This window comes from Chryseobacterium aahli, assembly GCF_022699665.1.
Taxonomy (GTDB): Bacteria; Bacteroidota; Bacteroidia; order Flavobacteriales; family Weeksellaceae; genus Chryseobacterium; species Chryseobacterium aahli.
On record NZ_JALDNB010000011.1, the window covers coordinates 1 to 115343 of the forward strand.

113 protein-coding genes, 2 tRNA genes and 1 pseudogene (1 of these 116 running past the window's edge) are annotated in these 115343 nt (G+C 34.9%); 62 read left to right on the plus strand and 54 right to left on the minus strand.

Annotated features, from left to right (window positions below):
• Positions 1–22 precede the first annotated feature (22 nt).
• Positions 23–526 carry a superoxide dismutase family protein gene (locus tag MQX03_RS16065; protein ID WP_129535459.1) on the minus strand — a complete coding sequence of 168 codons (504 nt, stop codon included), beginning with the start codon at positions 524–526 and terminating at the stop codon, positions 23–25.
• Positions 527–665: 139 nt separating this feature from the next.
• Here MQX03_RS16065 and MQX03_RS16070 point away from each other — a divergent pair, with 139 nt between their 5' ends.
• From MQX03_RS16070 to MQX03_RS16110, 9 genes are all read left to right on the plus strand, one after another.
• Positions 666–1568, plus strand: coding sequence for an AraC family transcriptional regulator (locus MQX03_RS16070; protein ID WP_242804266.1), 903 nt, complete (start codon positions 666–668; stop codon positions 1566–1568).
• 251 nt (positions 1569–1819) lie between these two features.
• Positions 1820–4042, plus strand: a complete 2223-nt coding sequence (locus MQX03_RS16075) for a TonB-dependent receptor (RefSeq protein WP_242804267.1) — start codon at positions 1820–1822, stop codon at positions 4040–4042.
• A 45-nt stretch (positions 4043–4087) separates the two neighbouring features.
• Positions 4088–4744: a hypothetical protein gene (locus MQX03_RS16080; protein ID WP_242804269.1), complete on the plus strand. Its 657-nt coding sequence runs from the start codon at positions 4088–4090 to the stop codon at positions 4742–4744.
• A gap of 134 nt (positions 4745–4878) precedes the next feature.
• Positions 4879–6192, plus strand: coding sequence for a 2TM domain-containing protein (locus MQX03_RS16085; RefSeq protein ID WP_242804270.1), 1314 nt, complete (start codon positions 4879–4881; stop codon positions 6190–6192).
• 6 nt (positions 6193–6198) lie between these two features.
• Positions 6199–6498, plus strand: a complete 300-nt coding sequence (locus MQX03_RS16090) for a 2TM domain-containing protein (protein WP_242804271.1) — start codon at positions 6199–6201, stop codon at positions 6496–6498.
• Complete coding sequence (locus MQX03_RS16095; RefSeq protein WP_242804272.1) at positions 6499–7065, plus strand: methyltransferase family protein; 567 nt, start codon at positions 6499–6501, stop codon at positions 7063–7065.
• A gap of 172 nt (positions 7066–7237) precedes the next feature.
• The gene (locus tag MQX03_RS16100; protein WP_129535453.1) at positions 7238–7534 is read left to right on the plus strand and encodes a 2TM domain-containing protein; all 297 of its coding nucleotides are present in this window, start codon (positions 7238–7240) and stop codon (positions 7532–7534) included.
• Between the two features lie 26 nt (positions 7535–7560).
• Positions 7561–7836, plus strand: a complete 276-nt coding sequence (locus MQX03_RS16105) for a 2TM domain-containing protein (protein ID WP_242804273.1) — start codon at positions 7561–7563, stop codon at positions 7834–7836.
• 206 nt (positions 7837–8042) lie between these two features.
• A complete protein-coding gene (locus MQX03_RS16110) occupies positions 8043–8786 on the plus strand; it encodes a LytR/AlgR family response regulator transcription factor (RefSeq protein WP_242804274.1) in 744 nt (247 codons plus the stop codon).
• A 41-nt stretch (positions 8787–8827) separates the two neighbouring features.
• Here the strand turns inward: MQX03_RS16110 and MQX03_RS16115 are convergent, their stop codons facing one another.
• Positions 8828–9724, minus strand: coding sequence for a hypothetical protein (locus MQX03_RS16115; RefSeq protein ID WP_242804275.1), 897 nt, complete (start codon positions 9722–9724; stop codon positions 8828–8830).
• A gap of 117 nt (positions 9725–9841) precedes the next feature.
• Between MQX03_RS16115 and MQX03_RS16120 the strand changes: the two genes are divergently transcribed.
• On the plus strand, positions 9842–10582 hold the full coding sequence (locus MQX03_RS16120) for a glycine-rich domain-containing protein (RefSeq protein ID WP_242804277.1): 741 nt from the start codon (positions 9842–9844) through the stop codon (positions 10580–10582).
• A gap of 436 nt (positions 10583–11018) precedes the next feature.
• Here MQX03_RS16120 and MQX03_RS16125 read toward each other — a convergent pair whose 3' ends face one another.
• The 3 genes from MQX03_RS16125 to MQX03_RS16135 all read right to left on the minus strand — a co-directional run bounded on the left by MQX03_RS16125 (position 11019) and on the right by MQX03_RS16135 (position 12904).
• A complete protein-coding gene (locus tag MQX03_RS16125) occupies positions 11019–11225 on the minus strand; it encodes a hypothetical protein (protein ID WP_242804279.1) in 207 nt (68 codons plus the stop codon).
• A gap of 134 nt (positions 11226–11359) precedes the next feature.
• Positions 11360–12130, minus strand: a complete 771-nt coding sequence (locus MQX03_RS16130; RefSeq protein WP_242804280.1) for an SDR family oxidoreductase — start codon at positions 12128–12130, stop codon at positions 11360–11362.
• Positions 12131–12148: 18 nt separating this feature from the next.
• A complete protein-coding gene (locus MQX03_RS16135) occupies positions 12149–12904 on the minus strand; it encodes an SDR family NAD(P)-dependent oxidoreductase (protein ID WP_242804282.1) in 756 nt (251 codons plus the stop codon).
• A 117-nt stretch (positions 12905–13021) separates the two neighbouring features.
• On the opposite strand from MQX03_RS16135, the gene MQX03_RS16140 reads away from it, so the two are divergent.
• Positions 13022–13432, plus strand: a complete 411-nt coding sequence (locus MQX03_RS16140) for a winged helix-turn-helix transcriptional regulator (RefSeq protein ID WP_242804284.1) — start codon at positions 13022–13024, stop codon at positions 13430–13432.
• A gap of 48 nt (positions 13433–13480) precedes the next feature.
• Here MQX03_RS16140 and mnmA read toward each other — a convergent pair whose 3' ends face one another.
• A complete protein-coding gene (mnmA, locus tag MQX03_RS16145) occupies positions 13481–14668 on the minus strand; it encodes a tRNA 2-thiouridine(34) synthase MnmA (protein ID WP_242804285.1) in 1188 nt (395 codons plus the stop codon).
• A gap of 153 nt (positions 14669–14821) precedes the next feature.
• Here mnmA and MQX03_RS16150 point away from each other — a divergent pair, with 153 nt between their 5' ends.
• The gene (locus MQX03_RS16150) at positions 14822–15349 is read left to right on the plus strand and encodes a hypothetical protein (RefSeq protein WP_242804286.1); all 528 of its coding nucleotides are present in this window, start codon (positions 14822–14824) and stop codon (positions 15347–15349) included.
• A 191-nt stretch (positions 15350–15540) separates the two neighbouring features.
• Here MQX03_RS16150 and MQX03_RS16155 read toward each other — a convergent pair whose 3' ends face one another.
• Positions 15541–18072, minus strand: coding sequence for an ATP-dependent Clp protease ATP-binding subunit (locus tag MQX03_RS16155; protein ID WP_242804287.1), 2532 nt, complete (start codon positions 18070–18072; stop codon positions 15541–15543).
• Between the two features lie 157 nt (positions 18073–18229).
• Between MQX03_RS16155 and MQX03_RS16160 the strand changes: the two genes are divergently transcribed.
• The 5 genes from MQX03_RS16160 (at position 18230) to MQX03_RS16180 (ending at position 22107) form a co-directional block, all read left to right on the plus strand.
• Entirely contained in the window at positions 18230–18454 is a 225-nt protein-coding gene (locus tag MQX03_RS16160; RefSeq protein ID WP_242804288.1) for a uroporphyrinogen decarboxylase, read from the plus strand.
• Positions 18454–19551 carry a glycosyltransferase family 4 protein gene (locus tag MQX03_RS16165; protein WP_242804289.1) on the plus strand — a complete coding sequence of 366 codons (1098 nt, stop codon included), beginning with the start codon at positions 18454–18456 and terminating at the stop codon, positions 19549–19551. The genes MQX03_RS16160 and MQX03_RS16165 overlap by 1 nt, the downstream gene beginning before the upstream one ends.
• 263 nt (positions 19552–19814) lie before the next feature.
• Positions 19815–20234 (plus strand): SufE family protein, encoded by a 420-nt coding sequence (locus MQX03_RS16170; RefSeq protein WP_129535443.1) that lies wholly within the window; start codon positions 19815–19817, stop codon positions 20232–20234.
• A 2-nt stretch (positions 20235–20236) separates the two neighbouring features.
• Entirely contained in the window at positions 20237–21202 is a 966-nt protein-coding gene (locus MQX03_RS16175; RefSeq protein ID WP_242804290.1) for a glycosyltransferase family 9 protein, read from the plus strand.
• A gap of 5 nt (positions 21203–21207) precedes the next feature.
• Positions 21208–22107, plus strand: a complete 900-nt coding sequence (locus tag MQX03_RS16180; protein WP_242804291.1) for a glycosyltransferase family 2 protein — start codon at positions 21208–21210, stop codon at positions 22105–22107.
• Between the two features lie 136 nt (positions 22108–22243).
• Here the strand turns inward: MQX03_RS16180 and MQX03_RS16185 are convergent.
• The 3 genes from MQX03_RS16185 to MQX03_RS16195 form a co-directional block, all read right to left on the minus strand.
• Positions 22244–22318: transfer RNA gene (locus tag MQX03_RS16185), tRNA-Val, on the minus strand.
• A 33-nt stretch (positions 22319–22351) separates the two neighbouring features.
• A tRNA-Val gene (locus MQX03_RS16190) sits at positions 22352–22426 on the minus strand.
• A 39-nt stretch (positions 22427–22465) separates the two neighbouring features.
• Complete coding sequence (locus tag MQX03_RS16195; protein WP_242804292.1) at positions 22466–23710, minus strand: bifunctional folylpolyglutamate synthase/dihydrofolate synthase; 1245 nt, start codon at positions 23708–23710, stop codon at positions 22466–22468.
• Positions 23711–23818: 108 nt separating this feature from the next.
• On the opposite strand from MQX03_RS16195, the gene MQX03_RS16200 reads away from it, so the two are divergent.
• The 5 genes from MQX03_RS16200 to MQX03_RS16220 are packed head-to-tail and all read left to right on the plus strand — an operon-like array spanning position 23819 to position 28043.
• Complete coding sequence (locus MQX03_RS16200; RefSeq protein WP_129535441.1) at positions 23819–25165, plus strand: TolC family protein; 1347 nt, start codon at positions 23819–23821, stop codon at positions 25163–25165.
• Position 25166: 1 nt separating this feature from the next.
• Positions 25167–25757, plus strand: a complete 591-nt coding sequence (locus tag MQX03_RS16205; protein WP_242804294.1) for a SprT-like domain-containing protein — start codon at positions 25167–25169, stop codon at positions 25755–25757.
• Between the two features lie 2 nt (positions 25758–25759).
• Positions 25760–26839, plus strand: coding sequence for a mannose-1-phosphate guanylyltransferase (locus MQX03_RS16210; protein ID WP_228446504.1), 1080 nt, complete (start codon positions 25760–25762; stop codon positions 26837–26839).
• 33 nt (positions 26840–26872) lie between these two features.
• Complete coding sequence (locus MQX03_RS16215; protein ID WP_242804296.1) at positions 26873–27541, plus strand: hypothetical protein; 669 nt, start codon at positions 26873–26875, stop codon at positions 27539–27541.
• A complete protein-coding gene (locus MQX03_RS16220; protein ID WP_242804297.1) occupies positions 27504–28043 on the plus strand; it encodes a GNAT family N-acetyltransferase in 540 nt (179 codons plus the stop codon). The genes MQX03_RS16215 and MQX03_RS16220 overlap by 38 nt, the downstream gene beginning before the upstream one ends.
• Positions 28044–28130: 87 nt before the next feature.
• On the opposite strand, the gene bcp is transcribed toward MQX03_RS16220, so the two are convergent.
• The gene (gene bcp, locus MQX03_RS16225) at positions 28131–28580 is read right to left on the minus strand and encodes a thioredoxin-dependent thiol peroxidase (RefSeq protein ID WP_242804298.1); all 450 of its coding nucleotides are present in this window, start codon (positions 28578–28580) and stop codon (positions 28131–28133) included.
• 33 nt (positions 28581–28613) lie between these two features.
• On the opposite strand from bcp, the gene MQX03_RS16230 reads away from it, so the two are divergent.
• Complete coding sequence (locus MQX03_RS16230) at positions 28614–29234, plus strand: endonuclease III domain-containing protein (protein WP_242804299.1); 621 nt, start codon at positions 28614–28616, stop codon at positions 29232–29234.
• A gap of 105 nt (positions 29235–29339) precedes the next feature.
• Here the strand turns inward: MQX03_RS16230 and MQX03_RS16235 are convergent, their stop codons facing one another.
• Together MQX03_RS16235 and MQX03_RS16240 are read right to left on the minus strand one after the other, a co-directional pair.
• Positions 29340–29789 (minus strand): DinB family protein, encoded by a 450-nt coding sequence (locus tag MQX03_RS16235; RefSeq protein WP_242804300.1) that lies wholly within the window; start codon positions 29787–29789, stop codon positions 29340–29342.
• A 47-nt stretch (positions 29790–29836) separates the two neighbouring features.
• Positions 29837–31633, minus strand: coding sequence for a DUF885 domain-containing protein (locus MQX03_RS16240; protein WP_242804301.1), 1797 nt, complete (start codon positions 31631–31633; stop codon positions 29837–29839).
• Between the two features lie 168 nt (positions 31634–31801).
• Here MQX03_RS16240 and MQX03_RS16245 point away from each other — a divergent pair, with 168 nt between their 5' ends.
• From MQX03_RS16245 to MQX03_RS16260, 4 genes are all read left to right on the plus strand, one after another.
• A complete protein-coding gene (locus MQX03_RS16245; RefSeq protein WP_242804302.1) occupies positions 31802–32263 on the plus strand; it encodes a hypothetical protein in 462 nt (153 codons plus the stop codon).
• 170 nt (positions 32264–32433) lie between these two features.
• Positions 32434–33138, plus strand: coding sequence for a MotA/TolQ/ExbB proton channel family protein (locus tag MQX03_RS16250; RefSeq protein ID WP_229983124.1), 705 nt, complete (start codon positions 32434–32436; stop codon positions 33136–33138).
• A 9-nt stretch (positions 33139–33147) separates the two neighbouring features.
• Positions 33148–33543: an ExbD/TolR family protein gene (locus MQX03_RS16255; protein ID WP_242804303.1), complete on the plus strand. Its 396-nt coding sequence runs from the start codon at positions 33148–33150 to the stop codon at positions 33541–33543.
• 6 nt (positions 33544–33549) lie between these two features.
• The gene (locus MQX03_RS16260; RefSeq protein WP_242804304.1) at positions 33550–34431 is read left to right on the plus strand and encodes a ferric siderophore ABC transporter substrate-binding protein; all 882 of its coding nucleotides are present in this window, start codon (positions 33550–33552) and stop codon (positions 34429–34431) included.
• Positions 34432–34446: 15 nt separating this feature from the next.
• On the opposite strand, the gene MQX03_RS16265 is transcribed toward MQX03_RS16260, so the two are convergent.
• From MQX03_RS16265 to MQX03_RS16310, 10 genes are all read right to left on the minus strand, one after another.
• Complete coding sequence (locus MQX03_RS16265; RefSeq protein WP_242804305.1) at positions 34447–34839, minus strand: hypothetical protein; 393 nt, start codon at positions 34837–34839, stop codon at positions 34447–34449.
• Positions 34840–34856: 17 nt separating this feature from the next.
• A complete protein-coding gene (locus MQX03_RS16270) occupies positions 34857–36260 on the minus strand; it encodes a nucleoside recognition domain-containing protein (protein WP_242804306.1) in 1404 nt (467 codons plus the stop codon).
• Positions 36261–36296: 36 nt separating this feature from the next.
• Positions 36297–37202, minus strand: a complete 906-nt coding sequence (locus MQX03_RS16275; protein WP_242804307.1) for a KilA-N domain-containing protein — start codon at positions 37200–37202, stop codon at positions 36297–36299.
• 95 nt (positions 37203–37297) lie between these two features.
• Positions 37298–37810 carry a DUF6973 domain-containing protein gene (locus tag MQX03_RS16280; RefSeq protein ID WP_242804308.1) on the minus strand — a complete coding sequence of 171 codons (513 nt, stop codon included), beginning with the start codon at positions 37808–37810 and terminating at the stop codon, positions 37298–37300.
• 55 nt (positions 37811–37865) lie between these two features.
• Complete coding sequence (gene accD, locus MQX03_RS16285) at positions 37866–38720, minus strand: acetyl-CoA carboxylase, carboxyltransferase subunit beta (RefSeq protein ID WP_129535425.1); 855 nt, start codon at positions 38718–38720, stop codon at positions 37866–37868.
• Positions 38721–38806: 86 nt separating this feature from the next.
• Positions 38807–39877: a class II fructose-bisphosphate aldolase gene (gene fbaA / locus MQX03_RS16290; protein ID WP_242804309.1), complete on the minus strand. Its 1071-nt coding sequence runs from the start codon at positions 39875–39877 to the stop codon at positions 38807–38809.
• Positions 39878–39947: 70 nt separating this feature from the next.
• Complete coding sequence (locus MQX03_RS16295) at positions 39948–40814, minus strand: NAD kinase (protein ID WP_242804311.1); 867 nt, start codon at positions 40812–40814, stop codon at positions 39948–39950.
• A gap of 1 nt (position 40815) precedes the next feature.
• Complete coding sequence (locus MQX03_RS16300) at positions 40816–41466, minus strand: CBS domain-containing protein (RefSeq protein WP_056083255.1); 651 nt, start codon at positions 41464–41466, stop codon at positions 40816–40818.
• 359 nt (positions 41467–41825) lie between these two features.
• Positions 41826–42362 (minus strand): RNA methyltransferase, encoded by a 537-nt coding sequence (locus MQX03_RS16305; RefSeq protein WP_242804312.1) that lies wholly within the window; start codon positions 42360–42362, stop codon positions 41826–41828.
• 134 nt (positions 42363–42496) lie between these two features.
• On the minus strand, positions 42497–43378 hold the full coding sequence (locus MQX03_RS16310) for a bestrophin family protein (protein ID WP_262916947.1): 882 nt from the start codon (positions 43376–43378) through the stop codon (positions 42497–42499).
• 81 nt (positions 43379–43459) lie between these two features.
• Between MQX03_RS16310 and MQX03_RS16315 the strand changes: the two genes are divergently transcribed.
• The 4 genes from MQX03_RS16315 (at position 43460) to MQX03_RS16330 (ending at position 48139) form a co-directional block, all read left to right on the plus strand.
• Positions 43460–44317 carry a cupin-like domain-containing protein gene (locus tag MQX03_RS16315; protein ID WP_242804314.1) on the plus strand — a complete coding sequence of 286 codons (858 nt, stop codon included), beginning with the start codon at positions 43460–43462 and terminating at the stop codon, positions 44315–44317.
• 44 nt (positions 44318–44361) lie between these two features.
• The gene (locus tag MQX03_RS16320; protein WP_242804315.1) at positions 44362–44826 is read left to right on the plus strand and encodes a hypothetical protein; all 465 of its coding nucleotides are present in this window, start codon (positions 44362–44364) and stop codon (positions 44824–44826) included.
• A gap of 133 nt (positions 44827–44959) precedes the next feature.
• Positions 44960–47548, plus strand: a complete 2589-nt coding sequence (mutS, locus tag MQX03_RS16325) for a DNA mismatch repair protein MutS (RefSeq protein ID WP_242804316.1) — start codon at positions 44960–44962, stop codon at positions 47546–47548.
• Positions 47549–47551: 3 nt separating this feature from the next.
• On the plus strand, positions 47552–48139 hold the full coding sequence (locus MQX03_RS16330; protein ID WP_242804317.1) for a hypothetical protein: 588 nt from the start codon (positions 47552–47554) through the stop codon (positions 48137–48139).
• A gap of 52 nt (positions 48140–48191) precedes the next feature.
• On the opposite strand, the gene MQX03_RS16335 is transcribed toward MQX03_RS16330, so the two are convergent.
• Both MQX03_RS16335 and MQX03_RS16340 read right to left on the minus strand, forming a co-directional pair.
• Positions 48192–48644 carry an energy transducer TonB gene (locus MQX03_RS16335; protein WP_242804318.1) on the minus strand — a complete coding sequence of 151 codons (453 nt, stop codon included), beginning with the start codon at positions 48642–48644 and terminating at the stop codon, positions 48192–48194.
• 80 nt (positions 48645–48724) lie between these two features.
• Positions 48725–49144: an energy transducer TonB gene (locus tag MQX03_RS16340; RefSeq protein WP_242804319.1), complete on the minus strand. Its 420-nt coding sequence runs from the start codon at positions 49142–49144 to the stop codon at positions 48725–48727.
• A gap of 187 nt (positions 49145–49331) precedes the next feature.
• Between MQX03_RS16340 and MQX03_RS16345 the strand changes: the two genes are divergently transcribed.
• The 3 genes from MQX03_RS16345 (at position 49332) to MQX03_RS16355 (ending at position 50911) form a co-directional block, all read left to right on the plus strand.
• Positions 49332–49745, plus strand: a complete 414-nt coding sequence (locus tag MQX03_RS16345; protein ID WP_242804321.1) for a TlpA family protein disulfide reductase — start codon at positions 49332–49334, stop codon at positions 49743–49745.
• 16 nt (positions 49746–49761) lie between these two features.
• Positions 49762–50418, plus strand: a complete 657-nt coding sequence (locus MQX03_RS16350; protein ID WP_242804323.1) for a thioredoxin family protein — start codon at positions 49762–49764, stop codon at positions 50416–50418.
• A gap of 94 nt (positions 50419–50512) precedes the next feature.
• Positions 50513–50911, plus strand: a complete 399-nt coding sequence (locus MQX03_RS16355) for a ribosomal maturation YjgA family protein (protein ID WP_242804324.1) — start codon at positions 50513–50515, stop codon at positions 50909–50911.
• A gap of 12 nt (positions 50912–50923) precedes the next feature.
• Here MQX03_RS16355 and MQX03_RS16360 read toward each other — a convergent pair whose 3' ends face one another.
• Genes MQX03_RS16360 through MQX03_RS16375 form a run of 4 tightly spaced genes read right to left on the minus strand, consistent with a single transcriptional unit; the run spans position 50924 to position 54126 of the window.
• A complete protein-coding gene (locus tag MQX03_RS16360; protein WP_242804326.1) occupies positions 50924–51844 on the minus strand; it encodes a YARHG domain-containing protein in 921 nt (306 codons plus the stop codon).
• Between the two features lie 5 nt (positions 51845–51849).
• Positions 51850–52488, minus strand: a complete 639-nt coding sequence (locus MQX03_RS16365) for a DUF2306 domain-containing protein (RefSeq protein WP_242804328.1) — start codon at positions 52486–52488, stop codon at positions 51850–51852.
• 6 nt (positions 52489–52494) lie between these two features.
• Positions 52495–52914, minus strand: a complete 420-nt coding sequence (locus tag MQX03_RS16370; RefSeq protein ID WP_242804330.1) for an energy transducer TonB — start codon at positions 52912–52914, stop codon at positions 52495–52497.
• 6 nt (positions 52915–52920) lie between these two features.
• On the minus strand, positions 52921–54126 hold the full coding sequence (locus MQX03_RS16375; protein ID WP_242804332.1) for a BaiN/RdsA family NAD(P)/FAD-dependent oxidoreductase: 1206 nt from the start codon (positions 54124–54126) through the stop codon (positions 52921–52923).
• Between the two features lie 270 nt (positions 54127–54396).
• Between MQX03_RS16375 and MQX03_RS16380 the strand changes: the two genes are divergently transcribed.
• From MQX03_RS16380 to MQX03_RS16395, 4 genes are all read left to right on the plus strand, one after another.
• The gene (locus tag MQX03_RS16380) at positions 54397–54891 is read left to right on the plus strand and encodes an acyl-CoA thioesterase (protein WP_242804334.1); all 495 of its coding nucleotides are present in this window, start codon (positions 54397–54399) and stop codon (positions 54889–54891) included.
• Positions 54892–54975: 84 nt separating this feature from the next.
• On the plus strand, positions 54976–56040 hold the full coding sequence (gene thiL / locus MQX03_RS16385; RefSeq protein WP_242804335.1) for a thiamine-phosphate kinase: 1065 nt from the start codon (positions 54976–54978) through the stop codon (positions 56038–56040).
• 66 nt (positions 56041–56106) lie between these two features.
• Positions 56107–56370 (plus strand): CPCC family cysteine-rich protein, encoded by a 264-nt coding sequence (locus MQX03_RS16390; protein WP_242804336.1) that lies wholly within the window; start codon positions 56107–56109, stop codon positions 56368–56370.
• 121 nt (positions 56371–56491) lie between these two features.
• Entirely contained in the window at positions 56492–57400 is a 909-nt protein-coding gene (locus MQX03_RS16395) for a DUF6268 family outer membrane beta-barrel protein (RefSeq protein ID WP_242804337.1), read from the plus strand.
• A 1-nt stretch (position 57401) separates the two neighbouring features.
• Here the strand turns inward: MQX03_RS16395 and MQX03_RS16400 are convergent, their stop codons facing one another.
• From MQX03_RS16400 to pepT, 4 genes are all read right to left on the minus strand, one after another.
• Positions 57402–58139 carry a LytR/AlgR family response regulator transcription factor gene (locus MQX03_RS16400; RefSeq protein WP_242804338.1) on the minus strand — a complete coding sequence of 246 codons (738 nt, stop codon included), beginning with the start codon at positions 58137–58139 and terminating at the stop codon, positions 57402–57404.
• Positions 58126–59190, minus strand: a complete 1065-nt coding sequence (locus tag MQX03_RS16405) for a sensor histidine kinase (RefSeq protein ID WP_242804339.1) — start codon at positions 59188–59190, stop codon at positions 58126–58128. Before MQX03_RS16405 ends, MQX03_RS16400 begins: the two co-directional genes overlap by 14 nt.
• 78 nt (positions 59191–59268) lie before the next feature.
• Positions 59269–59865: a porin family protein gene (locus tag MQX03_RS16410; RefSeq protein WP_242804340.1), complete on the minus strand. Its 597-nt coding sequence runs from the start codon at positions 59863–59865 to the stop codon at positions 59269–59271.
• A 164-nt stretch (positions 59866–60029) separates the two neighbouring features.
• Positions 60030–61277, minus strand: a complete 1248-nt coding sequence (gene pepT / locus MQX03_RS16415) for a peptidase T (RefSeq protein WP_242804341.1) — start codon at positions 61275–61277, stop codon at positions 60030–60032.
• 187 nt (positions 61278–61464) lie between these two features.
• Between pepT and MQX03_RS16420 the strand changes: the two genes are divergently transcribed.
• The 4 genes from MQX03_RS16420 (at position 61465) to MQX03_RS16435 (ending at position 64647) form a co-directional block, all read left to right on the plus strand.
• Positions 61465–62313 (plus strand): beta/alpha barrel domain-containing protein, encoded by an 849-nt coding sequence (locus tag MQX03_RS16420; RefSeq protein ID WP_242804343.1) that lies wholly within the window; start codon positions 61465–61467, stop codon positions 62311–62313.
• A 3-nt stretch (positions 62314–62316) separates the two neighbouring features.
• Positions 62317–63321: a tetratricopeptide repeat protein gene (locus MQX03_RS16425; RefSeq protein ID WP_242804345.1), complete on the plus strand. Its 1005-nt coding sequence runs from the start codon at positions 62317–62319 to the stop codon at positions 63319–63321.
• A 1-nt stretch (position 63322) separates the two neighbouring features.
• On the plus strand, positions 63323–63724 hold the full coding sequence (locus MQX03_RS16430; protein ID WP_242804347.1) for an OsmC family protein: 402 nt from the start codon (positions 63323–63325) through the stop codon (positions 63722–63724).
• Positions 63725–63810: 86 nt separating this feature from the next.
• The gene (locus MQX03_RS16435) at positions 63811–64647 is read left to right on the plus strand and encodes a sulfurtransferase (protein WP_242804348.1); all 837 of its coding nucleotides are present in this window, start codon (positions 63811–63813) and stop codon (positions 64645–64647) included.
• A 148-nt stretch (positions 64648–64795) separates the two neighbouring features.
• Here MQX03_RS16435 and MQX03_RS16440 read toward each other — a convergent pair whose 3' ends face one another.
• The 3 genes from MQX03_RS16440 to MQX03_RS16450 are packed head-to-tail and all read right to left on the minus strand — an operon-like array spanning position 64796 to position 66202.
• Positions 64796–65122, minus strand: coding sequence for an iron-sulfur cluster assembly protein (locus tag MQX03_RS16440; RefSeq protein ID WP_129535402.1), 327 nt, complete (start codon positions 65120–65122; stop codon positions 64796–64798).
• 3 nt (positions 65123–65125) lie between these two features.
• Entirely contained in the window at positions 65126–65827 is a 702-nt protein-coding gene (locus MQX03_RS16445; protein WP_242804350.1) for a 3'-5' exonuclease, read from the minus strand.
• Positions 65828–65854: 27 nt separating this feature from the next.
• Entirely contained in the window at positions 65855–66202 is a 348-nt protein-coding gene (locus MQX03_RS16450; protein WP_242804352.1) for a tRNA-binding protein, read from the minus strand.
• A gap of 254 nt (positions 66203–66456) precedes the next feature.
• Here MQX03_RS16450 and MQX03_RS16455 point away from each other — a divergent pair, with 254 nt between their 5' ends.
• From MQX03_RS16455 to MQX03_RS16490, 8 genes and pseudogenes are all read left to right on the plus strand, one after another.
• Positions 66457–67029 carry a DUF4840 domain-containing protein gene (locus tag MQX03_RS16455; RefSeq protein WP_242804354.1) on the plus strand — a complete coding sequence of 191 codons (573 nt, stop codon included), beginning with the start codon at positions 66457–66459 and terminating at the stop codon, positions 67027–67029.
• Between the two features lie 98 nt (positions 67030–67127).
• On the plus strand, positions 67128–67694 hold the full coding sequence (locus MQX03_RS16460; RefSeq protein ID WP_242804356.1) for an RNA polymerase sigma factor: 567 nt from the start codon (positions 67128–67130) through the stop codon (positions 67692–67694).
• Positions 67687–69024, plus strand: a complete 1338-nt coding sequence (locus tag MQX03_RS16465; protein ID WP_242804357.1) for an outer membrane beta-barrel protein — start codon at positions 67687–67689, stop codon at positions 69022–69024. The genes MQX03_RS16460 and MQX03_RS16465 overlap by 8 nt, the downstream gene beginning before the upstream one ends.
• 29 nt (positions 69025–69053) lie before the next feature.
• Positions 69054–70019 carry a T9SS type A sorting domain-containing protein gene (locus MQX03_RS16470; RefSeq protein WP_242804358.1) on the plus strand — a complete coding sequence of 322 codons (966 nt, stop codon included), beginning with the start codon at positions 69054–69056 and terminating at the stop codon, positions 70017–70019.
• A 123-nt stretch (positions 70020–70142) separates the two neighbouring features.
• Entirely contained in the window at positions 70143–71678 is a 1536-nt protein-coding gene (locus tag MQX03_RS16475) for a YifB family Mg chelatase-like AAA ATPase (protein ID WP_242804359.1), read from the plus strand.
• Positions 71679–71731: 53 nt separating this feature from the next.
• Positions 71732–73450 carry a helix-turn-helix domain-containing protein gene (locus MQX03_RS16480; RefSeq protein ID WP_242804360.1) on the plus strand — a complete coding sequence of 573 codons (1719 nt, stop codon included), beginning with the start codon at positions 71732–71734 and terminating at the stop codon, positions 73448–73450.
• A gap of 210 nt (positions 73451–73660) precedes the next feature.
• A complete protein-coding gene (locus MQX03_RS16485; RefSeq protein WP_242804361.1) occupies positions 73661–78673 on the plus strand; it encodes a PKD domain-containing protein in 5013 nt (1670 codons plus the stop codon).
• 212 nt (positions 78674–78885) lie between these two features.
• A pseudogene (locus MQX03_RS16490) lies at positions 78886–79074 on the plus strand (T9SS type A sorting domain-containing protein); the annotation flags it as partial.
• A 533-nt stretch (positions 79075–79607) separates the two neighbouring features.
• On the opposite strand, the gene MQX03_RS16495 reads toward MQX03_RS16490, so the two are convergent.
• The 13 genes from MQX03_RS16495 to MQX03_RS16555 all read right to left on the minus strand — a co-directional run bounded on the left by MQX03_RS16495 (position 79608) and on the right by MQX03_RS16555 (position 96505).
• Positions 79608–81053: an RCC1 domain-containing protein gene (locus MQX03_RS16495; RefSeq protein ID WP_242804362.1), complete on the minus strand. Its 1446-nt coding sequence runs from the start codon at positions 81051–81053 to the stop codon at positions 79608–79610.
• Between the two features lie 547 nt (positions 81054–81600).
• Complete coding sequence (locus MQX03_RS16500) at positions 81601–82041, minus strand: hypothetical protein (protein ID WP_242804363.1); 441 nt, start codon at positions 82039–82041, stop codon at positions 81601–81603.
• 3 nt (positions 82042–82044) lie between these two features.
• Complete coding sequence (locus MQX03_RS16505) at positions 82045–82392, minus strand: DoxX family protein (protein WP_242804365.1); 348 nt, start codon at positions 82390–82392, stop codon at positions 82045–82047.
• A gap of 96 nt (positions 82393–82488) precedes the next feature.
• Positions 82489–83244 (minus strand): SDR family oxidoreductase, encoded by a 756-nt coding sequence (locus tag MQX03_RS16510; RefSeq protein WP_242804366.1) that lies wholly within the window; start codon positions 83242–83244, stop codon positions 82489–82491.
• Between the two features lie 36 nt (positions 83245–83280).
• Entirely contained in the window at positions 83281–83676 is a 396-nt protein-coding gene (locus MQX03_RS16515) for a helix-turn-helix domain-containing protein (protein WP_242804367.1), read from the minus strand.
• A 159-nt stretch (positions 83677–83835) separates the two neighbouring features.
• Positions 83836–84171: a helix-turn-helix domain containing protein gene (locus tag MQX03_RS16520; RefSeq protein WP_242804368.1), complete on the minus strand. Its 336-nt coding sequence runs from the start codon at positions 84169–84171 to the stop codon at positions 83836–83838.
• Positions 84172–84195: 24 nt separating this feature from the next.
• Positions 84196–84405 carry a hypothetical protein gene (locus tag MQX03_RS16525; RefSeq protein ID WP_242804369.1) on the minus strand — a complete coding sequence of 70 codons (210 nt, stop codon included), beginning with the start codon at positions 84403–84405 and terminating at the stop codon, positions 84196–84198.
• On the minus strand, positions 84389–84814 hold the full coding sequence (locus MQX03_RS16530; protein WP_242804370.1) for a transposase: 426 nt from the start codon (positions 84812–84814) through the stop codon (positions 84389–84391). The genes MQX03_RS16525 and MQX03_RS16530 overlap by 17 nt, the downstream gene beginning before the upstream one ends.
• A 99-nt stretch (positions 84815–84913) precedes the next feature.
• Complete coding sequence (locus MQX03_RS16535) at positions 84914–85453, minus strand: hypothetical protein (RefSeq protein ID WP_242804371.1); 540 nt, start codon at positions 85451–85453, stop codon at positions 84914–84916.
• 121 nt (positions 85454–85574) lie between these two features.
• Positions 85575–93101: a LamG domain-containing protein gene (locus tag MQX03_RS16540; RefSeq protein WP_242804372.1), complete on the minus strand. Its 7527-nt coding sequence runs from the start codon at positions 93099–93101 to the stop codon at positions 85575–85577.
• Positions 93102–93308: 207 nt separating this feature from the next.
• Positions 93309–93512 (minus strand): DNA-binding domain-containing protein, encoded by a 204-nt coding sequence (locus MQX03_RS16545; RefSeq protein ID WP_242804373.1) that lies wholly within the window; start codon positions 93510–93512, stop codon positions 93309–93311.
• A 268-nt stretch (positions 93513–93780) separates the two neighbouring features.
• Complete coding sequence (locus tag MQX03_RS16550; protein WP_242804374.1) at positions 93781–94383, minus strand: hypothetical protein; 603 nt, start codon at positions 94381–94383, stop codon at positions 93781–93783.
• Positions 94384–94828: 445 nt separating this feature from the next.
• Positions 94829–96505 carry a helix-turn-helix domain-containing protein gene (locus MQX03_RS16555; protein ID WP_242804375.1) on the minus strand — a complete coding sequence of 559 codons (1677 nt, stop codon included), beginning with the start codon at positions 96503–96505 and terminating at the stop codon, positions 94829–94831.
• Positions 96506–96879: 374 nt separating this feature from the next.
• Between MQX03_RS16555 and MQX03_RS16560 the strand changes: the two genes are divergently transcribed.
• Entirely contained in the window at positions 96880–97785 is a 906-nt protein-coding gene (locus MQX03_RS16560; RefSeq protein ID WP_242804376.1) for a helix-turn-helix domain-containing protein, read from the plus strand.
• Between the two features lie 223 nt (positions 97786–98008).
• Here the strand turns inward: MQX03_RS16560 and MQX03_RS16565 are convergent, their stop codons facing one another.
• The gene (locus MQX03_RS16565) at positions 98009–100207 is read right to left on the minus strand and encodes a S46 family peptidase (protein WP_242804377.1); all 2199 of its coding nucleotides are present in this window, start codon (positions 100205–100207) and stop codon (positions 98009–98011) included.
• Between the two features lie 86 nt (positions 100208–100293).
• On the opposite strand from MQX03_RS16565, the gene MQX03_RS16570 reads away from it, so the two are divergent.
• A complete protein-coding gene (locus MQX03_RS16570) occupies positions 100294–100728 on the plus strand; it encodes an META domain-containing protein (RefSeq protein ID WP_242804378.1) in 435 nt (144 codons plus the stop codon).
• Positions 100729–100793: 65 nt separating this feature from the next.
• Here the strand turns inward: MQX03_RS16570 and MQX03_RS16575 are convergent, their stop codons facing one another.
• From MQX03_RS16575 to MQX03_RS16585, 3 genes are read right to left on the minus strand one after another with little or no spacing between them, the layout of a single operon-like run.
• Positions 100794–101204, minus strand: coding sequence for a hypothetical protein (locus tag MQX03_RS16575; protein ID WP_242804380.1), 411 nt, complete (start codon positions 101202–101204; stop codon positions 100794–100796).
• A gap of 8 nt (positions 101205–101212) precedes the next feature.
• Complete coding sequence (locus MQX03_RS16580) at positions 101213–103759, minus strand: beta strand repeat-containing protein (RefSeq protein ID WP_242804381.1); 2547 nt, start codon at positions 103757–103759, stop codon at positions 101213–101215.
• Between the two features lie 5 nt (positions 103760–103764).
• Positions 103765–104244 (minus strand): T9SS type A sorting domain-containing protein, encoded by a 480-nt coding sequence (locus MQX03_RS16585; RefSeq protein ID WP_242804382.1) that lies wholly within the window; start codon positions 104242–104244, stop codon positions 103765–103767.
• Between the two features lie 208 nt (positions 104245–104452).
• Here MQX03_RS16585 and hflX point away from each other — a divergent pair, with 208 nt between their 5' ends.
• The 9 genes from hflX to MQX03_RS16630 all read left to right on the plus strand — a co-directional run bounded on the left by hflX (position 104453) and on the right by MQX03_RS16630 (position 113952).
• Complete coding sequence (hflX, locus tag MQX03_RS16590) at positions 104453–105685, plus strand: GTPase HflX (protein WP_242804383.1); 1233 nt, start codon at positions 104453–104455, stop codon at positions 105683–105685.
• Positions 105685–106320, plus strand: a complete 636-nt coding sequence (locus MQX03_RS16595; RefSeq protein ID WP_242804384.1) for a DUF4919 domain-containing protein — start codon at positions 105685–105687, stop codon at positions 106318–106320. The genes hflX and MQX03_RS16595 overlap by 1 nt, the downstream gene beginning before the upstream one ends.
• A gap of 10 nt (positions 106321–106330) precedes the next feature.
• A complete protein-coding gene (locus tag MQX03_RS16600) occupies positions 106331–107617 on the plus strand; it encodes a cation:proton antiporter (RefSeq protein ID WP_242804385.1) in 1287 nt (428 codons plus the stop codon).
• Between the two features lie 14 nt (positions 107618–107631).
• Positions 107632–108351 (plus strand): DNA alkylation repair protein, encoded by a 720-nt coding sequence (locus MQX03_RS16605; protein WP_242804386.1) that lies wholly within the window; start codon positions 107632–107634, stop codon positions 108349–108351.
• A gap of 13 nt (positions 108352–108364) precedes the next feature.
• Entirely contained in the window at positions 108365–109033 is a 669-nt protein-coding gene (locus MQX03_RS16610; protein ID WP_242804387.1) for a hypothetical protein, read from the plus strand.
• A gap of 15 nt (positions 109034–109048) precedes the next feature.
• Positions 109049–111103, plus strand: a complete 2055-nt coding sequence (locus MQX03_RS16615; protein WP_242804388.1) for a hypothetical protein — start codon at positions 109049–109051, stop codon at positions 111101–111103.
• A gap of 141 nt (positions 111104–111244) precedes the next feature.
• Entirely contained in the window at positions 111245–112471 is a 1227-nt protein-coding gene (locus tag MQX03_RS16620) for a hypothetical protein (protein ID WP_242804390.1), read from the plus strand.
• 6 nt (positions 112472–112477) lie between these two features.
• A complete protein-coding gene (locus MQX03_RS16625) occupies positions 112478–112816 on the plus strand; it encodes a DUF6122 family protein (protein ID WP_129535375.1) in 339 nt (112 codons plus the stop codon).
• A 65-nt stretch (positions 112817–112881) separates the two neighbouring features.
• Positions 112882–113952: a calcium:proton antiporter gene (locus MQX03_RS16630; RefSeq protein WP_242804392.1), complete on the plus strand. Its 1071-nt coding sequence runs from the start codon at positions 112882–112884 to the stop codon at positions 113950–113952.
• Between the two features lie 25 nt (positions 113953–113977).
• Here MQX03_RS16630 and MQX03_RS16635 read toward each other — a convergent pair whose 3' ends face one another.
• Complete coding sequence (locus tag MQX03_RS16635) at positions 113978–114358, minus strand: group III truncated hemoglobin (RefSeq protein ID WP_242804393.1); 381 nt, start codon at positions 114356–114358, stop codon at positions 113978–113980.
• Positions 114359–114527: 169 nt separating this feature from the next.
• On the opposite strand from MQX03_RS16635, the gene MQX03_RS16640 reads away from it, so the two are divergent.
• On the plus strand, positions 114528–115343 hold the 5' portion of the coding sequence (locus MQX03_RS16640) for an ion channel (protein ID WP_242804394.1). The gene runs 156 nt beyond the window's last position; the window shows 816 of its 972 coding nt (coding positions 1–816); it begins with the start codon at positions 114528–114530; the stop codon falls past the right edge of the window.

A 115343-nucleotide genomic window follows, 5' to 3' on the forward strand; every position in this document is an offset into this window, starting at 1 on the left:
CTTCTTTTATTTAATAGATAAATTATTTAATTTCGATACATCCCACTCTTCCGCCAGCATTTCCGGTTGGCTGAGTTTGATAATCATCTTTCCCGGCATGGATGATTAAACCTTTACCCATAATATTTTTAGCTTCTTCAGGACAATCCAGACACCATTTGTCAGTCTTAAACGTCAGTTTTGCCTTTCCTTCATGGTCAGCAACCAAATTCCCGATATCGCCCATGTGAAAGTGTGCATTTCCCCATTTTCCGTGGTCAGATTTTGAAGGATTCCAATGTCCTCCGGCAGATTCTGCGGTAGGTGATGAGCAGTCGCCTTTCTCATGAATGTGCACGGCATGAATTCCGGGAGTTAAATTATTGACTTCTAAATTCAGCACAACATCATTTCCGTTTTGTGTAAATTTTGCTGTTCCGTCAGTTTTTGTTCCGCTTTTTGCTAAAATGTTGTAGGTTTTACTCGTACTGCAAGATGCTGCAAATAAAGCGCAACCCGTTAATAGTGTTAAAGTCTGTAGTTTCATAAATTAATATTTAAATGTTGTAATCTTAAATTTAATAAACAATTTCAGAACAGTTTATGATTTGAAATCGTTTTCTGCAATTAGCAATAAAAGACAAATCGTCCTCAAATTATCTTGATACCTTTGCAAAAATTTTGTCTTGAAAGAGTATAAGAAAAGAATGGTAAAAATCATTCAGTATATAGATAACAATCTTGATACCGAACTAAGTTTAGAAAAAGTTGCGAAAATAGCAGCCTATTCACCGTTTCATTTTCACAGAATTTTCAAGATGATCATTGGAGAAACTTTGCAGAATTATATTTTTAGAAAAAGAATAGAAAAAAGTGCATTCTATCTTTCATTGAGAAAGAACTTATCGCTAAAAGATATTTATCTGAATTTAGGATTCTCCAGCCATTCAGATTTTAATAAAGCTTTTAAAAAATATTACGGAACATCTCCTTCAGAATTTAGAAAACTCAGTCCGGAAAAATTTCATACAATTTCGCCAATACAAAGCAAGAACGGACAAGTAGATACCGTTTTTGACCAATACATTTGCAACATAGAAAACCTATTAAACTGGACAACAATGAATTTAAAAATTAAAGTAGCACATCTTCCGGAAATGAATCTGGCAGCTGTAATGAGCCTTGGTATTGCAAATGTAGAATCTTCTTTTAATCTTCTGATCGATTGGGCAAAAGAAAAGCAGTTATTTCCCCGAGAAAATCTTAAAATGATTTCTGTTTATCATGATAGTTTTAAAGTGACAGCCGCAGATAAAGTAAGAATTCATGCTTGCATGCTTCTGGATGAAAAATTGGAGAAACAAGAAGGAGAAGTGTTTCCTGAAACCTTGGAAGCTGGAAAATTTATCGTCGGAAGCGGAGAAGTTACCCTTGCTGATTTCGAACAATCTTGGGTATCTTTATTTTTATGGATGAAAGAAAACGGTTATTCAACTCGCAAAGCATTTCCTTTCGAAATCTATCACTCAAACTTTAAAGAACATCCTGAAGGAAAAATGGTTGTAGGTTTCTGCATTCCAATTAATTGATACAATAGCAAATCCTTCGTGCATTTAAAACTTGTATTGCTTGAATAAGTGAAACGCCTTTGTTTACCTTAAAATAATGGGTAATTTTTGACAAAAAATCTTAGTTTTTCTTTGCGTTAAAATGTATGCGAGGTTAAAAAAGAGACAGAAAACTCTTTAAATACGGTTCAGATTTCAAATTCTACAGCTCAGCAACAAAAAATTCAAAACAATAAAAATTCATCATATTTTTGATTCGAATTAATACAGCTATGAAAACAAAACTATTATTTCTTGTCTCTTTTTTCTCATTTCTTCTGAGTTTTTCTCAAACAAAAATTACCGGAAAAGTGACTTTTAAAAACAAAGGTGTCAGCGAAGTCAACGTTACCCTGAAAGACACATATGACGGAGCAACCACAGATCTGGAAGGAAATTTTTCTTTTGAAACGACTGAAAAAGGCGACCGTATTCTCACTTTCGTACATCCAAAATATAATGAAATTGAAAAGACTATTCTCATCGCAGATCAGGATGTCTACATGAATGCAGAACTGAAAGAGCAAATCAACGAGATAGATGCTGTCGTAGTTTCTGCGGGTTCTATTGAAGCGAGCGATAAAAAAAGAGCAACCGCTTTGCTTACCCCAATTGATATTTATACAACGGCTGGTGCAGACGGACAAATTTCTTCAGCTCTAAATTATCTTCCCGGTGTACAAAAAGTGGGAGAAACAGAAGGTTTATTCGTTCGTGGAGGAACAGGAACTGAAACCAAAATTTTTATGGACGGAAGCTTAATCAATAATTATTTTTCAAGTTCGGTTCCCGGAATTGCTGGAAGAGATCGTTTCAATACGTCTCTTTTCAAAGGAAATGTTTTTTCGAGCGGCGGGTATTCTGCTTTATATGGGCAGGCACTTTCGGGAGCTTTGATGCTTGAAAGTGTAGATCTTCCCGATCAGAGTTCTTATGATTTCGGGGTTTCACCGATATTTTTAAATGGAGGTTTTCAGAAATTAAGTGAAAATAAAGATCATTCTTATGGAGCGACTTTAGGATATTCAAACTTGGGTTTGATGCAGGACGTCTTTAATTTTAATACCGACTTTATTGATGCTCCACGAGGTTTTAACGGTGATGCAAATTTTAGAATCAAAACAAAGTCCGGCGGTTTTTTTAAATATTACGGAATGTTTGATAATAATAAAATGGGCGTGAAAACCGAAAGTTTAGAACCGGGATACGATTTTGCATTGGTAAGATTAAAAGGAGAAAACACGTATCACAATTTGTCTTTCAAGCAAAAATTTGGAAAATATCTTTTAAATACAAGCGCCTCATATTCTTATAACCAATCAGATTTAAATTTCTCGACAGAAACCAATGACATTGAATCAGAAAAAACACAATTGTTGAATGACGGAAATTATATCAATTTTAAAGCGGTTGTTGACAGGAAAATCAATAAAATAAGTGCTTTACGAGGCGGGTTTGAATTAAATTATGCCAATGAAAAACTAAATTTCGGCGAAGTCAATAAAAATTATCGGGATTTGATTTCTTCTGCTTTTGTGGAAACAGATTTAGGTTTCAGCAATCACTTTTCTGCAAAAATTGGCGTGAGAGGAGAAAACTCTTCTTATCTTAATAAAACTAATATTGCACCACGTTTTGCTTTGGCTTATCGTTTAGCAAAAGACTGGACAACCTCTTTCGCTTACGGACTGTTCTTTCAAAATCCTGAAAGTAAATACATTAACTCATCTGCTCAATTAGATTTTCAACAATCGCAACACTTTATTTTTCAGGTTCAGCGATCAACGGAAGGAAGAAGTTTGAGATTTGAAGCATTTTATAAAAAATATGATGAACTGATAAAAACACAGAATATTGTTCCGAATGCAGATCAAAATCAACAGGTACAAACGGCTTTTAACAACAACGGAAACGGCTTTGCAAAAGGGTTGGAACTATTTTGGAGAGACAAAAAAACATTCGAAAATATAGATTATTGGGTCAGTTATTCATTTCTTGATTCCAAAAGAGATTTTCTGAATTATCCTGTGAGCTTAAAACCGAATTTCGCTGCAGAACATACGATTTCCCTTGTTGCCAAAAGATTTATCCCCGAATGGAAAACAGGCATTAATTTGTCATACACTTATGCAAAAGGCAGACCTTATTATGATATTGTTACTCAGAATGATAAAAATATGATTCGAAATGAAGGCAGACTGCAAGATTATAATTCTCTCAATTTAAGCTTTAATTATCTGCCTAATCTTGGTAAAAAAGATGCAAAAGCGTTTACTATTTTTGTTGTGAGTGTTTCAAATATTTTAGGAACTAAAAACATTTACGGATATAACTTTTCACAAAACGGATCAAGAAGTTCAGCGGTCGTTCCGCCGGTTAACACGTTTGTATTTGTGGGGATGTTTATCAGTTTTGGGGTAGATAAAACACAGGATGCGATTAATAATAATCTTTAATATTATCTTTAAATCATAAAAACAACTTTAAAAAATTTAGGAATCATGAAAAAATACATTTTAAGTTTTGCTTTAGCTTGTATGAGCTTATTATCTTTTGCTCAGGCTAATTACGAAAAAGTAATGAAAGAGAAAATCGCTAAAATTGAAACCTGCAAAACACCAGAAGACTTTCAGGCTTTAGCTAACGATTTTCAGAGAATTGCTGAAAAAGAAACTACAAAATGGCAGCCGAATTATTATACCGCTTTTTCCTACATTCAAAAAGGAAGAGTTTTGATGAGAGAAGGAAAAATGCAGGAATTGGATGCTGTCGCAGATCAGGCTCAAAAATATATTGATGCTGCGGGAAGTGTAGATAAAGATAATTCTGAGATTCATTTGCTTCAGAAAATGGTTTATTCACTGAAAATGATGGTCAATCCTCAGGAAAGATATATGACTTTCGGTATGAAGGCGCAGGAAGAATTAACGATTGCTGAAAAATTAAATTCAGATAACCCAAGAGTTAGCTTAATCAAGGCAGAAGACACCTACTTCACACCGGAACAGTACGGAGGAAACAAAACTAAAGGCATTGAACAGTTCAAAACAGCCTTGGAAAAGTTTAATGCCTTCAAGCCAAAAACAGCATTAGATCCTGATTGGGGGAAATCAGAAGCTGAATATTTTATCGGATTGGGAGCTTCATCTACAAAATAATTTAAATAAGAACAACCTGAGAACCTTCTATTGCGGAAGGTTTTTTCAGTTCAGAAAACAAAATCAACCGTTCGGTAACAAATAATTTTTGTAGCAGATAATTTGATTTATTTTTGAATCAGAAAATCTTAATTATGAAGCGTAAAGAATTAATCATACTGTTTTGGATCTCGATGGGAACGTCGCTTTTCTTCTTTTTCGCATTTACCGATGAAAAAACGATTGAGAACTTTTTTCTAACTGTTCTTATTTCGTGTATGTATTCATTCGTTCTTGGCGTCGGAAACGGCTTGATTAATGAGTTTCTGAACAAAAGATTCCCTTGGTCTGAAGCGACAACAAAAAGAGCAATTATCAGCATTATTTCTATTCTTATTGCCAATATTATTTTGGTGCATTTCTGCAATTATATGAATTTTGTAGTATTTCAGAAAGCAGCAACTACGCATGAGTATTTTTCGGGCAGATACAATTTTACGAACTGGTTTACCATCAATATTGCGCTCCTGATCTCTACTTTCTTGCACGCCAAAGGTTTCATGGAAGAATTGAAAAAAACTTCCAGAAAAGAAGTTGTAGAGCAAAAGCTCATTGCAAAATCTGCCAACGCACAGTTTGAAAGTTTAAAAAACCAGCTCGATCCGCATTTTCTTTTTAATTCATTGAATGTTTTGAGTTCATTAATTGATGAAAACCCAACTCAGGCGCAGAAATTTACCGCTTCAATGTCGAAAATTTACCGATATGTTCTCGAGCAGAAAGACAAAGAACTGGTAACGATTGAAGACGAAATAGAATTTGCAAAAACCTATTGTGACTTGCTGAAAACAAGATTTGAAGACAGTGTCAATTTTATTTTTGATGTAAAAGATGAAGATTTACGAAGATTTGTCGTTCCGCTTTCTTTGCAATTGCTTTTAGAAAACTGTATCAAACATAATTTAGCAACATCTTCAAAACCGTTATTGATCAAAATTTTTACGGAAGGAGATACTTTGTGCATCGAAAATAATCTGCAGATTCGTGAGCAGATGAAGGAAAGTGCAGGAATTGGTTTGGCGAATATTGTACAGCGGTATTCGTTGCTTACCAATAAGAATGTTTTCATAGAAAAATCTGAGGATTATTTTAAAGTAAGGCTTCCGGTATTATCTGAAAAACCAAACACTGAAAAGATAGATATACAAAGCCAGGATAAAGCTTATGACAGAGCTAAGAAAAGAGTGAAAGAAATTAAAGGTTTTTATGGAAATCTTATTTCTTACTGTGCAGTTATTCCTTTCCTGATTTTTGTGAATTTCTACACTCAAAATAATTACTATTGGTTTTGGTGGCCACTTTTAGGATGGGGTGTCGGTGTAGCTTCTCACGCTTTTCAGGTATTTGGAATCGGGACTTCTTGGCAGGAAAAAAAGATTCGGGAAATTATGGATAAACAGAAAAAATAGGAAAAAATGGAAAAATTTGACGAAAATGATATTAATTATCAACAGGCTAAAAAACAAGTAGAAAGATTAAGAGGTTTCTATGGGCATCTATTTTCATACATTGCGGTCAATCTTTTGTTTGCTTATTTTAACTACATCAATTTAAAACCAAATGAGAGTTATTTTCAGGTTAAAAATTTCCTTACAGCAATATTTTGGGGAATAGGTCTTTTTGCGCATGCATTATTTGTTTTTCTACCCAGATTTAATTTTGCAAAACAGTGGGAAGAAAAGAAAATCAAAGAATTGATGGATAAAAACAAGTAAATGAACGCGCTGTATTTACTTTTTTACGTCTCGATTGCGGTCTGGTTTTTAAGCGAAATTTATTACAAGCAAAAATTTAAATCAGAAAAAAAAGACCAAAAGAAAGATCAATCTACGCTCAATATTTTGTGGGTAGTGATCCTTCCGTCGGTCTTTTTAGCGGTGACAATTTCTAAACTGACTTCTCTACCTATCAGAAATCAATATTGGATTTTATATCTGGGTGAAATTTTGATGGTGACCGGAATTTTTTTCCGCTGGATGATCATTAGATCTCTCGGCAAATTTTTCACGGTCGATGTTTCAATTAAAGACGACCATCAAATCAAAAAAGAAGGATTTTACAGATGGGTAAGACATCCTTCTTATTCGTTTGCACTGCTCACATTTTTTGGATTTGGATTATTTCTAAATAATTGGTTTTCTCTGTTTATTGCATTTGTTCCAACGTTTTTAGCATTTCTCTATAGAATTAAAGTTGAAGAACAAGCATTGATAGAACAGTTCGGAACCGAATATTCAGAATATAAAAAGCGGACAAAAAAGTTGATTCCGTTTATATTTTGAAAATAAGCCTTTATACGCATCAAATAAAATCCCGATTTGAATTGAGTTGGGATTTCTGCTGTTCAGTCTCAAAAATCTACCGTTCGGTTATATAAAGTTGAAGTGAAGCTGTTTCTTGACCTAAATTTGACTCAAGAAAACAAACAAATATTAATTTTTAAAACAAAACATCATGGAAAATTTATCATTCAACAAAGAAAATTTAGCTTACGAAAAAGCAGCTAAAAGAGTAAAAGATCTAAAAGGATTTTATGGCAATCTAACTTCTTATTGTTTAGTCATTCCGTTTTTATTGATTCTAAATCTTTTGACTTCACCTGAGCATTTGTGGTTTTACTGGCCGATGTTAGGCTGGGGATTAGGTCTTACGATTCACGCAGTAGGCACTTTCGGAATCGGCAAAGACTGGGAAGAAAAGAAAATAAAACAACTGATGGAGGAGGAGAGAAGAAGTTCAAAATCACTTTAATTAACAAACTTTAAAAACTTAATAAAATGAACTTTAATAACGCACAACAAAGAGTAAAAGATTTGAAATCATTCTATAAAAACTGTATGTGGTTTGGGATCGTAGCTTTGATCATATTTTTCAGAAGGTTTATGAAATCTGGCGATTTATCTCAATCAATATTTAGCGGATCAATCATCCTGACGGTTTGGGGTATTATTTTGGCAGTAAAAGCAGTGAAATTATTTATCTTAAATGCAGAATGGGAAAACAAAGTATTAGAAGAAGAACTCGACAAGACGAAAAAACCAATTAATTTTTAAAAACCAAAAAGATTTAATTATTTTTATTTAAAATTTATTATTGTCTGTAATCTATTTTAACTTAAAAACTTCGTGAACTTTTATAAGTGAAACGGCTTTGTGTAACTTAAAAAACAGTTAGTAGTTAAAAAATCTTTGTGAACTTTGCGTTAAAATTAAACATTATAACTACTAAGAAATATTCAAATTAAACTAAAACCCACTCAATGATTAAAACGGTCATCATAGAAGACGAAAAACCCGCTGCAAGAAAGTTAGAAAGAATGTTGAGTCTTTTCCCTGAATTACAGTTGGTTGCCAATCTGGAATCTGTGGAAGATGCCGTACAATGGTTCTCGGAAAATGAACATCCGCAGCTTATTTTTTCTGATATTGTTTTGGGTGACGGACTTTCGTTTGATATTTTTGAGAAAATTTCCACCAAAGCTTTTATTATTTATACGACGGCGTTTGATCAGTATACTTTAAAAGCATTTAAACTCAACAGCATCGATTATCTTCTGAAACCCATCCTGGATGAGGATTTATCAGGCGCAATTGAAAAGTTTAAAACTTTCCTTCCTTCAGATCAGTCTGTAAATTCGGATGATATCAAGCAGCTCATCAAGAAAGAAAAATCAACGCTTTCCAGGATTTTAGTGAAAATAGGATACAACTTAAAAATTGTTCAGACGCATGAGGTCAGTTGCTTTTTTAGTGAAAATAAAATTGTTTATCTGCAGACTTCTGATCGTGTTTATCCTTCAGATTTTACTTTAGATGAATTGGCTGATGTGCTTGATGATAAGAAGTTTTTTCGTGTGAATAGACAATTTATTGTCAATTCAGATTACATCAAAAATATCCATACTTCACCCAATTATAAGGTTGAATTAAACTTTCAGCCACAGGAAGAAATTACAGTAAGCCGAGAGCGTGTAAAAGATTTTAAAGATTGGCTGGTAGGTTAATTTTGAATTAAAACTAACAACTATCAACCAAAAACCATCAACTATTTATAATCTATTCGGTTAGCCTCTGTATCTTCTAATTGTTTAATAATTGATGGTGGAATTTCGTCGCTATCAATAGGAAAACTGATAGAATCAGGAATGAAGTTTTTTCTGTCAGCTTTTTGAAAGATCTCGAAAAGAGCAATCGGCTCTTGATTAAAACTAATACAAGTACTTATAAAATGCAGTTCATAGAGCTTATATTCTGGGTTTTTAATCTTCTCATTGATATCTTTTATTCTTGAGATAAAATGCCTTTGGCGGATAAACGTGTTGCTGTTCATGATGATAAAAACATAATCTGAATACGCCGTTATTTTCCCGAAATACTTGTGACGGTCGCCGCCGCTTCTTTCGACGAAATATTCACCCGAAGTTTCGGATTTGTAGATTTCCATTGCAGAGCGCCAGATTCGATCGTCTTTTGCCTGAGAAGGGTTTTCCGGAAGATTTCTATTATAAGAATACCAACATCCGACAAGCCTGTCAAGCAATTCTGTGTTCTGTTTCACATTATTCATATCAATTCTCAAATCATTAAAATTGAATGATTCTGTATTTGAATTAATGAAATCAATATAATTTGAATAACCTAAAACTTTAACTATTAAACTTAATTTTGCCAGATTTGGTTTGCTTATAGCTGAATTTTCGTTTTGATAATATTTCTTTAGTTTGTTGATTATCAAGTGTTCGTATAGGTAATTTAATCCTAAGACATCTGCTTCTTTCTTGATACTTTTATCTGAATTTTCATTGATAATTAAATCATTAAGTTCTGCAACGATGTATGACCATTCGGTTTTTGAGACATCTTCCCAATGGTTTTTCTTTAAAAAATGCAGGCTCAGGAAGTTCATCAGCTTCTCCAAATGCAGAATATCTTCTTTTTTCATTTTAAGTTTTGTTTCATAAGACTAATTTAAGATTATTTTAAAACTAAAAAAGATTATTGCAAGACTTTTATATTTTTTATCAGTGCCATATTTGAATAGAAAATAAAAGTTAAAACAATGGAAACAAAAATCTTATTACAAAATGATTCTCTTTGGAACAGACTTCAAAGTTTTTCATTAGACACCCCAAATGTCGATTTTCCTTTTTCAAAAAAATTGGCAAAAGAAGAAAACTGGACTTTAGATTTTACTGCAAAGGCAATAGAAGAGTACAAAAAATTCGTTTATCTCTGTTGTACTTTACCAAACGGAGCTTCACCAAGCGAAATTGTCGATAAAGTCTGGCACATGCATTTGATTTACACTCAAAATTACTGGGAAGAGTTTTGTCCGAATATTTTGAAACGAAAGCTTCATCATCATCCGTCAAAAGGAGGTTTTGAAGAAAAAAATAAGCACACAAACTGGTTTTCGGATACATTAAACGGCTACAGACAAGTTTTTCAGGAAGAAGCTCCAGAAGATATTTGGAAAAATAAAAATATTAAACAAAAATCTAAAAGGTTTTGGTTAAAAAATATCAGGATTTTTTCTTTAATCTTCATTGTATTGATATTAAATTCTTGCTCAGATAATGTTGGTTCTGCTTTGCTTACAGTGATATTCATTGGAGGCGTATTATTCTTCATTTTTGGGATACTGGGTTCAATATTCGATGATAATAATGTGCCTGATTTAAAAAATAAAAAACAGAATGATGACTCGGGTGGAAGTTGCGGCGGAGGCGGAAGTGGTTGTAGTGGTGGAAGCGGTTGCGGAGGAGGATGTGGAGGCGGTTGTGGTGGATGCGGCGGATAAAAAATAAAAAGCTATGAAAAAGATAATGATTCACATAATTCCGGTTATAATGAGTTTAGTTTGGCTTGTTATTAATACAGATACCATCAATCCTATTTCTTTGAAAGGACCTGATTTTTTAAAATTCTATTTAATTCTTTTGTTTGGATTTTACAGCTCAGTTTTGGGTTTAAAATTATTCAAAGAAAGTATTTCCAAAACTACATTGTATTTTATGATTTCTATTTTCATATTAGGGTTTGTAAAATTAGTAAGAGGACTATTTTTAGGAAAACCTGTCGGATTTTTAATACTAATTTTAATTTTAGAATTGACTGTTATATTGTTTATTAATTTGAATAACCTAAAGTTTAAATTGAAATAATAACGCAAATATTATTTCAAAAAATAAACCCGAAACAAAATGCTTCGGGCTTATATATTTTTCAATAAATTTTTACTTTTCTTCTTTTTCGTTGTTGGCTGTGTATCCATATTTTTTACACACGAAATAAGTAATGGCCAAAAGAATAAAACTCAAAATAAGATGAGATTTTTCCGGATGTACAATCGCCTGATAAAGGTTATATCCGAACACTGCGGAAACAATAGAAATTAAAATGTTGTTGGTGTAGACGTACTGGTTTTTTAATGAAGTTTTCATAATGATATTTTTTAATTGTTATTTACTGAGTAAGTATCACAACTCCAAATATGTTACAGAAAAAATAAAAGTCCGGAAAATTTATTTCCAGACTTTCTTATTAATGAATGCTTAAATTTTTTGGTAACGAAAAACTATTTCATCAAACTGATATTCGTAAGACCTCCGTCAGCCAGAATTTCTGTTCCAACGATAAATGATGACTCATCTGAGGCTAAAAATACTGCAGCATTTCCGATTTCAGAAGGCAAGCCTTGTCTTCCGATTGGCGTTATGTCTCTCCAGATTTGTTTCACTTGTTCCAAATGTTCTTCTGGCACCATTTTCCCGAAAACCGGTGTGTCAATAGAACCGGGTGAAAGTGCATTCACTCTTATCTTTCTGGGTAATAAATCTAGCGATAAACCTTTTGCCAATGAAATGACCGCTGCTTTTGCCGCCGCATAGATTGCCATTCCTGGTGCTGCGCGATGAGCAGCACTTGAGCCAATCAGGATAACTGAAGCTCCGTCATTGAGATAGGGAAGTGCTTTTTGTACGGTAAAATAGGAGCTTTTTAAATTTAATTCCATGTATTTATCATAGCTTTCTTCAGTAACTTCGTCAATAGCTCCCATCGCAAGGCCATCAACTACGCCTCCTGCATTCACAACCAATACATCAATTTTGCCAAATTTTTTAGCAGTTTGCTTAAAAGTATTTTCTAAATCATCAAGATTGGTCACGTCTCCCGAAATGCCGATAAATTCTTTGCCTAAAGCGTCTACTGAACTGTTTAAGGTAGTCACATTTCTTCCGGTAATTGCACCAACTGCACCTTCATTTTTAAAAGCTTCAGCGATTCCAAATCCGATACCGCTGTTTCCGCCTGTAATGACGGCTACTTTATTTTTTAGTCTGTTCATTTTTTTAAATTTTAATAATTAAAAACCATAAACTCCACCGGAAACAGCAATTTGTTCGCCCGTAATCCATCCTGCATCTTCAGAAGCAATAAATACGGCCACCTTTGCGATATCTTCTGGCTGTCCGGTACGTCCAAGTGGTGTGTTAGATACAAATTTAGCTTCGGCGTCGCTACCGATAAATCCGGCACTGTGAGAACCTTCTGTTTCTACGATACCAGGCAAAATAGAATTGATTCGGATATTTCTGCCTGCAAATTCTTTTGACAAAGCAACGGTGAAAGCATCTAATGCCGTTTTTGTTGCAGAATATACCGAACCTGTAGGCAAGGGTGATCTGCTTGCTCCGGAACTGATATTGATAATGTTTCCACCATTTTCACCAAATAATTTTAAAGCCGACTGAATCGAAAAAATTGATCCTAAAACATTGATGTTGAATTGCTGATGAAATGTTTCTGCCGATACCTGTTCGATCGGTTCGTAGTTGTAAATTCCTGCGTTGTTTACTAAAATATCCAATGTGCCGAAAGCGTTTTTGGTTTCATCAAACAATCTGGTGACATCTTCCTGTTTAGAAACATCTCCTTGTACAGCAATTGCAGTTCCTCCATTATTCATGATCTCGCTGACCACTTTGTCTGCATCTTCTTTACTCGAAGCATAATTAACCACAACTTTTGCTCCTTCAGCTGCAAAATACTTTGCGATTGAAGCTCCTATTCCTTTTGAAGCACCTGTAACTACAGCTACTTTATTTTTTAATTTACTCATTGTTTTATTTGTTTTAAAAACTTGAACAAAATTATCACATTAAAATTTATTTTGGTAACTTTGTAACGAAAAGTAACTGCAACCACGAAGTAACACAGTAACAAAAAAGTAACCATTATGAATTGTAAACCCCTTATAAAAGAGCAACATAAGAAGGAAATGATGGCCGTTCAGGACTCTATGGATGTACTGAGTGGAAAATGGAAAATAGCCATTCTTTCGTCAGTTTGTTATCATAACAAGCGAAGATTTTCAGATATTCTAAATGACGTTGTCGGAATTTCCAACAAGATGTTGAGTAAAGAATTAAAAGAATTGGAAATCAATAAATTAATAAAAAGAACCGTTTTAGAAACTCAGCCTATAACAGTTCAATACGAACTTACACAGCACGGAAAATCTTTACAAACCATTATTAATAATCTGACAGATTGGGGAATTAAGCACAGAAAAGAAATTATTGGAAATACTACTGAGGTGCAAAGTAATACTGAATCGCAAGAAACGGTAACAGCAGATATAGTTTAATGATATTCTAAAAGAAAAAAGACCTTCAGAAAAGGTCTTTTAATATATTTACGAAATAACTCCGCTTCCAATCAATTCATCATCAATATACCACGATGCAAATTGTCCTTCTGCGATAGCTGATTGAGGATTTTTAAATTCCATATAAAAGGCATTTTCAAACTGATAAATTGTCGATTTCTGAAGTTCCTGTCTGTAACGGAATCTTCCAAGAACCTCCATTGATTCTCCGTTTTTTAATCTTAAATCTTCTCGAACCCAATGCAGTTCAGAATTGTCAATTTTCAAAGCTTTCTTATGTAAACCTGGGAAACTGTGACTTTCACCAACGAAAATAATATTGTTTTCCATGTCTCTTGATACGATAAAACAGCTTTCTTTATGTCCGCCGATTCCTAAGCCTTTGCTTTGTCCGATTGTGAAAAATTGAGCTCCCTGATGTTTTCCGATAACTTTTCCGTCAGCTTTTTTATAATTAATTTTTTTACTTAAAAATTCAAGCTCTTCTTCTTTCGATGAAAAAGTTGGAATTTCTTCAGAAAATAAAGGGGAATCTTTAAAAATTTCTACAATTTCACCTTCTTTCGGAACCAGTTGCTGTTGTAAAAACTGAGGCAAACTTACTTTTCCGATAAAACACAATCCCTGAGAATCTTTTTTATCAGCAGTTACCAATCCGATTTCTTTGGCAATTTCTCTTACTTCAGGCTTTGTTAATTCACCGATTGGAAACAATGCTTTAGACAACTGATCCTGATTCAACTGACATAAAAAATAAGACTGATCTTTATTGTTGTCTTTTCCTGCCAAAAGGTGGAAGATTTCCTTTCCGTTTTCATCAAAAGTAGAATCTACTCTTGCATAATGCCCCGTTGCTACTTTATCTGCACCCAAAGACATTGCTGTTTTCATAAAAACATCAAATTTCACCTCTCTGTTGCACAAAACATCAGGATTTGGAGTTCTTCCTTTCTGATATTCATCAAACATGTAATCAACGATTCTTTCCTTATACAAATCGCTCATATCAATCACCTGAAACGGAATTCCCAATTTCTGGGCAACCATTAAGGCATCATTGCTATCCTCAATCCAAGGACATTCGTCTTCCAAAGTTACGGAAGCATCGTTCCAGTTTCTCATAAATAAAGCCACAACTTCGTGACCTTGTTGCTGCAGTAAATACGCTGTAACACTCGAATCTACACCTCCTGAGAGGCCTACTACTACTTTCATGTATTCAATTTTACGAAACTCTTAACGGGAGTTCTTAGTTGAGCCGCAAAATTACGATAATCCTATTCACAAAAAAAATGATAATTTTATGCATTGATAAAAACGATAGAATCACAAATTGTTTTAATTTTCACCAAACAAAAATATTTAAATATGAAAAAACTATTTATTTCTTCATTCCTCCTGATTTCAGGATTGTCATTTTCTCAGGTTTCTGTAGGAACACCAACAACTGAAACCAATAAGTGGACTTTCGGTGGTGGTTTGGGAGTTGGTTTTGGAAGCAATTCTTATTTTAATCTTCAGGTTGCGCCGAGAGTTGGTTATCGTCTAACCAATGATTTAGAAGCGGGTTTAATTGGGAGTGTTTCGTGGCAGACTTCAGATTTTTATAAATCAACGATGTTTGGTTTTGGGCCATTTGTAAATTATTATTTTGCGAGATCTTTCTTTGTAAGTGGTAATTTGCAGCATTTTTTTATCAATTATGAAGATAAATTTTACGATTTTAAAGATAATCAGCAGGAGACCGCTCTTTATTTAGGAGGTGGATATATGCAGCAAATCGGGAATAATTCTTTTATGCAGATCGGTCTGATGTACAATGTTTTGTACAAAGAAAACAGCAGTGTTTTTTCTGGCGGTTTGATTCCGAGTGTAGGTTTTGTGGTGGGACTTTAAAATTTACGCATATAATTGGGGAGAAAACATTTTACTCTCGCAGATTTTACTGATCAAGCAGATTTTTAAGTTGTTATTCTAAATTTTTGCAGCAGCATCCGTGAAAATCTGTGCGATCTGTCGGAGAAATAAAAACAAAAAGCATCGAGAATTTCCCGATGCTTTCATTATTTATTTAAAATTAATTATTATTAAGATTTCTCAATTGCTGACTTTTTAGTCTTCTGAGTTTTTCCTTCTAATCCATCTTTAGCTTCATTCAAATCTAAAGTTACTGTTTCGCCTTCAGTTAATTGTTTATTCACCAACATTTCTGCCAATAAATCTTCAATATACTTCTGAATAGCTCTCTTCAATGGTCGTGCACCAAAATCTTTGTCCCAACCTTTTTCAGAGATGAAATCTTTGGCTTCTGTAGTTAAATCTACTTTATACCCTAATTTTTCAAGTCTTGAATATAGTTTGCCTAATTCAATATCGATAATTTTAGAAATATCAGTTCTTTCAAGAGAGTTGAAGATCACAATATCATCAATTCTGTTTAAGAATTCCGGAGCAAATGCTTTTTTAAGAGCGTTTTCAATCGTGCTTCTTGTTCTGGAATCTGAATTGGTTTTCTTAGCATTCGTACCAAATCCTACACCATCTCCAAAGTCTTTAATATCTCTGGTTCCGATGTTTGAAGTAAGGATGATAATTGTATTTCTAAAGTCAATTTTTCTACCTAAACTGTCGGTTACGTGACCTTCATCTAAGATTTGCAACAAGATATTGAATACATCAGGATGCGCTTTTTCGATCTCATCTAAAAGAACAACTGCGTAAGGTTTTCTTCTAACTGCTTCTGTTAATTGTCCTCCTTCTTCGTATCCAACATATCCCGGAGGCGCACCAACTAATCTTGAAACTGCGAATTTCTCCATATATTCACTCATATCAATTCTGATCAATGCTTCGTCAGAATCAAAGAGTTCTCTCGCCATTACTTTAGCCAGCTCAGTTTTACCAACACCAGTTGTTCCTAAGAAAATAAATGTTCCAATCGGTCTGTTCGGATCTTTCAATCCAGCTCTGTTTCTTTGGATCGCTTTTACTACCTTTTTCACAGCGTCTTCTTGTCCGATCACTTTTCCGTTCAGATTATTATCCATTCCGGCAAGTTTGTCAAGCTCGTTTTTACCGACTTTCGTTACAGGAACACCACTCATCATAGAAACTACTTCGGCAACACTTTCTTCAGATACAACTTCTTTTTTCTCTTTTACATCTTTATCCCACTGATCCTGAGCAGAATTCAACTCCATTTGTAAACGCTCTTCTTCGTCCTTTAGCTTTCTTGCTTCCAAATAATCCTGAGCTTTTACAGCTTTTTGCTTCAGTTCTTTGATGTCTTCAATTTTCTTTTCAAAATCAATGATTTCTGTAGGAACCTTCATGTTTTTAATATAAACACGAGATCCAGCTTCATCCATCGCATCAATCGCCTTGTCCGGTAAAAATCGGTCTGTAATGTATCTTGATGTCAAATTGACACAAGCCAAAATAGCTTCCTCCGTATACACTACATTGTGATGCTCTTCATATTTATCTTTAATCTGATTCAAAATCTGAATAGTTTCCTCAATATTGGTAGGTTCTACCATTACTTTTTGGAATCTTCTTTCTAAAGCACCATCTTTCTCAATATACTGACGGTATTCGTCAAGGGTTGTAGCACCAATACATTGAATTTCTCCTCTTGCCAAAGCTGGTTTGAACATATTGGAGGCATCTAAACTTCCTGTAGAACTTCCTGCTCCAACAATTGTGTGCAACTCATCAATGAATAAAATCACGTCACGGTTCTTTTCAAGCTCCGTCATGATGGCTTTCATTCTTTCTTCAAACTGACCACGGTATTTTGTTCCGGCAACTAAGCTCGCTAAATCAAGCGTGATGACTCTTTTACCAAAAAGAACTCTTGAAACTTTCTTCTGTTGAATTCTTAAAGCCAAACCTTCCGCAATCGCAGATTTACCAACTCCAGGTTCACCAATCAACAACGGATTGTTTTTCTTTCTTCTCGATAAAATCTGAGAAACTCTTTCAATTTCTTTCTCACGACCGATTACTGGGTCTAATTTCCCGTCTCTAGCCAAAGAAGTCAAGTCTCTACCAAAGTTATCCAAGGTCGGAGTTTTACTTTTTGCAGAACCTAAATTTCCTGTAGGCTTTCTCATTTGCTCAAATTCTTCTCTGTCATCGTCATCATCATACGCAGAGTTTTGAGGTGCAGATTGACCAGAATTTTTTAGCATGGTTTGATATTCTCTTGAAACTCCTTCATAATCAATGTCGTAAGCTCCCAAAATGCTTGAAGTAGGGTCCTCATATTTGTATAAAATGCCCAAAAGCAAGTGAACGGTATTGATCTCGTTGCTCTTATATTGTCTGCATTCTAGCTCCGCACGTTTAATGGAATGATCTGCCATTTTGGTGAATGAAATATTGGTAACCTCTTCAGAAATAGGATTTAGACTTGCTGTATTTAAAGTTTCAATTTTTCTTCTGATTTGTGTTAAATCGGCATTCAGCCCTTGAAGGATTTCTTTTGCAGAGTTTTCTGTTTTTATAATACCTAAAAGTAGATGTTCTGTATTAAGAAATTCACTTTTCAGCCGCTTAGCTTCATTTTTGCTTTGTTTGAACACTTGGCTCAAACCTTGTGAAAACTTATAATCCATAATATTGTATCTCAAATTGGAATAACGATAACATTTATCGTTTATTCTATATCTAAATTACAAATATTTTACCAAAAAACAATTAATGACTTTATGGCAGAAAAAAGTTTTTTATCTTACTGAAAATGACTAAGTTTGTTATCCTCAAAATTCCCTTATGAGCTCCGAAATTACAAATTACATCGGCTATGCCGCTTCCGTTTTCATTATATTAAGTTTTATTCTTAAAGATTTAACCAAAATCAGGATTGTCAATTTGGTCGGATGTATCTGTTTTGTCATCTACGGCATTTTCAGCGGAATGCTTTGGCCTGTAATTATTCCAAACGGAATTATATGTTTTGTACAGGTTTATCATTTACTGATTGCAAAGAAGAAATAATGGCTCGAAAAAAAGTATTGACTTCCGCATTCAGCAATCTTTATACTGACCAAAGAATCGAGAAAGTTTGTCGAACATTACATGAAAACGGTTATAATGTAGAATTAATTGGTAACAATTGGGGTGGGGAGGAAAAAATGTCTCGTCCATATTCTTTTTCCAGAATAAATATCGTTTCTAAAATTCTAAAAACAGCCTATTTTGAATTCAATTGGAAGCTGTATTATGAGCTAAAGAAAAAAGCTGACGAAAATACGATTCTTCATGCCAATGATTTAGATGCATTGCTGCCCAGTTATCTTATCGCTAAAAAATTAAATATTCCATTAATCTTTGACAGTCACGAAATTTTCTCGGAAATGCCTGCCGTTCAGGGGAAAATGTCTCAAAAAATATGGCGTTATCTGCAAAATAAAATAGTTCCTAATCTTAAATTCATGATTACCGCAAGCGGAAGTTACGGAAAATGGTTTGAGAATAAATACGGAATTAAGCCAATTATCGTTCAAAATGCGCCTAGAAAAATTGATTTTTCAATAGTAATTCCTGAAAATTACCCGAAAATACTTTTGTATCAAGGTGCAATCAACCCTTTTCGTGGAATTGATAAAGCCATTTTGGCAATGCATCATGTTGACAATGTTATTTTTAAAATTGCCGGCGATGGTCCAAAGAAAAGAGAATACGAAGATTTAGTTATCAAAAAAAATCTTCAGGCTAAAGTTCAGTTTTTAGGAAAATTGCTTCCGGAAGATTTAAGAAAAATCACGTTAACTGCCGACGTAGGAATGAGCATCGAAGAAAATGGTGGAGAGAGTTATGAGTTTTCACTTCCTAATAAAGTGTTAGACTGCATTCAGGCAAGAGTTCCTTTAATTTTATCCCCACTTCCAGAAATGCTAAATATTAAAAATCAATTTGATGTTGGTGAGATTATCGAAAATCACGAGCCTGAAAATATCGCTAAAGCAATCAATTTAATTTTAAATAAAGGAAGAAAAAACTATCAATCTGAATTAGAAAAAGCCTCCGGAATTCTTTGCTGGGAAAATGAAGAGATTAAATTACTAGGAGTTTTTGAAAAAGCATCTCTTTAATTTTAAACAATTCAATCGTTCTAAATTTAAAACTACTAATTAAAATTTTGCTTGCAATTCTAAAAAAAGGACACCTTAAAACTTGTATTTCGAAAATAAGCGAAGCGGCTTTGTTTATCTTAAAATATTTCCAAACCTTTCAAAAAGTATTTGTCTAACCTTGCGTTAAAAAATCTTTAAATAATAAGTAACAGTTTTTTCAGTTTAAATCTGACCTAAATTATCTTTTTAAAATTGGTTATCTTTGCAAAAAGAAAGTAGAAATGACCATTAAAGAAAATCAGCAGGAACTTATTGACGAATTTGCTTTTCTTGAAGACTGGGAGCAGAAATATGAGTACATCATAGATTTGGGTAAAGAACTGAAAGGTCTTCCGGAAGAACAGAAAACAGATGATAACCTCATTAAAGGGTGTCAAAGCAAAGTGTGGATTGACGCTGAATTTAAAGATGGAAAACTATTTTTCAACGCAGATTCTGACGGAATTCTTCCAAAAGGAATCGTTTCTTTATTGGTAAGTATTTATAGCGGTCACTCTACTCAGGAAATCCTTGATTCTGATTTTGAATTTATTTCCGAAATCGGATTACAGGAATTTTTATCTCCTTCTAGAGCCAACGGATTGATGGCAATGACCAAGCAAATCAAATTTTACGCAGTCGCATACCAACTGAAATCTTAGTTGTGACCAGAATTTTAGCATATCGTTTTTCCGCTTTTGGTGATGTCGCTATGACAATGCCTGTTTTCCGTGAGTTTCTTGAGCAAAATCCTGATGTTGAAATTGTAATGGTTTCAAGAAATAATTTTGAGAGCTTATTCACTGATATTCCGAATGTTATCTTTCATGGAATTGACCTTGATGATTATAAAGGTTTTTTAGGAATCAGACGATTAGGTAAAGAATTGCTTAAACAATATCAGCCTGATTATATTGCTGATTTACACGATGTTATCCGCACGAAAATTTTAGATAAAATTTATGTTCGCAAAGGTTTAAAAGTTTTCAAAATCAACAAAGGTAAAGAGGAAAAGGAAGCCCTGACGGATGTTTGGAATTTAGATAAAATCCAACTGAAAAGAACAGTAGAACGTTATGCAGATGTTTTTCGTGATATGGGTTTTAAGGTTCAACTCTCGCACCAATTAAGACCAAAATCTAATCAGAAATCGGGAATTGGTTTTGCGCCTTTTGCCCAACATAAAGGTAAAATGTTGCCGCTGGAAAAATCTTTCGAACTTGTGAAAATTTTAGCAGAAAAGCATGTGATTTACTTTTTCGGTGGTGGTAAAAAGGAAACTGAAACTCTTGAGAGATGGGAAAAACAAATTCCAAACACTCAAAGTTTAGCCGGAAAACTTAATCTCTCTGAAGAACTGAACAGAATTTCTCAACTTGAAGTAATGATTTCGATGGACTCAGCTAATATGCATTTAGCGAGTGTTGTAGGAACTCGTTGCGTTTCTATTTGGGGTTCTACACATCCGTATGCAGGATTTTTAGGTTTCGGACAAAGTGAGGGTGATGTTGTTCAAATTAATGATCTTACCTGCAGACCTTGTTCTGTTTTTGGCGATAAAGAATGTTATCGTGGAGATTGGGCTTGCCTAGAGGAAATAAGTGTACAGCAAATCATTAATAAAATTTAAGTTTAATGAAGCTTTCTGTATGTATTCCGGTCTATAATTTTGATGTTCGGGAACTCGTTTTCGACCTGAAAAAAGAAATCAAAGAGAATCTTATAGACGCAGAAATTATTTTGATTGATGATGCTTCTGATGAAAAATTCAAAACATTTAATAAAGAACTTCAAAACGAAGTAAAGAGTTTTGTTTTACTCGAAAAAAATATCGGCAGATCCAAAATCCGAAATCTTTTTTTAGAATATGCCGAAGGTGATTATTTGCTTTTTTTAGATTGTGATGGAAAAATCATTGAATCAAATTTTCTGACAATTTATGTTGACTTTCTGCGAGCAAATAGAAATGTTGATGTTTTATATGGTGGAAGAACTGTAATAAAAAACCTTATTGATAAAAAGTATATTCTGAGGTGGAAATTTGCTGTGGAACGTGAGAATTTGCCGATTTCAGCACGTAATGAAAAACCATATCTTTCTTTTCAAACGAATAATTTTGTTATAAAACGAGAAATATTCACTACTGTAAATTTTAATCCAGAATTTGAGAATTACGGATATGAAGATTTGCTTTTCGCAATGGATTTGAAATCTGAGCAGATTAAAATTCATCACATAGATAACCCTATTTTTAATAATGATCTGGAAAGTAATGATGTTTATTTATTAAAGGTAGAAGAGTCTGTAGAAAGTCTTTATAAGATGCTTAAAACGGATTCGCTAAAACTTAGAATTTCTGAAATTAAATTAGTAAAAGCGTACGCTTTTTTACAAAAAATGCATTTTGAATCATTCTTTCTTTCTTTTTTTAATCTTATTGATGGAAGAATAAAGAAAAATCTTCTTTCGGTTCAACCTAATTTAAGAAATCTTGATTTGTACAAATTGGGATTACTGCTAAAAAAGATGAAATAAATTACTGTTGCCCAAAATCCCCAAAACAATTAAATAAACACCCTTTTCAATAATTTCTATAAAATTTCAAAACGTCTACAAACTCCCATGAATAGATATAAAATAAAAAACTCTCAGAATAATCTGAGAGTTTTTGTGGGCCCTGAGGGATTCGAACCCCCGACCCTCTGGGTGTAAACCAGATGCTCTGAACCAACTGAGCTAAGAGCCCTGAATTTTTTTGAAAGGTTTCAGTAAACCTTTGTGGGCCCTGAGGGATTCGAACCCCCGACCCTCTGGGTGTAAACCAGATGCTCTGAACCAACTGAGCTAAGAGCCCTAGACGATTTCTCGTTTTGAGTGGTGCAAATATACATACTTATTTTATATCAGTCAAGTTTTTTTCTAAAAATTCTCCGACTACAAAGTTGCTTCCGCCAATAAAAATCAAATCTTCGTCTGTAGCTTGTTGTTTTGCAGAAAGATAGGCTTCTTGTACAGAGTCAAAAATTTTATAAATTATTTTTGCTTGAAGTAATAAATCTTCATATTCTTTAGGGTCGCGACCTCTATTTATCGCTGGTTTTGCAAAATAGAACGCAGAATTTTCAGGAAGTATCGTCATAACATTATCAATTTTCTTGTCATTCACGAAACCTAAAACGATATGTTTATGTTTCGGGATGGAATTTAATTGAGAAAAAACATATTCCAGACCGGCCTGATTGTGTCCAGTGTCACAAATCGTCAAAGGATTTTGTGAAAATTCAAACCAGCGGCCGATGAATCCAGTGTTCTGATGGACGTTTAGTAATCCTTTTTCTAGATTTTCGTCAGAAATTTTTACATCTAATTTTCTAAGCTCTTCAATCAAGGCTAAAACAACCCGAATGTTCTTCTCTTGGTAGTTTCCTTTTAGATCTGATTTTAAATTTGTTTTTAATAGAGTAGCGTCAACGAAATGGGTGTTTTCTTTTTCAGCTTTAATTTTAATAATATTTTTAACTACTTCATTATCGTCACCAAAAATCACCGGAACATCTGTCTTAATAATTCCTGCTTTTTCAAAAGCAATTTCTTCAATGGTATTTCCTAAAATATTCTGATGATCAAGCTGAACATTTGTGATTGCAGAAACTAATGGTTTAATGATATTGGTAGAGTCTAATCTTCCACCCAAACCGACTTCTATAATGGCAAAGTCTACTTTTTTCTGATAAAAATATTCAAATGCCATAATGGTTGTAAATTCAAAAAAAGAAGGTATGATATCTTCTGGCAGTGTTTTAAGCTTTTGGATAAAATGAAAAACAAATTCTTTATCACAGTTTTCTCCATTTATTTTGATTCTTTCTGTGAAATCAATCAGATGTGGTGAGTTGTACAATCCAATTTTATAGCCCGAATCTTGAAGAACAGACGCCAGCATATTGCTTGTAGAACCTTTTCCGTTGGTACCACCAATGTGAATGCATTTAATCTTCTCCTGCGGATTGCCAAAAAAATCGCAGAGTTTTGTAATATTATCAAGTCCTGGTTTGTAAGCTTTCTCCCCATCAATCTGATAATTCGGAGCCTGAACGAAAAGCCACTCGACGGCTTCCTGATATTCTTCGTTTGTCATGATGCAAAATTCCCAAAACTTTCATTAAAATGAAACAATAATTTTTCAAAATTGTAACTTTTTTCAATTCTCTTCGTCTAATCGGTAAAAAGCAATAAATATCTACGTATGAAAAAAGTTTTGATGATTATTTTAGGATTATCTGGTCTGGGTCTGAGCGCTCAGAAAAAGTGGTCTTTGAGAGAATGTGTAGATTACGCAGTGGAGCATAATCTTCAGGTTATTCAAAATCAATATTCAAAACAAATTCAGGATGTCAATCTGAAAATTGCTCAGAATAATTATCTTCCGTCGGTTTCGGCCAATGTAGGAAACAATGTAAGTTTCGGGCAGGCTTCTTTAGGTACAGGAAGTATCAGAAACGACAGGTTTAGTAACAATGCAAACATTTCGGCAGATATTTTACTTTACAATAACGGAAGACTTGAAAAAACAGTCAGAAAAACTCAATTTGATGTAGAAGCAAGTCAGTATGATATTGAAACTATTAAAAATGACATTTCTCTTCAGATTGCTCAACAATATTTGACCACTTTATTAAACAAAGAAATCGTAAAGATTTCTCAAAGTGCGACTGAAAACGCCAAAAAACAATTCGACAGAGCAAAAATCACCACAGATGTTGGTACAACGGCTCAAACAATTGTTGCAGAAGCAGAAGCGGCTTGGGCAAGAGAAAAGCAAAACCTGAAAACTGCCGAAATCAATGTTGGTAGAAGTTTGTTTGCATTGGCTCAGCTTTTACAATTACAGGATTATAAAGATTTTGATGTTGAAAACGTAGAAATAGGCGAGCAATTGAGTCCGCAATTAATTTCTGTTGATGATGTACTAAATACCGCTTACGAAAGTCAGCCACAAATAAAAGCGGCTGAAAGCAGAATTAAATCTGCCTTGGCTCAAACTGAAGTTACCCGTACCGCTTTTTGGCCGACGGTGACTGCAAGTATCGGAGTTGGAAGTTTTTATAATAATTTATTGAATACCAGTTTTTCCGGCATAGATCAGTTTGGAAATGCTACCGCAGAGCCTAATTTTTTCAGACAATACAAAGACAATTTTGGTCAGCAGGGTGGAGTTTCGGTAAACATTCCGATTTTCAATAAAGGAATTACAAAGCTTCAGGTAGAGCAGTCTAAAATCAATGAAAGTATTGCCAAAAATTCTTTAGACCAACAAAAACAAACGGTAAAACAAAACGTACAAAAGGCACAATTTGATGTTGATGCTAACTATGAAGTATATTTAGCATCTGTTGAAGCAGAAAAAAGCACCAAACTGGCAATGGAATTTGCAGATAAAAGTTATGCAGCAGGTCGTACAACAATTTATGATTTAAATGTTGCCAGAAACAACTACGCAAACGCTCAGGGTTCGGTAGAACAGGCAAAATATAATTATCTTTTCAGTCTTAAATTATTGAATTTCTATGCAGGAATTCCATTAAGTTTGTAAAATGTCTATTCAGTCTTTAGAAAAATATTTACCTCAAAACACTCTAAATCATTTAAGGAATTGGTTTTCTGATCATTCTATTCATATTAAAATTACAAGAAACAGAAATTCTAAGCTTGGAGATTACCGGAAACTTCGTGATCTTTCTCATGAGATAACGATCAATTCGACATTGCAACCGCAGCTTTTTTTCTTTGTACTGACTCACGAATTGGCACATTTAATTGCCTTTGAAAAATTTGGAAGAAGAATTTCTCCCCACGGAAATGAATGGAAGCATACTTTCAGAATCATGCTTTTGGAAAGTATGGAAGTGTACGAAGATGATTTAAAACCGATTATTCTTAAATTTTCGAAATCACCAAAGGCCAATTTCATGGCAAGCCCGGATTTGGTGAAGTATTTTCACATTGAAAACCAAGATGATGATGAAATTTATATAGAGCAAATTACGAAAGGTGAACATTTCATTTATCGGGATCAAAAGTATTTATTGGAGGGTCTGATTAAAAAAAACTATCTTTGTCTTAATCTGGCTACAGGAAGGAAGTACTCTTTCAAACCTTTGGCGAGAGTGAAAAAATGCAGTTAAATATGTCAAAATCAGATAAATACTGTGTGATTATGGCGGGAGGAATCGGTAGTAGATTCTGGCCTCTGAGCACACAGAAATTCCCAAAACAATTTCAGGATATTTTAGGAACGGGTCGTACCATGATTCAGCAGACTTACGACAGAATCAGTAAAGTGATTCCTAATGAGAATATATTTGTGATTACGAATAAAGAATATGTACATCTTTCTCATCAGCAGTTGCCGGAGATTCCTGCAGAAAATGTTGTTGGTGAACCTTTGATGAAAAACACTGCCGCCTGTAATCTTTACATGGCCAACAAAATCGCAGAGGTTAATCCCGATGCTACGATGATAGTGCTTCCTGCAGACCATTTAATCTTAAAAGAAGAAACGTTTTTAGAAAAGGTAGAGTTGGCATTTAACATTGCTTCCACACACGATTATTTGGTGACTTTGGGTATTACACCCACAAGACCAGATACTGGTTATGGCTATATTCAGTTTGTTGAAAAGAAAGATTCTGATTATTATAAAGTTAAAACTTTCACAGAAAAACCAATGCTGGAAATCGCTAAAAGCTTTCTAGAAAGTGGTGATTTTCTTTGGAATGCTGGTATTTTTATCTGGAATGTAAATTCTATCCACAAGGCATTTGAGATGTTTCTTCCGGAAATGACCCAGCAATTTACCGCTTGCGAATACAATGCAGAAGCCGAGGAAAGCTGTATTGAGCTGATTTATCCTAAAATTCAGAAGATATCCATTGATAATGGAATTTTAGAAAAAGCAAAAAACGTATATGTAATTCCTGCAGATTTGGGCTGGAGCGACCTCGGAACCTGGACTTCAGTTTTTGAAAACAGCGAAAGAGACGAAAATGATAATGCCGTGAACATAAAAACTGCCCTTACTTACGATTCTACGGGCAATATTATTCACGTGAAAAATAATAAAGCGGTAGTTATAGACGGATTAAAGGATTTTATCGTTGTAGATACAGACAAAGTTTTATTGATTTGCCCAAGAGAACACGATCAGCAGATCAAAGACTATGTTTTAGATTTAAAAAGCCTTAAAAAAGGTGAAAAATATATGTAAAGCAATGGCACAGTTTCTGCCACAATCTCAGCTATGGTAAGATATCAAAACCGCATTTTCCTTTCTGTTTTTCTATTCTTAGGAATTGCAGTATTTTCACAAACTAAGAAGAAATTCTCAAGTGTTGAAGGAGTTTTAGCTCGGGTTATCCCTAACGATAGAATTGATTTTTGGGCATTGATCCATAACAGTTACGGTAAGAATAGAGAAGTGAGAATTTCAGGGACAAAGAAAGATTATGTGCCACAGTTTTCAGGTTTTAATTTGAGCCCGGCAGAAGATAGTTTTTACTACATCGTTTATTCGACTGCGGGGAAATTGAATTACATCACAGAAATTAAAGATTTAAAAGATTTTTTAGGAAAAATCGATAATGCTGATGAAGCAGCTTTATCTGCCGTTCTTGATGGTTATTTGATTGATGAGCAGTTTGTAGACGTTGCCGCTAATTATTATGAAGATAAAGATAATTATTATCTTGATTTAGGAAAAGTAACCTCTAAAGAGTGCCCTTATCAGAAAAATCATTTTACTCTTACAGTAAATAAGTCGACCGGTATCGTTTCAAATGTGAAAGACAATGGTACCTACATCGAACTTTACAAAAAAAATTGCACCAATAATCCACGATTGTTAAAAATCGAAAAGAAAGAAGAACCTAAAGATGAGCCAAAGAAAAAGCCTGTCAAAAAACGAAAGTAATGTCTACGAAACCGAAAGATTAATCATTCGTCCGATGTCTTTGGACGATGCAGATCTTATCCTGGAACTTTACAATATGCCGAATTTTATTAAATTCATTGGCGACCGAAACATCAATTCTCTTGCTGATGCTGAAAATTATATAAAGGCTAAATTTCTTCCACAGTTTGAGAAATTAGGTTTTGGGAATTATTTAATTGAATTAAAAGATGGAAATATCAAAATCGGTGGAGTAGGAATCTTTGAAAGGCAGGGTTTAGATATCGTTGATATTGGCTTTTCTGTTCTGGAAAGATTTGAAGGCAAAGGCTATATGTTTGAAGCTGCTCAAAAAATAAAATCCATAGGAATGGACGATTTTGGCTTAAATAAAATATCTGCCATCACTTCAAAAGACAACTTTTCTTCTCAAAAATTAATTAAAAGATTAGGATTAAAATTTCAGAAATACGTCACACTTCCCAATGAAGATGAAGAATTGATGTATTATGAAACGGAATAACTAACCACGAACAACACAAATATTTTCACGAATAGATATTAAAAATTTGTGTCATCCGTGAAAACATTTGCGCAATTTGTGTTTAAATTAATTCTCCAGGATCTGTTCAGCCGCAGTTTTAGAAGTCACTTTTTCAATTACTCGTGTGCAAATTCCTTTTTCATCAAAAATAAAAGTGGTTCTTACGATTCCCATATAGGTTTTTCCGAACGTCTTCTTTTCCTGCCAGACCCCGAATTTCTCTATAATATCACGGTTTTCATCCGCAATTAGATCATAAGGAAAGGCAAATTTGTTATGAAAGTTCTTCTGTTTTTTCACAGAATCTCCACTGATTCCCAATAATTGAAATCCTGCTTTTTCCAATAATGAATAATTATCGCTGAGGTTACACGCTTCTACGGTACATGTCGGAGTATTGGCTTGTGGATAAAAGAAAATAACTAATTTTTTTCCAATTAATTTTTCCGAATTTACGGTTTGTCCATCTTGATTGATTCCTTCAAAATTGGGTAATTTGTCTCCTACTTTCAGCATAATGATTTATTTTTGTTCAAATTTAATGGTTACATGACAAAAAAGCAAAGAGCAGAGCTTGTTCAGATAGAATTAGAGAAATTATATCCTACCGTTCCTATTCCTTTGGAGCATACAGATCCGTTTACTTTGATGGTTGCGGTGGCACTTTCTGCACAAACGACCGATAAAAAAGTGAATCAGGTGACACCAGAACTTTTCGCTGTAGCAGGCACACCTCAAAGAATGGCAAAGCTAGAGGAGTTTCAAATTAAAGAACTCATTAAAGAAATAGGACTTTCCAATACGAAAGCCAAAAATCTGAAAAGAATGGCAGAACTCCTTTTGGAAAGGCACAACGGAATAGTGCCACAAACTTACGAAGAATTAGAGGCTCTTCCCGGAGTTGGGCATAAAACCGCTTCTGTAGTGATGAGCCAAGGATTCGGATTTCCTGCTTTTCCAGTCGATACACACATTCACAGACTGATGACGCAGTGGAAGTTGACGTCAGGGAAAAACGTCGTAGAAACGGAAAGAGATGCCAAAAACATCTGGAAAGAAGAGGTCTGGAATAAACTACACCTTCAGATTATTTTCTACGGAAGAGAGTATTCTCCCGCAAGAGGAAAGGGTGAGAAAGATTTTATAACGAAAATGTTGTTTGAGAAATAATAAAAGATTTTTTAGCAGCCACAAAATTCCCCTCCCTTGGAGGGGTGGATAAATTTTCAAAGAAAATTTAGACGGGGTGGTTTTAGAATGAAAAAACTTTAGAAACTACTCCACATCCAACAATCTTCTGTGATAGTTAATTTGCCCCAAATGATAACCCAAATGTCCAAACAAATGAATCAGAAAATATTCTGTTATCATTGGATATCCTAATGCATCAATAGGATATACTTTTGCCAAATCTTCTTCAGAAAGCTGATCAAGTGAAGAATTTACTGCTTCAATAGTTTTTTCAATTTGCAGAATCAATTCGGTTCTTGGAATGTTTTTTAATGAAAATTCAAGTTCCCTGTTTCTTATATAGCCAGAATTCCCCAAAATAGCTCCGATAAAATGATTAAGATTTCCAACCAGATGAAGTGATAAATTTCCTCCGGAATTTAAAATGTTTTTATCAATTTTCCAAATCGCTTCTTCGTTTTGGTAAGATTCAATTTCTGTTTTTAATTTATTTAAATCTCTTGTGTAAAGTGATTTTAAAGATTCTGTTATCATTTTGCTTATTTAATTTTTAGATATCTAAAATTACTTTTAATAAAAACCTATTTCTGCTTCTTCGCCCAAAGCTCCATCTTTCTGTTCAAAACATCCAGCGGAAGACAGCCCTGACTTAAAAGCTCATCATGGAATTTTGCAAGATTAAATTTATTTCCGAGCTGCTTTTGATATTGTTCTCTCAATTCACGAATTCTCAATGAACCGATTTTGTAGCCCAAAGCCTGTCCAGGCATTGCCATATATCTTTCTACTTCTGCAGTTGCGCCAGCTTCGTCGTAAGCAATGTTGCTCAGAAAATAAGTGATTGCCTCTTCTCTCGTCATTTTTCCGGTGTGAATTCCGGTGTCGACAACCAAACGAACGGCTCTCAACATTTGGTCGCTCAGATACCCCATTTTTTGGTAAGGATCAGTGTACAATCCAAATTCAGGACCTAACGTTTCACAATAATGAGCCCAGCCTTCGCCATAAGCTCCGAACCAGCCGAATCTCATAAACTTTGGAAGTTTCGTGTTTTCCTGCTGTAGAGAAACCTGATAATGGTGTCCCGGAATGGCTTCATGTAAGAAAAGTGATTCCATTCCAGAAGTAACGTTGAATTTTGAAGGGTCGGGAAGTGGCATGTAGAAAATCCCCGGTCTTTTTCCGTCCGGAGTTCCCTGCATGTATTCTGCACTAGCACTCGCTTCTCTGAATTTTTCGGTTTGTCTGATTTCAAATTTTGTTTTCGGTGTTACACTGAACATCGTTTTTAACTTCGGAGTTATCTTCGCTAAAATCCCATTAAAACCATCTAAAACTTCTTTCGAGGTTTTGTAAGGCATTGCTTTCGGGTCTGTTGTCACTGAAGTGATGAACTCTTCAAGGGTTCCGGTAAAGCCAACCTGCTGTTTTACTTTTTCCATTTCAGCACGAAGCATGGCAACCTGCTGTTGGCCAATTTTGTTGATTTCCTCAGGTGTTTTGTTGGTAGTTGTCCAGCTTTTCACATAATATTTGTAGATGTTTTCTCCTTTAGGAAGGCTGTTGTAACCGTCTGTTTCTCTAGATTTAGACAGATATTCTTTCTCTAGAAATTCACCCATCTTCGTGTAAGCCGGAATTATATTTTTAGCAACCGCATCTTTATAAAGTTTAGTAAATTTTTCTTTCTGTTCAGCAGTGAAATTTTTAGGGAAATTCTTTATCGGTCCGGAGAAAATGTTTTTATCAAAATCAGATGTGATGATTTCTTCCGCTTTCATCTGCGGGATCATTTTCAGAACCAGCTTTCTCGGAAGAACAATTTTATTGGTCATTCCTTCACGGAAGTTTTCTGTGGCAGCATTCATCCATTCCGGGAATTTCTCCATTCTTTTTAACCAGTCTTCATAATCTTTTTCAGTATTAAAAGGCTGGCTTCCTTGTCCGCTTCCATACAAAGGAAAATTCAACGGAAGTCCCCCAAACTGAGTGAAAGGAATATATTCCGGATGATAAGCGTAGGCTTCGATTTTATCTTTTAAAGAATAATCCAAAACATCATAAACTACTTTGTCTTCATCTGAAAGGGCTTTATAATCAACGTTTTCAAGCTGAGTTTGTACAGAATGGTAAAAAGCAATTTCACCCGAAATAAAATCTTTGTCAATGTTAATTGGCAATTGGTCATTATATCTCAAATCTCCCTGTGAAGTGGCTTCCAAAGGATATAATTTTAAATACTGCTCGTAATAGTTTGCAGCAATAGAATCCAGATTAGTTGGGGTAATTTTCGTTAGAGGCGAATCTGTCTTTCTGCAAGAAGCAAGACTTACTATTAAACCTAATCCCAATACAGCTTTTGATACGATGTTTTTCATTATGAAATCTTTAAAACACAAAAATAAAGAATATTAGCTCAAAACAGATTTGAAGAATCGTTATTTATAAAAAAATAATTTTGAAAATATTTTAAACATTCATACAATTTTTTATCTTTGCCTAAAGCGTTTAACTATCATACTATTACAGTTCTTTTTTAAGAAATAATGAAAGGGATTTTAAAAATTTACCATCCGGACGAAACATTGAAGTACAATATAAAAAGCACTTACTGCAAGGCTGTTTATAGTAATCAAGAGCATTTTCTAGAAGTAGAAATCATTACGGATGACGGGCTCGATCATGTAGATGATGATTCTTTACAATACAATTTTCCTCAGCTTTCTTTGGAAATAATTGAATTTCCTATCGATTCTTCAGAGATCGAAGGAAAAACATTTGAAATCAATGATTCTGAAGATGAAATATTTACTGAAGTAGATTTGTTTGATGATGAAGAAGCTTTCATTTATGACAACAAGCTTTTGTTTGATAAAAATGAAGAAGGCGAGCTACAAGTAACTTGGAAAGGAACCATCGACGATTTCTACACAGGATCTGACACTCCGCTTCCTTTCAGGCTTAAATGTGAGTTTACTCCAGATGAAATTATCGTAGACGAAGACTAATCGTCATCCAATATTCACTGTAAATTTCTTTTCAAATATTTTTTGGAAAGAAATTTGCTGTTTTTAGGCGGGATATTTATTTTAAACTCATATTTTAAGCTTATTTTAAGATAAGTATTGATAATATTCCTTTATTTTTGTCGTTCAAACCATTATAAATAAACTAATTGATGCTGTTAACGGAACTTACTCAGATTTTATTTGCACAGGTCGCTGTACCTACAGTGCCTGTTGAAAAACTTGAATTTTCATTTTGGGACATCCTGTTTCATGGCGGTGCTTTTGCTAAAATAGTAATGGCAATCGTTTTGGCTTTGGGTGTTTTCTCAGTGTATCTTTTCTTTGAAAGATTTTTCTATATCAGAAGAATGACGACAAAGACAGATTCAAACTTCATGAATAACATCGAAGATTTCATCAGAGACGGGAAAATTGATGCGGCAGCAGATTATTGCAAAACACAAAACTCTCCGGAATCAAGAATTTTAGAAAAAGGAATTTCAAGATTGGGAAGACCGGTTTCAGATATTGTAAGCGCTATGGAATCTCAAGCTCAAATTGAGGTGGCCAACATGGAAAAAAACCTGAATCTTTTGGCGGTTGTACCAAGTATTGCGCCGATGTTAGGACTTTTGGGAACGGTTATCGGGATGATCATCGCTTTCTTTGATTTATCTCATGCAGAAGGCGCATTTTCTCCAAAAACATTGTCTGAAGGTATTTATACAGCATTAGGACAAACGGCAGTTGGTTTGGCGGTGGCAATTCCTGCAAACTTTTTCTATAACATTTTGCTTACGAGAATTGATAAGTTCGTTTTGAGAACGCAGAATGTTTCAGGAGAATTTTTAGATTTAATTAATAAACCTTTGTAATATTCAAGTATGAAAATTCAAAGAAGAAATAAAGCACATCCGGAATTCAGCTTAGCTGCGATGACCGACGTTATTTTGCTGATGCTGATCTTTTTTATGATCACCTCTTCGGCAGCTAACCAAAGTGCGATTGATGTGAAACTTCCTCAAACAGGAAGTGTGGAAGATAATATTCCGAATCCGATGACGGTAAGCGTAAAGCCAGATGGTTCATATTATGTGGATGACAAACCTGTTGCGAGAGAATTGGTAGAGCAAACTATTGTGAATGATCTTAACAGTAAATCTGCAAAGTCATTTACCATCAGAGCAGACGAAAGTACTATGCATAAAGATGTAGTTTTTTTAATGGAAATTGCAGAAAAGCATAAATTGAATATTGCCATTGCCACGGTAAAAGAATAAATCAAAATGAGAGGTTACACGATAAATAGAGAAGAAGAAAAAAGAGACAAACTGAAGAGTGCAGGACTATCTGTGCTTATTTGGTCTGCCATTCTGTTGTTCGTATTCATCTATAAAATGAAACCTACAGAGCGACCAAAAGAAACGGAATTAGTCACTACGATGCTTGTCAATTTTGGAGATAACAGAAACGGAGCAGGAATTGACGAACCAGCCAATCAGGAAGGAAGTTTGGCTGCAAAAGCTGAGGAAAATGCACCAGAGCCTGTAGAAAATGTGGTTTCTGAACCAAAAACGATCATTACTCCAGATCCGAAACCTGAAGCCAAAAAAACGGAGGTAAAAGATAAAATCATTACCGGAAATAATTCTAAGGTTACAGCTCCGAAAAAGGAAGACTCAAAAACAAATAAAAAATCAACAGCTACTTCTACCACAAAAACCAAGGCTAAAAGCTCTGCCACAACCGCCAATTCAAAAGCAGGAAATGGTGATGGAAAAGGAACCGCAGCAATCGGGAATTTAATCAAAGGTCGTGGAACAAAAGCCGGAAGCCAAGGAACAGGTGACGGAATTGGAAACAACGGAGATCCTCTGGGCGGTGACGGAAACGGCGACAGCAAAGTGGGAATTGACAGAAGATTGGTTGGCTACATTCCAGGAACGATGGGAAGAGGCGGTGCCCAACCCGGCCATAGTTGCTCTGCAAGTGGCTCAATTACGATTTCATATACCGTTGATAAAGCAGGAAATGTTTCATCTGCGAGAAGATCAGGTGGAGTTTCAGATCCTTGTGTAGTTTCAACGTCCGTAAGTTGGGTTAAAAAATACGTAAAGGCTGAGAAAGCCAGCGTTTCTTCCACCGGAAGCTACAGCATTACATTCTAAAAATACAAAAGCACTTTATTCAAGTGCTTTTTTTATTTCGTTCATTCGGTTTATAATTGGGAGGGAGAATATTCCGCTGGTCTGAAGATATAATTGGTAAAAGACGATTGCTTTTTCTGAAAAATCTTTGTTGTCAGTTTCTTTTGCTTTCGCATAAAAAAGATGACCTGAAAGTTCAAAATACGGAATATGGTGATTGCTTTCTTTTTCATAAATTGATTGTGTAATTTCTTCAGCAGATTTTGAAGAAAGTTCATCAAAACTCATCTTAAAAGTGTCGTTCATATTGGTGTCGAAAATTCTTTGCTGATCGGAAATTTTTTCTTCATTTTCACCTAAAATTCTTTTAGTAAGAAATTCAGAGAATTGTTTTACAATGCGAAGAATGTAGTCTTTATCGTGTATCATATTTTTTATTTTTAAATTTACGCAAAAAACAAATACGCCAATCCAATTGCAGTAATCACACCCACCAAATCAGCTAAAAGCATAGCAATTACCGTATATCTTGTATTCTTTACTGCTACTGCGCCAAAGTAAACTGCAATCACGTAAAATGTCGTATCTGAGCTTCCCTGAAGAACCGCTGCTAATTTCCCTTGGAAACTGTCTGCTCCGAAAGTTGCCATAGTATCCACCATCATTCCACGAGCTCCGGAGCCTGATAATGGTTTGATTAAAGCCGTCGGAAGTCCGTCAACAAATCTTGCGTCCAGATTGGTAGCATAAGCAACCCATTTCATTCCATCGATAATGACATCAAAAACGCCAGAAGTTCTTAGAAGAGATATAGCAATCAACATTCCTACTAAATAAGGAATAATCTTTACACAGGTATAAAAACCTTCTTTTGCACCTTCGATAAAGGCATCAAAAACATTGATTTTTTTGTAAACAGCTCCAAGAACGATGGCTAAGAAGATGAAAAGTATTAAACCATTGCTTAAAACTTTGCTGAAATCATCGAGCTCATTTTTACTTAACTGAACTAAATACACCACCAAAAGAGCAATCAGGGCTGAAATTCCACCGACATAAGCAAGAACGATTGGTTTTAAAAGGTTGATCTTTTGGTATAATGATACGATAATCATTGCTGCCATTGTCGCTGCAAAAGTAGCAATCATACACGGAAGAAAAATATCTGTCGGTGTTTTTGAACCCATTGAAGCTCTGATTGCAATAATAGAAACCGGAATCAACGTCATTCCGCCTGCATGAAGGCAAAGGAACATAATCTGTGAGTTGCTCGCTGTATCTTTATTAGGATTTAAAGTCTGCAGACTTTCCATTGCTTTCAAACCAAATGGTGTTGCTGCATTGTCCAAACCTAAAAGATTGGCACTGAAATTCATCAGCATGTGTCCAAATGCAGGATGGTTTTTCGGGATTTCGGGGAAGAGTCTTGAGAAAAATGGCTGAATAAATCTACTCAATAAATTAATTCCGCCTGCTTTTTCAGCAATACTCATGAATCCCATGAAAAGCGTCATAATTCCAATCAATCCGATACATATTTTAACTGCCGTTTCTGAAGTTCCGATTACGCCGTCTGCTTCCTGAACTCGGTAAACTTTTACGTTCTGTTTTAGAGAATCGGTTTTATAATGAATTCTACTGTCTGCAAAATCATTTTTCTTCATCAGACTGTCTCTTACAATGGGAGAAAGTGCACTGATGTTTTGAGTTGCCACTTGTATCGTATCGCCGCCTTTTCCTACAACCATATCGTTGAAAATGGTTTTGTAGTGGCTAGACGAAATGTATTTTATACTGGCAATGGCAATGGCGATGATAATGAAGGCCGACCAAATTCTGCTGAGAACCATTTATTTGAATATTAAAATTAATAAAATTGAAAGTGCTTAATCACTTTTTTGATCTTCGTCAGTGACTGATTTATTTTGAGCATCAAAGAATGTAGTATCAGAAACCTTTTTTAATGATTTTATTATATCAATTGACTCCAACGATTTTCTTTGGTCTTTTACGGTTTCAAGAAGGATTTTGAATCTATTTTTTTTATCAATCTTGCTTTTAATTAAACTTGAATTAAGGCTTTCGAGGTTTGATAGTATGGTCAAATCATTTATACTCGCCATATCCCGAATGTTTTCACCTTTGAGCACTTTTTGAGGATTAGCATCCCTCCACTGTTTTGCGGTACATCCAAAAAGAACGATATTTAAAAGATCAGCTTCCTCTGCGTAGATCCAATCTTTTTTTTGTGAATACGTTAAGGTAGGAATAATGTAATTTTTTATTGCATCAGTATGAATCTGATAATTAGCCTTACTTAATACTCTTTTTATATCCCATTCTAATCCATACTTATTACTTTCAATTTCTTTTAGCCTCTGATATTCTCTAATTATATAAAGCTTAAAAACCGGACTTATGGCAGAACCAAATTCAAAAGCAATATCTTTATGTGCGTAAGTACCACCATATTTGCCTTGCTTTGAAAATATACCAATCGCGTTTGTTTTTTCAACCCAATTATTTACACTCATAGTGAAAGTAGGTAAACCGGCCTCTTTTCTAAAGTGGTCAAATTCGACCACTTTAAAATTGGGGTTGTAAATTGACTCCCAAGTTCCTAAAAATTCAATCGTACCTCTATTTCTTATCCAGTTTTTTATAATGTCTGCGGCTCTGCTATCATCTTCTTTCGCTTTTGCCATGTCAGTAAGACAGATATAGTCTGTGTCGTTTATCGAAGTAATTGATACTTCAATATTCTGAACTTTAAGTATTTTATTTTTAGACATTGATGAACGAGATTGTAAATTGAATAGTTATCTATTCAAAAATAACAAAATTAATCTGTTTTTAATTGTACTATTTTTATTGAGAAATATATAAGTTATTTTTCCTCCAAATAAACCAATTCCCCAGCAAAATCATCATCCAGACTTTTCAAAACTTTTGCATTGGCAGTTTTCTTTTTTAATTCTTCAATAAAAAAGTTTTTCTCGAAAAACTGACGGTGAATTCCGGGTAAAAGCTCCATGAAATAATCCATGCCGATTTTATTGTTGTGGAGATCCATTTTGGTTTCTAAAGGTTGATTTGGAAATAATTCTTCATGTAAATCTGTAATTTTCTTGCAAAAATCCAACGCTTTTTCGGGCGAAGAAATTTTGCTGCAATACATCATGATCAGGCAACACCAAAGCGAGTGTCTGAAAGCATTTCCCTCGCCATTGTTAGATGCTGTTTTGGGATATAATTTTTGTGCAATAGAAAAAGCTTTTACCGTCGCATAAAAACTCAAAATTGAAAATAGGGGATGAGGTAAAACAGCAGATAAGAGCTTAAGAATTTTCTTAAAACTCATGCTTCTGATTGTATTGAAAATTACTTTGAAAGTCCTCATAAAATAAAAATCTCTCCCAAAATAGAGAGAGATTGTATGATTTTTAGTTTAAATTTTAAGCTTTTGCGGCTAATAAATTCACTGTTTTAGAAACGACTTCTTTGATTTCGGTTCTTTTTACAATGAAATCTACAAAACCTTTTTCCTGCAAAAATTCTGATGTCTGGAAACCTTCCGGTAAATCTCTACCGATGGTTTCACGGATCACTCTTGGTCCTGCAAATCCGATCAATGCTTTTGGCTCAGCCATAATGATGTCTGCGGTCATTGCAAATGATGCTGTAATTCCACCGAAAGTTGGGTCACAAAGGTAAGCAATATATAAAAGTCCAGCTTCTGAAAGCTGAGCCAATTTTGACTGTACTTTTGCCAACTGCATCAAAGAATACGTTGCTTCCTGCATTCTCGCACCTCCGGACTGACAAATAATCATGTACGGAAGTCTTTTTTCGATACAGTAATCAATCGCTCTTCTGATTTTTTCACCCATTACAGAACCTAAAGATCCTCCGATAAAAGCAAAATCCATACAAGAAACCACCATTTCAGTTCCGTTTACAGTTCCAACTCCGTTTCTGATAGAATCCGTAAGTTTTGTTTTGGCTTTCACTTCTTTCAGACGGTCTGTGTATGATTTAGTATCTTTAAATTGAAGCATGTCAATACTTTCAACATTTGCATCCAGCTCAGTGAATTTTCCTTCGTCAAAAAGAATACTGAAAAACTCAGCACTTCCGATTCTTACATGAAATCCGTCTTCAGGAGAAACATAATTGTTTTTCTTTAGTTCATCGTGTTCCACAACCTTTCCTGACGGAGTCTGATGCCAAAGACCTTTTGGTACGTCTTTTTTGTCATCAGTAGAAGTGGTAATATTTTGTGCTTTTCTTTTAAACCAGTCGAATGCCATAACTATATAATTGATGTATAATAAATGATAAAAGATGAGGAAAGCGTTTTAAAATCACTTATCGCTCATCTTTTATCAATTATAATTTATTTAAGCGTATTTACGTTATTTAAATCTTCAAATGCTCTTACCAATCTTTTAGAGAAAGTTTCTTCACCTTTTCTTACCCAAACTCTTGGATCATAGAATTTTTTATTAGGCTTTTCTTCTCCGTCAGGATTTCCGATTTGAGTTTTCAGATATTCTACATTTTCTACCATGTAATCTCTAATTCCTTCTGTGTATGCAAACTGAAGATCGGTATCAATATTCATTTTAATTACCCCGTAATCAATAGCTTCTCTTATTTCTTCTAAAGTAGAACCTGAACCACCGTGGAATACAAAATTGATTGGCTTATCAGCAGTTCCGAATTTCTCCTGAACAAATTTCTGAGAGTTATCTAAGATTTTTGGAGTCAAAACTACGTTTCCTGATTTGTAAACTCCGTGTACGTTTCCAAAAGCTGCTGCAATGGTGAAGTTGTCAGAAATTGCTTTCAGTTTTTCGTAAGTGTAAGCTACATCTTCAGGTTGAGTATATAATTTAGAATTGTCAATATCAGAGTTGTCAACACCATCTTCTTCACCTCCTGTTACGCCGATCTCAACTTCTAAAGTCATCTGCATTTTTGCCATTTTTTCGAAATATTCAGCAGAGATTTCAAGGTTTTCTTCCAAAGATTCTTCAGAAAGATCCAACATGTGAGAAGAGTAAAGAGATTTTCCGGTCTGCTTGAAGAATTCTTCGTTAGCTTCCATCAAGCCGTCGATCCAAGGCAATAATTTTTTTGCAGCGTGATCGGTATGTAAAATTACTGTCGCTCCGTAAGCCTCAGCAAGGGTATGAATATGTCTAGCTCCTGCGATGCCACCTAAAATAGCTGATTTCTGAGCATCATTGCTAAGTCCTTTTCCAGCGTTGAAAGATGCTCCACCGTTAGAAAACTGAATGATGACAGGTGAGTTTAGTTTTGCTGCAGTTTCCATTACTGCGTTGACGTTGCTAGAACCGATTACGTTCACTGCAGGCAATGCAAATTTGTTTTCTTTAGCATACTGAAAAATATCTGTAACTAACTGACCTGTGGCAACTCCTGCCGGGAAAATTCTGCTCATGTTTTACTTTATTATTATATTAGGATGTTTTTTGAAAATTCTTGTAAAGATAATCAATTTTGAGAAATTACTAATTTCTTTTATCTCGTCCCCAAAGTAGCTTTTGGCGAATGGTTTCGTAGAAACTTAAATTATTCGGCTGTACCAATAATAGCTGGAAACTTGCCTTTCTGATCACAATTTCCTTATCAGTTTCAATATGAATTAATCTTGAATCTAATGAAAGAGAATATTGTGGAACTCTGCTTTCTACTTTAAATTTAATTTCAACCTTATCATTGACAACCAAAGGACGTACATTTAAATTGTGCGGCGCAATTGGAGTGATGACAAAGTTTTCGTTATTCGGAGAAATGATGGGGCCACCACAACTTAAAGAATAAGCCGTAGAGCCAGTTGGTGTAGAAACAATCACGCCGTCACCCCAGAACACATTTAAAAATTCATTGTTGATATAAGAATCTACCGTGACCATTGAAGTGGTTTCTTTTCTGGAAATCGTCACATCATTTAATGCATACGGGAAAAATTCGTCAGATTTTGGTGAAATGACTTCAATCACTGATCTTCGGCTTGTTTTTACATCACCTTTTAAAATAGAATCCAGTTCTTTGAAAGCCTCTTCTTTGGTAAAGCTTGCCAAAAACCCAAGTCTTCCCGTGTTGACACCTACAACGGGAATTTCAAGATCTTCAATGAATGTCAATGAATTAACAATCGTTCCGTCGCCACCAAAGGTGAAGAACAAATCAATTTCTCTGTCTATAAGATCCTGCTTGTTGCCAAAAGTCTCAAATATTTTTGAAAATTGAAGCGCTTCAGCCATCTCGTCAAACAAAACAGATTTTACGCCTCTGCTTTCCAGTTCAGAAATAAATTTGCTTAAGTATAAAAAAGTATCAAGATCTTTTTTCTGAGAATATATGGCTGCCTTCATATTATATTTCGATAAATTTTTGTAAAAAACCTAAACGGTCTTTGAAAAGATCTGTTTTCTCATCAGAATAATATTTTTCAACGATTCTGTAATCATAACGGTCAAAAGTGGCATCAATTGAAGCTAAATTTTCGTTGCTGATTTTAATGGTGATGTGAATAAATTCGTCTGACATGAAACTGATAAATCCGCCGTAGAACTTCGAGTTGTTGCTCTCAACGATGTTCGCAATTTCGGTCATAGAATATTTTCTTGCCGGAGTTTCTATGGTTAGAGTTGCACCGGTTTCCGAAAACAGAGGGTATTTTGAAAAGGTCTGAAAAACATCATCACAACAGATGTATCCCAGATATTTTTCATTTTTATTGATCACCGGGATCACGTTGGCATTGAATGTATAAAACAATCGGATGCTGTCCATGATATTATTATCTTCCAAAATAGCGAAGCGCTCAATCTGATGTTCGAGGTTTTTCAAAGTTCCCTCTTCTTCATAAAGAAAGTCTTTGGCGATGGCTCCGTAAAAATGGTGTGATTTTTTAATGAAAATATGCGTATATCCAAATGCTTCTAGGGTTTCCCTAGCTGATTCTATAGAGTCAGTCAGATGAAAACACGGAAAATCTTTTGAGATATAGTCCTTGATAAACATTGTGCTAATTTATAAAATTTTAAACGAAACGTTTGTTATAAAAGTACGTTATTTTCAGAAAGATTTAAAAAAGCAAAAATAAATTTTGTTGGTGTAAGATAAAAAATTATCTTTGTCGCCTTTCATTTTTACTTTTTATTAGATTTATTTCAAACTGCACTGTCTTTTTAGACAGCCGCAGTTTTTTTATTTTATGGCTTTTGCAATTTTTTAAAAGTAAATTTCTTCGCTGTAATTCTTTAATTTAAACGCAAAGCTCGCAAAGATTTTTTTAACTACTAACTGCTTTTAAGTTCGCAAAGGCGTTTCACTCAGCAAAGACCTCAAAGTTTTAATTAAACATTACCAATAGTTGATATTTATTTAATTCCTAAAGATTTTGCAAACTCCCACATTACGATTCCTCCGCATACACTTACATTTAAAGAATGCTTTGTTCCGAGTTGTGGAATTTCGATAAAAGAATCAATATTCTGTAATGCTTCATCACTGATTCCTTCTACCTCGTTGCCCAAAATCACTGCATATTTTTTTGAATTGTCAATTTTAAAATCGGTAATCATTTGACTATTCGTAGTTTGCTCGATTCCTACAACTTCAAAACCCTGACTTTTTAAATCATTAATCGTGACATTAATATCTGCTTCATGCAACCAATCCACACTTTCTGTTGCTCCTAAAGCTGCTTTGTGAATTTCACGATGTGGCGGTTGCGGCGTGATTCCACATAAAATAATTTTCTGAACCAAAAATGCATCTGCCGTTCTGAAAGTGGCACCCACATTGTGCATACTTCTGATATTATCTAAAACAACCACAAGCGGGATTTTCTCAACCTTTTTAAAAGTTTCTACATCAATTCTGTTGAGTTCTTCCAGTTTTAATTTATTTACCAAAATAATTTGTTTATTTCTTATTACAATTTACGAATTCTTCTGTACGAATGGATTCTTAACTTTATTATTTTCTCACCTTAATTTTCTTAATGTTGAAAAATTCAAGTAGGCTCTTTAAAATTTAATTTTATATTTTAATTTTTCCCACCCATAATCTGATGCACATTCCTCTCGATATTCTGAGCGATAGTTTCCATCGGAATGTCATTTTCATCATTGTTGAAAGGATCTTCAATTTCCTCAGCAATCAATTCCAGACTCATCAAAACGTAATATACAAAAACCGTCAGCGGAATCATAAATAATCCTAGGTTAATCACATAAGCAATGGGCAAGGCTACAACATAGAGAATAATGAATTTTTTGATAAAAGAAGAGTATGAATACGGAATTGGGGTGTTTTTAATTCTTTCACAACCGCCGCAAACATCTAGAAAACCTGTAAGCTGTGTGTCCAAATAAAGCATTTCAACATCAGAAATTTTCCCTTCTTTTTTTAATTGATATAATTTATGGGTCAAAAGAATCACCAACTCCGTTGGTCCATGATTTTTGAGTGATTTTTCAATTTCAGAATAATCTTCATCTAGAGCTAATCTCGTAGATTCCTGAGAAAGATGTTTCGCTAAAAAATGCGGGAAATATTTAAGGTATCTCGAAATCTGATCGGCAGATTTTCTGTCGTCAGCCAAAATAATATTAATCTTTACAGCAAAATTTCTCGTATCATTCACCAGTTTTCCCCAAAGTTTTCTGCCTTCCCACCATCTGTCGTAGGCTGTATTGGTTCTGAAAACCAAAAGTAAAGACAAAACAAATCCCAATAAAGAGTGAATCAATCCTACATTGCTGACTTTAGATTTTGCCGTCAAATGAAGATATTCAACTTCCAGATACTGAATTCCGTAAGAGTAAACTGCCATCAAAACCATTGTTGGAAACAAGATTTTCATGGTGTCACTTTTATGTAAGCTGACCAGTATTTTCAGGAAATTTTTGGTGTTATAAACTCTCATGGTTTGCGTGTCTTGTGCAAAGATAAATTTTTATAAACTTCAAAAAAACACTATTTTTATTTCGCATTAAATTACAAACTCATGATTCTCGAAAAGGTAGATGTTGTCAATGATATCAGTAAGGAAGATTTTCAGGAAAATTATTTCAAGAAGAAAAAACCTCTTCTGATTAAAAACTACGCAAGCCGATGGGAAGCCTTCGATAAATGGAATTTTGATTTCATTAAAGAAAAAGCAGGCGAACAGGAAGTTCCGTTGTATGACAACAAACCTGCGGATTCAAAGAAGAGTTCAGATGCTCCAGTGGCCAAGATGAAAATGAAGGATTATATCGACACGATAAAATCTAAACCTTCGGATCTCCGTATTTTCTTTTATATTATCACCGACCGACTTCCGGAATTGCTCAAAAATTTCACATATCCCGATTTGGGAATCAAATTTTTCAAACGTCTTCCGACTTTATTTTTCGGAGGAAGTGAAGCTCATGTTTTGATGCATTATGATGTCGACCTAGGTGATTTTATGCATTTTCATTTTGAAGGAAAGAAAAGAATTTTGCTGTTTGACCAGAAACAGTCGAAGTTTTTATATAAAGTTCCGCTTTCAGTTCACACGGTTTACGAGATCGATTACGAAAACCCTGATTACGAGAAATTTCCTGCTTTAAAATACGCCAAAGGCGTTGAAATTTTCATGGAACACGGCGATGCACTTTTTATTCCTGGCGCATTCTGGCATTTCAACAGATATCTGGAGCCTGGGTTTTCAATGTCACTAAGAGCGCTGCCGAATAAGCCGAAAGTTTTTGCGAATATGCTGTATCACGTTTTTATTATGCGATATACGGATAAGATTTTACGCAAATTATTTAAAGCCGAATGGGTTGAATATAAGCAAAAATGGGCGTATGAAAAGGCGACGGAAGCATTTGAGTAAAAATAAAATTTAAGTTCCAAGAATTGTTTAACTAAAATTAAAAAATGAAAGAGCTTGATTATAATGGATATTATGCAGATTGCTATGTTTTATGTGAAAATAGAGATGAAAAATTTATTAACGAGTTTCTCAATTATTTCATCCCAGAAAGAGAAGAGAGTAGTATTGAATACGAATATCCACAATATGATACTAATTCTGAACTATACTTTAAGAACGTAGAAAAATTAATAACATTCTTAATAATAAATAATAAATCTGAATATTCAATTTATTGGAGAAACAAAAAGAAAGATAAACTCAGAGGAGCAATGTTATTTTTCACTGATGATGGGAAGTTAATTATTGGTTTATATTGCGATACCTTAAAGAATGATTCAAAAATTGAAGACGATTATTTAGTTCAACTAAAAGAATTCAGTAAGAGCAAGTTCGGGTATATTACGTATGAACAAGTTCCTGAGATGAACACGGGTAGATTCATGAAAATGGTAAAAAAAGATAATTGAAAATATTTTAGAATTTTTCTATAGATTTTATTAGTCCATCTTGGAGTAGAAGACCTTTAGAAAAATAAAATCAAAGCTTTACTCCTTCTTATTTATTTCATACTTTTACCAACCTAAATTTAAGTAAATCTCAATGGCAAAGGCGACGAAGAAAGAGACCCCGTTAATGACGCAGTACAATACCATCAAGGCGAAATATCCTGATGCACTTTTACTTTTCAGAGTGGGAGATTTCTACGAAACCTTTGGGCAGGATGCTGTGAGAACTTCTCAAATTTTGGGGATTGTTTTGACCAAGAGAGCTAACGGAGATGGTCATATCGAACTGGCTGGTTTTCCGCATCATTCGGTAGATTCTTATTTGCCTAAATTGGTAAGAGCCGGAATTCGTGTGGCAATTTGTGACCAATTAGAAGACCCCAAAACCGTCAAAGGAATTGTAAAACGTGGTGTGACAGAACTGGTTACACCTGGAGTGACGTTTAACGATCAGGTTTTGACATCAAAAAAGAACAATTTCCTGCTTTCGCTTCACAAAGAAAAAGAAAAGTATGGGATCGCTTTGGTCGATGTTTCAACTGGAGAATTTTTGGTAAGCGAGGGGAATTTAGATAAAATTTTACACATCATCAATACGTTTGATCCGAGTGAAATTATTTATCAGCGAAGTGTACAAATTCCCGATCAGCTGAAAAACAGAAATGTTTTTAAACTGGAAGATTGGGCGTATCAATATAATTTTGCCTACGAAAAACTAACGAATCAATTCAGAACCAATTCATTAAAAGGTTTTGGAGTTGAAGGTTTACCTTTGGCAATTACCGCAGCAGGAGCTATTTTCGCCTATCTTGTTGAAGATACGCATCACAAATTGCTGGCACACATCACCAAAATTCAGATTATTCCGCAGGAAGATTATCTGATGATGGATCATTTTACGCTGAGAAATCTCGAAATCGTTTATCCAAGTCATCCGAAAGGAAAATCTTTGCTCGATATTATTGATAAAACGTCTACACCAATGGGTGGAAGATTATTGAGAAGAAGAATTATCCTTCCGTTAAAATCTGTAGAAGAAATCGGAAGAAGATTGTCATTGATTGACTTTTTAAACGAAAATGATCAGCTGAAATATGAAATTTCAGAATTACTGAGAGCGATCTCAGATTTAGACCGATTAATGGGGAAACTCGCGGCAGAAAAAATTTCACCTAAAGAATTAGGTTATCTGCGTCAAAGTTTAATTAATATTCAGAAGATAAAAGGATTACTTCATCCTCATGCCGATGTCTTAGCTTGGTTAGAGCCATTAAACTCTTTAGATGATTTGATTGAATTACTTGAAAATCATCTGAATGAAGAACTCCCTGTCAATTTGGCGAAAGGAAATGTCATCAAACAAAATATTTCCGAAGAACTCGATCATTTACGAGGTTTACAAAACAAAGGCCGTGGTTTCCTTGACGAAATGTGCCAGCGTGAAGTGGAACGCACCGGAATCACAAGCCTGAAAATTGATTTTAATAATGTTTTCGGATATTTTATTGAAGTTAGAAATACGCATAAAGATAAAGTTCCGAGTGATTGGATAAGAAAGCAAACATTGGTCAATGCAGAAAGATACATCACTGAGGAATTAAAAGAATACGAAAGCCAAATTCTGGGCGCTGAAGAAAAAATCAGTGTTTTGGAAAATCAATTGTACCGAAAAGTCTGTTCAGATACCATGATTTATATGGATAGAATTCAGGAAAATTCAAATATTATTGCGCAGCTTGATGTTGCAGTGGGTCTTTCTGAGCTGGCGGTTTCTGAAAGTTATACAAAACCTGTCTTAAATGATGGTTTTAAAATCGATTTAAAAGAAGCGAGACATCCGATCATTGAAAATGCACTTCCTTTAGGCGAAAAATATATTCCAAATGATATCTTTTTAGATAAAGATTCTCAACAAATTATTATGGTTACCGGACCCAACATGGCAGGTAAATCTGCAATTCTTCGTCAGACTGCAATTGTTTGTCTGATGGCTCAAATCGGAAGTTTTGTTCCTGCAAAACACGCGGAAATTGGAGTTTTAGATAAAATTTTCACAAGAGTTGGGGCGAGCGACAATATTTCTGCCGGAGAATCTACTTTTATGGTGGAAATGAATGAAGCGGCTTATATTTTAAATAATATTTCAGATCGCAGTTTGATTTTATTAGACGAAATTGGTCGTGGAACTTCAACGTATGACGGGGTTTCGATTGCGTGGGCGATTGCAGAGTATCTGCATCAGCATCCGACGCAGGCAAAGACTCTATTTGCAACGCATTATCACGAGTTGAATGAAATGACTTTCAACTTTGAGCGTGTGAAAAACTTCCACGTTTCTATTCAGGAAAACAAAGGAAATATCATTTTCTTAAGAAAATTAATTCCGGGTGGAAGTGAACATAGTTTCGGTATTCACGTTGCGAAATTAGCCGGAATGCCATCGAAAGTTGTGAACAGAGCGAATGATATTCTGAAAACTTTGGAAGCAAGCCGTTCACAGAGTGGAAGTTCAGATACAATTAAAAGAGTGACCGAAGAAAACATGCAGCTTTCTTTCTTTCAGCTAGACGATCCGGTTTTGGAAAATATCAGAGAAGAACTGACGAAAATTGACATTAATACGTTGACGCCGATTGAAGCTTTGATGAAGTTGAATTCAATTAAAAAAATGATTGGAAAGTAGGAAATGAAAGGTATTATTCACAGAAAACCGACGTTTTGGAAGTATGAAACTACTGCATCCTACGTCGTTCTTTGTTGTCAATATCTCTACATTTTGGTCTTTGGGAAAAACATTGATAAAGAAATTATCAAGCAATATGTAGATCTTTGGTTCTACGATCTGATGATTTTTTTTCCTGTTATCTTTCTTTTATTTTTCCCTCAAAAATTCCGTGTCGTTTTCCTTTCTTTGATTTTTTGTAGCGGACTGTTTTATTTTTATAATGGATTGGGATTCAACTCCATCGTTTTTAATACCTTTCTTTCTATTTTTTTAGCCAACAAATATCTCTTATTTAATTTTTCCGACGAGCAGAGAGGAAAGTTACTTAAGTTTCGTTTTCTTAAGATTTTACTTCTCTTCCCGATTATTCTGATTACTGTTTTAGCTGAGAATTTGTTAGAATACTTAGGCATTACAAATCCAGAAGTAAGAGGCGATGGAAAAGTCATGACCAATTTTGGAAGGTTTTTACTTTTCGGTTCTTATTATGGTGGGCTGGCGTATTTCGCCTACCGGGAAGAGAGAAAAGCAGTAACCAATCATCTGTAGTAATATTATATCAAGTTAAGCGTGATGGTTTAACCAATGTAATAATAATCAATTAAAACTTTCTCGAAGATAAAGGAAATGTATAAAGATAACGTACTGGTTTGTCTCCAATCATTGCTGGTTTCCAGCGAGTAAAAATTCTTTTAACGCCTAATTCTGCTGCTTCTACATGTTTTTTGTCGCTTCCGATAGCTGCAATATTTCTTACATAGCCGTCTTTCTCAACAACAAAATAAATGCGGGTATCTAGCTTTTGATTTTGCTTTAGATTGACAGTGGGCATTCCTTCAAAATATTTTTGTTTAAAAACTTCAAAACCACCAGGGAATTCGGGAGCTTTGTCTGCGGAGGTTACAACATCTTTTAAATTAATCTTTTTCTTTACCAATTCATTATAGTTGGGTATCTCTGAGATATTGTTTTCAATCGTGTTTTTATTTACAGTTTCCTGAGCATAAATAGATGTGCCCAAAGACAAACCAAGCAAAAAAATCGCTTTTTTCATTCCATTTGATTTTATAATACTGATTCTGAGCGATATTCTCAGATGTATAGTTAATTGAGGGGTATCAAACTTAATACCAATTATTTAAACTTCATAGTAAGTGGGAGTCTGAAGCGGTATCTCACTTTATTTCCGTTTATTTCTGCCGGAATCCATTTTTCTTTTATTTTAGAAATTGCTCGGATAGCTTCATTATTAAAACTTTCGTTATTTCCAATTGCTTTTATTTCCGTGAGCGTACCATCTTTTTGAATCACAAAAGTGAGCTCGCATTTTTCCTCTCCATTGCTTATAACTTTTCTTTCTTTAAATTTTTTGGCAAAAAGTTCCCTGAATGTAAGTAAGCCTTTGGGAAACTCAGCAGGTTTTTCAACAACATTAAAGATTTCGGTTTTGTATTTTTTTAAATTTACTTCTTCTAATTCGGTAGTTCCTGCAACTTCTTGTGCGTTTGCGAAATAGCTAAATAATACTGTTGAAAATAAAATAAGTTTTCTCATCGTTTAATTTATGCAAAAATAAGATTCTCAATTTAAATCAATTAACAAAGTTTAACAACGGTATCGTATTGATATAGAGATTCATTCGCTAATTTTGAGCATGAAGAAATTTTTGAGTTTAATTGCATTGATTTTTAGTATGTCTTTTTATTTTTCACAGGAACAAATTATTATAAATGATATTCCTATGATTAAATATGAACAGTTAGAAAATAAGATTAAGGAAGAAAAAGATGTAGTATTGGTTATAAATTTCTGGTCCACAACTTGCGCTCCGTGTGTGAAAGAACTTCCAGATTTTATGGAGGTCAACGAAAAATTTAATAGCAATCCAAAATATAAAATGCTGTTGGTTTCTTTAGACAGAGCCAAAGATAAAGAACGTGTGATTGAATTTATCAAAAAGAAAAACCTCACTGCGGAAGTGGTTTTATTAGATGATATTAAAAGAATGAATACCTGGATTCCTCGTTTCGAGAAAAACTGGGACGGAAATATTCCGGTGACGATTTTTTATAAAAATGGAGAAAAAGTACATTTCAATGACGGCGAAATGAGCAAAGAAGAGTTGGAGAATACCATTGTGAAAAATTTAAATTAAACAAAATCGAAATACTATGAAAAGCTTTAAAATATTAATGACAGCTTTTGTTGTCGGACTTGGATTACTGAGTTTTACAAAAATCAACAGCGATAAAAATGAAAATACGAAACACGAAGTTTCTTCTGCAAAAGGATATGAAGTTGGTGATGAAGCAGCAGATTTTAAACTAAAAAATGTTGACGGAAAAATGGTTTCTCTGAGCGATTTTAAAAAAGCAAAAGGTTTTATTGTCGTTTTCACCTGCAATCATTGTCCGTATGCAAAAAAGTATGAAGACAGAATTGTAGCGCTCGATAAAAAATATAAAAATCAAGGATATCCTGTGATTGCAATCAACCCAAATGATCCCAACGTACAGCCTGAAGATGATTATCAGCAAATGATTACAAGAGCCAAAGAAAAAGGTTTTACATTTCCGTATTTGGTAGATGAAGGTCAGAAAATCTATCCTCAATATGGTGCGACAAAAACCCCGCACGTTTTTATTCTTCAGAAAGAAAATGGAAAAAATATCGTGAAATACATCGGAGCAGTGGATAATAATTATGAAGACCCGAATGATGTTTCAGAGCGTTATGTAGAAGATGCTGTGGATGCTTTAATTAAAAATCAAACGATAAAAATGAATAAAACCGTTGCCATCGGATGCACGATAAAAGTGAAAAAATAATTTCGGATATTTAAATAAAATACAGATATTGGGCGGACTTTAGTCCGCTCTTTTTTTAACACAAAATCAAATACTTTAGCCAAAATTAATCACGATGAAATTTAAATTTAACCTGAAATATTTCTTTTTAACCCTCCTTATTTTCCTTGTTGAGGTTTTAATTGCCACCGTTTTAAAAGATCAGTTTTTTATCAGAGCTTATTTGGGAGATGTGATCGTTGTAATGCTGTTGTATACTCTTGTGAAAAGCTTTTTCATAACCAACAACACAAAATTAATTCTCGGAATTTTTGCTTTTTCTTGCCTGATAGAGTTTGCCCAATTTTTCAACATTGCAGAAAAATTAGGCTTCCAACCGGGAAGCCTAATGTATATCGTAATCGGAAATTCTTTTTCGTGGATTGATATTCTGTGTTACGGAGTGGGATGTTTGATCCTTTATCTTTTGGTTAAAATTAAATTTTATCAAAACGAATCTTCAAAATCCGTTTAATCTTCGGGAAAATTACCTTCCAAAAGAATCATATTTATCTTCTGCGTATTTGATGAAACGGTTCAGCAAAGCTACATTTTCTTTTTCCATCGGGGAAAGCTCGCTGTCAACATTATTGGAAACCGGAATGTACCAATCGGTCTGTTCAAAAAAGTTTCTGTAAGTCTGTTTTTTGAATGAATAACCATGTCTTGCGAAAACCGAATTTTTAATGATTTCCATGTCGAGTTTTCGAAGGTTTTTGATGTCTTTTTCGCTCAGTTTTTGTTTTGAAGCATTGATTTTAAAAACCGCATCAGAAGCAACTCTATTTTTAGATTGGGTGTATGTTTCTGTTTTTCCTGTTTCTTCGTCGGTATATTTTTCTTTAAAATCTCTCGGATTTTCCCAATCAATTAATTCAGAATTTTGATCCAGCATAAAATTCGGATTGTAGACAAACTCTTTTTTAATCAGTTTTAAATTTTTCAAAGACGCTTTTACTGCAGATTTATTAAAAGCAGTCCATTTTCCGGTGATGCTGTCGTTTTTAAGTTTAACTTCAAATCTTCCATCGGTTTTATCATTTCCTGGTTCATCCAAAATAAAAGATTGAGAACTCTCGTTAAAAACACCTCTGAAAGGTCTTTGTGTTCCGTTCACAATACTTTGTCCGTACACGGAATCTTGAGTAATTCGATTGATTTTTAAAGACAGTCTTTTGATATTTATTCCTTCATAGTCTTCATCAGCTTCATTATCATGCATCATCTCTTTTCCGGCAAATTCTCCGGTGTAAATTCCGTAATATTCTTTATGAACTTCGGGAATGACGACAGAATCTTTTTTAGCAGTTAAACTGTCTTTAGATTTTTCTTCGGTTGTAGCGTCTTTTTTACAGCTTGTCAAACCGATTGTAAACAGAGCAATTAAAGTTAATTTTAAAATTTTCATATAAATTAAATGTGCTTTTTTCTGATTAAATATTCAATTAAAATAATATTCGGAACCCAGCCGAGCCACGCAATGATTTGATAAACATCCATCGGATTTGGGTGGAATAAATATACAATAATTACTTTCCACATTCTCAAAGTGATGGCAGAAATTGTCAATGCAAAACTTCGCCACATCCATTGTTTGTGTTCTTTAAATTTCTTTTGCCGGGCTAATTGATAAGCTTTAAACGTAGTAAACCACCATAAGCAGCCTAAAATAACGAACGAAATTTTAGATAAAAAACCACCATTGGCAAAAATCCCCATGTAAATTCCGGAAGGTGCTGCAAAAATTAAGATCAAAAAAATATAAATTTTACCGGCATTTCTGTGAAAGTTTTTCAATCCGAAATCTTTTCTTAGAATGGCCAGAAATCCTACCAATAAAACAAAAATACTCGTGTAAACATGGCTGTAAAAAAAATATAAATATTCAGGTCTTTCTACGACTTCAGTTTGTTTAATCATTAAAAAACTGACATTGGTGTCTAAAGGAATATATTCTAAAGTGATTTTCAGCATTTGCCAAAAGAAATACCCGAACCCGATTATTAAAAGGATTTTTGAGATATTCTGAATATTTTTTTTAGCTGAAAGCATTTATGATTAATCAATGAAAGCGGAAAAAGGAAGCTGAAACCAATATTTCACAGGGTGTGATTTGTATGTTGCAGGTTTCCACTTGGTTTTTATTGACTTTATTGCATTTTCTACTTCGCTATTAAGATCATCATTATTTCCAAACACAGTAATGCTTTCTATATTACCTTGCATGTTGACTGCGAATTTGGCTGTTGAGTTTACTTTCCCTGTTGCATTTTTTATTTTTTTAATATTTATTTTTTGTGCAACTTTACCTCTAAACTCGTTAATTCCACCGGGAAAAGAAGGTTGAATATCAGCTTCCGGAACGTAAGTTTCTCTGGAAGATTCTTTTTGTGAAGGGCTTGCCTTTATTCCTTCCTGTACTTGAGAAAAAGCAAGTGTAAAGCCTAAAAATGAGATTAGGACTAAATTTTTTTTCATATTTTTTTAGTTTAAATTATTCAAATCCTGTGCAATCAGCCACGCCTCGCTCCAGCAAGCCTGAAAATTAAATCCGCCAGTTACCGCATCAATGTTTAGAACTTCTCCTGCAATATAAAAATTTGGCAATAATTTCGAAGACATATTTTTGAAATTAATTTCCTTCAAATCTACACCACCTGCAGTCACAAATTCATCTTTATAAGTAGATTTTCCGGTTACCTGAAATTTCTTTTTGCAGAGATTTTCCAAAATCATCTGTATTTCTTTTCCGGAAATGTTGGCAATTTGTTTATTTAAATTAACTTTTGAAACTTCCAAGATTCTTTGCCAAAAACGATTCGTCACATCAAATATTTTTGATGATCCAATTAATTTCTTAGGATTTGAAATTTTAAAATTCTGAAATAATTCTTCCGCATCATCAATATCTTTTGAAATAAAATTAACCTGAACTTCAAAATTGTATTTTACTTTCGCCAGATTAATCGCTTCCCAAGCCGAAATTTTCAATATTGCAGGTCCCGAAAGTCCCCAATGCGTAATTAACAATGATCCGCTTTCCTCAGTTTTTAATTTCGGGATCGACGTTTCTGCCATTTCAAAACTTGTTCCCAAAAGATCTTTCAGCAAATCATCTTTAATATTAAATGTAAAAAGTGAAGGAACCAAATCAATAATTTTATGTCCCAAATTTTCAATCATCTTTAAAGATTTAGGCGAGCTTCCGGTTGTATAAACTACATAATCAGCTAAAAAATCTCCCAAACTTGTTTTCACAAGATATTTTTCGTCTCGTTTTTCAATTTCCTTTACCGAACATTTAGTTTTTACTTCAACATTTTTCTCTTGAATTTCATTCAGAAAAGTATTGATAATCGTTTGAGAAGAATTGCTTTCAGGGAAAATTCTGTTATCATTTTCTATCTTCAACGAAACTTTTCGTTTTTCAAACCAGTCCATCGTGTCACCGGGTTGAAATTTGGTGAAAACACTTAATAATTCTTTATTTCCACGAGGGTAAAACTGAACCAATTCTTTTGGGTCAAAACATGCGTGAGAAACATTGCATCTTCCGCCTCCCGAAATTTTTACCTTCTGGAGTACATCTGAATTTTGCTCAAGAATTGTAATTTTATATTTCTTTTCGTCAAGATTTGTTGCGCAGAAAAACCCTGCCGCTCCGCCTCCGATAATGATAATTTGCTTCATAACTATGTAATCTTATGCTGAAGATTATTTTTGCAAAACTACAATTTTTATAAACCATCTTATTTGAGTAATTTTGAGGATTATAATTTTTGAATTTTTAAACGAAATTATTAACCACAATAAGTATTTTTTCTCATTCTTTATCTAGTTTGTCATTCCGTAGGAATCTCAGCTGATTTAAATGGTCTTGTTTAGATTCCTACGGAATGACAAACATTGCAGATACTTCAGATGGTTACTATTCAATAATTCACTTTTAAACAAAATTAAATGACTTTCTACCATACCTTTGAAGTACGCTGGAGCGATCTAGACGCCAATAAACATCTTGCCAACTCGTCTTACGTGCAATATTGTGCGCAGACTAGAATGGCTTTTATGAAAAAAGAAAAAATGGGAGTTACCCAAATGAGCCGTTGGGGAATTGGTCCTGTGATTATGCACGAAAGATTTTCTTTTTTTAAAGAAATTTTCGCAGACCAAAAAGTAATCGTAAGCCTTGAAATCGACGGGTGTGCAGAAGATGCTGCAATCTACCGTTTTGTACATAAGTTTTATCTTCCTGATGGTTCACATTGTGCCACTTCAGAAGCGACAGGAGTTTGGATTGATACGATGTTGAGGAAAATGACTTCCCCACCAGATGACGTTGTCGAAGCGATGAATAAATACAAAACTGCGGAAACCATATTGATGACGAGAGAAGATTTTAAAAAACTTCCTTTCCGTCCGGAAAATATTGATCCATCGCTATTAGCTGTTTAGCTTATTGTTTAAGGTCTTGAGTTTAATTTATTGACAGCACTTAAAATTACTCATTACCAATTACCCATTACTTATATAAAATTTATGTTTGAAGATAAAGAACCAGAATTAACGCCAATCTCTAAATTAGGAGAGTTTGGACTGATAAAACACCTAACGGAATTTTTTCCTTTATCCAACGAGTCTTCGGAACTTGGAGTAGGAGATGATGCCGCTGTAATCAATCCCGGAAACAAGAAAGTAGTTTTAACGACTGACGTTTTGGCGGAAGGAGTTCATTTCAATTTAGGATATGTTCCATTGAAGCATTTAGGCTACAAAGCTGTTGTGGTAAATCTTAGTGATATTGCTGCGATGAATGCAACGCCTACGCAGATCTTGGTTTCTCTTGCAGTTTCAAACCGTTTTCCGGTGGAAGCTTTGGAAGAATTGTATGCCGGAATTCAGGCGGCTTGCGGAAGATATAAAGTTGATTTAATCGGTGGAGATACAACAAGTTCCAATGCAGGTTTGGTCATGAGCATTACTGCTGTCGGAATTGAAGATGAAGAAAATATCGTGAAAAGAAGCGGCGCAAAACCAAACGATTTGCTCGTAGTAAGTGGAGATTTGGGTGGCGCTTATATGGGACTTCAGATTTTAGAAAGAGAACATGCCGTTTTCTTAGCTGACCCCAATATGCAACCTGAAATGGAAGGTTTCGACTATATTTTAGAAAGACAGTTGAAGCCGGAAGCTAGAACTGATGTAAAAGGAATTTTAGAGCAATTGGATATTAAACCAACATCTATGATTGATATTTCAGACGGTCTAGCTTCTGAAATTTTACATCTTTCTGATCAGTCGAAAGTGGGTTTCAGATTGTATGAAGAAAAAATACCGATGGATAATCTGACGATTACAACGGCGGATGATCTGAATTTAAATCCTGTCATGACAGCGTTAAGCGGCGGTGAAGACTACGAATTATTGTTCACGATTGCTTCAGAGGATTTTGATAAGATAAAAAACCATCCGGATTTTACCATTATCGGTCATGCTGTTGAAAAAGAAGAAGGAAATTTTATGGTAGCAAGAGGTTCTAATCAGTTGGTTGCGTTGACGGCACAAGGTTGGGATGCTTTTTTGAACAATCAGCAAAACGGTTAAAATTTAATTTTAAATATTGTGAAGCCACTGCATTTTTGTAGTGGCTTTTTTGTTGATTTTAAATGTATGGATGAACCAAATAACAATTTAAGCGTTCAATGCTATTGTTGTGGGTGTTTTACTCTAAAGGAAAGAGGAAATTACAATATATGTAAAGCTTGTTTTTGGGAAGATGATGGATGTTTTGATTTGAAAAAAATTAGTCATTCAAATCATATGACTTTAGAAAAAGGCAAGGAAAATTTTATAAAATTTGGAGCATGTGAAGAACGATTTGTGAAAAATGTTATAAAAAATCCAGAAAATAAAATTCATAAGAAAACAAATTAAAAATAACATCAGTTTTATCTCATCCTTCCATTATTCCAACTCATCATAGCATCTCGACACTTAATCAAGTAATTTTTGTAAAAAAGAAACGAAGACCTCTCTTTGCATAAATTTTTTAATTATGAAGAAAGGTCTTTTGACTGCTTTTTATTGTTTGACCCACTTCAGTTGTTGGGTAAACGCACAGACCGGAATTTCCGGGGAGCTTAAAACAGAATATATTCCACACTCTAGCTATATCCGTCCGGAGGATAGCGTAAAAACAGATTCTAAGAGTGATTTTAAAAGGGTAGATCTAAGCTTTAATATTCCATTATCAATGAAGAAAAATGAGGATGGTAAAGTGAAGTCGTGGTCTTTACTCGCCAATGGTTCTTACGCTAAAATGTCTCACAGAAACTATGAAACTCAGCTGTTTCCTGATCAAATGCTGAACGCTCAGGTCGGTTTGCAACATTTAAGACCTTTAGGTGGAAAATGGAGCATGATGATGACGGCATCAGTCGGCGTCTATACAGATCTTGAAAATGTAGATTTTGATGATGTTTTAGGACAGGGTGGAGTACTTTTTATCAAGAATTTTAATCCTAACCTGGCTCTTGGCTTAGGACCCGTTCTGACCACTGCGTTTGGAGTTCCGATGATTATGCCCTGGATCTATTTTGATTGGAAAACAGGCAATAAAATTAAGTTTAACATCAATTTTCCGGAAGGAATGGAAGCTGGCTATCAGTTCACAGACAAATTTGCATTAAAAGCTGTTGTTGGTTTAAACGGAATGACCGTAGAAAGAAACAAGGACGGAAAATCTGTATTACTGGGATATCAGCAGATCACAGCAGGCTTAAGACCGGAAATTAAGATCAATGAGTCAGTAAGCCTGAAATTAACGGGAGGAACGGCTTTATTGAGAAGCTTCAATGAAAACGAACGCAAAATAAAAAGCATTTTTAAGATGAAAAAAGGTGAAGATCCCCGATTTTCAAGTACATTTTATGTAGCAGTTGCCCTTCGTTGGAATTTACCCTAAACTATTTACTAATGAGCTTCTTATACACAACCTGATTGAGCAATTCTTCTTTTCGGGTTCTGGATATAGGAAGCTCAATTTTATTGATAAATAAACGTCCTCCTGAGATCATATCGATATGAGTGATATTGATTAAAAATGATTTATGAATTCTGAAAAAATGCTCAGCAGGAAGCGATTCTTCGATAGCTTTCATCGTTTGATGAATGACAAGCGATTTATCTTTAAAATGAAGCTTCGTATAATTCTGCATACTTTCAATAAATAAAATATCTACCCACGAAACTTTGATAAAAGAATCAGACTGCCGAACATACAAAAAAGGATCATCAAAAGGGGTATTTCTTTTTATTTTTTCAGACATGATGAATTGTTGCTGTGCCTTATTAACCGCCTGATAAAAACGGTTAAAAGCAATAGGTTTCAACAGATAATCAACTACCTGAAGCCTGTATCCTTCCAAAGCATATTCCGAATAAGCGGTTGTAAGGATGCATAACGGCGGATTTTCTAATTGTTCCAAAAACTCAAGACCCGTTAAATAAGGCATATTAATATCCAAAAAAAGAAGATCGATCTGTTTTTCCTGCACTTTAGAATTGGCTTCCAATGCAGTTGCGCAAGTGTCTACAACCTCTAAAAAGTCAATTTGATCGGCCATTTCTTTCAGATGAAATCTCGCTAACGGCTCATCATCTATAATCAAGCATTTCATTTTGGGAAGATTATTGTTCGTCATTTTCTTGGGATAATTTTAAAGTTAAAGAAACTTTGTAGATGTCATCATTAGATTCGATTTTTAACGTGTGTGAATCCGGATATTGAAGGTTTAGCCGTTTTTTTACATTTTGAAGGCCGATTCCGTGTGCGCCGTCTTTCTTTTTGTAAGTGGTGATGTTTGAATAAGAATTTTCAACATAAAAGGAAAGCGTATTGTCTTTTTCTTTACATGAAATGATGATGTAGCCTTTATGCCCAGGCAAACGACAAACATATTTAAAAGCATTTTCTATAAATGGAACGAGCAGAAGAGGAGCAATGAAAGCTTTTTTATTTTTGATATCCCAGGTGGCTTTTACGTCCAGTTCATTTCCCCATCTCAATTTTTCAACTTCCACCAGATCTTGGAGATATTGAATTTCCTGATTGACCATAACCTGATTTTTATTGCAGTGATACAATTGATACCGCAGAATGTCAGAGAATTTTAATAACAGAAAAGAAGCAAGCTCCGTATTCGTTTTCATTAAAATATGAATATGATTCAAAACATTGAACATCACATGCGGATTGATTTGATCCTGTAACAGTTTAAGCTGACTTTCCAAATGTGCCTGCTGTAATAAAATATGATCCCGTTCTATTTTTCCATGTTCCAGATAAAACCTGATTCCACAAGCAGTTCCGATAATGAGAAGCGATGCAGGAATTGATAAATAAAAACCTTTCCACAACACAGCCAAATGCCCCGAGAAACTTGGCGGAAGAGGAGTTTGCGCGTCAATATTGATATAAGCAAAGACAAACGAGAATATAAAACTCAGTAAAATAATTACAATTCCAGCTTCTACTAAAAACTGATTCATCTTTTTGGAAATCAGTGCTTTCGGGAGAAGTTTGTCGGTTAAGAAGTGTGCAAAAATAAAAGAACTTATCAGGATGATAGAAGTCTGTATAAAGGCATTATACATTCCGGCGTCAACCTGAATCTGCATCCAGATCGCCATCCCGAAAACAAGCCAGAAAATGATAATTAATATATGTTTTTTTAAGACTAAAGGCTTTGTCATAGATTGAGCAAGGTAGATTTATAAAAAATTAGAAACCGCAAAACTGCAGTTTCTAATACGTAAAGATAATTTAAGTTTTTAGAACAGGAAGTATCCGATCCCCAATGAAAAACTGTGAGGTTTAGATTTAAATTCCTTGCTGATGCTGGATAATCCTGTCTCATAACGAAGATCAACTGTGAAGTTTTTATAATCCATTCCGACACCTCCTGTGATCCCGACGTTGAACTTATCAAATTTTTTGAATCCTTCCTGAAGAGCTTTCGTTGCAGATAAATTATCATTAAAAGCATAACTGTAAACGCCACCTGCAAATGCCCTGATATTGAAATCTTTGTTGTTGACAATTTTGTAACCAATGACGATAGGTAGATCAATGGAATTCCACTTTAATTTTGAAGAACTCCCGTCTTTCATTTCGTAAGAAGTTTTTCTTTTGTTGAACAAAACCTCTCCCTGTACATATAAACGGTTAAAATCTACTCTTGTCATCACTCCAGCTTGATATCCCAAGCCATATTTCCCCTCGATTCCTGAAGATTCAGTAGATGTTTTTGTAAAATTAGTTCCTCCTTTGATACCGATGTGGAAGGCCGGGGTTTGCTGTGCATTGGCTTCAACCGAGCAAGTAATGCATACAAATAATGAGCTTAATGCTAAAAAACGTTGTTTCATAAGATGTTATTAAAAATCTGATGCAAAACAACAACTGCAGGCGATGATTTGAAATTTTATTTGATGAATGGTAAGGATGATTTGACGAGAAGTATGTTCTATTTGAAAAAAAGAATCCCTGCTACGAATGCAGCAGGGATTTAATATGATTTTAAATTATTTTATTACGCCTTCACAATATTCACAATCACCTCAAGCGCTTTCTCCATACTTTCCAAAGCTACATATTCGTAAGGTCCGTGGAAGTTCATTCCACCTGCAAAAATATTCGGGCAAGGAAGTCCCATGTAAGATAGCTGAGCTCCGTCTGTTCCTCCTCTGATTGCCTTGATTTTAGGCTCAATATTCGCTCCTTTCATCGCTTTTGCGGCAAGGTCAATGATGTGCATTTTGCCTTCAAATTGCTGCTTCATGTTGCGGTACTGTTCTTTGATCTCAACTTCAGCCGTTCCTTCTCCATGTTTTTGGTTGAATTCAGCAACTTTTTCCTCCATGAATTTCTTTCTCGCCTCAAATTTCTCTTCGTCATGATCGCGGATAATGTATTGAAGTTTAGCCTCAGAAATATCAGCGGTAATATCCATTAAATGATAAAATCCGTCAAAACCTTTTGTTGTAGCCGGAGTTTCATTTGCAGGAAGTAATTGAATAAATTCAGCAGCTAAAAGACCTGCATTAACCATTTTTCCGAAAGCATAACCAGGATGTACGCTCAGTCCGTGGATTTTCACCACTGCTCCGGCTGCGTTAAAGTTTTCATATTCTAACTCTCCAACTTCACTTCCGTCCATTGTATAAGCGAATTCTGCCCCGAATTTTGTAACATCAAATTTATGTGCGCCTCTTCCGATTTCTTCGTCCGGAGTGAAACCAATTGCCACTCTTCCGTGCTTGATTTCAGGATGAGCAATCAAATATTCTGCGGCCGTTACAATTTCAGCACAACCTGCTTTATCATCAGCTCCTAAAAGAGTATTTCCGTCAGTTGTAATCAAAGTCTGACCGATATACATTTTTAAGCTTTCAAATTTTGAAGGCGATAAAGTGAAGTTCGTTTCTTTATTTAAAACCAGATCTTCACCCTGATAATTTTCCCAAACCTGAGGTTTTACATTTTCACCACTGAAATCCGGTGAAGTATCATAATGAGAGATAAATCCGATGGTCGGTTGACTGTCATTCTCCAAGTTAGAAGGAACATAAGCCATAATGTAACCGTGGTCATCGATAGAAACATCTTCCAAACCGATGGTCTTTAGTTCTTCTAGAATATAGTTGGCGATGTCCCACTGTCTTTCAGTAGAAGGTGTCGTTTCGCTTTCTGCGTCACTGGTTGAATATATTTTTACATAGCTGAGAAAACGGTTTAATAGTTTTTCTCTCCACATTTCGTTGAATTCGATTGTACTCATTAGATGTCTAAAATTTTAACAAAGTTAGCAAATTTGATGCTGAGAACACGTTTTTTGTATTTGAATATGAGATATTGAAATTATAAATCAGATATAAATTATTGGTTATCAAAAGAATCTTAGCTTTGTTTTGTACAAAGAACTAATTGTTTTAGTTTTATTATATTTGAGAAAATCAAAAGTGAAAATGTTTCTTACAGAATGTCCTAGAGATGCCATGCAGGGTTGGGGAGAATTTATCCCGACAGCAAAGAAAGTCGATTATATTAACTCATTAATGGAAGTGGGCTTTGATGTTCTGGATTGCCTTAGTTTTGTATCTCCAAAAGCAATTCCGCAAATGGCTGATTCTGCTGTGGTTGTCGAAAATATAGATAAATCTTTATCTAACACCAAAGTTTCTGCAATCATCGGAAACTACAGAGGAGCTGAGAAAGCTTTGATGCATCCATCTGTCGATATTTTAGGCTTTCCTTTTTCAATTTCTGAAACTTTTCAGCACAGAAACACCAATAAAAATCAAGAAGAGGCTTTTAATGATGTGGTTAAAATGCTTGAGCTTACAAAAAGGGAAGGTAAAGAATTGAATCTTTATTTCTCCATGGCATTTGGAAATCCTTACGGTGAAATGTGGAAATGGGAAGATGTAGATTTCTGGGCCAACCGTTTTTCTGAAATCGGAATTGAAAATATCTTATTGTCTGATACTACAGGAGTTGCAACGACAGAAACAATCTCTGTTTTATTTGAGAAAATTCCTTCAAAATATCCAAATATTGATTTTGGAGCGCATTTTCATAATCGATATGAAGATTCTTATTCTAAACTAAAATCTGCTTACGATAAAGGCTGTAGAAGGTTTGACTCAGCAATCAAAGGAATTGGCGGTTGTCCGATGGCGAAAGATGATTTGGTAGGAAATATGCCGACCGAACAAGTTATCAATTTTATGAGCGTTGAAAAAGCGGAACATAAATTGAACTTATTGAATTTCGAAAGTTCTTATAACAGAGCGAAGGATATCTTTCATTTTTAAAGTATGAAAAAGTTTTACCTTATTTTATTATTCTTTTCATACTCAACCATTTTTGGGCAAAAAGTTTTAAAACTTTTTAACGAACAGAATTTTGACGAAATCGTTAAATTGGAAAAGGAGAGTGAAACTTTAAGTGGTGAAGAACTTTATTATGTCGGTTATGCATTTTTTAGAAAGGAAAATGATGTAAAAGCGATTGAGTATTATGATAAAGCATTATCTAAGAAATTTGATAATGTAATGTTGTATTTTCAGAAAGGTTATTCGCTAATGTTTTTAAAAAAATATGATCAAGCTATAGAAAATATAAATATTGCAATATCAAAAGCACCCTTTGCAGAATTTTATGTTGAAAAAGCAAGAATTTACAAAATAAAGCAAGATATTAGTAATGAAGAGAAAACGTATGTCGAAGGTCTTCAAAATTCAAAACTGAAAGATGATCAGTGGTATCTTGAATTAATAAAGAATGCAGGTAATTTTTATTATGCGCAAATTAAAAACTTCCCTAAATCTGAAAAGGTTTATGCAGACGGAATATCAATATATCCCAATAAATATATTTTATATGAGAAGTTGATTAAAACTTTAAATGCCCAAAATAAATTTGCTGAAGCGAATGAAATTTTTGATCAAATGACAGTGTTTTATTCTCAGAAAAAACTGCCCGAAGATAACATCAAATTTAAAAATCTTGCAGTTGATGAATTTCAATGGAATAATCAATGGGTTAATGTTTATAAATCTTTTGAAAAGCCTAAAAAAACGCTTGAATCAATTTATACAATTTACTTGATTAATAAAACAGGTGAAAAAATAGAGCGTAAATTTAATATCGAAAAAACTGTTCAAATTGAGAAAACAGATGTTGAATTTGTTATATGTGAAGAATCTAATGAAGGTCATACAACTTTTCCAATCGGATTTAAAGATGACAGTTTTACCTTAGAAGATTTGCGAATACAAATTAAAAGGATTTTAGATAAAAAAGATAAAAAAAGTAAATAAAATGACATCAAAAATAACATACATCGGCGGACTCAGATGTTCAGCAGAACATTTACAGTCAGGAACCATCATCGAAAGTGATGCACCAACCGATAACCACGGAAAAGGAGAGAAGTTTTCACCAACCGATCTTTGTGCGACTTCTTTAGCAGAATGTGCTCTCACAACCATCGCAATTTTAGGAAAAGAAAAAAAGATCAATATTGACGGAGCATACTGTACCCTTCAGAAAATTATGAAAACTGAGCCAAGAAGAATTGGTGAAATCGTTTGTAATTTTGTTTTTTCAGATACTTATTCAGATAAAGAAAAGGCGTTTATTGAAGAAACTGCTCACAATTGTCCGGTAGCGAGAAGCCTTCATCCGGAGTTGGTACAGACCATGATTTTCATTTATCAATAATATAGCCGCAGAGATTTCTGCGGTTTTGTTTTATTATAATTTATTTAAATTTTCAAAGTATTAAGTTATCAACTAAATTCTCCAAAATGTCACCAATAATTTCACCTTCCGAATTCAAAAACCTCTTTTCTGAAAATTTAATCATTCTTGATGCACGAGTAGGAAAAGATGTTTATCAAAGCTATTTAAATAAACACATCCAAGGAGCAAGATTCGTAGATTTAGATAAAGATTTGGCAGAAATTGGACAAAACGCTGCATTTGGTGGAAGACATCCACTTCCAACCATTGAAAAATTTGGAGAAACGGTTTCTCTTTTAGGAATTACAGAAGATTCTCATGTAGTAATTTATGATGATAAAAATGGAGCCAATGCTGCCGCAAGAGCTTGGTGGATGCTGAAAGCTTTTGGTTTAAAAAATGTTCAGGTTTTAGATGGTGGATTTCAAGAAGCTGAAAAAGAAAGTTTAGAGTTTACATCAGGCGAAGAAACTTTTGAAAAAATTAAAATTATCGACAGAAAAGATTGGCTTCTGCCGATTTCAACCTTGAAAGATGTTGAAAATGTATTGATAAACAATTCCGCAACAGTAATTGATGTGCGAGATGCTTATCGATATAAAGGCGAGTCTGAACCGATTGACTTAGTTGCCGGACATATTCCCGGAGCAATTAATATTCCTTTTTCTGAAAATTTAGATGAAAACGGATATTTCCTGAAACGTGAAATTTTAAGAGAGAAATATTTAAAATTACTAGAAAGTAAACCTGAAAAACTAATCATTCACTGCGGTTCCGGAGTTACTGCTTGTCATACAATTTTAGCTTTAAATTATGCCGGTTTTGAAATTCCGAATCTATACGTTGGCTCATGGAGTGAGTGGAGCAGAAGAGAAGGAAAGGAAATTGCCAAAGAAGTTTGAATATTTGATTGAATGAAGTTTCTGATTCTTAAGATGAAATCAAACTTAATATTTCTTATCAATTTAATTACCTTAATGGTTTAAAATTAATTTTTGAATCAAAAAAAGCTGTCAAAAAATTGACAGCCTCATTTATTTTAAAGAAAATTTAAAGCATTCCCAGCTCAAATTTTGCCTCTTCACTCATCATGTCTTTGTTCCAAGTTGGTTCGAAAGTAAGTTCCAAATCTACGCTTTTTACATTTTCTACTTCGGCAGTTTTGTCTTTTACTTCTTGCGGCAGACTTTCTGCAACGGGACAGTTAGGGCTCGTTAAGGTCATGATGATTTTCACATCGGCTTCTTCCGAAATCTGAACGTCATAAATCAATCCCAATTCGTAAATATCCACCGGAATTTCGGGGTCATAAACGGTTTTTAGTACTCTTATAATTTCTTCACCAATGTCGGCAATCTGATCGTCTGTAAAGTTCATTTGTTAATCTAAATTGATATTTCTCTGCAATAAATCTTCCTGACGCATACGCCGGAAAATATTTGCCAAAGTTAAGACATCTTTTTCACAATAGTCGACTATTCGCTGCAAGTCTTTTTCTATGTAGTAGATTGATGAAACCATTGAGCCGTCAATGTCGTCTTTCGGGGTTGGAATTCCGAAAACATGGGCTAAAAGTTCCAGAGAAATATAGCTTTTGTAGTCTCCGAATTTCCAAAGTTCCATCGTATCAAGATGAGGGATTTCCCACGGTTTTTTTCCAAACATTTGAAATGGGGTTGGCGGTTGCATTCCGTTAATCAGAAAACGTCTCGCAATCCACGGAAAGTCGAATTCTTTACCGTTGTGTGCACAGAGAATGACATCCCGAAGCCTCGGACTGTTGAACAGTTCGCCAAATTCCTGCAAAAGTTTTTTCTCATCATCATTGGCGAAACTTTTTATTCTTAAAGTTTCATTTTTCTCGAGCATTCCAATGGTGATGCAGATGATTTTCCCGAACTCTGCCATAATTCCGGCTCTTTCGTAAAAATCTTCAGCAGAAATTTCATCTTTGCGCTGATATCTTGTTTTTTTATCCCAAAGTTTCTGCTCGGTTTCCGGAATTTCGTCCCAATTTCCGTAAAGTGGAACCGTTTCAATATCAAGGAATAAAACTTTTTCTAAAGGAATGTTCTGTATCATATTTGTGTTTGAAATTTTTAAATTAAATTATCCAACCTGAAGTCCGTTTTTTGTCGGAAGAGAAGGTGATAAAAGTGTAACATCTTTTGCATCTTCACCATAAACTCCCAAAACCAGACATTCGCTGAAGAAATTAGCAATTTGTTTTTTAGGAAAATTTACAACTGCTAAAATCTGTTTTCCAACTAATTCTTCTTTATTGTAAAGTGTCGTGATCTGTGCGGCTGATTTTCTAATTCCTAAATCTCCAAAATCGATTTCAAGCTGATAAGAAGGATTTCTGGCTTTTTCAAAATCATTCACGGAAATAATCGTTCCGCATCGGATGTCTAATTTTTCAAATTCTGCCCAGGATATTTCAGGTTTTACGTTCATTATAAATTATTATTAAATGGTATTTCCAATAGTCATCAAGTGTTGTGGTAAAATCAAATTGTATTGAATCCACCTTTATAACAAATGTATTAAAATAATAAGAAATCTAAAATGTGATTTAAATCTATATTTTTTTTGATTTAATAATCAGTCAGTTATATCTTTTTAATAAAAAAGGATGCAAGATTTTTGAAATGATGGGTTTATATAATTGAGTGCTCAGAAAATAGATGTTTAACGATAAATTTTTAAAAATGAAGAATTTAAATGCCTTTAAGGCTTTTGCAGTTGGTTTTTTTGCATTGATGGCGTTTTCCTTAATGTCTTGTATGGATGATTACGAGCCGATTCCTGTGAAATTAGAAGATGTGAACGGGAATTATAAAGCCAGACTTTTTACAACACAAGGAAATATTAAAAATGAAAAAACGGTTGATCTTAGTGTAAAAAAAGACACGGTGATATTCAATGATTTTCCTATAAAAGAAATTGTGAAAACGGTAGTGACTAACCCTGTGAAAGCAGAAGCTGCATTGACTGCTATCGGGAAGGTGAAGTATAAGCTTAATTATACCTCATCATTAAATACCACCAACAATGTAGTTGAATTGAACTTTGCTCCAAAAACTTTAGTATTGCAAATTCCGGTGGACGGGGTTACAAAAAATGCGATTGTGAAAATTGCTGCACCGCAAAAAGGATTTTATGTAGGGCAGGATAGGTCATTAAGATTTGGCATCATTGCTGAAAAAATAACCGTTGACGGCGTTGATTTAACTCCTTACGAAATCATAAAATATGATTTTCCGTATTGTGTGAAAAACTAAAATAGGATCAAAATAGATTGCGCTTTAGTAAAGGGCAATCTATTTTTGCATTCGAATTTAAATATTTAATTAAAAAATAAGAGTAACTGACGCAGTACATGGAAGAAACTAAGGAACAGATTTTGGCAAAACGCCTTCTTGCAAAAGAAGAAGCTGCCTGGAAAGAGCTTTTCGGAGCTTATTCCGGAAATCTTTCCTATGTCTGCTCACGGTATATTATTGAGAAAGATGACGTTCATGATGTGCTGCAAAATAGCTTTATTAAGATGTTCCGTTCCATAGATTCTTTTCAGTATCGTGGAAACGGCTCTCTGAAAGCGTGGGTAACACGTATTGTCATTAATGAATCTTTAAGGCATCTCAAGCAGAATCTCAGTCTGAAAACGGCTACAGATCTTGACACCATTCCGGATTTTTCTAATGATGATGAGCCTGATCTTGAAAGTATTTCAAAAGAAAACCTGATGGAAATGATCAGATCGCTTCCGGATGGTTACAGAACTGTATTTAATCTTTATGTGTTTGAAGAAAAAAGCCATAAAGAAATAGCTGCGATATTAGGAATAGCAGAAAATTCTTCGGCTTCCCAATTTCATAGAGCGAAGGCGATGCTTGTGCAGAAAGTGAATGAACATAAAATGATAAAAAAAGCGCATTATGAGTAAAGATTGGCTAAATGATCTGCGCGGAAAAATGGAAGATCACACAGAAGATGTTCCAGACGAATTGTGGGATGATATTCGATCTGAATTATTCGATGAAGATGAGCATATTCTTGGTGCAGTTCCTACTGATGTTAAAGGTCAGATTAAAAGTAATACTTATTCCAAACCTACTACTATTATTTATAGAGCAGTAAGTGTGGCCGCCGTACTTGCATTTGTGTTTTTTGGAATCAATCATTTTTTTGAAAATTCGAATGAAAAGAAAATTGTAGAGAAAAATGTACAGTCAGATTCCAAAACCGAAAATGTGATTGCTCAATCTTCTTCTGAAGAAATTAATAATGGCAAAAATTATAGTCAGAATCACGTTTTTAAAAATGACTATGTAGAAAGTATTTTCACAGATAAATTGTTTGTAAATGCCTCTTCAGAAACCATCAAAGACTTGTTGAAAGGCGAAATAGCGCATATTTTTAGCTCTGACGAAAAACAAAAAAGTTTAGATTTCAATAATCAAATTTTATCTCAAGAAAACACGGTAAAAAATAACGATGATGATTTAAGAGAAAACGAAAAGCTTTTAGCAATAAACGAGTTAGATAAAAAACCAGATTTACCTAAAATTAAAACAAATAAATCCTGGATGGTAAGTCTTCTTACAGGAAATGCCTCTTCGGGTTCTGCAGGCCAGGTTCCGGGATATGCTACTTTCAACGGAAGCAACATGAGCATCAGTGATGTTTTTCACAGTTCAAGCACAGAACTTGATCCTCTTACTCAGGTACTTTTAGCCAACCAAGATCAACAAGTTGATGCCAAAATAAAACATAAAATGCCTGTGACTTTCGGTGCTTCTGTGTATTACAACATTGGCAAAAGGTGGGGAATTGGTACCGGAATTACGTACACCAAACTTTCATCGGACTTGCATTCCGGCAGCAATTTGAATTATATACAAAGTGATCAGACCATCCATTATGTAGGAGTTCCGGTGCAGGTGAACTATAATGTCATTAAAAAACCCGCTTTCACAGGATATCTTACGGCAGGAACTTTAATAGAAAAATCAGTTTCGGGAAGTTTAAAAACAAAATATGTGGTAGAAAATACGCTTAAAGATGAAACTGAAGAGAAATTAAGTTCCAAGCCTACTCAAATCTCTGTAAACGCAGCAGCCGGAGTACAGCTTAACATTACCAATAGGTTGGGAATCTACGCTGAACCCGGATTAGGATATCATTTCAAAGACAACAGTATTTTGAATACCATTTACAAAGAAAAACCGCTCAATTTTAATCTGAAATTCGGATTAAGGCTGTCGATAGACTAAATACAAAATCACCAACCAAATCAATTTTTATGAAAACAAAAATCACTTTTTTGGCATTTTTACTTTTAAGTTTTTTTAATCTAAAAGCACAATGCAACCCTACCGTTACCAGCCCAAGATTAGACGCAATGTTCCAGGGCAGTATTGTATTCTGTAACTCAGAGTCGGAAACGTTATCTGTTACCCAAACCTTCCAGAATTACCAATGGTACAGCCAGGAATGGGATTGGCAGACTCCCAACAACAATCCTTGGGTAGCTATACCCGGAGCGACATCTCAGACATTAACGATTAATGGAACTACAGATATGCTTCATTATTTTAAAGTCGTCGTTTCAGAGAATGACTGTACCGCTGAAAGCACTCCTATTCTTGCAGACGGATATGCTTACGGTCTTCCCTATCTGATGGTCAATTTCACGCCGGGAACTTATGAAGAAACTAATCCAGGGGAATATAACGTTTGTGCAGGTGCGTCAGTGCAACTAGATAATGGATTTCCGGGTGTCTACGGAACGCATACATGGTTTAGATGCCTTCCTGGAAGTAATCCCCCGTCACCAAACGAACCTTGCACGATACCTGGAGCAACGGGTGATACTTACATTGCGACAACAACTGGGGAATATGGCTTTTATGCCTGTACAGAATATTGCCCTGATCAGTGTGAAATGCTTGCTTCTTTTGCTTTCATTAAATTAAATTTTGGAGACTACAGCTTTTGCAGTTTGGGAACAGGGGAGACGAAAACAAAAGAAAATAGTTTAAGTATTTACCCAAATCCAACTGCGCAGCTTTTGTACATCGGAAAAGAGTCTGATAAAAAGTACAGCGAAATTTCAATAATTGACCTATCGGGGAAATTGGTTATTCAAAAACGAGATCATCAGGCAGGTAAAGCCATCGATGTGAGTGCATTGGTTCCTGCAACGTACATGATTATTTCAAAAACTGCCGATGGTAGAATTTATAAAAATAAGATGATAAAGAAATAGAAGATTAGATAATCATAGTTAGTTTTTTTATACTTTTAATGTGGAGTCGGCGCAAATTATTTTGTGCCGATTTTTTATTGTTTGATAAGAAAAAAATATTAATTTTACTCAAAACACATTGCAATGCTGATTAAAATTTATGGAAGTTCCATCTTCGGAGTCTCTGCACAGACTATCACAATAGAAGTAAACATTGATACTGGTGGAGTAGGATATCACCTTGTTGGTTTGCCCGATAATGCTATTAAAGAAAGCAGTTACAGGATTTCTGCTGCACTGAAAAACGTGGGATACAAAATTCCCGGAAAGAAAATTACGATCAATATGGCACCCGCAGATTTGAGGAAAGAAGGTGCTGCCTATGATTTGAGTATTGCCATCGGAATTTTAATTGCTTCTGATCAGATTTTGGGTGAAAATGTACAGGATTACGTCATTATGGGTGAGCTTTCACTCGATGGAAGTCTGCAACCCATAAAAGGTGTTCTGCCGATTGCCATTCAGGCGAGGGAAGAAGGTTTTAAAGGAATTATTTTACCGAAACAAAATACAAGAGAAGCAGCCATCGTCAATAATTTGGATGTGTATGGCGTTGAAAATATCAAAGAGGTTATCGATTTTTTTAATGAAGGAAAGCCTTTGGAGAAAGTTATTTTAGACACCCGAAAAGAATTTCAGGATAAAATAAACAGTTTCCCATTTGATTTTTCTGAAGTGAAAGGTCAGGAAACTGCCAAAAGAGCAATGGAAGTTGCTGCAGCGGGTGGCCACAATATTATTCTCATTGGTCCGCCGGGAAGCGGAAAAACTATGCTGGCGAAAAGAGTTCCGAGCATTTTGCCGCCACTTACTTTAAAGGAAGCTTTAGAAACCACAAAAATACATTCCGTGGCAGGAAAAATGGGAACGGAAACATCTTTGATGACGGTTCGGCCATTCCGCAGCCCGCACCACACAATTTCTGACGTTGCCTTAGTCGGTGGTGGAAGTTATCCCCAACCCGGAGAGATTTCATTGGCTCACAATGGTGTTTTGTTTTTGGATGAAATGCCTGAATTTAAACGAACAGTTTTGGAAGTCATGCGCCAGCCATTGGAGGATCGTGAAGTAACCATTTCCAGAGCGAAATTTACAATCAATTATCCTTCAAGTTTTATGTTGGTGGCTTCAATGAATCCAAGTCCGAGTGGATATTTTCCCGATGATCCTAATAATACGTCTTCGGTTTTTGAAATGCAGCGGTATATGAATAAGCTTTCGGGACCACTTTTAGACCGAATTGATATTCATGTTGAGGTTCAGAAAGTTGAGTTTGAACAATTGGCGGCGAAAAGAAAAGGTGAAAAAAGTGAAGACATCAGAAAACGTGTTTTGATTGCCCGTGAAATACAGAATGAACGATATAAAGATTTATCGATCAGTTATAATGCTCAAATTGGTTCCCGCGAATTGGAGAAGTTTTGCGAGCTGGATGACGCATCTTTTAACCTCATCAAAATGGCGATGGAAAAACTAAATCTTTCTGCAAGAGCGTATGACCGAATTCTTAAAGTGGCAAGAACGATTGCCGATTTGGAAGAATCTGAGAATATTTTGTCGCATCATATTTCTGAAGCGATACAGTACAGAAGTCTGGATCGGGAGTTTTGGAATGTTTAAAATTAAACCTCAACATTAAAAAATTAATACACCAAAACTCAAAATATAGCAGCATGAATATTTCACAAAATTGGGTGTCTCAATTTTCTTGCCTGTTTTTCTTTTTTTTCATCACAACTTTATATTCTCAAAAAAGATATCATTCAGAATATAATGGAACGGTGAATCAAATTCTGAAAACATTGCATTATGAAACAAACGATAATGTAGATTCTCTTAATGCCATTCTGAAGCATTCGAATAATGTATGTATGCAAACATTGGCATTACATTATGATGCATCCATTGATTATTTATTAAGAAATGAACTTGATAAAGCAGAGAAAAAATCATTGGAATGCATAGAAAGGGCTAAAGTCAATCAATCTAAAATGGACTCCGATTGCTATCGAAGTATTGTAAGAATGTCCGCAACAAGGCTTTTCTATATTTATCGGAGAAAAGCAGAATATGATAAAGCCTTTAAAGTGGTTTTAGCTCACAAAAAAGAAATTGAATATTCAGAGTTTCTTTCATTTCTAGCCATCAATCAATTTGACTTACAACATTATAACAAAGCAATTGAGAAATTTAATTTGTGTCTACGAAAGACCCAACCAGAGCATCCGGATTATTTAAGCAGAACAGCAAATATTCACAACTTTCTCGGAGATACTTTTATACAGGAGTATAAAAAGACACAAAATAAAAACTATCTGGATTCTGCCGACAAGCACTATCGAATGTCATTTGTTAACGGAAATAAATTTAATAAAAATGATTCTTACAACTCTGCATTATATAATTCGAGATTGGCAAAAACAGAATATTATAAAAATAATCATTCTAAGGCAATATCATTTTACAAATTATATTTTGACCACCCGATTATGCAAGAAAACTCATTTACTTATCAAGCATATTGTATAGGGCTGGCAGAAAATTACCTACAGCTTAAAAAAGCTGATCTAGCATTAAAATATTTAATAAAATTAGATTCTGCCTATGTTTTAAAATCAGGAACCGAACAATTCTACATCGAGGGATTGAGTGCTTATATGGATGCCTATCAGCAGAAAGGAGACGATAATAAAGCATTGCATTATGCAAAATTGTATTTAAATGAAATCAAAAAATTAGAATCCAGCAAAGAAAAAGCTCATGAAGTAATGAGTCTTTTTAATATTAAGGAATCTAATGAAAAAGCTCAACAAATTATCAATTCAAAGAATCGCTGGCTCATTTTTCTCTTTATTACAGGAATCGTTTTAAGCATTATAATAGGTGCTATTTATATTCATCATTTGCAGACAAGCAAAAAAAATGCTTCTAGTATGCAGATTATTACGTCTGTAGAAGAACAAACTGAGTTGAAAGATATTGCACTTTCTCTTAAATTAACAAAAGAAAATTCTGAAAAATCAAAATACCTTACGGATAATAAAGGGTTTGAGCAAATGCAGAAAAAACTTTTAAGGATGGAAAATAGTAAAGAATTTCTCAATCCCGATTTTAAACTTTCTTATCTGGCAAAAAAATTAGGAACCAATACGGCATATCTCTCTGCATTTTTCAACGATTATCTTAATAAAGGCTTCAGTCAATATGTACAGGAAAAAAGGATAGAATATTTGCTTAAACTTTTAGATAACGAAAAGATATATCACAAATATACAGTACAGGCAATTTCAGAACATATAGGATATAAAAGTACTTCTGCATTCACAAAAATATTCAAAAAACATACAGGTGAGAATTTTTCATCTTATTTAGAAAGGTTGAGATTTAATTAATTGTTAATTAGATCGTTATGTCTTTTTTTGCTTGTTCTTTTTTATAAAATAGCACATCTATCATACAGTGATAATAGAATCCCCACTTTAATTTTGTCTTTATTTCAGTATAGGTGTCACCGAAAAACCTTCAATAGAGTAGGATTTTAAACCATTTTACAAAAATTACAGATGAAAAAAATTACTTTACTTTTTCTGCTGTTTTGTGCCATGCTAGTCAGTGCACAAAGCCCGTTATCGAAATTTACAACCGCTATTTCAGGAGCAAATACAGTGAATTTCACGAATACAAGTACAGGAAGTCCTACTTCTTTTGCTTGGGAATTTACAGGAGGTACACCCTCTACCTCTACAAGTCCTAATCCTAATGTTACGTATACGGCGGCTGGAGTTTATACGGCTAAATTGACGGTGAGTAACGCTTCGGGAAGTTCTATTTCTACAAGAACAGTCAAAGTAACAACAGGAAATATTATTGATTTAAGTTCCGGAAAAAATAATGACGGAACACTAATGCCGGATGTAGATGCATCAGACACCGATTGGACCTATACAGACCCAAATGGTATTGTAAGTACGCCGGTAACGCGTTATGCTGCTACTGCTGCAGGGTGGTCTTCAGCATCTACAGGAGGAATTGCAGGAGCCTCAAGATGGATAACTGGAAATAACGTAATTAATGGTTATCATTATTATGTAAATAAAGAGTTCGAAATACCGCAGGGATCCACAGCCGTGCTAAACTTAAGGTCTTTATCGTTCGTACGCAACTGGACTTTTTTGGTGAAAAAAAATGATGACGGTACTCTCACTGAAACACAGATAACAGCAACGACATGGATGAGCGACGGGGCAAAAGGATGGCTGAATTCGAGGAGTCCAGAAGTTGTAAACTATCCTCTGACACCGGGTAAATATTATATAAAAGTTCAGCTTTATACTAATAATACAGGTCAGAGACAAGCAATTGACGTGAATGCAAATGTAAATTTTGGCTATGGTTTTACATTTTCGCCAATCGCAGATTTTTCTGCTAATCCTACCTCTACCAATGTAGGAAGTAGTGTGCAATTTACCAACCTTTCAGGAGGAACACCTTCTTCGGTTTCCTGGAATTTTGAAGATGGCGCAAATATTCTGACATCCACACAAAACAATCCAAGTATTGCGTTTTCTACTGTTGGAAGTCATTATGCAGAACTTTTAGCAGATTACAGTAGCGGATTATTATCTTCATTAAAGATAAATAATTATATCCAGACGACTCAGCTTGATGCTCCAATAGTTGCTGTCACACAGCCCACCTGTAATCTTTCTACTGGTTCTATCACCGTTACTTCTCCAATTACAGGAGTAACTTACAGTTTTGATAATGGAGTAACTTTCCAATCAACTAATTCTGTTTCAGGTCTTATTTCGGGAACTTATTTGGTGAGAGTAAAAAATATGCAGGGAGCGGTTTCAGATGCAACAAGTGTTACTATAAATCCAGGTCTTGCTGTTCTAAATACACCTGTATTAACCATTGTACAACCCGCATGCCCTGTCAATACAGGCAGCATTACTATTACTTCTCCAGCTACAGGAGTAGAGTACAGTTTTGATGGAGGAGTGACTTACCAGGCTTCTAATATTAAAGTGGGTCTTGCAGCTGGAACTTATACCATTATGGTAAAGAATACAAATGGTTGTACATCTTCTGCATCAGCAGTTATTAATTCCGTAGACTGCAGAGAGTGGACTTTAGCGCCCAACTCTTATATTTTTACAGGGAAAGACCAAAATAATTATGAGGTAGACGGAATTTATATCCCCGTAAAAAAGGCTTTTGTCATGTGGAAAAATAATTCCAAGCTTAATAACCAAACGCTTAGCGGGATAATGACAGCCACTGTGTATTGGCAAGATGTACCAGGATTGATAAAAAGTACTGGTGCAAATTATTCTTTGGTCTTATCGGATGCCAACAATAACGAGGAAACAAAAATACAAGTCCCAATTGATAAATCTAAAGGCTATGGTAATGCTGTAGTGGCTTTGCACATGGGGTCAAATGGTAACACCACCGATCCTATTGTTTGGAGTTGGCATGTCTGGGTAACAGACGACCCAAGTAATGGCCCTTCTTTTGGTCATTCTGCTGGTAGAGGATTAGAGTTCATTAATGGGGACAGCGTAAATAATTATTATAATGCTACGACTAGTAAGATATTTACCCCCAAATATATGGATAGAAATATGGGTGCAACCGATACTGGTTTTGTTTTAAAAAACGGAGTTTATACCCCAAGTCTTAAAGGTAATAAATCAGGAGGATTAATGTACCAATGGGGCAGAAAAGATCCGATGCCACCGCTGGTTTATAAAGATGGTACCTTTTATGACGTAATAGGAGAGGTGGGTGTAGTAAGATCAAAAGATGCTAGTTACAAACAAAATAAGACTTCTCCTACCAGTTTAAAAATTTTCGAGTATGCTAATGGAACAGGATATTTTATCCCTACGGTTGCTGGAGTTAAAAATAATATCAGCCAATCTGTTAACAATCCATTGAAGCCTATCTATAATGGAAGTAGTAGTATAAAAACTTGGTTTGCAGGCAATTCGTATGATAATCTATGGTCTGATAACTCAAAAGGAGAATATGATCCAAATGGTGATTTGTATTCTCGTGTTAAAGGCTATCTTCCAAAGTCTTCCTTTGATCCATGTCCTAATAAATGGAGAATCCCGTCTGTACTTTCCAGTAGAACAGTTTTACCTATCAACTTTTATCCTTTTGGGCAGAATATTACTGCCACTGGTAGTACAATACCGACTGCTGGTGTCATTAAAGCTATTAATTTTAAACCAAAAGGACTTTCGACTCTGAATGGAGGTAATGATAAAATATATAATGGTATTAAAGCATATCCGCATATTGGCTTTGATTTATCAAATATTGGTAATCCTAACGATGGAGGTTCTTCTAATATGGGTTTTATGGTGGGAACAGGGAGATACGGAGTAAGAGGTACTGTTGGATTTATACCTTATTTTTCAGATACACATCAAATTTTTCTATGGACAGCCACAATAGGCAATGATAGTGGCAGCACAGGTAATATGAATTTCATGCCAAATCAAATGGTGTTTACCCCAGATCCTGGAAACCCAGCCCGTCCAGATGCTGCCAACTATTCTAATATGATAGGTAATTATAGTATTAATTTTACTACAAGTGAAGTTAACGAAACACAAGCTATGAATGCTTGTAGATGCATGCAGGATCCCTATGCGGATAATACAATTAATCCTTCAACTTCTTCGTCTTTTGATTTCCCTACAGAATATCTCCCTATCTCTCCCAGCACACCAGGTATTTATTCTAACGGATTATCAAATCCCAACTCTTATGTATTAGTGAAATCTACATCAGAGCAAATTGTAAAAACAGAAATATCTCCGAATAATTTTGTTGATGGCATTCCGATTAATAAGGCTTTTGCAGTGTATAATAATTACCTGTCAGATCACCAGTTGCCAGCATTTGATAATTTAAAGGTAAATGTATATTGGACAACAGATCCAGGCTTAATAACAAATATAAAATTAAATCAACTGCCATCTTCCATAGCAGATCTTGATAATACAGTGATTAATGTAAAAGTAGCTGCAGGAAAATCTGGAAATGCTATTGTCTCTCTACATAATGGCAGTATCAGTAATCCTGTTTTATGGAGTTGGCATATTTGGGTATCTAATACAGATCCTACTGCTAACGCAATCACTTACAAAACAGAAAAAGATGATATATTAGAAACAGATGGCATACTACACGGGGATGTAATAAACTATGTAGGCTTTACCAATTCTGGAGAAAAATCACAAACCAATATCTTTATGGATAGAAATCTAGGTGCTATTGATGTTTTGCCAACTCCTACACCAGATGGTAATGGTAATTATTTTCCATCATCTTCAGAATTGGCACTAGTAAAAAACTCGGGGGGCTTACAATACCAATGGGGGCGAAAAGACCCAATTCCTACCTTTGTGTCGCCAGGCTATAATATTGGAAATATAAATGTATCTCCTGGCGTTGCTCAGAATGTTTATATATCATCTTTGGGGCCAGATGCTCAAGGTAATTTATCTGCTTCGTCTTTTAATACAACACCCGTTACTGGAAACTCTTATAAAAGTACGTATGCAAAGTTGTATAATGATGCAAGTGCCGGTATCACAACATATGATTCCCCTTCTGATACTAAACAAACAAAGATTCGAAACCATCTTAGAAAATCAATAGAAAAGCCCTTTACTTTTTTTCATCAAAATATAAAAAACGCTGGCGTATTTCAGGATTGGCTTTTAGATGAACCCAATGCGATGCCAAACAGATGGGGACATGCCGATTCTAAATCTCCTTTCGATCCGTGCCCTTGTGGATGGAGAGTGCCTGATAGCGGAGTTCCTAATGCACGATATGATGGAAATGGAATCAAAGGAGATTCTCCATGGTATTTTGGTGGTTATAATACAGGCTCTGAGAGTATCTATAAGTATTATAGCTATGGCATTTTTGAATCTAATAAACAAAGTATAAAACAAAATGGTGGACCCTATCCAGGAGTTGCTATAAAAGATGCCATTCCTATTAATGGAAATTATATAAGGTATGGAATTTCCTTTGGTGTTCCGTCAGAAGATTTTAAAATTGGAAATATACCTTATACTGGTATTAGAGGTGCTTTTGAAAAAGATTTGGGCAACTTTGCATTAGCATATGGTTATGCTGGGCTTTGGACTTCTAGTTTAAATGAAACATACCTAGGTGGGGCTAATGCTTTGTTTATGAATAGAACCTTGCAATTACAGACAAAAGTAGCAAACGATCCATATACTGCCATGAACGTGCGTTGCGTAAAAATAGACCCTACAGCAAGTACGGTTATTGCAAAACAACATTCACCAAATACAGAGCTATTAAGAGAAGTTGCAAGACCAACTGTAGAATCAGAAGAAAAACTTTTCCCAATCCCTTTTAAAGATGAGTTACATATTACAGCCAATAAAGAAATTAGCTATTTACTTTATGATATGAGGGGGGCTTTAATTGGCTCGGGTAAGTTTATCAATAAAAAAGTGAATCTTTCCCATCTTCTGCAAGGTGTGTATATTATTAAATTGATAGATATATCTGAAAACAAAACCACTACCAAAAAAATTATTAAAAACTAATTTTTTACAATGATTTTAATCCGTCTCAATTGATTTTTGAGGCGGATTATTTTTTGCTATTCCAAAACAATTGTTAATCAAAATACGTATCATACAGATTGAAAATTGATTGATTCCCAATGCTTCTGGCAAACAAGCAATAAATGTTTTTGTCAAAATAGAATTGAACAAAAAGTGAAGAGTGATAAAACTTTTTTCCCCCAAATCCTGTAAGTAATACATTATTTATCGGTGCAAATAACGATAAAGACTATTACTATCAAATTTATAATATGTCAGGACAGCTTGTGAAGACGGGTAAGTTTGAAAATAAGCAGACTAATGTTTCTTCTTTAGTTTCCGGAGCTTATTTAGTTAGAGTTAATGATTCTGAAGCTGTTGATAAAATCATAAAACAATAATCAGAGGAGATATGAATTAATTCAAAAACAAATTAAAACGATGCCCCTAAATTTATAATTTGGGGGCATCGTTTTATATAAATAAAATGTCTTAAAATTCCCCTTTTCCTCACCAAAATCATTGGATATTTTTTATTTTTCAGGTTTTTTCAATCCAATAACATATTCTTTTTTATGGTTGTTGCTCAATTGATCAAAGATCTCTTTGGTCGATTTATTTTCATTAAAAACCTTAAGAAGATTATCAGAAATTTCAATAGTTCTTTCTTCCTTATCTTATGTATGAAACGGAGCCTCATCACCGAAAGTTTTTCCAAACTTTTTTTGCTTAAGCTAAAATCTGATATTCAGATTTTAATTTTGTTAGACTTTCACAATATTCAACCATGTCATCGAATAAGGCGTTGGTTCGCATAAATTTCTTCCACAGAAAAAGAGACTCTACAAAGGCAGCATTCAAAGTCCTTTTACTAATATCATAAAAAAAGAGAGCCAATAAAATCAGCTCTCTTTTCTTAATATTGGTATTGAAATTATTTTTTTATCAATTTCATACCCTCTGTTGAATCATTTGTTTTAACAATATAAATACCTGCTGGTAAATCACTAATGTTTATTCTGTTGTCAGTAACCTTTGAAATAGTTTTTACTACAGCTCCTGTTAGGTTATAAATCTTAACTTCAGAAACCTGTTTTGAAGATTGTAGCATTATAAAATCTTTTGCAGGGTTAGGGTATAATAAGTTCCCTTTTTTCGCAGAAGAAATATCGTTTACAGATAAACTTGCATCATCAACACATTTAACCTGCGTAGGAACATTGCTGTTTGTTGCAGTACCATCACCATTACCTAACTGCCAGTAACCATCCCATCCCCAAGACCATAAGCTGGTAGATGTTCTAACTCCCCCAGAAGAGTTTTCACCAGATCTTACAGGAATTGACAACCAATCATTAGATGTACCTACTTTTGTAGGGATGTTAACATCTGTTGCTGTTCCAATGCCTAATTTTCCGTATTGGTTATAGCCCCAAGTCCATAAAGAACCATCAGCTTTAAGAGCAGAAGAAGCTTCATTTGTTGCCCCGATTGAAGACCAAGTGGTACCGGGTATTTGCTGTGGTGTATATTGAATACCACCCGTGGTACCAAGTCCTAATCTTCCGTTGTTATTATGACCCCAAGACCATAATTCGCCATTAATTTTTAATCCTAATGTATGGTAGATACCTCCCGCAATTGCTTTCCAGTTTGTGTCTGTACCAACCTGTGTAAAAACATTAGTTTCATTAGATCCTAGAGAAGCAGGTGTTCCTAAACCGGTCTGCCCTTCAATATTGGTTCCTGCAGACCATAGAGTGCCATTTGTTTTAATTGCAAATGAGTTGTAGTAAGTAGCAGTAACAGATGCCCAGTCTGTTGCTAGTGTAGATTCTTGCTGGAATGTGTTGTACGAAAATACGCTGGTTCCTACACCAAGACCGCTCCAATCATTATAACCAGCACCCCAAAGAGTCCCATCTGTTTTAACTATCAGAGTGTGGTAGTACCCTGCAGAAAATGCTTTAACATTTTGCTGGATTAATGTTGGCGTAGAAAGATCTGTATTATTTCCTAGCCCTTGCTCTCCATAATAATTAGCTCCCCAACCATACAGATCTCCATTGGCTTTTATAGCCAAAGCAAAATTACGCCCTGTTGATATATCTGTCCAGTTGGCATCTGTACCTATTTGGGTAGGGTGTTTAATTTCTGTGGCTGCTGCGGATCCATTACCAAGTAATCCATAAGTATTTTGTCCCCAAATCCAAATCGTTCCATCTTCTTTGAGAGCAATATTGTAGTTCTCTCCTTGTGACACTTTTTTCCATCCTGTAGTTGAACATTGTGCGCTCATGTTGGTTTGAAAGACAAGCAGCAAAACCAATCCTAACCAACCTTTTTTTGTTTTTTTTAACAGTGATAAAAATTGTTCCATAATTGTTTATTTTTAAAATTTTATGGCACAATATTACAAATATCCTCTATTGTGAAACAATCAATAAGCTGAATGAATTCGGAAATTATTCTCTATTTAATGACATTTAAGGCGCTTTAAATCAAGCGTGTGGAAGTAATTTGCAATGATTGGTATATTTGGAAAAGTCACACTATAAATATCTGATAATTGGGATTTATTCTTAGGGTAACTTAAATTTCATATAGTTATTTATTAGTATTTTAATTCGTATTCTAAACCAAAGTAGCCCTCTCATTATATTCTCATCTAGTAAGATCACAATGAAATTATTTATTTGATTTTTCAATCAAACGTTTTTGAATTAATGATAAAATTTAAATAATAGAAATTGTTTATATTTTATTCAATAGCACTTTAATGTCTTTTCAATTTATTTGCATAGGTTAAACTTCTTTTTTAAACTCTTAAAATGGCTAATAGTTATATGTGTTCTTTTTGCGTGTAAAAAGAAGCATGATGACAAAAAAGGATATTATATAATTGTTTGATGTAATTTTTATTTGCTTTAATGTGCCTGCCCAATATCTAATCGGTCAAATTTCCCGTCTGCATTCTGATGGAATTTAAAGAATACTCTGAAAGTTCCCCAATTTCCAGCTTTGAAATCTCCGTAAATATCTTTTCCATCGTTTTCCACTTTATCGATGCTAAGAAACTTTTCAGTACCCAATGCTTTTGAGAAAAAGTTTTTAAAGTCTATTTTATTTCCGTCATCTGTCATCGCAGGGTTTTCTGTGAAAAATGAATACCAGCTTTTGTTCCCATTTTGTAGTGCTTCCATTGCTTGTTTTACGGTTGGGTTTGTTATTTTTGATAGGTCCATCGTTTGATTGTTTTTAGAATTTTCTTTAATTGTTTTTTTACTTTCTGTTGAAGAATTTTGTTTCTGACCGCAAGCTGTCAATGATAAACAGAGCGGAAGCATCAATAATAGAGGCGTTTTCATGGTTTAGCTTTTTAAAGGATGCTGCAAATAAATAATAATAAGATTCAGGACAAGGAAAGGAAGCTCTATTAAAACCCCTTTAAAGTCTTTATCTAAAAGATGAAAGCAGATGATCAGTAAAATACCTGCAGCCATCAGGAAGTTTCCCCAGACAAATGTTTTTGGATGCAGAATTAAAAGAGCTGCAATGATTGTAACTGCACCATTAATCATGAGTGCGGTTTTTGAAAAACCCCACTTTCCAAACATTTCCATCATTTCCGATTTTCCGGAAAACATAGCATAGCCTTGTTTGCATCCCATGTAAAGAGCTACAAGTATTAGCACAGAATTAATAATTTTTACTAGCATTTTATTATGTTTTAAAAATAATGATCAAAAAATATAAATGCTGAATAGCGTAACCCAATCCAGCATTTATGATAACCAAAAAATTACTTAATCTTACTATCTTGTAGTATATCCACCATTTGCAAAAATGGTTTGTCCGGTAATCCACCAGCCGTCTGTTACCAAAAACTCTACTAGCGGAGCAATGTCTTTAATATCTGTTAGCCCGCCCAAAGCTGCGGCAGATTTGTGATAAGCAACAGCATCATCAGCTTCCTGCCCATAAAAGAATGGGGTGTCCATAGGTCCGGGAGCAACTGCTGTTACAGAAATTCCTCGTGCACCAAATTCTTTCGATGCCGCTCTGGTAAAATGTTCTACCGGAGCTTTCATACCTGCATAAGTGGAATATAATCCTGTGTAAGCAGCAAGAAGTGAAGTTACAATAGTACAAATCTTACCTCCATCACTCACTTTTTTACCGGCCTCCTGCAGGAAGAAATAAGCCACTTTAGAATTCACATCAGACATGGTATCATATTCAGCTTCTGTAGTTTCTGTGAATGGCTTTTTTAATACCATACCCACGGTGTTGATTGCAATATCGATAGCTCCAAACTTGGCTTTGGTTTCATCAAAAAAATGGGTAATGTTTGCAACGTTTGTTAAATCTCCCTGAAACAGGAATGCTTCGGCTCCCAAAGCTTGTACGTCTGCAAGGGTTTTTTCGCTTTCAGTTCTTGAACTTTCACTGTTGTAGTGAATAGCCAGTTTTGCTCCCTTCGCAGCAAAATCTCTGCTTAATAATCCTCCTAAGTTTTTACCACCTCCGGCAATTAAAACTACTTTTCCTTTTACATTATGTGTTGACATATTAATAATTATTTTATGTTGTATTACAAATTTGTGCTATTTTTTTAAACTATTTATGGTGTTATTCTCTGATTTTTTAAACTGACCTGGTGTTTCCCCTGTCCATCTTTTAAAGAATTTCGAAAAATTAGAAGGGTCGTACATAAGGATTTTGGCAACTGATGCAGGCTTTAGATGATCTTCTCTTAAGAGCTTTTTTGCTTCCTCCAATATTTTTGTCTCATAGAAATAACAAGGATGTTTCCCTGTATTTTTTTTTACAGTATCAGTGAGGTGTTGATAAGAGATAGCTAATTCGCTTGAAATTTGCTTGAGTGTAAGGAAATCCTGAACTTTTCCTTCTAGCAATTCTTTTAGATGTTGATCTAAAAATGTTATATATCTATTGACAATAAGAGTGCCCCTGGATTCGGTGGTTTTGGATGTTCTCATCGGTTTGTGTTTTTTGATTAATAAAAAAATAATCTGAAGTTATATTGCTGAAGATGTCAATTCGGGCAGTTTAGATTCAATTTTATAAGAAATAAATGATCGAATAATCTTTTTAAGCAAATCAACTCAATGAAGATATTTATATAAAACTGATGAAAATTACGCAGCATCATTCAAATAAATCTTTCTCCATTTTGTCACGGTATTTCTACTGAGATTAAAATGATTGGCCAGTTCTAAATTATTAAGCCCTTGTTTCTTTTGATAGCTAAGTATTTTCAAAATAGTGGGTTCATCATAAGACTTATGTTTCTGATTAAAATCTAATGTTTTTTTATCATTCAGTTTAAATATTTTGGAGTTAAGGGTGATAACATCCATAATTGAAAATTGCTCTTTCTTAAGATAATGTTTGAATTCATCTTTTCGGTCGGGGCATTTTTTTGTAATGATGTCTTCAAATATTTTTTTATAATTGGGTTTAGTGCTCATCATATTTTCGTATTTGTAAATTATTTTTTATTGAGTAAAAACGACATCAGCAACATCATCCTCGTCAAATCCTATAAATATTTTCTTTGTTATAAAAAGGAATGTCTTTCTCGTATAAATTATATTTCCTTCACTATCTTCCACATAATCATTACCTAATAATGATATTATTTCTGCTCTTGTTCTTCCTGTCAACCTTGTATTTTTTGATGCGGAAAGTTTATTTTTCTTCATCATATTTATTTATCCATTTGTATAAGGTAGTTTTGGGTATTCTGTAGTCTTCAATAATCTGTTTTTTTGTTTTTTCACCAGATTTTAGTGCATCTAAAATAAAATCTATGATTTCTTTTGTGTAAATATTTTTTCTAAACTGTGGTAGCGATGATTCTTTTTTACTTTCATTGTTTTTGTGATTGGAAGTATAAAGCATTATATGTTGAGAATAAATTCTAAAGAAATCATATTTCAATAATTTGCTCCATCTTAAAAGTATATAAGAATCTAAACTTTCAGAGGCATACATCTTTTCAATATCTTCTTCTGAGCAATTTAAGAAACTAGAAATTCGAAGTAATTCTAATTCAGTGTCTTTTACCTTTTTTTCTATTAGTTTTCCGATGTGTATATTTTTGAAGTCTGTCATTGTCACAAATAATCTATCATTTACTTATAATAATTTGCTTGTTTTATGGTGTCAAAGTATATTTCAACTTTGACACATAAAACAAATTTTAGATTAAAATTATGGTTTCCAGAAAGACCATGCAGTCCCATTGTAAACGGCCAATTGCCTTTTGGTGGTATCATACACCATCATTCCCGGTGCGGGATTGATAATGCTTAAATGTGGATTTGCAACCTTTGGAAGAATCATTGCTTTATCGGCATCAGTTAAAACCAATACCCCTGGAGTGGTATCTGATGCTGCTGTAGTCCCAATAGCTGCTTTTGCGGTTGTAGACTCTGTCTTATCTGTCCCCTGTGCAGAAAGATCCGCTGTTCCTATCGTGGCAGCTGTTCCGTCGTCTTCACTAAGATTAGCCCACACACCGGTGTCTTTCAGGTATTTTACTTTATGATCGGTGACATCATAGATGATTGTTCCGTTTTCGGTAATTCCTGTTTTTGTTTCTACATAAGGTAGAATAAGGCCTCTGTTTTCTGTATTATCAAATTCAAGAGATACAGAAGTATTGGTTACTGTCTGCTTTCCTATTGCAATTTGTGCATGTATAGATATACTTACAAAAACTAATGCAATTGCTGTGATTATATTTTTCATATCTATTGATTGTTTAAAAATTAATATTTAGGGATGATTATCTTTTCATCTCTTTTGATCTTTCATTTTTAAAATAGACTGAGCAGTTTGCCAAAAGCTGCTCAGTCTGTATTTAAATTGATTAATCAGGGCAGGTTTGTGTAGATATACAAGACCATGCATAATTAGTTCCTCCGTCTGTAGAGGTGTACATTTTCATACATTTATTGGTGGTATCGTATACCATCATCCCTTCTACGAAGTTGGCAGGTGCAATACCTACAGGATTTCCTCCGCTGAATGCTACTCTGTTAGGTACAAAACCTTTGGTTTTAGCTTCTAGTGCTAACCAGCCACCTTTACGGGTCATCGGCCAATTATCGGCATTAGTAGATCCAGCTCTGTTAAGTGCGGTGATACCTACTTTGGTATCTAGTGGAGTACCGGCTATTATACCTGGTTTGTAGCAAACTCCTGCCACTATGGCTCCACATAGATCAAGATCAGATATATAAGTATATTTAAGATTTTGAGTACCAGTAACAGAAGTACCATCGCCTTTAGATCCGAATGTATTTAGACCTATAAAACCAAATTTGGTAGAGTTTTCTTTAAAATTGATGGCATGCTGGCCTGCATCTTTTAAAGCGATCACCTTATCACTTAGGCCAAGCTCGTTTGCACCGGTACCATTACCAGGCATAAACGTTGGATCAATACCTGTATTATTAACCACACCTAAATGACCTTGTGAACTGCGTCCCCATCCCCATTGCTTTCCATCGGTAGTTAATACATTGATAGAGGGAAGATTGTTTACGTTCTCAGCTGGTGAAATCCAGGCGGTGTTACCACCTAAAGTATTACTACCTGAGGTAGCAGTTACTTCTGTCCAATTCAATCTTATGGTTGCGTCACCAAGACCTAGCTGCCTTTGTGCATTATACCCCATAGCATAGAGCTTGCCGTTAGTTGCCAAAAGATAATAAGACCCTTCCCCTTCAGTATTTCCCTCAGTCATCCCTATCATTTTTGGAGTTACTCCTGCGGGAACACTGATTTCTGTTGCGTAATTAGATGTAGCGGCGGCAGTATTATCATTATGAAATGTATTAAGCCCCCAGGTATAAAGCTTCCCATTAGAAGTTAAAGCAAATTTAGTACTCCTAATGCCTCGTACCGCAACAACATTGTCCAGCGTTTGGGTAGCAGATGTCATTACACGGTGCCATATTGAATTATTAGCTACATTACCGGTCATACCATCTCCATAAACAGAGCCCACTGGGCTTTGACTAAGAATCCAGGTTGCACCACTACAAGTTACAATAGACAAAGTCTCTTGATTGCCACTCATCATTTTTACATTGCTAGGGCTCACTCCCGGAGGCAGTCCGTCTGCTTTATTATTAACAGTCAGCTTACCAAATTTGTAGCCATTTGGGGTTCTGTAAGTAATAGTGGTGTTACCCATGCTACTAAGCGTATACATATTACCATTTCCCCAAACATAAAGCCCATCGGTAGTCAATAAATGCATTACATTAGCTATTGCTGCTTTTAACGGTGTTCCGGTATAGCTAAACCCAGTTCCTGATGATCCTGCAGCTGGGAGTGTTGTACTCGGATCAATTTTCGTTGGTGCAAGCAGATTTAATACAACGTTAGCATTTGTAGAAGATACATTTGGTGAGGTGGTTGGTCCCCAGACATAATACGAACCGTCTTTTTGTTTTACTATAGTAGTCGTTTCATCTGCTAAGATGTTATCGTATTCTATAGTATTAGGGTCTACTGCATTGAGGTATGTGTTGTCATTACAGCCTGTGGTACAAGCTACTTCGTTCACTGTTGCATAGGTAATATACCTGTTTGCGTTTCCAGAATCAAAGTTATAGCTGTGTACCCATTTTCCGGTGGCAACATCATAGGTTCCGTCAACGTACGCTACATTGGTTGTAAATGCTGCGTCATCTGCAATGATCATTTTTACATGATCTCCGCTTCCAAAACCTCCTCCGTAAGAAGAAAGATCTGCCCCGAAGTACATCGTACCGCTGGTATTGGTACGCTGTGCCAGCCATATTCTTGCAATGCGCGACGCCCCTGTATAACCATTTATGGTCATACTGGTAAATGTAGTTGCAGTAATATTGTTATCTCCCAATAGGAAATACGTTTTGTCGTTAACAAAGCTGGTTCTGGCTACAGCATTGTTTGGATTAACAAAATCATTCATCGTTGCTACGGTAAGTATAGTACCTGCATTTACAGATGTAGAAACTTTCTGCTCAAAAACTTCAATATCATCTCTCGATACTCCGAATATATTATTGTTGAATGTTGTGTTTGAAGCACCATTCCATACGATATTTCCGTCAGTATTTAGATAATGCTGCGTATTTACTTGTCCTAAGGTAATTCCGTACTTGATGGCAAGATAAGAATCTACTCTTCTACGTTCTGTAGCTGTTAGGTTACCGGCACCGTAGATGATAGTTTCTCCTATGTTACCAATAAAACCTCCGTTATCACTACTGTTGCCAGTCCAACGGGTATCACCAAATATATGACCTCCTAATGCTAATCCTACAGCAGTATAGTTAGCTGTAGATCCATTAGCAGCCCCATTCAACCCTCTGGCTACTGTGGTATTAGTAAAGGTATTATACATGATGCTTGGAATTGCCGTAGAGAAATTAACTGCGGAATTCACGAATTGTGTTCCTCCACCTACAACTCTTCTTTCTATGTTGGTACTGGCAGGAGTAAAGCCCATGTAATCCCAATTTGAAATGGTGGTGTTTACATTATCCATACCTATACTCAAGAAGTGAGGAGTAGGGCTGCCTGGTGCGGTCATTCCTTCTTTGGTAACAGTAAAAATATCATTACTGGTATTGGTAACTGTTTGTGTAGTGATATTACCTAATGTCTGATTAATAGCTGTAAAGTTAATTCCCGGGTTAAAATTGAAGTAACTTGATGTACCTACAGCATACTTAGGAAGCGCATTGGTTACTCTTTGTGCAACTGTAGTTCCGTTCCACATATCCGTCCATCCTGTAACATCTGTTGTAGCTCCTGTGTTGGTTGCATTTTTATCAGCTCTGTACCAATAAGATAGATTTGTAGCAACACCTCCCGGTGCGTTTCCGAACCCTGCAAAAGTGAAGAACTGCCCGTTTGCTAAAGTTACATTTGCAGTGTTATATATCACACCATTTACAGTAGTTTCTGTAGCCATGGGGGTGAAGGTATCTGTTCCGTCAAAAGTAGCATCCGGAGATTGTACAAGGTAAAGGTTCTTCACACTTTTTGGCCATGCTACAGTTACTGTTCCTACATTGTTTGTGTTTTGAACTTTCCAGATAGATTCAAAACGATAGTTGGTAATTCCATTTGAACCGCTTGTGTAAGCTAATGGGATAGTAAGATTTTGTTTTAGACCATTGTCTCCTGTCGTCAGATATTGTAGGTCATTGGCTAAGCCTGTATTGTTGGCGGCATTGCTGTCTGCAAATCCTGTAGTAGAAATTACAAGCTGCTGTCCGCTGTTCACACTTCCTGCCTGCTTTTGATGCAATGCCGTGAAATCATCCTTAGCAATACCGAAGATATTATTATTGTATCCGGTATTAATGGTTCTGTCCCATACAACAGAACTATTGGTAGAAAGATAGTTTTCATTTAATGTAACTCCATTCTTTACAGCCAGGTAAGAATTTACTCTAGATTGCTCATTTGCAGTCAGTGTACGGTTGTACCATGCAACCTCCATAATGTCACCAGGGAAAGGAGCACCAGCATCCCAGCCGGCCTCACCTATTCTAAGGTTTTTACCATAAATTTGGAATCTATTCGCCGCAGCAAAACCTGAAAAAGATTCATAAGTACCATTTAGCCCTAATCTTTTTTCTCCTCCTGCGATAGCCGAAGTTCCTCCGTTGGCAACCGTGTTATTGGCTAATGCTGAAAATATGTTAGACTGTCCTACATTAAAATTTGAAGAAAAATCTGAAGAAGTTGTAGTCGCAAAAAATTCATATTGTCTCGGTCTTCCGTTAGCAATAGAAAATGCAGGTTCAGCTGCGTATGTTGTATCATCATCGATACCTACAATACGTCCTGTAGCGTTAGCTGTCGTAGGTCTTACTGCTGAGAAAACAGAAGTATTGGTGTTAGGTAATTCTACATTACCCAGCGGATTCATTACCGAAGCAGAATTATAGAAAAATTTAGAACCAGTATAACCTGAGGTATAAGGATAGAAGTTATGGTTTCTATCGGCTGGCGATAAAGTAATTCCTCCTACATTCGGAATGTTGTCTGCATTGGGAGAATTGTCTTTCCAAGCTGTGCCGATAGTTCCTGCATCGTCAGATTTTACCCAGAAATCAGGGCCTGTAACCCCTCCCGGAGCTTGTGCAAAACCAGCAAATGTGAAGAACTGTCCGTTTCCTAAAGTTACATTTGCGGTGTTGTATACCACGCCGTTTACAGTAGTTTCTATAGTCATTGGCGTAAAAGTATCGGTTCCGTCAAAAGCAGCATCCAGAGATTGTACTAAATAAAGGTTCTTCACACTTTTTGGCCATGCAACTGTTACAGTGCCCACAGTGTTTACATTTTGTACTTTCCAGATAGATTCAAAACGGAAATTGGTTGCTCCGTTAGAACCTGCTGTATAGGCTAATGGAGTTATTAAGCTTTGCTTAAGACCGTTATCGCCTGTCATTAAGAATTGCCCTTCTGTAAGTGTGGTGGTATTGGCAGCATTGCTATCTGCAAAACCTGTTGTGGAAATTACAAGTTTCTGTCCTGTATTTGTGCTTCCAGATTGTTTTTGATGCAATGCGGTAAGGTTATCTCTTGCAATACCGAAGACATTATTGTTATACCCTGCATTATTCGTTCTGTCCCAAACTACAGCACTGGCGGTAGAAAGGTAATTTTCGTTTAATGTAACACCATTTTTTACAGCAAGATAAGAGTTTATTCTTGATTGCTCATTAGATGTTAAGACACGTTTGAACCATAAAACTTCCATGATATCTCCCGGGAACTCACCGGCAGCATCCCAGCCAGCCTGACCAACTCTTAAATTACGACCATAAATCTGGAATTTATTGCTTCCGGTAAATGCCGTCGTTTCATAAGAACCATTCAATCCTAATCTTTTTTCTCCTCCGGCTGAAGCTGAAGTTCCTCCGTTGGCAACAGCATTATTAGCGATTGCAGAGAATATATTGGAAGTACCATTATTAAAGGTGGTAGAAAAATCGGTTGATGTTGTGGTATTAAAAAACTCATACTGTCTTGGCTTTCCGTTGGCAATAGAAATTCCTGGTTCCGCTGCCAAAGTTGCATCGTCATCAATCCCTGTAATACGTCCTGTTCCGTTTGCAGTTGTAGGTCTTACTGCAGAGAAAATGGAAGTACTAGTATTCGGCAGCTCTCCGTTAGTAGGATTCATTACCGAGGCATTATTGTAAAAGAATTTAGAACCAGTATATCCTGTGGTGTACGGATGGAAATTATGTGCTCTGTCTGCAGGGGAAAGCGTTATTCCTCCTACATTCGGGATGTTGTTTGCATTGGCAGAATGATCCTTCCATGCCGTAGCGATGTCTCCTGCATCGTCAGATTTTACCCAGAAATCTGCTCCAGCTACACCACCGGCAGTTATAGCCAAAACATTTACAGCTACATCACTTGTACTGATACAGGTGCCGGTAGTGACCGTCCATCTGAAAGTGTAGGTTCCGGCACTGTTTAATCCTGTAACATTCGTATTGTATGCAGTAGGAGTTGAAATAACAGGATCGGTAGCTAATGCTGGTTTTGATACCAGAGTCCATGCACCTGTTGATGTTCCCGGATTGTTTCCGTTTAAAGTAGTTTGTGTTGCACCTATGATCGTCTGTGCAGATCCTGCATTAGCTCCAACCTGTGCTGATACAAATACCGAGAAATTACTTTCCAAAGAAGTTCCCGAGCAGGCATATTCTCTGTCTAAGAATGCTCCTACGCTTGGATTATAGCTATCTGCTTTTATTTTAAATACATATTCGCCCTGCATATTCAGGTTAGAAATTGTAGTGTTTGTATTGGTAAATAGAGTATTGTTATAAGGCTCGAATACAGGGTCAGCTGCACCGACAGGTTTTGAAACCAATGTTAATCGGTAACGTCCATCAAAATCCTGAAAATAACTTGTGTTTACCACTCCTTTATATACTGCCGGTAATGGGATTGTTGCTGTTACTGCGCCTGAACCTGAGTAACATACTGTTGTGGCAGGTACCGTTACATTCGGACGGTTACCGTCTGAAATATGAATGTAGTAGAGTTGGCTTCTACTACAGGTTCCATTACTTGTAGCTACAGACAGCACATAAGTTCCTACCCGCCATCCTCCGCTTGGAGGGGTCACGGTAAAGCTTCTGTTGGCAGAGGTGCCTGAACCGCTTACTGCTGACAAACCAAGTACTCCTCCTGGCGGTGGCGTACCGGAGTTGGCTACTGTTGAGGTAAGAGTTACAGGATCTGATGAATTCAGCGCAAACAAGACCGTAATAGGAGTCGTCTGCCCTGCATAGTTACATTGAACTTCTCCTCCCGAACCAGTGCTGTAATAAATCATCATTTGCTCAGGTCTGGATGCTGTCAGAAAACTGACAGAATTGGGATATGTACCATTGAAGGTATAGGTCAATTCAGGAGTCGTATAAGTTCCGGCGCTATTTTGTACCGTTAAAGTAAACTTATAAATACCCACCACATTTACACCTGTAAACCAGATGTTGTTGTCGAATATATGTTGATAGGCTATATTACCACCTCCAGGTTGGCTGACCACATTCATTGTAATGGTGGTGCCAAAATTGCCCGAAGATCCTGGTGTAGGTGGATATCCTTGTGAAAACTTGGGTGAAGTAGCATCAAACGGTATAGATGGACTACCGCCACTGATAATACATTCGTTATAAGGTGTTCGTACTACGATCTGTGGGTTGGGAATAAAACGTACAATAGCCGTATCTTCATAATAGCAGCTCGGGTTATTTGTAGAGGTTATTCTTAGGGTTACCACGTAGGCCGGATCAATATTATGATTTGCTTTATTGATAAGACTGAACGTAGTTGTTGCTGATGTTGTAGAGCTAAACTGCGAATTTTGGTCAGTTTTTATGCTGCTACGTTCCCAACTGTAAATATTGTAGGCACTCCATGATGCAGTATATCCTGTAGGTACAACACCATTTAGTGTAACAGAGCCTATGGTTGCATTTACATTGGTAATATCCGGACCTGCCGTAAAGCCTGTATTAGCTCCCGGTGCTGTAATCGTTACTTGTGAGGTTGCCGAACCGGAAGGGCTGCAATTCTGTGCTATCTGGAATACATAATTTCCAGGTGAGGTCATTCCCGTAACAGTTGGTGTCAGGGAATTCGCATTACTAAATACGGGATCGGGTGCACCGGAAGGCTTCGAGACAATCGACCAGGTAGGTGTTCCGCTCGTGCTTCCTGATGAAGTTCCCTGCAAGGTGTAGGTAGTGCCGCAGATGGTCTGGTTACCTCCTGCGTTCACATTACACTGTGCATAGAGTATCACATTGCCCAGAAAGAGCAATAGGAATAAGATGAGTTTTTGGTTTTTCATAGTGTGGTTTTTAGAATCATTTTTGTTAGTTTCATCATCGGTTTCATTTTTTTGTTATTTCATATTCTTTTTTTTATATTTTTTTATTTTTTATAAAGGCTTCGACTGTTTATAATCAGGAGGACAATAGCCTCGTATTGTGTTATCCAATACGATCATATTGGAGACCCAATAGTCTAATGTTGGGGTAACCAATAGCCTCGTATGTTATACCACATTCAGAATCTTATCAAATACCACAGTTCTCGATTCTGATGATACATCTGCGCCGCCACGATTGACCGCAGATTCGCAGATTTGCTTTACATTCAGTGATCTTTCACTTACTGTACGTGCGATGAAATCGTTGGGATTGTCTTTTGTAAGAAAGTTGTCGTAGAGATAAGCTTTAATCTTGTGTAGAATTGCCATTTGTTTAGGTTTTATTAATAAATTGTTTTTTCAGGAAATGTTGAAATCTCTACTGTTGTCTTATACAGTAGTATTGTTACTCTTTATTTATGTTTTGGGACAAATGGAACCAGATCACAATCAAATACTCATCATTATTCTATAACAGATTTGATTGTTTTTAACATGTCGTGTCACAAGAATAGCTGATTTGAGAATTCCTATTCATCAATGCAGTTGGGATTTTGCTTGTGATTAGAAATCTTGTGTGTGTGTGTTCAGGATTTTACTATACAGCAGGAGGGGGTCTTGCAAAGCTATATCGATCTGTAATATCCTTTGTGAAAGGAAGTGTATAACTGTATAATGAATTGTTGAAGAAAGATATTGATGCTGTTTTAATATCAATTACCGTGTTGTGAAGAGCAGATTTTAAAGGGGTATTAGCACTAATTGTTCCGACACTTTTAGAAAACTTACTTACTTCAAAAGAGTCACTTGATGGGTGTCTTGATGCAAGTGTCTTGATTTCCGGCTTTGAAGGCTTGCTTGCAGTGTGTATCTCTTTTTTCTTTTGTGCAAATACTTTTAATTTCTTCTTCTCATGTTTCTTAGAATCTTTACCATTAGAAGACGAGGATTGGATAGGCGTTTGTGAAAGATTGTCTATTCCATAAACTGTAGTTCCTTCTGTAATATAAATTATGGTCTCTGGTGTCTGATCACCTGAAACGGTTGAAGAATCTACAACCAACTCTGAAGCATGTGTTTCCGAATGAGCAAAAGCAGAATTTGAAGTAAGAATAAGTAAGAATGAAAAAAAGAAACCCAATTTCCACGTGGTACCATTTGGTCTCACGTGGGTGGAAATTGAGCTCCTGTTCTTTTTCATCATCAGCGGGTTTTAGATTGTTGTTTTTTCGCTCAATAAGAAAGAGGAAATGTTCTTATTAAAACTGAAACAATATTACATAGTTGTCTCCCATGAAAAAAAAAAATGATCTCAGATATTCTGAAATTATTCTATGAATAATTGTTGTTTTACAAAATAAATATTCTGATTTTCAGAAGGTTATGATTTTCATATGTGATTTGTTGGTCAAATAAAAACAAGCTTAAAAGGGCTGTTTTTCATCCCTGATATTTTATAATTTACAGCCTTACGAAGACTTTTTAGAGAACAATTTTGATAGAAGATGTGATTTTTGAGGATTCTGTGCTTATTTTTCTTTAAATAGTCAAGCAATTGAACTCTAGGCAATTAAAATTTTTCAAATAGATAACCCCACCGAATGTGATGGGGTTAAAGTGACTATTAGGGTTTGTCTTATTAAAATCTAATAAGATGCATTATATATATGTTCATCGTTAAGATTTTGAATAAAATAAGAAGGAGTTACCCCGGTTATTTTTTTGAATGCGATTACAAAAACCTGTGAGGAGGCGTATCCGCAAGCCTCTGCCAGATAGCTTATTTTGTAACCTCGATATTTAGGTTCATTATACAGTTTGTGAACAATATAATTAATCTTTAAATTATTGATGTAATTGCTGAAACTTTGAGATTTATTATTTTTAATAATTTCAGAAAGATATTTAGAGTTGGTGCTCAGTTGGCTTGCAAGCAGACTTACCGTAAGGTCTTTTCTGAGGAATTTCTCTGATTTTTCAAAGCTTTCAAGACGCTTCAGGATTCTTGCTTCGGTCTGGCTTGAAATTACATTTTTACTAAGAGAATGAGACTGTTCATCATCAATTTCAGTTTCTGAAACGGAGTCCATTTCTTCATTATAGACATCTGTATTTAATGATTGGATAGGTTGCTCCTTTTTAAGCTTGTCAATCATCTGCTCATAGTTTTTTCGCAGAATTATATTTCTTCTTCTCCAATAGATTATGATAGATATTGAGGCTATTAATGACAATAATCCTGCGATAATCCATTGCTGTTTGGAGTTTTCTTTATGTTCACTATCTACTTCAGCTACCATTTTTTTCATGGTAATATTTGCATTTTTTCTATCAACATCTGCAAGGCTATCCTTAAGAAAGGTATATTTTTCCAAATAGAATTTTGCCTTCTCTTTCTCATTTACTTCTCTGTAGGAATCAGCGAGAAATTCAAAGGATTCTACTCTGTGATATGGCTCTCTAAACTGTTTTTCAAGCTCTAATGCCTGCTTTGCATACTCTATCGATTTTTGAAACTCTTTTTTCTCACTATATAACCAACTTACCTGATTCAGCATCATCATCTTATTAACGAGAGGTATATTATATTTTTTGTCCTGATAAATTTTTAATCCGTCCATAAGATGCTTTTCAGCTAATTCTATACTTCCTTTGATATTGCTCTCTTCCAGATAGAATATTCCCAAACGCATTTCTATAAAACCAATCTGATCGTATTTTAAATCTTTTCTTATTGCCTTACTGTCATCGCTGATCTGCTTTGCAAATTCAAGACTTTTTTCATAAGTGTATAATAATGAGTCTCTTAATTTTTTATCCTCAAATCGCTTGAGATTGTAATGTAACCCCATGTTCAGATAACACATGGACAGCTGATATACCCTTGTATTTCTATCTTTGATATCCTTAGTATAACTGAGTGCTGTTTTTAAATCTTTTAAGCATGCGTCATTCAGTCCCAAATATCCTAATGCAAGTGCATTCATTCGATAGATATCTGCTATATAACCGTGGGTGTCTTTTTTACCTTTCGCTACTTTTTTTAACTGTTCTGCTAATGCAAGTCCTTCTTGATGTCTGTTACTTTCACCATATAATATCATTAAATAATCTCCACTAATTAAAACACCTAATTTATAGTCTAACTTTTCAGACTGTGCTTTTAACTGAAGGAGAAGAGTCTCCTTTTTTTTAGGCTCAAGATCAAGATTTGATGCAATCTTTTCTAGCTTATCACTAATTTCATGTTCAGCAGGAGTGTTTTGTGCCAAGGTAATTTGGAAAGAAAAAAGTAAAAGAAAGGAGTATAATTTTAATTTCATTAGAATTTGGTTTAGTTTTTAAGATTAGTCGGTGGAGGAACAAAAATACAAAATAGTCAATAAGTAATATGCAGTCGATTTATTATTTAATCATTAAAAACATTTTGTAAATCTAACTTTAAATCTTTGACAAAATAAAATTATTATGTGAAAGAATTTCAGAAATATAAGGGTTTATAATTGCTAAATAATGGGGTGGTTGAATTATGTGTTTTACAAATTAGCTATATTGTTAATCAAAAACTTAGCTTAAAACATGGTAGCATAATATCAGAATAGATTCAATGCTTTTATCAAAAGTCAAATATCATAATCCTAATTTTGGGATGTAAAATTCATTTTGTGAATTTTTAACCAAAAACAAATAATTAACCATGAACCAAAATCTATTGATTCACAGACAGAATTTTTTTCAATCGAAGAGAAAATCATTAGTCATCAATTTTTATGGGCTTAAAAATATTCTGATATTTCTGACTTTATTTTACTCATCTTGTGCCAATGCTCAGCAACTTACGTTGAGAGAAATTTCAGCAGCTTTTGAAAGACAATATTTGAAAGATTTTAAAAAAAATGTATACTTAAAATGTGTAGAATATTATTCAGATTTGAGTGAAAGAGATATATTATTTCAAAGACAAATTCTAAAAGCTTCTGTTTTTATAGCCAGTAATAATAGAAATATTAACATCACTGCTGTCTTTATTTATTCAATTGTTTTGATCCTGATTATTGCGGCATTCTTATTTTATCACAGAAAGAAATACCTATTACAGCAAAACAACTATGATCATTTTACTTCTATTCTGAAAATACAAAACAATGATTTTAATTTGGATGATGCTTCGGAAACTCATACAAAATATTCAACTACGATTTCGGAAGAAACATCCAATGCAATTCTTAAGAAGATCATTAAGTTTGAGAATTCTGAGAAATTCCTCAGAAAAGACATTAATCTTACCTGGCTCTCAAGTCATTTAAATACCAATACGAAGTATTTGTCCGAAGTTATAAAAGTCCACAGAGATAAAAACTTCAATAGCTATATCAATGGACTTAGGATAGGCTATATCACTAAAAAACTGTACGAAGATTCTGTCTACAGAGAGTATAAAATCAGCTATCTTTCGGAAGAGTGTGGTTATGCCTCACCGCAGGTTTTTGTAATCGCTTTTAAAAAGGAAACAAACGTTACGCCGTCTTGTTTTATTGAACGATTGAAGAGCGGAATTAAAGATGGAACTGAGACTTTTTATGAACTTAATGGTAACGTTTAATAGTTTGTCAAATGCCTGCTTCAAAATATTATATCTAAAGGTAATTTAATAAAAGTTTTTAAATGGATATGCTTGAATTCGTAATAATTAAAAACGAATTTTCCTAGCTTATATTAAGGAATTAGGTTGAAGATATTTAAAACAAAAAACCAAGATAAAAAATATTTACCTTGGTTTTTTAATTATAATCTCATCGAGGTTTAGTTCGATAGAGTAAGAAATATTATTTCTTTTTCTTTTTTGCAGGAACATTCTTGATTTTAGATGCACCAGTATCAGCCGGAGTATTTTCATCTCTTACCAATTTCAACTCATCTACAATTCTTCTTGCACCAGCATATTTGTCGATCGTCCAAAGAACAAAACGAATGTCTACGCTGATTGTTTTCTGCCATTTGTCTTCAAAAACAATGTCTCCGCTTAATGCTTCGCTGTTTCCATCGAATGCGATACCAATAAGGTTTCCGTCACCATCGATTACCGGAGAACCAGAGTTACCACCTGTAATGTCATTGTTTGACAAGAAGTTTACCGGTAGGTAACCTGCTTTATCAGCATATTGACCGTAATCTTTAGCATTTTGAAGTGCAATAACTCTCTGTGGAAGATCAAATTCTTCGTCACCAGCCTTGTATTTTCCTACTAAACCTTCCATTGTTGTATAGTAGTTATCAGTAACTCCAAAATAGTTTCTGTCGTCTCTGATTGGCAATGTATCGATTTGTCCGTAAGTTAATCTCATTGTAGAGTTAGCATCCGGATAGAATTTTTTCTCAGGCATTGCTTTCATTAGACCAGCTAAGAAAAGACGGTTGTTTTTAGCAAAATTATCATCAATTTTCACAAATCTTTCGTTAGAAATTCTTTGATCATCAGCGACACCTTTTGCGATTTTCAATAGTGGATCTGCGTCTAATTTCAAACGATCCGGGTTCAGAACAAAATTCGTTACAGAAGTTTTGTTGGCAAATATTGAAGAGTATGCAACATTTGATAATGTATTAGCATCTAATGCCATAATCGTCTGTGAAGCAACATCAGGTTTTACCTTTGTTTTGTAAAGGTTGACCAAAGAGTTTAGCATTTCGCCTTCCAACTCAGTATTTAGGTTGTCATAAGCATCTTTAATAGCTGCTTCAACTTTAGGTTTCATTGCCAATCTTCCTGCCATATCTTGTTTTGCGTAAGCATCTAAAGTAGGTGCCATCTGGTAAGCAAGAGCGATATATTTAGCATTTCTTGTTAAAAGAGAAGCATAATTTCTTTCTACGTTTCTATCAGTAACTTGTTTGTAGTAAGTAGCGATTTGGTCTAAAACGCCATCGTACATTTCATTACCCGGCTGTACAGACCATTCTCTGAAGGTTTTTTCGATGTTCTGTTTGTCAGAAATAGTTCCGTTTTTGATAACAGCATCGATGGTTCCTTGTCTGTTTTTCCAATAGTTGGCTACAGAAGCATATTGAGAAGCATAACCCAACTGAGTTGTTTTATCTTTATCCATGTACTTCTTCATAACATCCATTGCCATTTTTGAAGTTTCTACCCAAGCCGGATAGTCTTTAGAAACCATTTGGTTAATTCCGTAAGAAGTAAGGTAACGGTTTGTTCTTCCCGGGTAACCTAAGATCATTGAGAAATCTCCAGGCTTAATTCCTTTAAGAGAAACCGGTAAAAAATGTTTAGGCTTCAAAGGAACGTTGGTTGGTTTAAATTCTGAAGGATTTCCTGCAGCATCAGCGTACACTCTGAAAACTGTAAAATCTCCTGTGTGTCTTGGCCATTCCCAGTTGTCTGTGTCTCCACCGAATTTTCCGATTGCAGATGGTGGTGCACCTACTAATCTGATATCTTTATAATCCTGATAAACGAAGAAATAAAATTCGTTTCCGTTGAAGAAATCTCTTACTACAACAGTATATTTTCCGTTTTCAGAATTTTCCGTCTGAATTGCTTTTGTTTCAGCATCGATTACAGCTTTTCTCTCAGCTGCAGTCATGTTGTTGTTTAATTTTGAATTGATTCTCTGCGTAGCATCATCCATTCTTACCAAAAATCTTACATAAAGATCTTTAGAATTGAATTCTTCTTTCTGGTTCATTGCCCAGAAACCATTCTTCAAATAATCTTTTGATGGAGTAGAAGCTGCTGCAACTGCCCCGTAACCACAGTGGTGATTGGTAAAAATCAACCCTTTGTCTGAAACGATTTCTCCTGTACAAAAACCTCCGAAGCTTACAATAGCATCTTTAAGGCTTGAATTGTTGACAGAGTAAATCTCTTCCGGAGTAAGGTGCAGACCTTCTTTCTGCATATCTACACCGTTAAGTCTTTTAACGAGCATCAATAACCACATCCCTTCGTCTGCTCTCATTTGAGCGAAACCAAGTAAGAATGTGAATAGTAAAAATATTCTTTTCATTTTATAAAATAATTTATTTGGGGCTAATTTACTAATTTTTACGATAACCTATCCGTAATTGGTACGAAAATGGGTGGGAGAGTGTTATGAAAAACATTTTATCGCTTGTTTTTGCCTTTTTCATTTTAAATTTAGTTTTAAATTGTTCCGCTGCAAAGTCAAATAATCCTCATTACCAAAGAGAATGGATGTTGGTTTCATTTGATCAGTTTCCCAAACAGGAGTTGATTGAAAATAAGGCTGGAATTAATTTAACAGGTGAAAAAATAAATGCTGAAGTCAAGGGAAGTGCCATAATGGGGTGTAATAAAATATTTTTCACAACTGAATTTAAAAATAACGGGAACCTAAAAATCTCAAATCTTGGCAGCACAGAAATGGCTTGTCAAAATATGAGTCTTGAAAATGCATTTATAAAGAAATTCGGAAATATGACCCATTATAAAATTGAAGGACATCGATTAACGCTTTCTGATAAAAATGGAAATGAGATGAAATTTATCGCAGCTGATTGGGATTAAATTTAAAACAAAAATAAAGAAGTCCACATGAATGCGGACTTCTTTTGATATAAATGGTTACTAGTCTAGTTTTTTGGAATCGTCTTTTTGATTTCCGCTAAAGTTGCAGTGTTTGGTAAACCTTGAACTTTAGAATTGTTTATAGAAACTTTTGCATTCCGAGTATTTTGTCTGCCTGGGATTGATGCTAAAATCTCTTCAAAACTTGCGGTATTGGGTAATAATTTCCCTTGATTATTGTTTTGGCTTTGAACTTTTTCGCTTTGTTCTTTTAGTTCAAGACCTTGTTCTGATGCTAAAGTGGTTTGCTTGTCTTTTTTGGGAGAAGTAAGTTCGCTTTCTTTTTGCATTTTCTGCTCGAATGCTTTTGCGTCTTTTAGAACTTTTTCCTGATCCTGAGGTTCTACGGATTTATTTTCTTGTGCATAAAATGTTAAGCTTAAGAGTAAAAAAGGAATGATATATAATGATTTCATGGTAGTTTTTATTTGATGTTAACTAATACTTTTATTTTCCCGATTGAGTTTTGGTCATAATCCTGAAGTGCTTTTCCGATGACCTGTCCTATTCTTACTTTTTTAGGATTGGCTTTCATGGCAACTCCGGCTTTTGATGAGGTTACCAAAAGATCACCTCTTTTTATTTTTCCTCCTTCAAGACAAACTTTAGTAGGAATTACCCCTACAACCCCCATCGGAACTTTACCAATCAGTTCAGAATCAATATTTTCTTCTGTCAAAAGAACACCAGGTTTTGTAGCATATACTCCAGCAACCAAAGTGGAATATGGTTTTGAAGATTTTTCTACAGTTCTGTCTGTGTCTGTAGAAATTACAAGAATATCTCCTGGCTCATAATCTGAAGTATTTCCTTCTACATCGAATGCTTCTGCTAAATCGGCGCCACTGTTTTGAGTTCCCCCATTAAAGAAAGCTGTCCCTGTTTTGTTTATTCTGGCAACATTTGTGCCTGCACTTTGGAGAACGGCAATGTTTCCGGACGCTCCGGTGTGATTCACAAAAACTCCTGTTCCTGTTCCTGCATTGGTAACAGATAAAACTGCTTGAGAGTTTGCTGCATTGAAGTTTCTGAAATATCCGGCTCTACCTGTTCCAAAATTCGGAACCCATCCATAAATAGCCGAACCGGTACCGTCTACTGTAGCCTCTACACCGTCACCGGAATTTTTGGCATTCGCTGTGATACCGTTTCCGTTTCCATTGGCAAGAGCAATTAGTGCGGGTCCGTTTCCAGAAGCGTTACTTGCATAAAATAAACCTGCAAAACCACCTGTTCCTGCAGATTCACCATAAACCCCTGCTGTTCCGAAGTTGGCAAACTGAGAATTTACTTTTCCTTTCACTGCCGGAGAAGTTCCGTTTGTATTATCTACGAAGAAATCTCCTGCGATACCGTTTCCTACTGTTGTAGCACTAAGTGCTGTTGAAGTATTCGCAGTATTAAAATTTTTAAATTCTGCCGCTTTACCTGTACTGAACGTAGGAACCCAACCGTAAATTGCACGTCCGGTTCCGTCAACATTTGCTTCGATTGCGTCGCCGTCTTTACCCACGTTTGCAACGATTGCGTCGCCATTTCCATCATTTAAGGCAACTAAAGCACGACCATTTCCGTTGATGTTTGAAGAATAAAATAGTCCGCCAAAACCTCCTGTTCCAGATGATACTCCAAAAATACCTGCTGCTCCAAAGTTTCCGAAGATGGTTTTTACTTCGCCACGTACTGCTGCACTTACACTGTTTGTGTTACTCGCAAGAAAAGATGAAACATTCCCTAAAGTATTATCAGGAATGTTTCCTGTGCTGTTAGATTCTACTTCGAAAGTATTTTTGTCGTTTGCTGTATTAAAATTTTGGAATCTTCCGGCTCTACCTGTGCTTCCGCTTACACCAACTCTTCCATAAACGCCTATTCCTGTTCCTGTAGTGTTGTTGGCAATAAAACCATGAACGCCATAGGCTCCGCCGTCATTTCTTCCTACTACAGCTCCTGCGATATCACTGGTGTTTCTCCCGACTACGGCTTCTCCGCTTCCGTTATTGTCTGCAATTACTCCTGCAGAACTTTGTTGGCTTGTAATCCCATGAATGGCAAAACCGTTTCCTGTAGTACTTTTTACACCAACTCCGGATCCTGATGTTGTAACGTCAATTACTGTTCCGCTTCCTGAAGTGTTTGCAGTAAGCACTGTACTGTTGTTGGCATTGTTTGTAATTGAAAGATTGGCAGCTGGTCCTGTAGTACTGGTTGCATTAAGACCTGTTCCTGTGTTGCTGTTAGCATAAATACCATATCCAGAACCTGAAGCATTTCCATAAACTCCTATTCCACCAGGAGTATTGCCGTAAACTCCCCATCCGCTTCCGGCCTGTGAGCCCCAAACTCCAATTCCTAAACCTCCTGTTCCATTATTGATTCCTCGAACGGCAGATGAAAACCCTCCTGGTGCTACATTATTTATAGTTCCTCTCACGGCGGCTATACTTGATGTCACGCTGTTGCTGGTTCCATCAATTGAAGTTCCGTCACCGTCGTTGGTAATTGCAAATAAGTTGGCCGCATTATTGGCTGTTGCTGCGAAAGGTATCGCAAAACTTCCTCCTGAGCTTCCTGACGTTTTTGCATACATTGCGTAAGGCACGCTTAATAACTGACTTGTTCCTGCAATTGTATAAGATGTTCCGCCTGTAGGGTCTGTTTCTGTTTTTAAATAATAATTACCAGACGGCCAGTTGATTCCGGCAAAAGTTCCCGAAAGTACAGTTCCTGTTCCTATTTCCATGCTGATCAATCCGTTGACATTGGTCGTACCGGTCAGTCTTTCAGAATAAACAACGGTTCCGGCAGGTGAACCTTGCAAGACACTGACTTTTACTCCGATGTTTTGATTGCTCAATAATTGTCCTGTTGTGTTTCTAATTACGGCCTGATAACTCATTTTTTCCGGAGCTTGGGCTGAAACTAAATGACAGCCTAGTAAAATTCCGACTGTTAGTAAAATTCTTTTCATGGTGATTATTTTTTAATGATTTTGAATGTTTTAATATTTTTCCCATTCTGAATGATTCTGATAATGTACATCGCAGAAGGAAGGTCTGAAAAATTAAATTCTGATTTTGATTCTTTTATTTTGTCTTTTTTCACAAGTTTTCCTGAAGAATCGAATAATTCATAATCAGAATTTCGGTAGTCATTTGTAGTGAAATCCAGGAAAATAAAATCTTTAAAAGGATTTGGGTGTAATAGAATTTCTTTCTGGTCTGTGCCGACAGTTTCTGTAGTAGAAAGAGTTGTAATTTCGTACGCTTGCTGTACGCCTTCCATGATTTGATTATTAGTTCCCTTATTGGAATAATCAATCTGTCCGACACTGTAAGAAGCTGAGCCGTTGCTCCCGGTTGCATTTGATCCTGTTGCGAGAATTGCCTTTTGCGCATTGAATGGCAATGCTGTACAGAGAATCAAAAAGAAGCCATAAATAGAAGTTCTTTTCATGTTAATATAAATTTCAGATTAATAATTTGTTTGAGGTTATTGTCTGTATTTGAATTTTTTACGGTGTAAAGGTAGGTGCAGATGATATAGGTAAACCAGAGGAAAAGAACTAAAATTTAAAAGGGAAAAACACCGTGTTTAAATACTTAGTTTGCATTTATTAATTAAAAATGTTATCTTGTAAATCTTATAAATTATACAGAATTTAATGTTAGAAAAGAAACAACATAATTACGAAAAGGCAGTTTTGGTGGGCGTTGTCACACAGAATCAAGATGCTGATAAGTTACAGGAATATATGGATGAGCTAGAGTTTTTAGCTTTAACGGCAGGCGCTACGATAGACAAACGCTTTACTCAGAATTTAACTCAGCCAGACCCTAAAACTTTTGTAGGAAGCGGAAAAGCTCAGGAAATAAAAGAATATGTAAAAGAAAACGAGATAGGAACGATTATTTTTGATGATGAATTGTCACCTTCACAGCTTAAAAATCTCGAAAAAGAAATTGAAGTAAAAATCCTCGACAGAACCAATCTTATCCTTGATATTTTTGCCCAAAGAGCACAGACTTCTTACGCAAGAACGCAGGTTGAATTGGCGCAATACCAATATTTGCTGCCTAGATTAAGCAAAATGTGGTCTCACTTAGATAAGCAAAAAGGGGGAATCGGAATGCGTGGTCCCGGTGAAACAGAAATTGAAACCGATAGAAGGATTATCCGTGACAGAATATCTTTATTAAAAGATAAACTGAAAGTCATTGACAAACAAATGGCAACTCAGCGTAACAACAGAGGGAAAGTAGTGCGTGCAGCTTTGGTAGGGTATACCAACGTTGGGAAATCTACTTTGATGAATGCGATTTCTAAATCTGATGTTTTTGCGGAAAATAAACTTTTTGCAACGCTTGATACCACTGTGAGAAAAGTAGTGATAGGAAATTTGCCTTTCCTTTTGACGGATACGGTGGGTTTCATCAGAAAATTGCCGACTCAGTTGGTAGAATCGTTTAAATCTACTTTGGATGAGGTTCGTGAAGCTGACTTGTTGATTCACGTAGTTGATATTTCTCACGAAAGTTTTGAAGATCATATAGAATCTGTGAATCAGATTTTAATGGAAATCAATGCACATCAGAAACCGATGATCATGGTTTTTAACAAAATCGATGATTTCAGTTACGAGAAAAAAGATGAAGACGATCTTACACCAGGTTCTAACAAAAATGTTTCTTTGGAAGAATGGAAAAGAACGTGGATGAATAAATCTAAACATCCTGCAGTTTTTATTTCCGCTTTGACGAAGGAAAATTTCCCGGAAATGAAAAGACTAATCTATGATGAGGTGATGAAAATTCATATTTCAAGATTCCCGTACAACGATTTTCTTTTCGAATATTTTGATAACGACGAAGACGAAGCATCAGAAAAAGAAGATTAATGAATTACAGAATCATATTCTTTCTCCTTGTTCTTCCGTTTTTTGGGTTTAGCCAAAAGACAAAACTCGATATGAAAAGTATTGAGAAGAATCTCAATAATCCCAAGTCGCCTTATAATTACGAAAAGCTTATTTTTAAATTTAAAGGTCTTCCAAAATCTCTCGACAGTATAGAAGCACAGCATTTATATTACGGCAGAAATTTCAGAAAAGATAAAGTTTCCCAGATGGGAGACGAGTTCAAAGGTTTAGCGGAAGCTTTTAAAAGCGGTAATTTTGAAGAATGCATCAGACTTGGGAAAATTCTTTATGCAAAAGATCCTACCAATCTCGATGTCATTCTCATTATGCTTCGTTCTTATGATCAGAAGAAAGATGTAAGCAATTTTTCGCATCATATTGCACAGTTAAGGCTTCTTACCGAAGCTATTAAAAGTTCAGGAGACGGAAAATCTGAGAAAACCGCATTTAAAGTGAACAGTGTGGGGGACGAATATATCTTCCTCAATGTGATGAATATCGGACAGGATTACACACGAGGTTCTAAAACTTTGCAAGATGGCGTGGTCGACGTTTGGGAAAAGGGAGATACCAAAATTTATATCAAAATACTTTATTTAGACTTAATTTTTTAAAACAAATTCATTGGAATTATATTATTCATTTTCAGCGCTCATCGTACTGGCATCCATTTTTGCATATATCAACTACAGATTTTTGAAACTTCCGAGCACCATCGGGATTATGGTTATTGCCATCGTGGTATCTATCATTTTGGTTTTATTTGGTAAAGATTTCCTTCCAAAAACATTCGGTCATCTGAATGATTTGATGAACAGTATCGATTTTACCGAAGTTCTGATGGGAGCGATGCTAAACTTTCTTCTTTTCGCAGGGGGAATTCATATTAATATTAATGATTTAAAAGAACAGTTCCGTCCCGTCCTCATATTTTCAACGGCAGGTGTCATCATTTCAACCTTTATCGTAGGTTTTGGGATGTTCTATCTGTTGCCTTTGGTTGGTTTAAAAATTCCTTTTATTTACTGTCTGGTGTTTGGAGCATTGATTTCTCCTACAGACCCGGTTGCGGTTTTAAGTGTTTTAAAACAAGCTAATATTTCAAAATCATTAGAAACAAAAATTGCTGGGGAATCATTATTTAACGACGGTATGGCAGTTGTAGTTTTTACAGTAGTGTTGCAACTTGCAATAGGAAGTGAGGTAGATTTGGGAATAGAAAATATTACGATTTTATTAATGAAAGAAGCTGGTGGCGGACTGCTCTTAGGTGTTCTTTTAGGTTGGATAACTTCAAGGTTAATGCGTGAAGTCGATGATTATATTATTTCAGTTTTGGTGACATTGGCTGTTGTAATGGGCGGTTATCTTGTAGCAAGACAGATGCATGTTTCCGGACCGTTGACGATGGTTGCTGCTGGGTTATTCATGGGTAATTTTAATGTTAAATTTAAAATGAAATCGGTCACTCAGGATTATCTGATTAAATTCTGGGAACTTATTGATGAAATTCTGAATGCCGTTCTATTCCTTTTCATCGGGTTTGAATTGTTGATGATTAAAAACTTAAACCATTATGTAATTCCTGGATTACTAGCAATTGTCGTGGTTTTGGTAGCAAGGTTTATTTCGATTTGGGGACCTACAAAATTTATGTCTTTCAGAACGAGGTTTAGTCCGCAGACGATAAAAGTCTTATTTTGGGGAGGTATTCGTGGCGGTGTTTCCATTGCTTTGGCTATGTCTATCCCGAAAAACGAATACAGCAATGCTATTTTAAGTATTACTTACTGTGTGGTTGTGTTTTCTATTATTGTTCAGGGACTTACGATTGCAAAAGTTGCTAATCCTAAGCAAATTGAGATAGAAGAGCAAGAATTAGAAAGTATTGCTTTAGAAGAAAGTCATTAATTGTTTGTTAATCAATGAGTACAATACTTAAAGAAATCAAAGAATCACTAGCTGTTTTATCCATTCCGGAAAAGGCAGCTTTTTTTCCTAAATTTTTTAAGACAGGAAAAGGAGAATATGGTGAAGGAGATTTATTTTTAGGTGTAACAGTTCCTGATCAAAGGTCTGTTGCCAAAGAATTTTATTCAAAAATTAGTTTAAAAGAATTAAGCGAATTGATTTCTTCACCTTATCACGAGCATCGACTCACAGCTCTGCTGATGCTGATTTTTAAATTTGAAAAAACAAAAGACCAGGCTGTAAAAGATGAGGTTGTAGAATTTTATCTCAGTCATCTTCCGCATATCAATAATTGGGATCTGGTGGACACGAGTTGTTATAAGGTTTTAGGTCGATACGCATTTGAAAATCAAAAAGAAAGCCTTTTAAAAGAGCTTTCAAAATCTGACCAGATGTGGTATAAAAGAATTGCCGTTGTAGGAACGATGTATTATGTGAAAAAAGGTTCTTTTGAATTAACTAAAGAATTTGTAACTCAAAATTTACATCATCCACACGACTTGATGCACAAAGCCAACGGATGGCTTTTACGAGAAATGGGAAACAAAAATGAGGCGGAACTCATCGATTATCTAAACAAATATTACAAAGAAATGCCAAGAACCTGCCTCAGATATGCGATTGAAAAATTAGATGAAGAGTTAAGGCAAGATTATTTGAAAGGCAGAATTTAAAATAAACTAAAACATGAAAATTTTTCTCAAGCGGTTGCTGTTATTGCTCCCTGTTTTATTGCTGACAAGCTGTTTTGATATTTTAGATAAAGTCAATGTAAAAGCTGACGGAAGCGGTGAGTACTCGCTTATCCTGAATGCAAGTAAAAGCAAAACAAGATTGGCATCCATCTCAAAAATGGAAACCATAAACGGCAAAAAAGTTCCAAAAAAAGGTGAAATTGAGGCTAAAATCAACGAAGCAGCAAGAATTTTTAAAACCGTTCCGGGAATTTCCAACGTGAAAACTTCGATGGATTTTGATAATTACATCATTAAACTGAGCTGTAATTTCAAGAAAATTGAGAATGTCAACGCTGGTTTAGAACAACTGAAAGCTAAAAATATTTTAGGTAAAATGATTCCGACCAATATTTACAGTCGCAATCCAAAAAATAAATCTTTCACCAGAAACAAAATCAACACGTTCAAAAGTGATTATGATAAACTGAGTGCAGCCGACAAAGAAGTTTTTAATAATGCTAAATATACCTCTGTTCTGCAGTTTGAAAATACAGTGAAATCTCAATCTAATAACTCATATCAGCTTTCGCCCAACAAAAAAGCGATGAAACTTGAGGGTAATATTTTAGATTTTATCCTTCAGAAAAAGCAGACCCAAAACACTATTTTATTCCAGTAATTCCACAAATTATATATGAAATCTCTATTTTTAAAAACACAGACTTTAGCTTATTTGCTTTTAGGTTTCGTTGTTGTTTTTGCACAAAACAGCATGAAAATTCCGCAGAATACTGCATTTTACATGGAAATCAACGGCAAACAGCTCAATAAAAAAATCGATTGGGAAAGATTCAACCCATTTTTGCAGGAAATCACCAAAGATAAAGGCAAAGACAAAAAACCGTCATGGAACGACTATTCTAAAACAGGAATAAAATATGACGCAACCCAATATCATTACGGAACCTTTAATGATTCTGTTCAAAGCTATAATGCGCATTTTATTATTGATAATCAGGAAAAGTTTCAGGAATTCATTAATTCAACCAAGAAAAAAGGGCTGGAGGTTTCTAAGAAAAGCAACTATTCTTACATCGATATTGACGACAATACATTCGTAGCTTGGAACGGAAATCGTGCCTATCTTACAATGATAAATTATAACAAACCGTCAAAAGATACCTGGACAGATTATAATGCAGCTGACAGCACCACTGTTGTTGTTGATAGTGCCGTTGCGGTTGTAGATAGTGCTGCGGCAGTTTATGAGGAAGAAGAAAAGCCTTTCGATTATAAAGAAGAAATTCAGTATTTGAAAGATGAGATTAAATATTTAAAAGAAAACATCAAATCAAACAATGCCGATATTCTGAAATATCAAAAAGATATTAAATATCTTGAAAAACACCACAAATATCCTGCAGAAAAGGTAGAAACTAAAGTTGATGATCAGAAAGATTATGATGAAATTGCCCCGCCTGCCTCTCAGGATGATTATGCAGAAGCAGAAGTTTATCCTTTAGATACGGATTATCAGAAAGAATTTGATTCTCTGCAATCAGAGAAATTTAAAATCGTTAAGAAATTTGCAGAAAATAATTTTGATAGATATTTCAGTTCAAATTTCGAGCTTGATGTTCCGAAGGAAATGTTGAACTTCAGAGATGCTAATTCTGATGTTTTTGTATACACTGATTACGGGAAAATCATGAACGAAGGTATATACGGAAAGATGTTCAGACGTGTTGGGTATACAGAGTTTCTTGAGAAAATGTACAATTCAAATTCTGCATACAATCTTTATTTCGATAAAGATAAAGTAAGACTTGTCAACAATATTCAGCATAGAAATTCAGACATTCAGAAAAGCATTTCTGATGTTTACAGAGGCAAGAAAAACAAAAAACTAACCGCTTTAATTAGCGATAAAAGTGTAGGATATTATGCTATGAACGTCAACGGATACAAAACTTTTGACATGATGTACAGCTTTTTCCAAGACGCTGGAGAGAAGGAATATCAGAAAGAACTACAGTTGATGATGGAAACTATGAAAATCGTTCTGGATGAAGAAGCCATCGCTAAAATTGCACCCGGAAACGGAATTTTTGTTTTGAATGAACTGAAATCTAAAAAAGTAGATTATACCGACTACGATTACGATGATGATTATAACGAAAAAGAGGTGAAAAAGACCAAAGACGTGATGGTTCCTGATTTTACATTTGCTTTTGCAACAGAAAATGAAGGCTATTGGAAACGTGTTTTTGATGTTTTGACTACTAATAAAGATTTTGCTAAAAAGTTTACAAAAAACGGAAATATTTATACTTTCAAAGAAGGCAAAAGCAACGGATATCTTGATCAATTATATTTTACAGTAAAAGACGGAATTGTTTATCTGACAAGTTCTACAGAGAATCTGACCGCAAAAAATCAGTCATCAGCTTCGACCAAATGGATGAAAGATTCTGCGAAATATCCTTTGTCTGGAAGATTGGATATTCAAAAACTATTGGTTGGTCTAGAGCAGGAATTTAAAACCGTTTCTGAGAAAAAAACTTTGAATTCGATAAGAAAAAATGTGGGTGAAGTATATTTTAAAACTGAAGTGAAAGGTGAAAGTATTCAGACAGAGATGGATTATAACATCAAAAATTCTTCGGAAAACAGCTTAATGTATTTCTTCGATTTGTTTGACGAAATTTTCAAAAATATGGAAGCTGACAAAAAGCCACAGACACTTTAGGAGGTTTTGTGGCTAAAATGAAGTTTTTCAAAAGGAGCGGGCTTTAGCCCGTTTTCAAAATTTGTAATCATATTGGGCTTCAGCCAAAACCTATGATTTTATCAATCAGGATTCGGGTTTATAATATTTTAAAGGAAATTCATGAAGAAAAAATATATTGCTCTTATTATCACAGTTCTGCTTTCGGTTGGCGTTTATTTTCTGTTTTTCCATAAAGATAAAAACTTAAAATACATTCCCGAAAATGCAGATGTTGTGGTTGTAGTCGATGTTAAAAAAGCGACAAGACAATATATTTCCAGCTTTTTGATGTATCCTTCAAAATGGTTTGAAGAGGGTGAAAAAAATGACAAGAAAATTTCCATTTCAGATTCGGGTTTGAAAATTCCGGACTTTCTTCAGATTTTTCATTTAAAAAGCACTAAAATTTCTGAGTGGTATACCATTTTTGAAATCAACGATAAAGTAAAGTTTTCGACATTTTTAAAAGAACGAAAACTCATATCTTATGGAAAAGATTTATTTAAAAATAACCAGCTTTTTATAAAAATTGAAGGTGGAAAATGTATCGTCGGAACATCAGATTTAAATTTTAAAAACATCGGAAAACCATTTTTTCAAAAATTTAGAAATAAAGTTTTGAATGCAGATTCTTTTACAAGTGAAGGTTTGGGGAGTGTTTCTTTTATTTCAGAATTGCGAACCCAGAACTTTTCAATTCATTTAAAAGACGATGAAATTGAAATAAAAAATGAACAGAATTCTTCCAATTTCGAATCATTGATTTCAGATTTAAATAAGAAAACACAGTTTTTGAATGTAGAATTGAATTCGGAAAATATTAAAAAAATAAGTTCTGTTTTTAAAGAAAATAGTACAGATTCTGCATCGATTAATCATTTGAAAATGAGCGCAAATCTTGCGGAAGTGAATGATACGATTGTCAGTTATGGCTACGACGATCAATTTAACGAAATTGAAAAAATCAGTTATCAGAAAATCGTTCAACCCAATTATGAAATTTTGCTTCAAACTTCAAATCCCGATAAAACCTGGAATTATTTCCAGCAAAAAAAATGGATCAATGCACAAAATCAGTTTACAGCAATTCCATTTCAACCCAATTTGATTAGCAAAAGCAAGAATCAGCTTTCTATAAAATCTACGCAAAAAGCTGTGAAATTGAGTGAAACCAAAAATCAAAACTATGTTTTCATCAAAAACAATCCTTTGCTTTTTTCTTCATTTAAAACTTTAAATAATCCGATTTTTAAAGACGTTGAATATCTTTTCTATGGAAATAAAAATCAGGATTATACGTTGAAATTTAAATTCAAAAAAGAAATATATCCACTCATTCTAAGATAAAACAAAATGTGTCCTCCTGAAATTGCTCTCCTAAAAACATGTACGCATTACTTTCTGCATTTGGCCTTTCCTGCAATTATTGCCTTTGTTTTTTATCGTAGTCAGTGGAAAAAAACGTATTTAATTCTTTTGGCAACAATGCTGGTCGATCTTGATCATTTGTTTGCGGATCCTGTTTTTGATCCGAACAGAATGAGCGTTGGGTTTCATTTTTTACATTCTTATTATGCCATTGCGGTGTATTTTTTGCTGTTGTTTTTTAAAGGAAATTTAAGAATAATTGGCATCGGATTACTGTTTCACATGTTGACAGATGTTCAGGATTTTGAGCTATGGTGTCATTAAAATATTATTAATATTTTCTTTTAATAATTGAGTTTTCATAGATTTTTTGTATTTTAGAGACACTTATGAAGCTAAAAGAATTCTTACACTACACATATGTTTTTCCTGTCTTAGCGGTAATCTATTACTTCACCGGATTGATGGGAACTGGCACAATTTCAGACATTGTTGCGGGTATTTTGTTAACCGGAAGTGTGCTTTCTGCTGTACATCATGCTGAAGTTGTAGCACATAAAGTAGGAGAGCCTTATGGTACAATCATTCTGGCACTTTGTATCACGATTATAGAAGTTGCCTTGATTGTGTCGCTGATGGTTGCGGGTGGTGACCAAGCAATTACTTTAGCTCGAGATACGGTTTTTGCGGCTGTAATGATTATTCTGAACGGTATCATTGGTATTTGTATTTTGGTGGGTGGTGTTAAGTATTTCGAGCAGTATTTTGCCCGTACTTCTGCAACGACTTATCTTGTGAGTATTGTTTCAATTCTTGTGATAACATTAGTTCTTCCCAATTTCACTTCAAGCGTCAACGGACCTTATTATAATAATGCACAGTTGGTTTTTGTATCAATTGCCTGTCTTGTGATTTACGGAGTTTTTCTGATGGTTCAGACGGTAAGACACAGAAGTTATTTTGTGCCCGCTGATGGTAATGGCGAAGCGTATTTTGTTCCGAATAAAATACAGACGATTATCAGCTTTGTATTTTTGGTAATTTGTCTTGTGATTGTCGTATTATTGGCAAAAGGCCTTTCAAAAACAATCGAAGATGTGGTACAGAGTATGGGAGCGCCTAAGTCTCTGGTAGGAGTTATTATTGCAGGAGTTGTATTGCTTCCGGAAGGTCTTGCGGCCATCCGTGCGGCGAGAAATAATCAGATACAATCGAGTTTAAATTTAGCTTTAGGATCAGCTTTAGCAAGTATCGGATTAAGTATTCCGGCTATCTCTGCGGTGAGTATTATGTATGATATTCCTTTGGTTTTGGGGCTTGATAAGAAAGATATTATTCTTTTAACCTTATCGGTATTTATCGTGATGTTGTCTTTAAGCCGAGGAAAAACCAATGTTTTATACGGAACAGTTCTTTTAGTGAATTTAGCAGCTTATATCTTTACGGTAATCGTACCTTAATTTTTAACCCAAAATTCCGAATCACTTAAAGTTTTCTTGCCATTTCCATTTTGTAAGCCATCAGATTGGCGATGTTTTCTGACTTTGTAATCGCCATATCAGCATTTTGACCTGTGAAATTTTCTTCAATAGTTTGTTTCCACAGTTTTAACCATTGTGCAAAATGATGCTTTTCCATCGCTTCCAATTGGTTGATAGGGAAATGTACGGCCATCGGATTTCCTTTATAGCTCATTTGTCCGAATAAAATAGTCTCCCAAAAAGAATACATTTTTGGTAAATGTTTTTGAAAATCAACTTTTATAATGTCTTTAAAGAAGAAACCAATCGTTTCATCTTGCACAACTTTATCATAAAATGAATTCACAAGCAACTCTATATCTTCTCTCGATTCTAAATTTTTCATTTCAGATGTATTTAATTGGAACTAAAAATTATACATCAAATTTAGTTTAATTCTAAATCTAAAAGAAGATCGTACGCTTGATAAGATTCATAAAAACAATATTTTATCTTTGTAAATTCTTTTATCTTTTTAAAGTTAAAAATTGAACCACACAAATGATTTACTAAATATGGCAAGGGGTTTCAGAAAAAGAATCAAACAGGAAAACGCTGAAAACAGTGGCTTTGGAAGTCGGGCTTCGGGAAGATTTATCAATAAAGACGGGCTTCCGAATGTAAGAAGAAGAGGAGTCAACGTCTTCAACAGGCTGAGTTGGTATCATACGATGCTGAATTTATCGTCATTTCGATTCATTACCTATCTGGTGATGATGTATATTCTGATCAATCTGGTTTTTGCGTGTATTTATTATCTGATTGGGGTAGAGCATCTTACAGGGATAGATAAGAGTAATCCTTTGGATGAATTTATTGACGTATTTTTCTTCAGTTCACAAACTTTTACTACTGTTGGTTACGGCAGAATTGCTCCGATAGGATTTTTGGCAAGTTTGGTTGCTACTTTTGAAGCATTTTTAGGATTGCTTACCTTTGCCATTGCAACAGGTTTGTTTTACGGAAGATTTTCAAGACCGAGAGCTTATCTCAGATTTTCAGATATTGCGGTGATTGCTCCTTTTCAGGATGTTACAGCGTTGATGTTCAGGTTGGCTCCTTACAAAAATAATGCTTTGACAGATGCTGATGTTACCCTTTCGACAGCCATTGAGATTAATGAAGACGGAACGACGAAAAGTAATTTTTACCGATTGGAAACTCAATTAAGTAAAATCAATACTTTGTCTCTGAACTGGACGATAGTACATAAAATAGACGAAAATTCTCCATTTGCCGGATTTACTGCTGATGATTTTAAAAATACAAATATTGAGATCATCGTACATGTACGAGCATTTGATGAAGTGTTTTCAAATACAGTTGTTCAG

What these genes read in the sequence shown, in the direction of transcription:
- MQX03_RS16065 (WP_129535459.1), bottom strand. Translation starts at nt 526, where the DNA reads ATGAAACTACAGACTTTAACACTATTAACGGGTTGCGCTTTATTTGCA.
- MQX03_RS16075 (WP_242804267.1), top strand. Translation starts at nt 1,820, where the DNA reads ATGAAAACAAAACTATTATTTCTTGTCTCTTTTTTCTCATTTCTTCTG.
- MQX03_RS16080 (WP_242804269.1), top strand. Translation starts at nt 4,088, where the DNA reads ATGAAAAAATACATTTTAAGTTTTGCTTTAGCTTGTATGAGCTTATTA.
- MQX03_RS16085 (WP_242804270.1), top strand. Translation starts at nt 4,879, where the DNA reads ATGAAGCGTAAAGAATTAATCATACTGTTTTGGATCTCGATGGGAACG.
- MQX03_RS16090 (WP_242804271.1), top strand. Translation starts at nt 6,199, where the DNA reads ATGGAAAAATTTGACGAAAATGATATTAATTATCAACAGGCTAAAAAA.
- MQX03_RS16095 (WP_242804272.1), top strand. Translation starts at nt 6,499, where the DNA reads ATGAACGCGCTGTATTTACTTTTTTACGTCTCGATTGCGGTCTGGTTT.
- MQX03_RS16100 (WP_129535453.1), top strand. Translation starts at nt 7,238, where the DNA reads ATGGAAAATTTATCATTCAACAAAGAAAATTTAGCTTACGAAAAAGCA.
- MQX03_RS16105 (WP_242804273.1), top strand. Translation starts at nt 7,561, where the DNA reads ATGAACTTTAATAACGCACAACAAAGAGTAAAAGATTTGAAATCATTC.
- MQX03_RS16110 (WP_242804274.1), top strand. Translation starts at nt 8,043, where the DNA reads ATGATTAAAACGGTCATCATAGAAGACGAAAAACCCGCTGCAAGAAAG.
- MQX03_RS16115 (WP_242804275.1), bottom strand. Translation starts at nt 9,724, where the DNA reads ATGAAAAAAGAAGATATTCTGCATTTGGAGAAGCTGATGAACTTCCTG.
- MQX03_RS16120 (WP_242804277.1), top strand. Translation starts at nt 9,842, where the DNA reads ATGGAAACAAAAATCTTATTACAAAATGATTCTCTTTGGAACAGACTT.
- MQX03_RS16125 (WP_242804279.1), bottom strand. Translation starts at nt 11,225, where the DNA reads ATGAAAACTTCATTAAAAAACCAGTACGTCTACACCAACAACATTTTA.
- MQX03_RS16130 (WP_242804280.1), bottom strand. Translation starts at nt 12,130, where the DNA reads ATGAACAGACTAAAAAATAAAGTAGCCGTCATTACAGGCGGAAACAGC.
- MQX03_RS16135 (WP_242804282.1), bottom strand. Translation starts at nt 12,904, where the DNA reads ATGAGTAAATTAAAAAATAAAGTAGCTGTAGTTACAGGTGCTTCAAAA.
- MQX03_RS16140 (WP_242804284.1), top strand. Translation starts at nt 13,022, where the DNA reads ATGAATTGTAAACCCCTTATAAAAGAGCAACATAAGAAGGAAATGATG.
- mnmA (WP_242804285.1), bottom strand. Translation starts at nt 14,668, where the DNA reads ATGAAAGTAGTAGTAGGCCTCTCAGGAGGTGTAGATTCGAGTGTTACA.
- MQX03_RS16150 (WP_242804286.1), top strand. Translation starts at nt 14,822, where the DNA reads ATGAAAAAACTATTTATTTCTTCATTCCTCCTGATTTCAGGATTGTCA.
- MQX03_RS16155 (WP_242804287.1), bottom strand. Translation starts at nt 18,072, where the DNA reads ATGGATTATAAGTTTTCACAAGGTTTGAGCCAAGTGTTCAAACAAAGC.
- MQX03_RS16160 (WP_242804288.1), top strand. Translation starts at nt 18,230, where the DNA reads ATGAGCTCCGAAATTACAAATTACATCGGCTATGCCGCTTCCGTTTTC.
- MQX03_RS16165 (WP_242804289.1), top strand. Translation starts at nt 18,454, where the DNA reads ATGGCTCGAAAAAAAGTATTGACTTCCGCATTCAGCAATCTTTATACT.
- MQX03_RS16170 (WP_129535443.1), top strand. Translation starts at nt 19,815, where the DNA reads ATGACCATTAAAGAAAATCAGCAGGAACTTATTGACGAATTTGCTTTT.
- MQX03_RS16180 (WP_242804291.1), top strand. Translation starts at nt 21,208, where the DNA reads ATGAAGCTTTCTGTATGTATTCCGGTCTATAATTTTGATGTTCGGGAA.
- MQX03_RS16195 (WP_242804292.1), bottom strand. Translation starts at nt 23,710, where the DNA reads ATGACAAACGAAGAATATCAGGAAGCCGTCGAGTGGCTTTTCGTTCAG.
- MQX03_RS16200 (WP_129535441.1), top strand. Translation starts at nt 23,819, where the DNA reads ATGAAAAAAGTTTTGATGATTATTTTAGGATTATCTGGTCTGGGTCTG.
- MQX03_RS16205 (WP_242804294.1), top strand. Translation starts at nt 25,167, where the DNA reads ATGTCTATTCAGTCTTTAGAAAAATATTTACCTCAAAACACTCTAAAT.
- MQX03_RS16210 (WP_228446504.1), top strand. Translation starts at nt 25,760, where the DNA reads ATGTCAAAATCAGATAAATACTGTGTGATTATGGCGGGAGGAATCGGT.
- MQX03_RS16215 (WP_242804296.1), top strand. Translation starts at nt 26,873, where the DNA reads ATGGTAAGATATCAAAACCGCATTTTCCTTTCTGTTTTTCTATTCTTA.
- MQX03_RS16220 (WP_242804297.1), top strand. Translation starts at nt 27,504, where the DNA reads ATGAGCCAAAGAAAAAGCCTGTCAAAAAACGAAAGTAATGTCTACGAA.
- bcp (WP_242804298.1), bottom strand. Translation starts at nt 28,580, where the DNA reads ATGCTGAAAGTAGGAGACAAATTACCCAATTTTGAAGGAATCAATCAA.
- MQX03_RS16230 (WP_242804299.1), top strand. Translation starts at nt 28,614, where the DNA reads ATGACAAAAAAGCAAAGAGCAGAGCTTGTTCAGATAGAATTAGAGAAA.
- MQX03_RS16235 (WP_242804300.1), bottom strand. Translation starts at nt 29,789, where the DNA reads ATGATAACAGAATCTTTAAAATCACTTTACACAAGAGATTTAAATAAA.
- MQX03_RS16240 (WP_242804301.1), bottom strand. Translation starts at nt 31,633, where the DNA reads ATGAAAAACATCGTATCAAAAGCTGTATTGGGATTAGGTTTAATAGTA.
- MQX03_RS16245 (WP_242804302.1), top strand. Translation starts at nt 31,802, where the DNA reads ATGAAAGGGATTTTAAAAATTTACCATCCGGACGAAACATTGAAGTAC.
- MQX03_RS16250 (WP_229983124.1), top strand. Translation starts at nt 32,434, where the DNA reads ATGCTGTTAACGGAACTTACTCAGATTTTATTTGCACAGGTCGCTGTA.
- MQX03_RS16255 (WP_242804303.1), top strand. Translation starts at nt 33,148, where the DNA reads ATGAAAATTCAAAGAAGAAATAAAGCACATCCGGAATTCAGCTTAGCT.
- MQX03_RS16260 (WP_242804304.1), top strand. Translation starts at nt 33,550, where the DNA reads ATGAGAGGTTACACGATAAATAGAGAAGAAGAAAAAAGAGACAAACTG.
- MQX03_RS16265 (WP_242804305.1), bottom strand. Translation starts at nt 34,839, where the DNA reads ATGATACACGATAAAGACTACATTCTTCGCATTGTAAAACAATTCTCT.
- MQX03_RS16270 (WP_242804306.1), bottom strand. Translation starts at nt 36,260, where the DNA reads ATGGTTCTCAGCAGAATTTGGTCGGCCTTCATTATCATCGCCATTGCC.
- MQX03_RS16275 (WP_242804307.1), bottom strand. Translation starts at nt 37,202, where the DNA reads ATGTCTAAAAATAAAATACTTAAAGTTCAGAATATTGAAGTATCAATT.
- MQX03_RS16280 (WP_242804308.1), bottom strand. Translation starts at nt 37,810, where the DNA reads ATGAGGACTTTCAAAGTAATTTTCAATACAATCAGAAGCATGAGTTTT.
- accD (WP_129535425.1), bottom strand. Translation starts at nt 38,720, where the DNA reads ATGGCATTCGACTGGTTTAAAAGAAAAGCACAAAATATTACCACTTCT.
- fbaA (WP_242804309.1), bottom strand. Translation starts at nt 39,877, where the DNA reads ATGAGCAGAATTTTCCCGGCAGGAGTTGCCACAGGTCAGTTAGTTACA.
- MQX03_RS16295 (WP_242804311.1), bottom strand. Translation starts at nt 40,814, where the DNA reads ATGAAGGCAGCCATATATTCTCAGAAAAAAGATCTTGATACTTTTTTA.
- MQX03_RS16300 (WP_056083255.1), bottom strand. Translation starts at nt 41,466, where the DNA reads ATGTTTATCAAGGACTATATCTCAAAAGATTTTCCGTGTTTTCATCTG.
- MQX03_RS16310 (WP_262916947.1), bottom strand. Translation starts at nt 43,378, where the DNA reads ATGAGAGTTTATAACACCAAAAATTTCCTGAAAATACTGGTCAGCTTA.
- MQX03_RS16315 (WP_242804314.1), top strand. Translation starts at nt 43,460, where the DNA reads ATGATTCTCGAAAAGGTAGATGTTGTCAATGATATCAGTAAGGAAGAT.
- MQX03_RS16320 (WP_242804315.1), top strand. Translation starts at nt 44,362, where the DNA reads ATGAAAGAGCTTGATTATAATGGATATTATGCAGATTGCTATGTTTTA.
- mutS (WP_242804316.1), top strand. Translation starts at nt 44,960, where the DNA reads ATGGCAAAGGCGACGAAGAAAGAGACCCCGTTAATGACGCAGTACAAT.
- MQX03_RS16330 (WP_242804317.1), top strand. Translation starts at nt 47,552, where the DNA reads ATGAAAGGTATTATTCACAGAAAACCGACGTTTTGGAAGTATGAAACT.
- MQX03_RS16335 (WP_242804318.1), bottom strand. Translation starts at nt 48,644, where the DNA reads ATGAAAAAAGCGATTTTTTTGCTTGGTTTGTCTTTGGGCACATCTATT.
- MQX03_RS16340 (WP_242804319.1), bottom strand. Translation starts at nt 49,144, where the DNA reads ATGAGAAAACTTATTTTATTTTCAACAGTATTATTTAGCTATTTCGCA.
- MQX03_RS16345 (WP_242804321.1), top strand. Translation starts at nt 49,332, where the DNA reads ATGATTAAATATGAACAGTTAGAAAATAAGATTAAGGAAGAAAAAGAT.
- MQX03_RS16350 (WP_242804323.1), top strand. Translation starts at nt 49,762, where the DNA reads ATGAAAAGCTTTAAAATATTAATGACAGCTTTTGTTGTCGGACTTGGA.
- MQX03_RS16355 (WP_242804324.1), top strand. Translation starts at nt 50,513, where the DNA reads ATGAAATTTAAATTTAACCTGAAATATTTCTTTTTAACCCTCCTTATT.
- MQX03_RS16360 (WP_242804326.1), bottom strand. Translation starts at nt 51,844, where the DNA reads ATGAAAATTTTAAAATTAACTTTAATTGCTCTGTTTACAATCGGTTTG.
- MQX03_RS16365 (WP_242804328.1), bottom strand. Translation starts at nt 52,488, where the DNA reads ATGCTTTCAGCTAAAAAAAATATTCAGAATATCTCAAAAATCCTTTTA.
- MQX03_RS16370 (WP_242804330.1), bottom strand. Translation starts at nt 52,914, where the DNA reads ATGAAAAAAAATTTAGTCCTAATCTCATTTTTAGGCTTTACACTTGCT.
- MQX03_RS16375 (WP_242804332.1), bottom strand. Translation starts at nt 54,126, where the DNA reads ATGAAGCAAATTATCATTATCGGAGGCGGAGCGGCAGGGTTTTTCTGC.
- MQX03_RS16380 (WP_242804334.1), top strand. Translation starts at nt 54,397, where the DNA reads ATGACTTTCTACCATACCTTTGAAGTACGCTGGAGCGATCTAGACGCC.
- thiL (WP_242804335.1), top strand. Translation starts at nt 54,976, where the DNA reads ATGTTTGAAGATAAAGAACCAGAATTAACGCCAATCTCTAAATTAGGA.
- MQX03_RS16390 (WP_242804336.1), top strand. Translation starts at nt 56,107, where the DNA reads ATGGATGAACCAAATAACAATTTAAGCGTTCAATGCTATTGTTGTGGG.
- MQX03_RS16395 (WP_242804337.1), top strand. Translation starts at nt 56,492, where the DNA reads ATGAAGAAAGGTCTTTTGACTGCTTTTTATTGTTTGACCCACTTCAGT.
- MQX03_RS16400 (WP_242804338.1), bottom strand. Translation starts at nt 58,139, where the DNA reads ATGACGAACAATAATCTTCCCAAAATGAAATGCTTGATTATAGATGAT.
- MQX03_RS16405 (WP_242804339.1), bottom strand. Translation starts at nt 59,190, where the DNA reads ATGACAAAGCCTTTAGTCTTAAAAAAACATATATTAATTATCATTTTC.
- MQX03_RS16410 (WP_242804340.1), bottom strand. Translation starts at nt 59,865, where the DNA reads ATGAAACAACGTTTTTTAGCATTAAGCTCATTATTTGTATGCATTACT.
- pepT (WP_242804341.1), bottom strand. Translation starts at nt 61,277, where the DNA reads ATGAGTACAATCGAATTCAACGAAATGTGGAGAGAAAAACTATTAAAC.
- MQX03_RS16420 (WP_242804343.1), top strand. Translation starts at nt 61,465, where the DNA reads ATGTTTCTTACAGAATGTCCTAGAGATGCCATGCAGGGTTGGGGAGAA.
- MQX03_RS16425 (WP_242804345.1), top strand. Translation starts at nt 62,317, where the DNA reads ATGAAAAAGTTTTACCTTATTTTATTATTCTTTTCATACTCAACCATT.
- MQX03_RS16430 (WP_242804347.1), top strand. Translation starts at nt 63,323, where the DNA reads ATGACATCAAAAATAACATACATCGGCGGACTCAGATGTTCAGCAGAA.
- MQX03_RS16435 (WP_242804348.1), top strand. Translation starts at nt 63,811, where the DNA reads ATGTCACCAATAATTTCACCTTCCGAATTCAAAAACCTCTTTTCTGAA.
- MQX03_RS16440 (WP_129535402.1), bottom strand. Translation starts at nt 65,122, where the DNA reads ATGAACTTTACAGACGATCAGATTGCCGACATTGGTGAAGAAATTATA.
- MQX03_RS16445 (WP_242804350.1), bottom strand. Translation starts at nt 65,827, where the DNA reads ATGATACAGAACATTCCTTTAGAAAAAGTTTTATTCCTTGATATTGAA.
- MQX03_RS16450 (WP_242804352.1), bottom strand. Translation starts at nt 66,202, where the DNA reads ATGAACGTAAAACCTGAAATATCCTGGGCAGAATTTGAAAAATTAGAC.
- MQX03_RS16455 (WP_242804354.1), top strand. Translation starts at nt 66,457, where the DNA reads ATGAAGAATTTAAATGCCTTTAAGGCTTTTGCAGTTGGTTTTTTTGCA.
- MQX03_RS16460 (WP_242804356.1), top strand. Translation starts at nt 67,128, where the DNA reads ATGGAAGAAACTAAGGAACAGATTTTGGCAAAACGCCTTCTTGCAAAA.
- MQX03_RS16465 (WP_242804357.1), top strand. Translation starts at nt 67,687, where the DNA reads ATGAGTAAAGATTGGCTAAATGATCTGCGCGGAAAAATGGAAGATCAC.
- MQX03_RS16470 (WP_242804358.1), top strand. Translation starts at nt 69,054, where the DNA reads ATGAAAACAAAAATCACTTTTTTGGCATTTTTACTTTTAAGTTTTTTT.
- MQX03_RS16475 (WP_242804359.1), top strand. Translation starts at nt 70,143, where the DNA reads ATGCTGATTAAAATTTATGGAAGTTCCATCTTCGGAGTCTCTGCACAG.
- MQX03_RS16480 (WP_242804360.1), top strand. Translation starts at nt 71,732, where the DNA reads ATGAATATTTCACAAAATTGGGTGTCTCAATTTTCTTGCCTGTTTTTC.
- MQX03_RS16485 (WP_242804361.1), top strand. Translation starts at nt 73,661, where the DNA reads ATGCTAGTCAGTGCACAAAGCCCGTTATCGAAATTTACAACCGCTATT.
- MQX03_RS16495 (WP_242804362.1), bottom strand. Translation starts at nt 81,053, where the DNA reads ATGGAACAATTTTTATCACTGTTAAAAAAAACAAAAAAAGGTTGGTTA.
- MQX03_RS16500 (WP_242804363.1), bottom strand. Translation starts at nt 82,041, where the DNA reads ATGAAAACGCCTCTATTATTGATGCTTCCGCTCTGTTTATCATTGACA.
- MQX03_RS16505 (WP_242804365.1), bottom strand. Translation starts at nt 82,392, where the DNA reads ATGCTAGTAAAAATTATTAATTCTGTGCTAATACTTGTAGCTCTTTAC.
- MQX03_RS16510 (WP_242804366.1), bottom strand. Translation starts at nt 83,244, where the DNA reads ATGTCAACACATAATGTAAAAGGAAAAGTAGTTTTAATTGCCGGAGGT.
- MQX03_RS16515 (WP_242804367.1), bottom strand. Translation starts at nt 83,676, where the DNA reads ATGAGAACATCCAAAACCACCGAATCCAGGGGCACTCTTATTGTCAAT.
- MQX03_RS16520 (WP_242804368.1), bottom strand. Translation starts at nt 84,171, where the DNA reads ATGATGAGCACTAAACCCAATTATAAAAAAATATTTGAAGACATCATT.
- MQX03_RS16525 (WP_242804369.1), bottom strand. Translation starts at nt 84,405, where the DNA reads ATGATGAAGAAAAATAAACTTTCCGCATCAAAAAATACAAGGTTGACA.
- MQX03_RS16530 (WP_242804370.1), bottom strand. Translation starts at nt 84,814, where the DNA reads ATGACAGACTTCAAAAATATACACATCGGAAAACTAATAGAAAAAAAG.
- MQX03_RS16535 (WP_242804371.1), bottom strand. Translation starts at nt 85,453, where the DNA reads ATGAAAAATATAATCACAGCAATTGCATTAGTTTTTGTAAGTATATCT.
- MQX03_RS16540 (WP_242804372.1), bottom strand. Translation starts at nt 93,101, where the DNA reads ATGAAAAACCAAAAACTCATCTTATTCCTATTGCTCTTTCTGGGCAAT.
- MQX03_RS16545 (WP_242804373.1), bottom strand. Translation starts at nt 93,512, where the DNA reads ATGGCAATTCTACACAAGATTAAAGCTTATCTCTACGACAACTTTCTT.
- MQX03_RS16550 (WP_242804374.1), bottom strand. Translation starts at nt 94,383, where the DNA reads ATGAAAAAGAACAGGAGCTCAATTTCCACCCACGTGAGACCAAATGGT.
- MQX03_RS16555 (WP_242804375.1), bottom strand. Translation starts at nt 96,505, where the DNA reads ATGAAATTAAAATTATACTCCTTTCTTTTACTTTTTTCTTTCCAAATT.
- MQX03_RS16560 (WP_242804376.1), top strand. Translation starts at nt 96,880, where the DNA reads ATGAACCAAAATCTATTGATTCACAGACAGAATTTTTTTCAATCGAAG.
- MQX03_RS16565 (WP_242804377.1), bottom strand. Translation starts at nt 100,207, where the DNA reads ATGAAAAGAATATTTTTACTATTCACATTCTTACTTGGTTTCGCTCAA.
- MQX03_RS16570 (WP_242804378.1), top strand. Translation starts at nt 100,294, where the DNA reads ATGAAAAACATTTTATCGCTTGTTTTTGCCTTTTTCATTTTAAATTTA.
- MQX03_RS16575 (WP_242804380.1), bottom strand. Translation starts at nt 101,204, where the DNA reads ATGAAATCATTATATATCATTCCTTTTTTACTCTTAAGCTTAACATTT.
- MQX03_RS16580 (WP_242804381.1), bottom strand. Translation starts at nt 103,759, where the DNA reads ATGAAAAGAATTTTACTAACAGTCGGAATTTTACTAGGCTGTCATTTA.
- MQX03_RS16585 (WP_242804382.1), bottom strand. Translation starts at nt 104,244, where the DNA reads ATGAAAAGAACTTCTATTTATGGCTTCTTTTTGATTCTCTGTACAGCA.
- hflX (WP_242804383.1), top strand. Translation starts at nt 104,453, where the DNA reads ATGTTAGAAAAGAAACAACATAATTACGAAAAGGCAGTTTTGGTGGGC.
- MQX03_RS16595 (WP_242804384.1), top strand. Translation starts at nt 105,685, where the DNA reads ATGAATTACAGAATCATATTCTTTCTCCTTGTTCTTCCGTTTTTTGGG.
- MQX03_RS16605 (WP_242804386.1), top strand. Translation starts at nt 107,632, where the DNA reads ATGAGTACAATACTTAAAGAAATCAAAGAATCACTAGCTGTTTTATCC.
- MQX03_RS16610 (WP_242804387.1), top strand. Translation starts at nt 108,365, where the DNA reads ATGAAAATTTTTCTCAAGCGGTTGCTGTTATTGCTCCCTGTTTTATTG.
- MQX03_RS16615 (WP_242804388.1), top strand. Translation starts at nt 109,049, where the DNA reads ATGAAATCTCTATTTTTAAAAACACAGACTTTAGCTTATTTGCTTTTA.
- MQX03_RS16620 (WP_242804390.1), top strand. Translation starts at nt 111,245, where the DNA reads ATGAAGAAAAAATATATTGCTCTTATTATCACAGTTCTGCTTTCGGTT.
- MQX03_RS16625 (WP_129535375.1), top strand. Translation starts at nt 112,478, where the DNA reads ATGTGTCCTCCTGAAATTGCTCTCCTAAAAACATGTACGCATTACTTT.
- MQX03_RS16630 (WP_242804392.1), top strand. Translation starts at nt 112,882, where the DNA reads ATGAAGCTAAAAGAATTCTTACACTACACATATGTTTTTCCTGTCTTA.
- MQX03_RS16635 (WP_242804393.1), bottom strand. Translation starts at nt 114,358, where the DNA reads ATGAAAAATTTAGAATCGAGAGAAGATATAGAGTTGCTTGTGAATTCA.